79 protein-coding genes, 12 tRNA genes and 1 pseudogene (1 of these 92 running past the window's edge) are annotated in these 115343 nt (G+C 42.1%); 41 read left to right on the forward strand and 51 right to left on the reverse strand.

Going from position 1 to position 115343, the window contains the following annotated elements; genetic code table 11:
- Positions 1 to 526: 526 nt before the first annotated feature.
- The 18 genes and pseudogenes from B5D06_RS02965 to B5D06_RS03050 form a co-directional block, all read right to left on the reverse strand.
- Positions 527 to 1006, reverse strand: a complete 480-nt coding sequence (locus B5D06_RS02965) for an ExbD/TolR family protein (RefSeq protein ID WP_078736549.1) — start codon at positions 1004 to 1006, stop codon at positions 527 to 529.
- 15 nt (positions 1007 to 1021) lie between these two features.
- Positions 1022 to 1630: an ExbD/TolR family protein gene (locus tag B5D06_RS02970; protein ID WP_078736550.1), complete on the reverse strand. Its 609-nt coding sequence runs from the start codon at positions 1628 to 1630 to the stop codon at positions 1022 to 1024.
- Positions 1631 to 1651: 21 nt separating this feature from the next.
- Positions 1652 to 2131: a hypothetical protein gene (locus tag B5D06_RS02975; RefSeq protein WP_078736551.1), complete on the reverse strand. Its 480-nt coding sequence runs from the start codon at positions 2129 to 2131 to the stop codon at positions 1652 to 1654.
- A gap of 8 nt (positions 2132 to 2139) precedes the next feature.
- Entirely contained in the window at positions 2140 to 2979 is an 840-nt protein-coding gene (locus B5D06_RS02980; RefSeq protein WP_078736552.1) for a MotA/TolQ/ExbB proton channel family protein, read from the reverse strand.
- A gap of 193 nt (positions 2980 to 3172) precedes the next feature.
- A tRNA-Ser gene (locus tag B5D06_RS02985) sits at positions 3173 to 3260 on the reverse strand.
- A 294-nt stretch (positions 3261 to 3554) separates the two neighbouring features.
- Entirely contained in the window at positions 3555 to 4328 is a 774-nt protein-coding gene (locus B5D06_RS02990) for a 3'-5' exonuclease (RefSeq protein ID WP_078736553.1), read from the reverse strand.
- Positions 4329 to 4480: 152 nt separating this feature from the next.
- Positions 4481 to 6547 carry a methionine--tRNA ligase gene (gene metG, locus B5D06_RS02995; protein WP_078736554.1) on the reverse strand — a complete coding sequence of 689 codons (2067 nt, stop codon included), beginning with the start codon at positions 6545 to 6547 and terminating at the stop codon, positions 4481 to 4483.
- 524 nt (positions 6548 to 7071) lie between these two features.
- The gene (gene rpsA / locus B5D06_RS03000) at positions 7072 to 8874 is read right to left on the reverse strand and encodes a 30S ribosomal protein S1 (protein WP_078736555.1); all 1803 of its coding nucleotides are present in this window, start codon (positions 8872 to 8874) and stop codon (positions 7072 to 7074) included.
- 187 nt (positions 8875 to 9061) lie between these two features.
- The gene (locus tag B5D06_RS03005) at positions 9062 to 10582 is read right to left on the reverse strand and encodes a potassium/proton antiporter (RefSeq protein WP_078736636.1); all 1521 of its coding nucleotides are present in this window, start codon (positions 10580 to 10582) and stop codon (positions 9062 to 9064) included.
- Positions 10583 to 10760: 178 nt separating this feature from the next.
- Positions 10761 to 12290 carry a ComEC/Rec2 family competence protein gene (locus tag B5D06_RS03010; RefSeq protein ID WP_078736556.1) on the reverse strand — a complete coding sequence of 510 codons (1530 nt, stop codon included), beginning with the start codon at positions 12288 to 12290 and terminating at the stop codon, positions 10761 to 10763.
- Positions 12278 to 12937 (reverse strand): ribulose-phosphate 3-epimerase, encoded by a 660-nt coding sequence (rpe, locus tag B5D06_RS03015; protein ID WP_078736557.1) that lies wholly within the window; start codon positions 12935 to 12937, stop codon positions 12278 to 12280. Before rpe ends, B5D06_RS03010 begins: the two co-directional genes overlap by 13 nt.
- 577 nt (positions 12938 to 13514) lie before the next feature.
- A pseudogene (locus B5D06_RS03020) lies at positions 13515 to 15641 on the reverse strand (S46 family peptidase); the annotation flags it as partial.
- Positions 15642 to 15657: 16 nt separating this feature from the next.
- Entirely contained in the window at positions 15658 to 17100 is a 1443-nt protein-coding gene (locus B5D06_RS03025) for a DUF389 domain-containing protein (protein WP_078736559.1), read from the reverse strand.
- 3 nt (positions 17101 to 17103) lie between these two features.
- Positions 17104 to 18594: a lipopolysaccharide biosynthesis protein gene (locus tag B5D06_RS03030; protein ID WP_078736560.1), complete on the reverse strand. Its 1491-nt coding sequence runs from the start codon at positions 18592 to 18594 to the stop codon at positions 17104 to 17106.
- A gap of 498 nt (positions 18595 to 19092) precedes the next feature.
- Complete coding sequence (locus B5D06_RS03035; RefSeq protein WP_078736561.1) at positions 19093 to 23718, reverse strand: hypothetical protein; 4626 nt, start codon at positions 23716 to 23718, stop codon at positions 19093 to 19095.
- A gap of 58 nt (positions 23719 to 23776) precedes the next feature.
- Positions 23777 to 25000, reverse strand: a complete 1224-nt coding sequence (locus B5D06_RS03040; protein ID WP_078736562.1) for a hypothetical protein — start codon at positions 24998 to 25000, stop codon at positions 23777 to 23779.
- A gap of 136 nt (positions 25001 to 25136) precedes the next feature.
- Complete coding sequence (locus B5D06_RS03045; protein ID WP_078736563.1) at positions 25137 to 26738, reverse strand: Mfa1 family fimbria major subunit; 1602 nt, start codon at positions 26736 to 26738, stop codon at positions 25137 to 25139.
- Between the two features lie 1064 nt (positions 26739 to 27802).
- Positions 27803 to 30304 carry a leucine-rich repeat domain-containing protein gene (locus B5D06_RS03050; protein ID WP_143742595.1) on the reverse strand — a complete coding sequence of 834 codons (2502 nt, stop codon included), beginning with the start codon at positions 30302 to 30304 and terminating at the stop codon, positions 27803 to 27805.
- Positions 30305 to 30539: 235 nt separating this feature from the next.
- On the opposite strand from B5D06_RS03050, the gene B5D06_RS03055 reads away from it, so the two are divergent.
- The 3 genes from B5D06_RS03055 (at position 30540) to B5D06_RS03065 (ending at position 34592) form a co-directional block, all read left to right on the forward strand.
- The gene (locus B5D06_RS03055; RefSeq protein ID WP_078736565.1) at positions 30540 to 30818 is read left to right on the forward strand and encodes a DNA-binding protein; all 279 of its coding nucleotides are present in this window, start codon (positions 30540 to 30542) and stop codon (positions 30816 to 30818) included.
- A gap of 247 nt (positions 30819 to 31065) precedes the next feature.
- Positions 31066 to 32268 carry a universal stress protein gene (locus B5D06_RS03060; protein WP_234989548.1) on the forward strand — a complete coding sequence of 401 codons (1203 nt, stop codon included), beginning with the start codon at positions 31066 to 31068 and terminating at the stop codon, positions 32266 to 32268.
- Between the two features lie 281 nt (positions 32269 to 32549).
- Complete coding sequence (locus B5D06_RS03065; protein ID WP_143742596.1) at positions 32550 to 34592, forward strand: hypothetical protein; 2043 nt, start codon at positions 32550 to 32552, stop codon at positions 34590 to 34592.
- Between the two features lie 89 nt (positions 34593 to 34681).
- Here the strand turns inward: B5D06_RS03065 and lpdA are convergent, their stop codons facing one another.
- On the reverse strand, positions 34682 to 36034 hold the full coding sequence (gene lpdA, locus B5D06_RS03070) for a dihydrolipoyl dehydrogenase (RefSeq protein WP_078736567.1): 1353 nt from the start codon (positions 36032 to 36034) through the stop codon (positions 34682 to 34684).
- Positions 36035 to 36044: 10 nt separating this feature from the next.
- Positions 36045 to 36791, reverse strand: a complete 747-nt coding sequence (gene gpmA / locus B5D06_RS03075; RefSeq protein WP_078736568.1) for a 2,3-diphosphoglycerate-dependent phosphoglycerate mutase — start codon at positions 36789 to 36791, stop codon at positions 36045 to 36047.
- A gap of 73 nt (positions 36792 to 36864) precedes the next feature.
- Between gpmA and B5D06_RS08955 the strand changes: the two genes are divergently transcribed.
- Positions 36865 to 37026, forward strand: coding sequence for a hypothetical protein (locus B5D06_RS08955; RefSeq protein ID WP_159442680.1), 162 nt, complete (start codon positions 36865 to 36867; stop codon positions 37024 to 37026).
- Positions 37027 to 37333: 307 nt separating this feature from the next.
- Entirely contained in the window at positions 37334 to 38794 is a 1461-nt protein-coding gene (locus tag B5D06_RS03080; protein WP_078736569.1) for a DUF3078 domain-containing protein, read from the forward strand.
- Between the two features lie 171 nt (positions 38795 to 38965).
- Here B5D06_RS03080 and B5D06_RS03085 read toward each other — a convergent pair whose 3' ends face one another.
- From B5D06_RS03085 to B5D06_RS03100, 4 genes are all read right to left on the reverse strand, one after another.
- Positions 38966 to 40759: a DEAD/DEAH box helicase gene (locus B5D06_RS03085; protein ID WP_078736570.1), complete on the reverse strand. Its 1794-nt coding sequence runs from the start codon at positions 40757 to 40759 to the stop codon at positions 38966 to 38968.
- Positions 40760 to 40974: 215 nt separating this feature from the next.
- Positions 40975 to 41046, reverse strand: a tRNA-Glu gene (locus B5D06_RS03090).
- A 131-nt stretch (positions 41047 to 41177) separates the two neighbouring features.
- Positions 41178 to 41438: a 30S ribosomal protein S20 gene (gene rpsT, locus B5D06_RS03095; protein WP_078736571.1), complete on the reverse strand. Its 261-nt coding sequence runs from the start codon at positions 41436 to 41438 to the stop codon at positions 41178 to 41180.
- A 56-nt stretch (positions 41439 to 41494) separates the two neighbouring features.
- Positions 41495 to 41566 (reverse strand) — tRNA-Glu (locus B5D06_RS03100).
- 514 nt (positions 41567 to 42080) lie between these two features.
- On the opposite strand from B5D06_RS03100, the gene B5D06_RS03110 reads away from it, so the two are divergent.
- From B5D06_RS03110 to B5D06_RS03120, 3 genes are all read left to right on the forward strand, one after another.
- A tRNA-Lys gene (locus tag B5D06_RS03110) sits at positions 42081 to 42153 on the forward strand.
- Between the two features lie 31 nt (positions 42154 to 42184).
- A tRNA-Arg gene (locus B5D06_RS03115) sits at positions 42185 to 42258 on the forward strand.
- 13 nt (positions 42259 to 42271) lie between these two features.
- Positions 42272 to 42345: transfer RNA gene (locus tag B5D06_RS03120), tRNA-Arg, on the forward strand.
- 415 nt (positions 42346 to 42760) lie between these two features.
- Here B5D06_RS03120 and B5D06_RS03125 read toward each other — a convergent pair.
- Positions 42761 to 44125, reverse strand: a complete 1365-nt coding sequence (locus B5D06_RS03125; protein WP_078736573.1) for a trigger factor — start codon at positions 44123 to 44125, stop codon at positions 42761 to 42763.
- 480 nt (positions 44126 to 44605) lie between these two features.
- The gene (locus B5D06_RS03130) at positions 44606 to 47944 is read right to left on the reverse strand and encodes a T9SS-dependent choice-of-anchor J family protein (protein WP_078736574.1); all 3339 of its coding nucleotides are present in this window, start codon (positions 47942 to 47944) and stop codon (positions 44606 to 44608) included.
- Positions 47945 to 48343: 399 nt separating this feature from the next.
- Between B5D06_RS03130 and rbr the strand changes: the two genes are divergently transcribed.
- From rbr to B5D06_RS03160, 6 genes are all read left to right on the forward strand, one after another.
- Positions 48344 to 48922: a rubrerythrin gene (gene rbr, locus B5D06_RS03135; RefSeq protein ID WP_078736575.1), complete on the forward strand. Its 579-nt coding sequence runs from the start codon at positions 48344 to 48346 to the stop codon at positions 48920 to 48922.
- Between the two features lie 225 nt (positions 48923 to 49147).
- Positions 49148 to 51235: a ComEA family DNA-binding protein gene (locus tag B5D06_RS03140; RefSeq protein ID WP_078736576.1), complete on the forward strand. Its 2088-nt coding sequence runs from the start codon at positions 49148 to 49150 to the stop codon at positions 51233 to 51235.
- A 147-nt stretch (positions 51236 to 51382) separates the two neighbouring features.
- Positions 51383 to 52102, forward strand: coding sequence for an IS30 family transposase (locus tag B5D06_RS03145; protein WP_078736577.1), 720 nt, complete (start codon positions 51383 to 51385; stop codon positions 52100 to 52102).
- 197 nt (positions 52103 to 52299) lie between these two features.
- Entirely contained in the window at positions 52300 to 52539 is a 240-nt protein-coding gene (rpmB, locus tag B5D06_RS03150) for a 50S ribosomal protein L28 (protein ID WP_025843264.1), read from the forward strand.
- A gap of 30 nt (positions 52540 to 52569) precedes the next feature.
- Positions 52570 to 52758: a 50S ribosomal protein L33 gene (gene rpmG, locus B5D06_RS03155; RefSeq protein WP_025843265.1), complete on the forward strand. Its 189-nt coding sequence runs from the start codon at positions 52570 to 52572 to the stop codon at positions 52756 to 52758.
- Between the two features lie 20 nt (positions 52759 to 52778).
- Positions 52779 to 52934 carry a DUF4295 domain-containing protein gene (locus tag B5D06_RS03160; protein WP_078736578.1) on the forward strand — a complete coding sequence of 52 codons (156 nt, stop codon included), beginning with the start codon at positions 52779 to 52781 and terminating at the stop codon, positions 52932 to 52934.
- A gap of 349 nt (positions 52935 to 53283) precedes the next feature.
- On the opposite strand, the gene rpmF is transcribed toward B5D06_RS03160, so the two are convergent.
- Entirely contained in the window at positions 53284 to 53463 is a 180-nt protein-coding gene (gene rpmF, locus B5D06_RS03165; protein ID WP_078736579.1) for a 50S ribosomal protein L32, read from the reverse strand.
- A gap of 59 nt (positions 53464 to 53522) precedes the next feature.
- Positions 53523 to 54041, reverse strand: coding sequence for a YceD family protein (locus tag B5D06_RS03170; RefSeq protein ID WP_078736580.1), 519 nt, complete (start codon positions 54039 to 54041; stop codon positions 53523 to 53525).
- 707 nt (positions 54042 to 54748) lie between these two features.
- On the opposite strand from B5D06_RS03170, the gene B5D06_RS03175 reads away from it, so the two are divergent.
- The 15 genes from B5D06_RS03175 to B5D06_RS03245 all read left to right on the forward strand — a co-directional run bounded on the left by B5D06_RS03175 (position 54749) and on the right by B5D06_RS03245 (position 73330).
- Complete coding sequence (locus B5D06_RS03175) at positions 54749 to 54916, forward strand: 4Fe-4S binding protein (RefSeq protein WP_078736581.1); 168 nt, start codon at positions 54749 to 54751, stop codon at positions 54914 to 54916.
- A gap of 1379 nt (positions 54917 to 56295) precedes the next feature.
- Positions 56296 to 58812 carry a ferrous iron transport protein B gene (gene feoB, locus B5D06_RS03180; protein WP_078736582.1) on the forward strand — a complete coding sequence of 839 codons (2517 nt, stop codon included), beginning with the start codon at positions 56296 to 56298 and terminating at the stop codon, positions 58810 to 58812.
- Between the two features lie 28 nt (positions 58813 to 58840).
- Entirely contained in the window at positions 58841 to 59023 is a 183-nt protein-coding gene (locus B5D06_RS03185) for a FeoB-associated Cys-rich membrane protein (RefSeq protein WP_078736583.1), read from the forward strand.
- 310 nt (positions 59024 to 59333) lie between these two features.
- Positions 59334 to 60404 (forward strand): hypothetical protein, encoded by a 1071-nt coding sequence (locus B5D06_RS03190; RefSeq protein WP_078736584.1) that lies wholly within the window; start codon positions 59334 to 59336, stop codon positions 60402 to 60404.
- Positions 60405 to 60878: 474 nt separating this feature from the next.
- Positions 60879 to 63038: an elongation factor G gene (locus B5D06_RS03195; RefSeq protein ID WP_078736585.1), complete on the forward strand. Its 2160-nt coding sequence runs from the start codon at positions 60879 to 60881 to the stop codon at positions 63036 to 63038.
- A 412-nt stretch (positions 63039 to 63450) separates the two neighbouring features.
- On the forward strand, positions 63451 to 64392 hold the full coding sequence (locus tag B5D06_RS03200; protein ID WP_078736586.1) for a helix-turn-helix transcriptional regulator: 942 nt from the start codon (positions 63451 to 63453) through the stop codon (positions 64390 to 64392).
- A gap of 227 nt (positions 64393 to 64619) precedes the next feature.
- A tRNA-Asp gene (locus tag B5D06_RS03205) sits at positions 64620 to 64693 on the forward strand.
- A 114-nt stretch (positions 64694 to 64807) separates the two neighbouring features.
- A tRNA-Leu gene (locus B5D06_RS03210) sits at positions 64808 to 64889 on the forward strand.
- 45 nt (positions 64890 to 64934) lie between these two features.
- A tRNA-Leu gene (locus tag B5D06_RS03215) sits at positions 64935 to 65018 on the forward strand.
- A gap of 329 nt (positions 65019 to 65347) precedes the next feature.
- On the forward strand, positions 65348 to 66346 hold the full coding sequence (locus B5D06_RS03220) for a beta-ketoacyl-ACP synthase III (RefSeq protein WP_078736587.1): 999 nt from the start codon (positions 65348 to 65350) through the stop codon (positions 66344 to 66346).
- An 11-nt stretch (positions 66347 to 66357) separates the two neighbouring features.
- On the forward strand, positions 66358 to 67278 hold the full coding sequence (gene era / locus B5D06_RS03225) for a GTPase Era (protein ID WP_078736588.1): 921 nt from the start codon (positions 66358 to 66360) through the stop codon (positions 67276 to 67278).
- Positions 67279 to 67407: 129 nt separating this feature from the next.
- On the forward strand, positions 67408 to 68718 hold the full coding sequence (gene der / locus B5D06_RS03230) for a ribosome biogenesis GTPase Der (RefSeq protein ID WP_078736589.1): 1311 nt from the start codon (positions 67408 to 67410) through the stop codon (positions 68716 to 68718).
- A 51-nt stretch (positions 68719 to 68769) separates the two neighbouring features.
- Entirely contained in the window at positions 68770 to 69462 is a 693-nt protein-coding gene (locus tag B5D06_RS03235) for an IspD/TarI family cytidylyltransferase (RefSeq protein WP_078736590.1), read from the forward strand.
- Between the two features lie 11 nt (positions 69463 to 69473).
- A complete protein-coding gene (gene recG / locus B5D06_RS03240; RefSeq protein WP_078736591.1) occupies positions 69474 to 71573 on the forward strand; it encodes an ATP-dependent DNA helicase RecG in 2100 nt (699 codons plus the stop codon).
- Between the two features lie 77 nt (positions 71574 to 71650).
- A complete protein-coding gene (locus B5D06_RS03245) occupies positions 71651 to 73330 on the forward strand; it encodes a S41 family peptidase (protein WP_159442682.1) in 1680 nt (559 codons plus the stop codon).
- Between the two features lie 93 nt (positions 73331 to 73423).
- Here the strand turns inward: B5D06_RS03245 and B5D06_RS03250 are convergent, their stop codons facing one another.
- The 6 genes from B5D06_RS03250 to B5D06_RS03275 all read right to left on the reverse strand — a co-directional run bounded on the left by B5D06_RS03250 (position 73424) and on the right by B5D06_RS03275 (position 82290).
- Positions 73424 to 74683, reverse strand: coding sequence for a DUF1302 family protein (locus B5D06_RS03250; RefSeq protein WP_078736593.1), 1260 nt, complete (start codon positions 74681 to 74683; stop codon positions 73424 to 73426).
- Entirely contained in the window at positions 74683 to 75465 is a 783-nt protein-coding gene (locus B5D06_RS03255; protein ID WP_078736594.1) for an outer membrane lipoprotein-sorting protein, read from the reverse strand. The genes B5D06_RS03250 and B5D06_RS03255 overlap by 1 nt, the downstream gene beginning before the upstream one ends.
- A gap of 45 nt (positions 75466 to 75510) precedes the next feature.
- A complete protein-coding gene (locus tag B5D06_RS03260) occupies positions 75511 to 77241 on the reverse strand; it encodes an ABC transporter ATP-binding protein (protein WP_078736595.1) in 1731 nt (576 codons plus the stop codon).
- Positions 77238 to 79013: an ABC transporter ATP-binding protein gene (locus B5D06_RS03265; protein WP_078736596.1), complete on the reverse strand. Its 1776-nt coding sequence runs from the start codon at positions 79011 to 79013 to the stop codon at positions 77238 to 77240. The genes B5D06_RS03260 and B5D06_RS03265 overlap by 4 nt, the downstream gene beginning before the upstream one ends.
- Before the next feature lie 78 nt (positions 79014 to 79091).
- Complete coding sequence (locus B5D06_RS03270; protein ID WP_078736597.1) at positions 79092 to 81443, reverse strand: efflux RND transporter permease subunit; 2352 nt, start codon at positions 81441 to 81443, stop codon at positions 79092 to 79094.
- 163 nt (positions 81444 to 81606) lie between these two features.
- The gene (locus tag B5D06_RS03275) at positions 81607 to 82290 is read right to left on the reverse strand and encodes a TetR/AcrR family transcriptional regulator (RefSeq protein WP_078736598.1); all 684 of its coding nucleotides are present in this window, start codon (positions 82288 to 82290) and stop codon (positions 81607 to 81609) included.
- Between the two features lie 681 nt (positions 82291 to 82971).
- Here B5D06_RS03275 and pyrB point away from each other — a divergent pair.
- From pyrB to B5D06_RS03325, 10 genes are all read left to right on the forward strand, one after another.
- Positions 82972 to 83886 carry an aspartate carbamoyltransferase gene (gene pyrB / locus B5D06_RS03280; RefSeq protein WP_078736599.1) on the forward strand — a complete coding sequence of 305 codons (915 nt, stop codon included), beginning with the start codon at positions 82972 to 82974 and terminating at the stop codon, positions 83884 to 83886.
- Positions 83887 to 83899: 13 nt separating this feature from the next.
- On the forward strand, positions 83900 to 84379 hold the full coding sequence (gene pyrI / locus B5D06_RS03285) for an aspartate carbamoyltransferase regulatory subunit (protein WP_078736600.1): 480 nt from the start codon (positions 83900 to 83902) through the stop codon (positions 84377 to 84379).
- Positions 84376 to 84963, forward strand: a complete 588-nt coding sequence (locus B5D06_RS03290; protein WP_078736601.1) for a flavin reductase family protein — start codon at positions 84376 to 84378, stop codon at positions 84961 to 84963. The genes pyrI and B5D06_RS03290 overlap by 4 nt, the downstream gene beginning before the upstream one ends.
- 15 nt (positions 84964 to 84978) lie before the next feature.
- Positions 84979 to 86097: an endolytic transglycosylase MltG gene (mltG, locus tag B5D06_RS03295; RefSeq protein ID WP_078736602.1), complete on the forward strand. Its 1119-nt coding sequence runs from the start codon at positions 84979 to 84981 to the stop codon at positions 86095 to 86097.
- On the forward strand, positions 86094 to 86843 hold the full coding sequence (locus B5D06_RS03300; protein WP_078736603.1) for a tRNA threonylcarbamoyladenosine dehydratase: 750 nt from the start codon (positions 86094 to 86096) through the stop codon (positions 86841 to 86843). The genes mltG and B5D06_RS03300 overlap by 4 nt, the downstream gene beginning before the upstream one ends.
- Position 86844: 1 nt before the next feature.
- Entirely contained in the window at positions 86845 to 87564 is a 720-nt protein-coding gene (locus B5D06_RS03305; RefSeq protein WP_078736604.1) for an ABC transporter ATP-binding protein, read from the forward strand.
- The gene (locus B5D06_RS03310; RefSeq protein WP_078736605.1) at positions 87554 to 88243 is read left to right on the forward strand and encodes a ComEA family DNA-binding protein; all 690 of its coding nucleotides are present in this window, start codon (positions 87554 to 87556) and stop codon (positions 88241 to 88243) included. Before B5D06_RS03305 ends, B5D06_RS03310 begins: the two co-directional genes overlap by 11 nt.
- Before the next feature lie 18 nt (positions 88244 to 88261).
- Positions 88262 to 88876, forward strand: coding sequence for an L-threonylcarbamoyladenylate synthase (locus tag B5D06_RS03315; RefSeq protein ID WP_078736606.1), 615 nt, complete (start codon positions 88262 to 88264; stop codon positions 88874 to 88876).
- Between the two features lie 15 nt (positions 88877 to 88891).
- On the forward strand, positions 88892 to 91084 hold the full coding sequence (locus B5D06_RS03320) for an Ig-like domain-containing protein (RefSeq protein WP_078736607.1): 2193 nt from the start codon (positions 88892 to 88894) through the stop codon (positions 91082 to 91084).
- Positions 91085 to 91177: 93 nt separating this feature from the next.
- Positions 91178 to 92350 (forward strand): sensor histidine kinase, encoded by a 1173-nt coding sequence (locus B5D06_RS03325; RefSeq protein WP_078736608.1) that lies wholly within the window; start codon positions 91178 to 91180, stop codon positions 92348 to 92350.
- A gap of 567 nt (positions 92351 to 92917) precedes the next feature.
- Here the strand turns inward: B5D06_RS03325 and B5D06_RS03330 are convergent.
- Positions 92918 to 95707, reverse strand: coding sequence for a leucine-rich repeat domain-containing protein (locus tag B5D06_RS03330; protein ID WP_078736609.1), 2790 nt, complete (start codon positions 95705 to 95707; stop codon positions 92918 to 92920).
- Positions 95708 to 96112: 405 nt separating this feature from the next.
- On the opposite strand from B5D06_RS03330, the gene B5D06_RS03335 reads away from it, so the two are divergent.
- Together B5D06_RS03335 and B5D06_RS03340 are read left to right on the forward strand one after the other, a co-directional pair.
- A complete protein-coding gene (locus tag B5D06_RS03335; protein WP_078736610.1) occupies positions 96113 to 96685 on the forward strand; it encodes a hypothetical protein in 573 nt (190 codons plus the stop codon).
- Positions 96666 to 97733: a radical SAM protein gene (locus B5D06_RS03340; protein ID WP_078736611.1), complete on the forward strand. Its 1068-nt coding sequence runs from the start codon at positions 96666 to 96668 to the stop codon at positions 97731 to 97733. The genes B5D06_RS03335 and B5D06_RS03340 overlap by 20 nt, the downstream gene beginning before the upstream one ends.
- A 72-nt stretch (positions 97734 to 97805) precedes the next feature.
- On the opposite strand, the gene rpoC is transcribed toward B5D06_RS03340, so the two are convergent.
- The 16 genes from rpoC to rnr all read right to left on the reverse strand — a co-directional run.
- The gene (rpoC, locus tag B5D06_RS03345; protein WP_078736612.1) at positions 97806 to 102248 is read right to left on the reverse strand and encodes a DNA-directed RNA polymerase subunit beta'; all 4443 of its coding nucleotides are present in this window, start codon (positions 102246 to 102248) and stop codon (positions 97806 to 97808) included.
- Positions 102249 to 102276: 28 nt separating this feature from the next.
- The gene (gene rpoB, locus B5D06_RS03350) at positions 102277 to 106089 is read right to left on the reverse strand and encodes a DNA-directed RNA polymerase subunit beta (RefSeq protein ID WP_078736613.1); all 3813 of its coding nucleotides are present in this window, start codon (positions 106087 to 106089) and stop codon (positions 102277 to 102279) included.
- A gap of 111 nt (positions 106090 to 106200) precedes the next feature.
- Positions 106201 to 106578, reverse strand: coding sequence for a 50S ribosomal protein L7/L12 (gene rplL / locus B5D06_RS03355; RefSeq protein WP_078736614.1), 378 nt, complete (start codon positions 106576 to 106578; stop codon positions 106201 to 106203).
- 37 nt (positions 106579 to 106615) lie between these two features.
- The gene (gene rplJ, locus B5D06_RS03360; RefSeq protein ID WP_078736615.1) at positions 106616 to 107140 is read right to left on the reverse strand and encodes a 50S ribosomal protein L10; all 525 of its coding nucleotides are present in this window, start codon (positions 107138 to 107140) and stop codon (positions 106616 to 106618) included.
- Positions 107141 to 107153: 13 nt separating this feature from the next.
- Entirely contained in the window at positions 107154 to 107849 is a 696-nt protein-coding gene (rplA, locus tag B5D06_RS03365; RefSeq protein WP_078736616.1) for a 50S ribosomal protein L1, read from the reverse strand.
- A gap of 16 nt (positions 107850 to 107865) precedes the next feature.
- Complete coding sequence (rplK, locus tag B5D06_RS03370; protein WP_078736617.1) at positions 107866 to 108303, reverse strand: 50S ribosomal protein L11; 438 nt, start codon at positions 108301 to 108303, stop codon at positions 107866 to 107868.
- Between the two features lie 112 nt (positions 108304 to 108415).
- Positions 108416 to 108979 (reverse strand): transcription termination/antitermination protein NusG, encoded by a 564-nt coding sequence (gene nusG, locus B5D06_RS03375; protein ID WP_078736618.1) that lies wholly within the window; start codon positions 108977 to 108979, stop codon positions 108416 to 108418.
- A gap of 49 nt (positions 108980 to 109028) precedes the next feature.
- Entirely contained in the window at positions 109029 to 109232 is a 204-nt protein-coding gene (gene secE / locus B5D06_RS03380; RefSeq protein WP_078736619.1) for a preprotein translocase subunit SecE, read from the reverse strand.
- A gap of 16 nt (positions 109233 to 109248) precedes the next feature.
- Positions 109249 to 109321, reverse strand: a tRNA-Trp gene (locus B5D06_RS03385).
- 41 nt (positions 109322 to 109362) lie between these two features.
- Positions 109363 to 110553 carry an elongation factor Tu gene (gene tuf, locus B5D06_RS03390; RefSeq protein ID WP_078736620.1) on the reverse strand — a complete coding sequence of 397 codons (1191 nt, stop codon included), beginning with the start codon at positions 110551 to 110553 and terminating at the stop codon, positions 109363 to 109365.
- A gap of 84 nt (positions 110554 to 110637) precedes the next feature.
- Positions 110638 to 110709 (reverse strand) — tRNA-Thr (locus B5D06_RS03395).
- A 186-nt stretch (positions 110710 to 110895) separates the two neighbouring features.
- Complete coding sequence (locus tag B5D06_RS03400) at positions 110896 to 112077, reverse strand: tyrosine-type recombinase/integrase (RefSeq protein WP_078736621.1); 1182 nt, start codon at positions 112075 to 112077, stop codon at positions 110896 to 110898.
- An 82-nt stretch (positions 112078 to 112159) separates the two neighbouring features.
- The gene (rpsU, locus tag B5D06_RS03405) at positions 112160 to 112360 is read right to left on the reverse strand and encodes a 30S ribosomal protein S21 (RefSeq protein WP_078736622.1); all 201 of its coding nucleotides are present in this window, start codon (positions 112358 to 112360) and stop codon (positions 112160 to 112162) included.
- Positions 112361 to 112457: 97 nt separating this feature from the next.
- Positions 112458 to 112530 (reverse strand) — tRNA-Gly (locus B5D06_RS03410).
- 66 nt (positions 112531 to 112596) lie between these two features.
- Positions 112597 to 113646, reverse strand: coding sequence for a dual-specificity RNA methyltransferase RlmN (rlmN, locus tag B5D06_RS03415; RefSeq protein ID WP_078736623.1), 1050 nt, complete (start codon positions 113644 to 113646; stop codon positions 112597 to 112599).
- 11 nt (positions 113647 to 113657) lie between these two features.
- Positions 113658 to 115343, reverse strand: partial view of a ribonuclease R gene (gene rnr, locus B5D06_RS03420; RefSeq protein WP_078736624.1) — the 3' portion only. It continues 516 nt past the right edge of the window; the window shows 1686 of its 2202 coding nt (coding positions 517-2202); the start codon falls outside the window, past its right edge; the stop codon is at positions 113658 to 113660.

The raw sequence follows: 115343 nt of genomic DNA on the forward strand, positions 1-115343 counted from the left end.
AAAAAACCTCAAAGCAACAACCGCTTTTCAAAGAGACCCGCTGGCCTCCCCTATTTTGCGAGTGCAAAACTACTACTTTTTATCCCATATATCCAAATAAATACAACCATAAAAACCGTTAAAAAGAAGCTATACCCTAAAAAACAAAGACTTACATCTCAAAATTATTTTGACAAACAACCCTTCTGCAACAAAAAAACAAAGAAAAACATGATAATCTCGTGGAAAAAGGTAGCCCCAAGAAACCCTCAAAAAAATCGGCACAACAGAATAGTCTAATCAATTATTGAGAAAAAAACAAGGCTCTACAAGTTTGGCTTGAAAGTAAACAGGCTCCCAACTAGCATCCGCCTCTTAAACTAAACTGTAGCCTCCATAAAATTGAATCAAGAAAGGATTAAAAATAAACCTTTTAAGCCCACACAACGCCCCCTACCTTTGAATTATGGGTAAAAGAAAAAATACCAAAGCCCTCAAAGAATACTCTTCGAGGGCTTTTTATCAGTAGTTAGAATGAATGATTAGATCAATTATTCTTTATCACATCTCTTGCAGAGTAACTAATATTAAGCGCATCAGCTCTACGTAATTGATACTTGATATCTGATATAATCTTCATTTTTGTATCTGCATCTGCTTTGATAGAGATTGTCATGAGCTTTTTACGTTCGTCTCTGATCTTAGCTTCTTCCTGCTTAACGAAATCATAAACCAACTCTGGATTCTGAACTATCTTATCATTGATTTGGATACAAGAGTTGTTACCAAACTTGTCTCGATATGCCGCTACGGGCTTTCCAACATAGAGATAAGAAACAAGAGATTTCTCCTCTAATTTTGTTAGCTCAGTGGCACGAGGAAGATTATGATATTCCACCTTTGCAGTTACCTCGCGTATGCTTGTAACCATCATGATGAAAAATAAGAATGCAAAGATAAGGTCTGGGAGAGATGCGGTATTCAACTCGGGCATCACTCTGCTTCCATTTTTATTAAACTTTCCCATTATCTATTCCTCCTCTTATTTTAGGTTTGACAAAGGCATTTCTGACACGTGCATAGGATAAGCCTCCAATACCAATTTTTGCTTTTCTACAGATAATTCTTTGTAGGAAGTGCGAAAATAAGCTCTTGCAAATTCATCCCAGACTTCATTGTATGCTTTGAGGATCTCATTCTGTACGTTAATATACATCTGATAACTCGTTTCTACCTCATTCTTTAGAGATATCGCATAACTTGAGGTGGTTACCTCTATTCGTCCTAACCCCTCGATATTACGAACTTCCTTTTCAGGCAATTCGGGTTTATTTCTTGGGTTAACAATGAACTCCTTTACACGGTTCTTCAGCTCATCTATGTGAACAATGATCGTCCTATCACCAGCCTTGCTTTTCTTCAATATGGCGATCTGGTCTCTACGGTTAACGAGCAACTGCATAATGTTGCGGTCGTTAATCTCAATATCCTGACGTTGTTCTTCTTTGGGTACAAGTGGCGGCAAGCGACGCTTAATACCCTTGTCGGTATCCATTGAAGTAGTTATCAAAAAGAATATCAGAAGAATGAAAGAGATATCGGCCATTGACGATCCATTGATGGAAGGTACTTTTTTCTTTGTTTTAGCCATTGCTCTTCGGTTTTTAGGATATTACTTTTTAGAAACTGCCTTACGAATAGCCCCCCAAATCATAGCCAACACAATCGCTACGATAAGAACATAGCTTGAGTAAAGCACCATGTCACTCGTCTTGAGCCATCCCTCGGTCAAATACTTTTGAGAATCTTCGTTTACCCCGCGCATTGCTTCTGCATTACCATCTCCCATAGCATAAGTAACACCTAAGAGAACAAATAAAGCGATGATTGAAACAAGAGAAGTAATTCCCTTTTTGGGATTGCGCGAAAATACTGCGAAGAAACTGGAAAAAGAAAAACACACTGTAGTTAGCAGGGTAATACCTGCCAATATATAAGCCCAATAGAGGTATGCTCCTGTCAACTCGTAGATCTTATTTGTGCCTTCCACGTGTGAACCACCCATGAAAAGAGCGACAAACATAACCACAGAGATTGCCAACAAAAGCAGTAGAACTCCACTGGATATTCTGCGACTTTTAGTTACTGCCATGGTTGAAATTACTTAGCGTTTTTAAGGTTGTGCTTGATAACCAAATCCAAGAGAGAGATAGAAGCGTCTTCCATCCTGTTAAGAATTGCCTCAACTTTGCTAAGGATATAGTTGTAGAAGAGTTGAAGAATAAGGGCTACAATAAGACCTGCAATGGTTGTAATAAGAGCCACTTTCATACCACCTGCTACAACCGTAGGGCTAATATCACCCACTTTCTCAATCTTATCGAATGCCATAACCATCCCTACTACTGTACCCAAGAAACCAAGTGATGGAGCCATAGCGATAAAGAGGGTAATCCAAGAAAGGTTCTTTTCCAAAAGACCTCCTTGTACACCACCGTAAGCTGTGATAGAACGCTCTACAACATCTAAGCCCTCGTCCATACGCATAAGACCTTGATAAGCAATTGAAGCAATAGGGCCACGAGTATTACGTGCGATATTCTTAGCCTCTTCTACGTTACCCTTTGCCAAAGAAGCTTCAATTTGCTTGAGCAACTTTTCGCTGTTAGTATCTGCGAGGTTAAGGTAAATAATACGCTCCAAACAAAGTGCGAGACCGAGTATCAAAGCCAATACGATAACGGCCATAAAGTCAGCACCCCCTTCGATGAACTTTGTCTTAAGAGCTTGGTGGAAACCAGCATCCTCTGCAGGAGCAACGATCTCTGTTGCATCTTCTTCGGTAGTCTCCATTTCAAGAGCGGTTTGTTCTGTAGCCTCCACCTGTTCAGTAGCTGCTTCGGTTGTTCCTGTTGCAGGTTGATCTTGAGCCCACATAGTAGAGGAAATACTCACTGACAGCAAAGCTGTGCAGGCAAGTGTTGCAAAAAATCTTTTCATCTCGAAATTGTTTAGATTAGTACTTTTCTATTATTTGTTATTATTCTCTTTATTGTAAAAAAGCTGTATCTGGGAAAATATCCTCACAACTCAATATCCAACACCCATAAAGGGGAAAATCTCAATCTCCACACCGCCGTTCTGACCCTGGGGGGGGGGGACTTCAAAACTCCACATACAGCAAATGTTACAGCGGAGAGAGCGGGATTCGAACCCGCGAAACGCTTTTGGCGTTTACACACTTTCCAGGCGTGCCTCTTCAACCACTCGAGCACCTCTCCTCGTCAAGAGCTCCTCGAAATCATCAACTCTACCACTATAGTATCATGGATTAACGATGACCTCTGCTTAAAAAGCCCTTTACTAATGCACCGCAAATCTAATCTTTTTTCGTCATCTAATTGCTATCCTGAATGAATTGTTTTTGCCAAAGGACTTGAGCTTTCTCTTTGAGTAAGATGCAATCTTCTTTTTAATCTTTTATAATTCAGTTGCTTATATTACAAGGGAGAAAGGTTTTAGAAAAATAGAGAGAAGCAAACTCACCCATAGCAAATAGTAGTTTTTACACATTGTTAAAGGAAAAAGCGCAAACAGGCTATTACCAAAAGAATATCTCTACGACTTTTTTCTTTACAAGTCATAACCAAATCTCTTCTGCCAAAATAGAGCATCCCGTATAGCTCGCCCAGTTTCAAGATGGTATTATTCGTAAGAGCATATTGATTTTTGAGAAAATTTGCCCCCTGCAACATAGTGCAGAACAAATTGTAAGCTTTCCAATCGGGGGCTATAACATCATTTGCTACGAAATCTTGCTGTAGGGCTGAGAGATGAAAATCGAGGTTGTGAGCAACCAAAGTGGGACAAAGAGAAAGATCGTGTAAAAAGCGTTGATACACCTCCTTAGGAGGAATACCTTTTTGACACATCATTTCATTAGATATACCGTGTATCTGCTCAGCTATCGGGCTAATCGACACAGCCTGCTTAAGGATATAACTCTCCTCTCGTATAACTTCTGCACGTTCATCTAAAAGTGTCCAAGAGAGCTGTACAATAGGAGGCAAATAAGAGGGGACAATAGTTCCCAAAGGAGCTTCTTCTCCACCCACTTCCTCTACAGGAGGATTCCAATCTACCGTTTCCGTATCAATTACAATGTAATAAGGTTTAGCCCCTATTGGAGCTTGAGGGAAATGAAATAGAGAAGAACTGGTAACATCAATCTTATTACTCGGCGTAAAGGCTGTTTCTTCCGTTTGCGTAGCTCTCTTTTTCCCTTTGCGACTGAACCAATAAAGCACAGCCACTACACCCATCAGCATTAATATATCCAGAAAACGCATAGAAAAAAACGGCTCTACCACTCAAAAAAGCTTGAGAAATATAAATGTAGGAATAATGCCATTACCTAAAAGCACACAAAAGCCTAACAACACACCCTTATCTTCAAGGAAATAGCTGTTAGGCTTGAGTATTTTACACGCTCTTACTCTTGTTATCCAATCTTACTTCCTGGGGCAATATCATCACTCAAAATGGTCACTTTGAGTGCACCCGTTTTGTAGTCTTCTGCTGAGAGAATCATCCCTTCGGAGGTAATCCCCATCATCTTACGAGGAGGGAAATTGGCTATAAAACAGATATTCTTGCCCACTAAATCCTCTGGTTGATAAAATTTGGCAATACCCGAAAGGATGGTACGTCCCTGTAATCCGTCATCTATCTGGAAGCGGAGCAATTTATCGGATTTCGGCACTCGCTCACAAGAGAGAACACGCCCTACGCGGAGGTCCATCTTCATAAACTCATCAAAGGTGGTATCCTCCAAAACAGGCACTGCTTTACGTTGTGCAGCTTCGTTGGCTTTCTTGATTTCCTGCAAACGTTGTATCTGTTGGTCAATAGTTTCATCTTCTATTTTCTCGAAGAGTAACTCTGCCTTACCGATAGCATGCCCCTCTTTCATTAAGGAAGAAGAGCCCAATTTTCCCCAAGCAAAAGGAACTACTTGCAACATCTGTAAAAGCTTTTCTGTGCTAAAAGGAAGGAAGGGCGCAAAAGCTATGGTTAGGTTAGCTGTTATCTGCAACGAAATATGAAGTATAGTTGCCACACGCTCCATATTGGTTTTTGCCACCTTCCACGGCTCAGTTTCTGCAAGATATTTATTCCCGATGCGTGCTATCATCATGGCTTCTCGGAGTGCTTCTCGAAAGTGAAAGTTCTCTAAGTTTTGCGACAAACGAGGAGCTATAGCTGCTATTTCCTCTAAAATCTCTCTATCGAAATCAGTTAAGACTCCACACGCTGGCACTTTACCCTCGAAATACTTATGCGTTAAGACCAGTGTACGATTGACAAAGTTGCCATATATTGCAACAAGTTCGTTATTATTGCGCGCTTGGAAGTCTTTCCAAGTAAAATCATTATCCTTGGTTTCAGGGGCATTCGCCGTTAATACATACCGAAGTACGTCCTCTTTGCCAGGGAAATCCTTGAGATATTCATGCAACCAAACCGCCCAGTTACGACTGGTAGATATTTTATCCCCTTCTAAATTGAGAAATTCATTGGCAGGTACATTATCGGGCAAAATGAAACTTCCCTCTGCCTTAAGCATAGCAGGGAATACGATACAGTGAAAGACAATATTGTCCTTACCAATAAAATGAATCATACGAGTCGACTCATCTTTCCACCAAGTCTCCCAAGTGTCGGGGCATAATTCTTTGGTGTTACTGATATAACCGATAGGAGCATCGAACCAGACATAGAGCACTTTTCCCTCTGCCCCCTCTACAGGCACAGGCACTCCCCAATCCAAGTCGCGACTTACCGCCCGCGGTTGCAAGCCCATATCAATCCAACTCTTACACTGTCCATAGACATTAGGCTTCCACTCTTTGTGTTCTTCCAATATCCACTCGCGTAACCACGCTTCATCTTTGTCTAAAGGTAGATACCAATGTTTGGTACTCTTTAATATTGGCTTCGCTCCGCTGATAGAGCTTTTCGGGTCAATAAGATCCGTGGCACTGAGCGAGGTTCCGCAAGCCTCGCACTGGTCTCCATACGCCCCCTCTTTGTGACAGTGAGGACAGGTACCGACAATATAACGGTCTGCCAAAAACATATTAGCTTCGGGATCATAGTATTGCTCAGACTCCTGCTCTACAAAATGCTTTTTGTCGTACAAAGTGCGAAAAAACTCCGAAGCGGTTTCTTTGTGGATAGCACTTGTAGTACGAGAGTAAATGTCAAAGGATATACCAAACTCTTGGAAAGACTTCTTTATTAACTCGTGGTAGCGGTCTACGACCTCTTGAGGAGTACAACCCTCGGCTTTTGCCTTCAAAGATATAGGTACCCCATGTTCATCGGAGCCTCCTATAAACAATACTTCCTCGCCCAAAAGTCTTTTATAGCGAGCATAAATATCTGCTGGTACATACACCCCTGCCAAGTGTCCTATATGTACGGGACCGTTTGCATAAGGGAGTGCGCTTGTTATTAAGGTCCTCTTGAACTGTGAAGTTTTATCGTTTTCTATCCTTTGTTTCATCTAAATATCCTTTGTATTAAAGTGTACCTTTTAGGCTCCAAAGTTACAAATTTACTCCATACCCTTCTAAATACTTACAGTTATTACTTCTCAAACCAAAGTACTTACCTACCTACTTCATGACAGCAAAAAAAGAAAAGTAGTTTTATCCCCCTTTCAAACTAACTCCATAATTCTCTCTCAAAAGAAAGATGAAATATATCAAAGAGTTAGGACAAACCCTTAGAAAAGTTTGCACTCGAGACAACTTAAGTTTAGACCTATGATAACTTGAGTTTCCACTGGAGGAAACTTTAGTTTTCACAAGTGTAAACTAAAACTCCAACAAAACTCCACAAAAAAAACATCCTCCAAAATATTTTTCATACATGGAGAACGAATCTCTTAAAGAAACCATTACTCTTCTGAAGGGGTGATGAGAAACATGCCCCAAGGACCGTAAAAAGAAAAAGCTCTGCTACCCGAATGGATAGCAGAGCCTTTACAATAAAGAGTTTTCTCAAGAAACCCTCTTTAATTGTGGATTAGTTCTTGTCATCAAGACGTTCACGAAGAGCCGCCAACTCACCCAAATCTCCGAGAGTTGCCTTTTCAGCAGGAGCTTGAGCAGCAGTAGCTTGTGAAGCAGCATCACGAGTTTGCTTCTTCTGTTCCTTTTCTGCACGAGCAGCTTCACGCTGCTTATCTTCGAAGATACGGCTATGAGAAACAATGATACGATGCTTATTCTTGTTAAACTCAAGCACCTTGAACTCTAACTTCTCATCGATTTGAGCCTTAGAACCATCTTCCTTAACAAGGTGCATCTGAGTAGCAAATCCTTCTACACCATAAGGCAAAGCGATAATTGCTCCCTTATCGGTAGACTCGATAATTGTACCCTCGTGGATGGAACCTGTTGTGAATACTGTTTCGAAGACATCCCAAGGATTTTCTTCTGTTTGCTTGTGCCCCAAGCTGAGACGACGATTATCCTTATCGATTTCAAGTACTTCTACTTCGATAGGAGCACCAATCTCTGTGATTTCACTGGGGTGCTTAATCTTCTTAGTCCAAGACAAATCGCTCAAGTGGATAAGACCATCTACACCCTCTTCTACTTCAACAAAAACACCGAAGTTGGTGAAGTTGCGAACCTTTGCTGTGTGGCGAGAGCCAACAGGGAAGCGAGTTTCAATATCTTGCCATGGATCTGGCTTGAGTTGCTTCATACCCAAGCTCATCTTGCGCTCTTCACGATCTAAAGTAAGGATTACAGCCTCCACTTCATCTCCTACCTTAAGGAAGTCTTGTGCGCTACGGAGGTGTTGTGTCCAGGACATTTCAGATACGTGGATAAGCCCTTCAATACCTGGGGCTACCTCTACGAAAGCACCGTAATCTGTAATTAACTCTACGCGACCTTTGAGGATATCACCAGGCGCGAGGTTAGGATCCAAGGCATCCCATGGGTTAGGAGTAAGCTGCTTGAGACCCAAAGCAATACGAGTTTTCTCTTCATCGAAATCAAGGATAACCACATTGATCTTTTGATCTAACTGTACCACTTCGCTTGGGTGAGAAACACGTTCCCAAGAAAGGTCTGTAATGTGGATAAGTCCGTCTACACCACCAAGGTCAACAAAGACACCGAAGTTAAGAAGGTTCTTAACCACACCTTCGAGCACTTGTCCTTTCTCGAGCTTACTAATAATATCACGCTTCTGTTGTTCCAACTCGGCTTCGATAAGAATCTTGTGAGATACCACAATGTTTTTCTGCTCATGATTTACTTTCACGATCTTGAACTCCATTGTCTTATCTACCAAGCTATCGTAGTCACGAATAGGACGTACATCGATTTGAGAACCTGGGAGGAAAGCTTCGATGCCAAATACGTCGACAATCATACCACCCTTTGTACGGCTCTTGATGTAACCGAGGATAACTTCGTCCTTCTCGAGTGCTTCTGTAACGCGCTCCCAAGAACGTTCTGCACGTGCTAAATAGTGAGAAAGCAGGGGTTGTCCCATAGGACCTTCTGGAGAGATTACAAAAACCTCTACCTGATCACCTACTTTAAGATCCTTATTGTAGCGAAACTCTGTGTAGGGGATACTTCCAAGAGACTTGTAACCAACATCTACAAGGACTTCACGAGGAGTCTTGTCGTTGTATACAATCTCTTTAACAGTGCCCATTACCACTTCTTTTTCTTTGATGTTGCTGAGCGTTTCTTCATACAAACGCTCTTGCTCTGCACGAGCATCGGAAGACAGGGTAGTACCCTTTTCATACTGATCCCAATCGAAATCTGGATTAGGCACTCTAAGTTGATGATTGCTCATCTGTTTTTCTTTTAAATGTGAAACAATACTATAATAACTCTCTATCCAGACACATAATACGGTCCAGACGAGGGGCAAAGGTACAATTACTTTTTTGTACGCACAAGTTTCAGAGTGTACAACCACATGAGAAAGAGGAAGTTCTTAATACTTTATGCGACTGCATCGCAAGCTCTCCTGTACACTATCAGGAGTTTTGAATAAGACTTTTACGAATGCGCTCAATAAGAAGAGTGGCGCGAGTAGGAGGCGAATCGGGTAAATCGTGTTGGGAAACGACCAAAAGAATATCTCCGACGTGCAGTTTCAAACCTCCCTTGGGGACAATAAATCGGTTCTTGCGTCGCACCAAGATTACCAATTCTCCCTCGTGTAGCGTCAGTTTTTTTAGTTCATCTCCACCAGAAAGCATTTCAACATCTACTACTCTCTCTTCCATAATAGTTCCCATCTCCTCGGGCATCTCTACCCCCATAAAGTTCCCTTCTGGAGGAGCAGGAGTGGCCAACTTAAAGAAACGAGCCACTGGGGTGATACTCATACCCTGTACAAGCAAGGAAAGTAGTGTTATTATAAAAACGATACTAAATATATGATTGGCCTCTGAAACTCCATTGACAACGGGATAGGTAGCAAATATAATAGGAGCTGCCCCTCTTAAACCTACCCAAGAGAGAAAAGCCTTCCCTTTTAACGACAGTTTGCGAAAAGGGAGCAAAGAGAGATGACAAGCCAAAGGACGTCCCAAAAACATCATAAATAGGGCTATAAGAATAGAGAGAACGAGCACCTCGGGCATCTCGTGCGGATTTATTAACAAACCTAATATCAAGAAGAGTATAATCTGCACCAACCAAGTGATCCCATCAAAGAAGTGATTAATCGTACTACGGTACTGCAAACGAGTATTCCCTGCAATAATCCCTGCGATATAGACTGCCAGATAACCATTACCCTTTAGGATATTAGCTATTGAGAAAGTAAAAAAGAGCAGAGACAACAACAAGATAGGATAGAGCATCCTATTAGAGATATTTATACGATTGATGAACCAAACAGCAGAGTACCCCAAGAATATACCTACACCCGCACCGACGACAAATTGGGATAGGAAGTGTATAAGAAAATAGCCGAAATTGAGCGATGAGTTATTGATATACTCAATGAGAACTATAGTCAACATATAGGCCATAGGGTCATTACTACCACTTTCTAGCTCCAGCATAGGCTTAAGATTCTCTTTTAACTGTACCCTCTGCGAACGTAAAATCGCAAAGACAGAGGCAGAGTCGGTACTCGACATAGTCGCAGCCAAAAGAAGGGACAGTGGTAAACTAAAAACCACGCCAATCCAAGGCGAAAAATAGTTTGTTACACCGTATATGAATAGACCTGTAAAAAGAGTGGTCAGCAAGACGCCCAAGGTAGATAGACAAATCCCTGGCAGAAGAATAGGACGTATCTCTTTCATTTTGGTGTCCATCCCCCCCGTAAAGAGGATAATAGAGAGTGCTACCATACCTATATTCTGTGTCATCTTAGCATCCTCAAAACGTATCCCCAAGCCATCTACTCCGAAAAGCATTCCAGTGAAGAGGAAAAGCAATAGGGCTGGGATTCCCAAGCGAGCACCCACCTTACCGATAAGAATACCGACAAAGACAATAACAGAAAATATTAAAATAAAAGTCTCTATTCCGAAAACCATATCCATCTAAATGACGCTCACCCTTTCTCCTCGACAATAAGAGAAAAAGAGCTTCTTCCCGAGATTACTCCTTGTAAAAAGAGCCGAACTCTTTATAAAATGTAGCCCGAAGATACAAAAAAATGTCTCTTAAACTCAATTACAACGGAGCAAAAACAGTGCGCCAAACAAAATATCTCTATGCGGGGATACGCTTTCCCTCTTTTCTGTATATCCAATAACTCCAACCAATATACAATGCGATGATAATACAGTACAGCCCTAAAGATTGCCCCGCAGAGATCGATTCTTTCACGCTTATCCCTTCGAGCGGAGCAAAGAGGGTCACTACATTTTCGACCATTGCTACAAGTATTTCCACCCCCTTACCCAGGAAAGATATTATCAAACTCCATGGGGAAAATAGCATATAAATAAGGCTCAAAGGGATCAAAACAGAACTTAGAAAAATCAATGGGATGTTGCTCCATAGCGAGAGCAACGAAAACTCACCAAAATGATACAATATGAGAGGAGTCGTAAGAAGTTGCGCCGAGATACAGAGGGCTATCGACTGATATAAATATCGTAATACAAAGTTGCCTATCTGGGGAATACTTCGGATAAATAGAGGATAGAAAAGAGCTATTGAAAAGACTGCCAAATAGCTCAATTGAAAACCAATATCCAATATATAGGACGGCTTAATAAGTAACAGTACCAATGCACTGAAAGATATGATATTGATACCATTGGCTGGTCGTTTCAACAACAGGGCAAACTGATAGAAAGCCAACATTACAGCAGCACGAATAGCTGGAGCAGAAAAGCCTGTTAAAGCGACAAAAAGCCATGCCACGATGATTTGCACCCCAATGGCTACGTAGCTCCACCTTCGTGAGCGACGAAGGGGAAACAAGAGAAGAGCAATAAAGTAACAAACTACAGCTAAATGAAACCCACTCACAGAAAGTATGTGTATAGCACCACTCTTCCGGAAAAGAGTCTCGGCGGTAATACTCTCGGCCTTATACCCCAAGCTCATTGCCGACAACATCTCTTTTTGCAATGGTGTCAGCGTCAATTGCTCCAATCGCCCCAAGAGATTTTTGCGTACATCCACAGCGAAAGTCTCCAGACTATGCGCCCCTTCTCTTGGGATAATAGAAAACGTATCTACATACCCTATCGCGCTACATTCTTGTGCTATGAGGTAGTTTTTATATCCTTTGCGCTGTAAACATTCCAACAAATCCAAATTGACAGAAGATGTATAGATCGTATCCCCTGTTTTTATAGTAAAAGGAGATCGGGGGGTATAAAGCAATACAGCATATTCAGAGAGGGAATGTGGCTCCAGTGCAACAGCCTTTATACGGACTCCCGATTTTATCAGGCGAGGTGTTTCTTTTACTTCCCATATTAAGGTATCTCCATCGGGAGCTATTTTTTCTGTTAAACCGTTATAACTCCAAGAACTGTAAAAAGCACCCGCGACGAAAAGAATACTCGTAGCAAAATAACTTGCCCAACGAGTTAGACAATTATTTGCAGGAGATAAACTCCCCCAAAGGAACATGAAAACAAGGGGAAGAGCTGTCAGAGCGTAAAATAGGGTCGTAGGATAGGCATAGCCTAAAAGCAACCCTAAAGCAAAAAAGAGTACAGCCTTAAGAGCTGGATTTTGAAGAAAGTGAAGAGTCGGTGCAAGATAATTTAGGGACGACATAGTGCCTTTAGCCCTGCAATAGCTTCTTTCGGATGAGCATGTCCAAAGACATAGCTACCTGCGACCAAAGCATCTGCTCCTGCCTCTACAAGCCTACGTCCTGTTTCTTGATTTACTCCACCGTCTACCTCTATAATTGTAGAGAGACCTCGCTCATCAATCATCCGACGCAGACGACGCACTTTATCCAGTGATTGGGGGATAAACTTCTGTCCTCCAAAACCAGGATTGACACTCATCAATAATACTAAGTCGCACTCCTCCAATATATCGCAGAGCAACTCAACAGGAGTGTGAGGATTTAATGTAACCCCAGACTTCATTCCAGCGGAGCGGATTGCGGTTAGGGATCGATGCAGGTGGGGAGAAGCTTCATAGTGTACGTTCATAACAGCCACTCCCAAATTCTTTAGTTGAGGAAGAAACTTTATCGGCTCTACCACCATCAAGTGTACATCCAACGGCTTTTTACAGACGGGAGCAATAGCCTCTATAATGGGAAAACCAAATGAAAGATTCGGCACGAAAACTCCATCCATAACATCAATGTGTAGCCAATCGGCAGTGCTATCATTTATCAACTCGATGGATTGCTTCAGATGTAAAAAGTCCGCACTGAGCAAGGAGGGAGATATAATCGGATTCATACGTTATAAAGAATAAATGTGCTCCTTATTATCAAGAGTCAAAATTACGCCCTTTTGGGAAAATATCCTACACTTCTATGAAACTCTTCGTTTCTCCTCCCCTCTACTCGATGAATAAAACAAGATTACTACACTTTGAAGCAATTCTTGGGAAAGATTTTTCCCCCCCCACCACTAAAACAAAATTTAGCGTATAGATTACATCTTTCAGAAACCCCTATAACAACTCCACAGTAGATATACAAAGAAAAGGGAGAGCATCAAGTTTTTGATACTCTCCCTACACTATCTACCCTCCTTCAAAAAGAAGAGAGGTAGAGGAGCTAATGCTCCAATAGTACTTTATCGAAGTTTACTTCTTCTTATCTCTTGGACAAGTAGTTCCCTTCTTACCTGTCTTTGGGCAAGTAGCGACAGTCTTTGATGGGCAAGATTTATCTTCTTTCTTGCAATCCGTACCCTTCTTACCTGCTTTAGGGCAAACATCTCCCGTTTTACCTGCCTTGGGACAAGTAGCCATGCCCTTTGATGGACATCCTTCAGAGCCAGCCTTCTCTGAACAACAACCTTTCCCCTTTACAATTTTAAGCTCTTGGATGAGGCGAGGGTTCTTTGCCCACTTTTCTATCATGAAGAGCACGTAACGGATATCTACGCTAATGGTGCGTTGCAGTTCGTGTTCAAACTCGATGTCGCCACTCATTGCTTCCCAGTTTCCATCAAAAGCAAGACCAATCAAGTTACCCCTTCCGTCGAATACAGGGCTACCAGAGTTCCCCCCTGTGATATCGTTGTCTGAAAGGAAACATACACGAAGCTCTCCATTCACGCCATAGTTTCCAAAGTCCTTGCGACGAAGAAGCTCAAGGATTTCTGGCTGAACATAAAACTCAGAACTGGTTGCATCTTCCTTCTCGAAGATACCACGCTCCGTAGTGTAATAATTATACCAAGCTCCATCCTTTGGTGCATATCCCTTTACAGAACCATAGCTCATACGCATCGTGAAGTTAGCATCGGAAGGCATTTGACGATTGGGATCCATCTTGCGAGTTGCAGCGAAATACTCACGCTTACCCTTTTCGATTGCCAAGAAATCTTTTTCAGCTTTTTGTTGCAATGCTTGAGCTGTAGGAAGAACGGTCTTTGCCAATTGGATAGCAGGATCCTTATCAATCATCTTATTACGCTTTTGAGCAGACATACTTAATAGAGCCTCCATACGGTCTGCATAAGGAACAAAGCTCTTTTTGAATACATACTCGGCATAAAGTTTGGTATCTCCCTTGAACTTCTTGTCGATAGTCTTGTAGATTTCTGGCAATTCGTTAGCAGGAAGATTCTTACGCACCACATCAAGCATAGCAGGGAGAACCTTAGCATCAAGAACAGGAGAATAGTCTTTATATATGTCTTTCAAAGCACCCTTTGCGGTCTCGGCATATCCCTCGGGCAACTCTTTCAAAGACTCTGCTTGAAGTGCCAAACGTACAATCTCTGTTCCTCCAAAGAGTGCTTCATAAAGGTAGTTGAGTTTTCTATTAGTCTCGCCACTACGAGCATAAGCCTCTTTCATAGCAGGCAAAATCTGTCCGTAAGTAGACTGTGTCGAAGTCTTCTGTACCCAAGCCTCAAAGGCACGCTCTTCTGCTTGCTTACGTGCTACTACGTCAAGATTTTTCAAACCGCGGTTCATACCGATAGAATTCTTCCAGTAGTTAGAACTGCTTGCATACTTACTTGCATACATAATACGTGTAGCTTGGTCAGCTTCCATAGCTTCTTTCCAAATAGCTTGCTTGATACCACGTACTTCTATGCGAGGTTTATTTTCGTTGTTGATAACATCTTCTACTCCCCAAGATGTGAGGTAGCGTGATGTAGAACCTGGGAAGCCGATCGTCATAGCGTAGCTACCTTCACGATAGCCATCGAGAGATACGGGAGCAAAAGAAACTGGCTTATAAGGCTTGTTAGAAGCATTATAATGCGCAGGCTGATTATTTGCATCTGCATAAACACGGAATACAGAGAAGTCTCCTGTGTGACGTGTCCACATCCAGTTATCAGTATCACCACCGAACTTACCTACAGAACTTGGAGGAGCCATAACCATACGCACATCGCGGAAAACGTTGTAAACCACAACGTAATACTTGTTGCCAGCGTAGTAAGAAACCACCTTACCCTCTACGAAATCTCCCTTGGTGTACTCTGCCGCAATCTTTTGGCTCAAGTCCTTGATAATTTGGATGCGTTGCATCTCATCTGTGATTCCTTTTACAGCCTCTTCGATACGAGGAGTTACGTCTACAATTTCCTTAAGATAACGGATTTGGAGATCGGGAATAGGAAGTTCATCCTGCAATGTTTTTGCGCTGAACCCATCACGGAGGTAGTCGTGGTCTACACTACTTTGGCTTTGGATAGCATCATAACCACAGTGGTGGTTGGTAAAAATAAGTGCTTGGTCAGAAACCGTAATACCCGTACAACCACGACCGAAAATAACTACGCCGCTTGCCACCGAGGGATTACCTGGATTATACAGCTCATCCATTGTTAGGGTAAAACCTAACTCTTTCATGCGCTCCATGTTTTGCTCATTGAGCTCATTAAGCAGCCACATTCCCTTATCAGCCAAAGCAGTAGAGCTCAAGCCAAAGAAGAGAGCTGCAGACAGAAGAATGCTTTTCAACTTCATAAAAACACTAACTAATTTATTTACAATTATCAATTACTATTGTTACATACTTACTATCCGAACGAGTCTTTAGCCAACTTTCTAAGCGTTGTTTAGAGGTGTCCGAAATAGTTGTTTTCTCGACAGGTTGCAGTACAACCCGTAGTACAGAGTCTCCCCCTTGAGCCAAATCAAGTGGCGAGGCTATATATACGTTTGCGACTTCGGGGAAAAGAGCTTTCATCTCCTTAGCCAACGATTTTTCCATTGCTCCATAACGACCATACCGCTCCAATAGACCTCTTAGCGAGTCTATTTCTAACCTTTGTCTTTGTATGATAGCATCGCTATTCTCGTAGAGATCCTTAAGTAGGTCGGTTTTTAGCTGTCCTAAGTCGGTTTTCTCCTCAAATCCTTGATGCACATTGAGTAGAGCCCCAGGCACATAGTCTGGTAATTTTTTATTCAAACTATCTATAAGCTCTCTTTCCAGAGCACGCCCCACCATAACGACGTCTACACACCAAAGGCCTCTCTCCTTTTCAATATCGTACTTTACTACCTGCGCATCGGCAAAGTTCATCTCTCGCTCTACGAATCTTCTCGCATTCTGTTTGCGAATACTATCCTGCACCAAACCGACACTTAGATAAACGCTGGGGAGAAGGGTCGATAAAGCTACGATGAGCATGATACGACGCACTTTCTGCTTACGCAATGCATTGACAAAAACCTTTTCGGGAAATTTGAGATAACGAACTACAAGATAGGTCGCAAGGGCAATAAAAACGGAGTTAATCAGGTAGAGATAGAAAGCCCCAAAGAAGAAACTCCACTGTGCTGTTGCAAGACCATACCCTGCGGTACATAGAGGAGGCATCAAAGCGGTAGCAATAGCCACCCCTGGGAGTACCTGCCCTTTGCTCTTCGTACTACTGGCAATCATGCCTGCCGCTCCACCGAAAAGAGCTATCAAAACGTCATAAATATTGGGGGTCGTACGTCCCAGCAATTCGCTACCATTCTCTGTAAATGGAGTTATAATAAAGTAAACGGTAGCCGTTATGATACTGAAAAGGGTCGTTAGTGCAAGGTTACGCAAAGAACGCTTCAGCAAATCAAAGTCATAAATTCCAAGAGCTGTACCGAAACCGATGATTGGCCCCATGAGAGGAGATATAAGCATGGCACCGATAATCACTGCTGTAGAGTTCATATTGAGCCCCAAGGATGCCACAAAGATAGCACATATCAAAATCCAGAGCTTAGTACCTCTAAAATCTACGTCTTGACGTACTTGATCTATGGTTATATGTGGGTCATTCTTGTCGGAAGTAATATCCAAGATACGCTTAACCTCTTCCAAGACCTTTTCCCAACGAGTACGTGTATCTATATCTACAGTTTCACCCGTAGGAGTAGTACCATTAGGTTCATCTTGAAAGAGCTGATCAATATCTTTTTTCTGTTCTTGTTCCATAGATTATCTACTTTTCAAACTATTAAATATGAGAGATAGGGGAAAGTCTTTCTTTACAATTAAAGCGATAAAAGAGAGGGTAAGAAGCGTGTTAATTACCCAGCGTACCATACCTAAAGAATCTGCGTACGAATCGGTTATGAAAATCGCACCTACAATTATAGCCGCTACGGAGAAATAAAAGAGGGCGTTCTTCCAGTCATAATTCACCCGATAATAGCGTTGTCCCAAAACGTAACAAATAAACACCATCACCGTATTGCTGATAGCAGAAGCCCAAGCACACGCCATAAACCCCCAACGAGGCACGCCAAAGACAATAATCAAAACCGTAAAAAGACATCCCACCAAAGATATAATGCCTCCCCACCAAGTCTTGTCTACCAACTTGTACCACAGAGAAAGATTAAAATAGACGCCCATCATGAGTTCCCCCCACATTACAATCGGAACAACACTTAAACCGGCATAATAGTTCTGCCCGATGAAAACCTTGATGATATCTAAATAGGCCATAACCCCTATATATATAAGGAGCGCAGAGACTATGTAGTATTTCATCGCCAAGGCATAAGAGGCTCTTTCTACTCCGTCGTTACCCTTTTTCTTATTGAATATGATTGGCTCGTAGGCGTATCGAAAAGCCTGGGTAAACATAACCATTACCACGGCTATCTTGAAACAAGCTCCATAGATGCCCAATTGCTGTCGAGCATAATCGACATCATCATAGAGCATAGGGAATAAGATTTTGTCTGCCATTTGATTGAAAATACCCGCTATCCCCAAGATAAGTATTGGCAGAGAGTAGTTCAACATCCTCCTTAACAACTGAGCCGAAAAGTGCAGACCTGCCGTAAAGACGTAAGGTAATAGCAACAGAAAAATAACAATGTTACCTATCAGATTGGAAACAAATATATAGCCCACGGAGTAGGAGGGATTGTAGAACCAATCCACCAGACGAGGGGCTTTCTGCATCAAATAGGGAGCCAACAAAAGAAAGAATAGATTGAGGCCTATATTCACGGCAATAAAGACGAGCTTTATAATCGCAAAACGCCAAGGCTTCTTTTTGTATCGCAGATAGGCAAAGGGTATTGCCATAAAAGCATCGCTGGCAACAATGAGAATCAGCATTGTTACCAAATCTTTATGCTCTGGATAGGAGAGCAATTCGCTTAAGGGATTCAAGAAAAGGAGACTTACTACAACAAAAAGAGTAGAAGTAAAACCAATGGATATAAGAGTGGTCGAATAAACCTGCTGAGGGTTAGGTTCTTTATTGACGTAACGAAAAAAACCTGTTTCCATACCATAGGTTAGTATGATAAGCAGAAGGGCAGTCCAAGCATAGAGATTGGTGACAATGCCAAACTCTCCTGTATCTTGTAGAATGCGGGTATAAAGGGGCACTAACGCCCAGTTAAGAAATCGGCCAATTATGCTCGAAAGGCCATAAACGGCAGTATCTTTTACCAACCCTCGTAGCATAGTACTCTTTTTCCTCTGAATCTAACCAACACTTCGCACAAAAATAAAACAAAAGAAGCACATACTATTTATCAACATCGATTTGTACCCATAAAAAGCGATAAGAATTATAAAGGACTTCAAGAACAGGCTCTGCGTTAGATTGAGACAATCTAAAAACTCCATCAGATCGGTAAGAAAAACAGTAGAGTTCTGTTCAAAAACAGATTTAGACAGAAGTAATTCTCTATTTGCAGATTAAATATATATATTTTCAACTTGAATATATTTATATTCAATCTACGTATATATATATTCAGATTAGAAATAAAGAAATACTCAAGAGGAAAATAGTTTTAGCAAGTAGCTTTTGGGCTTTTAAAGAGTGTGCAAAGCTTTAATCCTAAGAGTATTGAAAACTGTCTTCTGGAAGGATAACCCGTATCCCTTATCCATAAAAAAAGGACAATGCTCTTTTGACGAGCATCGCCCTTCCCATTTTATGTGGCTAAGCACTGCTTACAACTGGAGCTTTCGCACCTCTCTTTCGCCTGTTACAGAGCGCACCTCTACGACAATTACTCTATTGAGAAGTTTCTCCACACTTATTTCATGCTGTAAAACGCCTCTTTCCATATTGTTGTAGCTATAAACCTGTTCTCCACTCATATCGTACAACGATATCGTTTGCAGGGGGTGAGTAGTAGAGAGAAGAAGCACCCCTCGGTGTGCACGAAGCTGTAATGAAAACTCTTCTTCGGTGGGCAAAATCTCATTTTCCACACCATAACGTCGTAGCAAAAGGCGGAAACGCTGATTAGCCATAGAGGGTTTATACATAAATCTATAAGTACTCTCTTGCAAGAGGTTTTGACGTTGCTGTGTCTCCTTATCTTCTAAAATCAACTCTTCATAGAGAGAGCGGTCGATATTTTCAAAAGAAAGTGTCATCTCTCCCCCTAATTCGGCGTGAACCCCCATGTCCAATACCCCGACATTGCGTTTGGGATAGCAAATAGCACTGCTCTCACGAGTAGAAGGCTCTACAATAAAGAGCGTAGGAGCGGAGGGATATTCTTTATTGGTAAGAGCAGGGGCAGTATCTCCCTCTGGAGACCAACCTAAAAAGACTTCGGAAGACTCCTTCTGAGCATTCTCTACACGTACCATAAGAATTGGTGAGGGGCTTGCTATCTCCTCCTGTCTGTGAGAACGAACATTGATAGGAGTTCCCCCTTGTGCCGTACGCCAGGGGGGAAGCAACACATTATTTTCCCCCGAAGTAGGAAACAGAAGAGCCGAAGTAGCACTATTATTCTTTATGCGCAATACAACAGCTTGCAAAGGAGCAATCTCTTTTGAGTGATTAGAGACAAGTGAAGTCTCTCGGCTATACACTTTCCACGTATTATTCTCGAAAAGATAGTAATAGGGGTGAAGGAGTGTACTATTAGCTTGCAATAACTTATCGAAGTCTATCGGGGTCATGAAAGGATTACCCAACATAAAATACTGGTTAGAAGCTAATGTACCCAAAGGCATTGTGTACCCCGATATAATAGACCCTCCCACGTTAATCGTACCTATGGTACTGGCTTCAGGCTGAGTGCTGTTGTAGGTCTCATATACAAATCTATAAGGATAAATGCCACTACCTCTTGAGAACTCATCGGTAAGTGCCATAGGCTTGAGATTTTCCTCATTATAGTAACGGAAGGTACTCTTACGCGTAATCGCATCAAAAGAATGTAAGGGATATCCCCCCTGCTTATAGGGCAACTCAAAGAAAGGCAAACGAATGATACCCTCTATTGTATTCAAGTTTTTATGGTCATCGTACCCTACTGTTCCAGCTTGCCACCCTGCCACTTTGAGGGCCAAAGCACCATGATATTGAGCAGTGTTCAAAGACTCCACAAGAGAGGGGAAGGGATCATTGAAAGAAATATCGGTCAAAGAAGCGGTAGTACCCTCTGATATATAGCGTTGATAGGTTTTGGGATAGCCCGCCAACCCAAAGTCTCCCGATACTGTATTACGCAGAGGAGTAGAGACCATGTACCATCTATCTCTCGCAAGCAACTTGCTATCGGCTTTTTTGTGTCCTGGTTCTTCATAAGCTGTTATCGTACCCGAATTCATTCTACCAAAGTTGTAATCGACATAAGCCTTATGATAAGTAAGTTCTTGAGGAGCTCCTAACTGAGAACCATAGTGGAAGTAGATGTCATTACACTGAGGACTACCAAGTAACTCTCTTGATGTAACCCCTCCCGAGAGATCAGGAAAGGCCTTTATTACATAAGCGGGCAAGTGTACATCGGTACAGGGAGCAGGAACTGCAGAAATAGGAGTTCCCGATTTTAGAGCCCAGTTATTCGGATTGTGCCAATCGGCATCTACTGCATCTTCTCTCCACCAAAGCTCTTTTGGAGCTACAGAGACAAAAAATGGGATTTCTACTGTCGTTTGATGACCATCACATACAACAGCTCCAATACTCATCGTATAAGTACCCGAGTGGGCAAAAGTCGCATTGTCTACAACCAAACTGCGACCATTAACAGTCGAGCCATCGGGGAGCCTCCACTGATAAACTAAATCTCCAAGATTTACAATTTCCAACTCTATACGTTCGCCCTCACAAAACTTTCGTTGCTGCCCTTTGGAGCGGATAACACTCGGCGAAGAAAGAGAGTACACAATCAATACTTCATCAGAGGTATTCTGGCACTGTAAATCTTTTATAATCGCTCTATACTGTGTCGCTATTCTTTTCTCAAGAGTACCCTTCAAATTAAATTTGGCCACTGCTCCCTTTCGAACAGTCTGTTTCCCGAGATGAGTTCCATCCATTTCGTACAAATCGACTGTCGCATCTCCCACATTATTAATAGGAGTTATGTGAATTTCTCCAGAAGTCCCAGAGGGGCAGGAATAACCTATATAAGTATCTCTATCGTAGGTTAAAGGAAGATTCTGTAGAGAGAATTCAACAGTGGGCATGCACACTAAGTTGTCAATAACCCCCTTGTCAACACGATAATTGTCATAAGAAGAACCTGTTAAAAGCTGCATTTCAACATTACCTTCCGCCTCAGGAAAATCGAGATAAATCTCTGCAGGATTATTCAATCCTTGAGCTGGATATTTAGAAGAAAATATCCTGTTACTACTCCAAACGTAATCGGCTGGAACATTTGTTCTGACATCCTTAAAAGTAATATTAGAAGGAAGTTTGGTTACCTTAAAAAAAGGCTCTGTAGAAACTCCATCTTTTTTGAGTAATCCTTCATACCCATTGGCAAAAGGGTAGATACGGATGCGACCGCACTCCGACTTTTCTCTCTTAGGGCTGAAAGCTGTCGGATCTGCCGTATAACGAGGAACGGGAACAAAAGTATTTGATTTGATAATTGTATGTTTTTTACCGCATGTATCTGTGATTTCAAAAACATAAGTTCCGCTCGGAAGATTTGTATAGTAAAAAGTTTTAGTAAGCTGAGACTTGGGAGCAAATAAGTAGATACTGGAAACTTTTGAGAAAATGTCTTCTTGTGGTATTGTATATTCTTCCCCAACTTTTATTGCTCCTTCTATCGGAATAAATCCTTCGGGGGCAGACTTAAAAAGAATTTTATGCCCTCGCCAATCTTTAGAAAATCCATAGGCCGAGTTTTCACTCACATAACGAGCCGTATATGCGTAGAAAAGATCTTTTGATAATCCTAAACAATAATCCTTTAATGGGTATCCAGCACTGGTATAACTGATGGGGCGCAGGGTCATTCTTCTTACGTCCCCTCTCGCATCCGTTGTTGTAAGAATATAAGTTTTGCCTCTATCTAATTTCTGAGGGAATTGCTTAACTCCCTGTTCATCTAAAGTAAGTGTTTGCTCTTCTTTTTTGTCTGCGGTAGCTACCTTAACAATTATGGGATAACACATCAAACGAAAAGAATGGGTAGATACCTCCAAGGTATATGGTTCACACGGATTGTCTTCTATAATTTCCTTAGGTTCAACAAATAGATCCGCTGCAGTATAACCATAATGACTTGGCTTAGCCCCCTCCATTTCTTCGTTAGAACCTTTTACTCTTAAAAAGAAAAGGGGCCAGTATTGATCTTTTAGAGCAATTTCTTGAAAGGTTATACCATCTTGAAATTTATAGTACACAGAAGCAGTGGATTTGTCAGAACCATGGTTAGGTGCTTGAAAAGGAGGTTGTTCAAAAAAACTATAATAGTTGCGTACTGTTCCTTTATTCTTCTCTGTTGTTGTCTGCCATGCATAATCATAATATTTGGCAAGAGTATCAATACCCGAACGCCAATAAGGGAGTAAATCTGCAGAGGGGATAGAAGAATTGTTAGAATTGTATCGCAATCTTGCCCATCCGCAATGATTCTTTTGCATGTCCCTACTCATCTCCAAAGAAGAAGAGAACGGGATATCAGAAAACGAGTTCTGAGGAAGGTCTCTCGAAACATTTGTCATTACAATAGTTTGATGGGGCAATTCTCCACACTGATCAGACACTTTAATTGTATAAGTCCCTTTTCTTATTTCATAAAAGAATAAAGCTTGATTGGCAACCAAGTTAAAAGACTTTCCTTTTAAAGAAGCATCAGGCCCATCTACGATAGTCAGTGTATAAGGAGGATTCCCTCCCTGTACCGTTGCTGATATAATTCCAGTAGGCTTAGGTTCTGTACTGCCATTAGGTCGATAGTTATTCAGAGATTTTCTCTCTACGACAAGCTTTAATGAAGGCACTCTATAGGTAGAGGTAATAGTGGCAGAAACAGAAGGCAATTCGATACTGCTTCCATTCTCTGTATTCTCTATCTTAACTCGTGTCTTATAAACTCCTGGGGGAAGATTACCAATAACATCATTATCTACAAAAGTGTGTGTATTGGTAACAGAAATATTTTTTGAGTTAAGTAAATCATACAACGCTCTATAGGTATAGGTGGGAGCTCCTGCCTTTTTGGCAACAATGATCTTAACTTGTCCATTTTGCAAACAGGAGGAAGGTGTCGTCTCTACCCTAATAGAAAAATCATTGACACTCTGCCCCCAAAGAAGAGATACTCCTGCCCAAAAAGAGACAAAAGAAAGAAGTATATATCTCTTCACTGTCAAATTTTTATATCTAAAACACATAGTACTCATTAATGTAAGAATAGAATAAACTTCAGTTCGAAGCTGGATAAACACGCCCTGGGATATCTACAGTTACCTTATAGAGGCGATTGCGATACACATTCCAATCGGGTCTATCCGTCAAGCCCTTCAAAAACTCTTCATAATGGGTATTCTTTCCCCCATTCTGTATAGGAAAGAGACGATTAAACTTTGTATCGGCATCTTGCGTATAGTAAGAAATATTGATGCCTGGGCGTTCTGTCTCGGCAAGTGTAGGCTTAGCCAAATACTCTGGCAAATAAACTGTAAGCTTATAGTCGCCTGCTAAAATACCTCCAATAGAGTTTTCACTTGTTTTTGTAAAGACTACATTCGCCTTATCTGGAGCATTCGCAAAATCAAATGTATACTTCTGCACCTTACCTACCTGAGCAATATCGGTATGTATATTGCGAGGAAAAAGTGTATAAGCCTGAGGTATATTCAGTATAGCAACTTCTAAGTGAGAATTATCTTTAAAGCCGTAGGGAAGAGCCCATTTATAACAATACATCTTGCGACCCGTAGGAATAACCCACACGATGTTCTTAAAGGTAATCTCCAACTTGGCCAAAGAACGCATCATCTCTGCAGCCTTACGCGAAGAGATTTTGATTAAAGGACGTTGTACTCTATTGAAGGAGGTAAAGTCTATGATGTAAGGGTCAGATTGTGTTCCTGCACCAGAGAGAGATTTCGAAAGCAGAACCTGCTTATAACAAGCCGTCATCATTATGTTATTTCCTTTTCCCGTAAACTGCGTATTAGCCTGAACCAAGTCGTTTATTTTCACATTGGAAAACTCTTCTAATTCTGCACGAGTAAGACTCGGAGAAGAAAGAAATGCCAACTCTGCAACTGTTTGATTAGAAGCAGATTCGTTGGCAATGAAATAGAAGTCGTAGTGTTTCATCTCCTTTAGTTTAAAGACAACTCTGTCATTGAGAAGTTCGTTGGCAGTGAACTTATGATTAAAAATAGGAGCATTTACACCAGAAGGGAAAAGAACAACTCTTAACTCCGAAACACGGTCTTCACTATGTTGTGCATCTGTATTAGGAGTAGTTAGTTCATCAGATTCAGTATCTTCGCCATGAGCTCGTAGCGTTTCAAATTGAAAGGCAACAAACGTCTCTTGCTCTATCTCTTTCTTTGAAATGCCATTGCAAGCCAACAAAGCAATGGTTAACAAAGAGAAGAAGAGCGTTTTTGCACTCAGCGTATAGATTTTCATAAAGAGATTTGATTTTGTTTATAAGACAGCCTCTCTACGAGAAAAGAGACTGCTATGACTGATAGTAACTCTTCTAAAATAAGGGATAGGTAGAGGAGAAAAATCTCCTCTACCCTACCGTTTTTCTACTTAATAATTATATGTTCAATGTAATCTTATAGGAGTGTACATTCCATTTAAGAATGCTAACAGAGACGCTCATGTAGGTATCTTGGTTGGGCAGTGGTTTATCTGGATCCACAGGCTTATTAGGATCCTCATTCGGGTCATTAGGTTTAGGATCTGGATTTTTCGGATTTGGAGTATCTGGATCTTCTGGAAAAACAGGGTTCCAGTTATGACCAATAGCCTTTATTCCCGACACATGTATATGGTACACATTATTACGAAATACAGGAGCATTCAACACCTTGTTTTTATCTATTTGATCAGGATTGACGTAAGCATAGTAGAGTACTTTTCCTGCTTTATAAGTACGATGCTTTTGTCCTACTATGCCACCCTTTGCAGGATTAGTTACATACTCTTTCTTTGTATATACTCTTCCATTTACTGCACCTACATAGAATGTCCCATCTGTGGATAACTCTGTCATTGAATTATTTTCTGCCAAAGCCTCACTCGCAGGTGAGAACTTAGCACGAATAAGCACATAAGGCGTATTGCCTACTCTAAAATCTCCATCATAATTGGCTGGAGTATTACCCGATGTAGTGTTACGTTTATGATTCGCCTCCAACATAAAGGCAGGAGAGGTTAACCCTCCTACCTCAGCAGGGGTTACAGTAGCCGATCCTTTAGCAGATACGGCTGCAGATCGATTGGTACGATATAAATCGGAGTAATCATAATTTTCGTCCATATTTTCAATTGTAGTCTCCTTAACTACATAAGCAGGAGTTTTTACTACCGAGGGAGCACCCTCTCTTTTTTGCTGAATATACAACTTGCGCTCTCCTTGAGCGACAGCATAAGTAACATCAGAAACTGTACCTAAAAGCAGATCTCCATCTTTTATCTCAAAAGAAGAGGCTTCTGTAGTTACGATAACTCGAGCAGCTGCACGCTTTACATAAACTAAAGCCTGATTATCAACTCCACTTTTAGCATCATCTTGAGTAATATTAGGCTTAACTTTGAGAAGATAATCCTGATTATTACTCATCATGATAATATCCTTTTCTCCATTCTGTTTAGCTATTTGAGCAATTCCCTCTTGCCCAACTCGAGCATAAGTATCCTTATCTGAAGTAGATACTTTCTCCTCATAAGCCGTATAAGCCTCTGTCCAAGCCCTTTCAAAAACAGCTTTATCAGTTAAAGCTAACTTCTCACGCATCTTCTGAGGAGCATTAACCAATACATATACCTTTTTGTCCCCTGCAGTTGTTTTGATAGCCTTTTTGGGGATTAGTTTGGTCTGGTTAGAATCATCTCCTGTAACGACCGAAAAATCCTTAAAATCATATTGTCCTGAAGAGACAATATCTCCAACGGCCTGTCCTACCAAGTAGACATCAACCGTTTTTATCTCATCATTACCAACCCACTCTCCGATATGATTAAAATCCTCATTATCATTTTCTTCTGTACGAAAAGCATCTCCTCCTAAAAAGAGAGAAATAGAAGCATACGTATCTCCGTGAGTCTTATAGTCAACTCTGTCATCTTTTCTACTGCAAGAGAAGAGAGTGCTTATTAAAACTACTCCTGCAACAATCAAATTTCTCAAATTCATCAGTTATATTATTATGCTATTAGTTAAATAAAAAATCCATTCTATATTAAAGAAGGTCCAGAATATCCTCCTCTTATTCAAAAAGGATACACTTGAGAACACACTTGGTTATTCGTCTAATCTATCTCCTAAGTCAATATTTGCAATACCTAACCTGAGAAACAAGATTTTTGTTGACACAATACCTATCAAAACAGGTAGAGTCAAGTACTAAAAACATCTTGCTTTTAGTTCTCTCCCCTTATCACACTTTTCTTGAAGAGAATCTTCTTCCAACTACCTCCAAAAGAAATAATATGAGATGTATAGAAAGAGATTTGCAATATTGGTTAAGGTTATAGATATAAGATTCTAAAAGAACTCTTATCAAAAGAAGACTATTATCCTGTTTTGGTTATAATTTGAAGCATATATTTAAATATTCTATTCCATTAAGCAGGGACAAAAGTAAGAATAAATGATTTTACACAAAACACTTTCGCCTCATATAAAACCCCATTATATCGAAAAAAGACAATTCCATTTCCACTTAACACAATAAACAATTCACCAAAACGTTAAAAAGACAGATAAAAAGGGCAATCTAAAAAAGTTGTAACCTATAATAAGAATAGCTTCCATAGTATTGCCATTAAGGCAATATCATCTAAAATTCAAAAAGTTGTCTCTCGATAAATCTTCCATTCCCTCTCGCTCTAAGAAAATCAAATAAGAATTGAATACAAAGAAAAAAATAAACTCTGCAAAAAGACCTACAAAAATTAATATCAAAAACGACACGTACTTTTTTGCATTAAAATCCATCTTTTTTTCTCCAAAAATCCCTTCCAAAGAAAGATTTTACGAGTTATTATACTTCTACCAACTTGTGGAGAAACAAAAAAATACTCTTCCTCCCTTAAAGAAGAATAGAGGGATTTGCTCCGAGCCGACACATTTCAGCTCACACAAGGCAAATCCCCCTATCTTAACAATACTCTGTCTTGAAGTATTATTTCAGACTAACCTTCATCTATAATGTATTTTTTCTTGGAGACGTTTAACAGCATTCTATAAAGAAAATACTATTGACGCACAATCACTTTCTTCGTTTTGCCACTCTTCAACCTCAGGATGTTAACACCTGGTTGTAGATTTTCATACCTGAAGCCTTGTAAATTATAGATAGCAGCGATTACATCATTAGTATCATCGACAATAGTAGATATGCTATCGATTTCTGTACGCTTAATCTTAAAAGTGCCTTGAAAGAGTTTTTTGTTTTTACCTACTACCATCTTATCTACAGCACTATAGGAAACCTCATCTTTCTGCTCGAAATCACACCCTTCCAATACGAGATCTGCCATAAAAAAGGCTCCAAACTCTCCTGTTATTGCTACATCTGAGTTTTTCACCGTCACCTTTTCTCCAGATTTACCATTCACACCAGCAATCCCGACTTTACCTATGATATTAATATCACAATTGTCAAATGTGATTTGAGTCTTATTGAGGTTAACTCCCGCACTTTTCAAACTCTCAATCGTTAAAGAACCTGGACCTATAAAACGCGTAGTACGGCTCACTCCAAAGCCTACATAGTTATCAGAAGCACGAAGAACATTTTCTCCCACAACTTTAACAGTAAGACCATCAACTCCACTATTAGCCAAGGCTGCCCCACCAACAGCATTTTCATTTACATTGGTTAAAGTGAGAACTCTACTTTCAGGATCGTACACGGCCGATCCTCCATCCTCGAGTATGTCTTCTGCATTGGCAGCCATAATCTGTGTACCTCCAACATAGATTTTCCAATCTCTACCTTCTTCACCACCTTCTACTCCTTCATAAGGGGGCAAAAGCAAATTATGCGCCTGATCGGTTTGACCAGCACTAAAATCAGCAACTTTATACCCTTTTGCTATAGTAGAAGAAACATCGATTTTATAAGCCCTATTCTCTTCAGTAGCAGACTTTGTATCCGTAAAAACTATAAGACCACTATTTGCGTAGTTCGTATTACCAAAATGGGGTAAATTTCTAAAGAAAGTCACAGCACGGCTCTTAGAGATTTTATTGTTGTGGCAAACAACTTTTCCTATTGAGGTATTGCCAAAGAGGTCCAATTGCTTAATTAGATTATTCTCACACTTCAACTCCACCAACTTTATATTAGCACGCAAAGGCAAGTTCTTTATCTGATTACTTCCACACATCAATTTTTCCAAAGCTGTCAATTCTGAAAGATCTAACTGCTCTATTTCATTCTTCTCCACATTAAGAGCAATGAGAGAGGGAAGATCTCTCAAATTGATTTCTTTCAGTTTATTTCTATCAAGATACAGAGATAGCAAATGGGGTTGCTTAAACTCAAACTCTGTAATCTCTGCATTTTGGGCGGCAAAAGCGAAAAAATCTGCCTTTATTAATACCTCTTGTTTCTGCAACTTTACCCGTAGTGTAGTAGGTTTCTCGAGAGTGATAGTCGCGCCCTCTACAGATATATCCTCTCCATTGAGTTTTCCATAAAAAATCAATTCGGAACCCACAGGTTTTTCCGTACGGAACCGAATAAACGAACTATCAGTAGGCTCATCGCCACCATTTCCTTCGTAATCGGTATACTGCCCATTTTGGGCATAGGCCTGCACTTTCCAATTTTTATCCTTTGCTATTTTGACAGAAGCCCTGGAACAAACATTAAATTCTTCATCACCACCGATACTTACAACAATGAAAACCCCAGCACTCTTCCCCTCTCTTGAGGGAAGAGCCTCAACAAGCTTTTTCATATTCTCGTCTGAAATTTTATTCTCAAAACAAGCCACTCTTTTTATATGTGGAGCATCGGGTAAAATTATCTCTTCCAACTTATTACCATAACAGTGGAAGTCTACTAACTTTTTATTCTTTTCGATATTCAAAGACTTTAGGCGTCCTGTTTTACTGCAATAGAAATTCTTCAACTCGAGATTATGGGATAAGTCTAATGTTTCCAAAGGATTTTCCTCACAGAAAAGTTCTTCGAGGAGGAGATTGCCAGAAACATCCAACTCTGAAATGGCATTTTGATACACCCACAGCTTTTTGAGGGCAGGAAGTTTCTCGAGCTCCAATCTTTCAATATTATTCGTATGGCATCTCAAATCCGTTAGATTAGGTAATGCTCCCAGCGTGAGAGTACTCATTTGATTTGCATAGCAGAAGAGGGTTTTGAGCTTCTTGTTATGGCTAAGATCTAATGATGCAATCCTGTTTGAGGAGAGTTGAAGAGTTTCAAGGCTCTCACAAAGGGAGAGATCGATATTCGTAATATCATTTTCATTAGCGGCAAAAAATGTTATATCCCCTTCGACAACAACTGTAGAAGAGGTCAATGTATAGAGTCGATAGCCAACTTTAGCAGGCTCTTTCACTCCTACCATTGATACATCATCGCCCACAGCCTTCATATTAATCTGTATCTTCTCTCCGACACTTCTGCCTATGGTCATGGTGATTTTTCCTTTAGCAGAAACCTGAGGGACCGTCACCAAAAGAAGTAATAGCCCCCACAATAAATGTAAAAACGTTCTTCTCATACCCAATTAATCTATGATTTATTTACAAACTATACGCCAAAGGTATTAAAACAATCTTAAATAAACAAGAAAAATAAACAGAGAATAGAATTATGTAAAGAAAGAAGATTGAAAAAAAGAAATAAAAAAGAGTTTTTACATCTATCCGTTTGGAGAATACAGATAATTGGACTAACTTAGGGGCACGAACAAAAAAAAAGTATTAAATACAAACCCTATAATAACGATTGGAATTATGGCTAAGACAATCACATTCAACGAACTTAGAAGCATCAAAGACAGACTTCCTGACGGAGCAACACAACGTATCGCAGAAGAGTTGGGGCTGCGAGTAGAAACAGTACGCAATTATTTCGGAGGAGACAATTACGAAGATGGGCGCAGTGCTGGTATACACATAGAGCCTGGTCCTGATGGGGGTATCGTGGAGCTTGATGATACAACTATATTGGAGAGAGCACTGGAGATTATAAAAGAAATGGAGGGCTGTGAGAGTAAAAGCGAAAACGAATAATCACAGTTCTTAATTTTGCTCCGAAGCAAATCGAAAAAAGAGTTTCACCACTCCCCCTACAATCGAGAGGGTTTGTGAAACTCTTTTTTTTGCAAATAACCTCCTCGGCAAGGAGCAGAGATAGAGAAGGTATCGGTAGAGTAAAAATTCTAACAAGGGGTATCGAGATTTATTCGAAATACATTCTCCTCAATCTTGCAAGCAAAGGGAACTAATACAAACAACAAAATCTAAGGAGACATCGGCTATGAAAAAAGATGCACAAGAGGGAATGAATACACCCTCAACGAATCACGAAGAGAAACTAATTACGTTGGCTATTCACACTTTTGAGAAGGCCCAAATCCTCAAAACGATGTTAGAAACAGAGGGTATAGAGGTTTATTTACAAAACGTAAATCAACTCTTACCCGTAGTATCTGCAGGGGTACGTGTACGTATCAAAGAGAGCGATCTTCCCAAAGCTCTTGGCTTAATTGAGGATAGTAATTGGAATCGTCAAGAACTAAAAGAAGAGCTCAACACTCTGGATCACTATGTAGAGGGTAAACCCATTGGTGCCGTACCCTATGTGCTGGTACCCGTCGATTTTAGTGACTTTACGCCCAATGTAGTTGCAGTAGCGTTCCACTTTGCAGCTCGTAGAAACCTCGAGGTAATCTTACTACATGCTTGCTATGTACAACTGGTTACCTCTCCTCTTATGTTCTTCGGAGAGGTACAGGCAATACCTTCAAAGGGAGAGCTTAGTAGCCACAAAGAGTTGGAACGCTCTATCAAGAAAATGGAGCAACTGGAAAAGGCGATTAAAGAAAGTATCGAAAAGGGAGAATTACCCAAGGTTACTTTCCAAACATTGGTACGCAGTGGCGTAGCAGAAGATATAATCCTTTCCATTGCTCGCCAAGCTCCCCCGATTGCCATTGTTATGGGTACAAGAGGAAAGTCTCGAAGAAGCGAAGACTTAATCGGATCTGTTGCAGCAGAAGTTATCGACCGAGCTAAAGTACCTGTCTTCATCGTTCCAGAAGAGACTCCAGTAACAGATCTTGCCAAAATAAAGAATGTAGGTGTAGCAACGAGTTTTGATCAAAGAGACTTTGTGTTATTCGATAGAATGATGCACTTGATGAAGCCCAATACACCAACCTACCGTCTTTTTAATATATCTCGTTCGGCCAAAGAGTGGAGCGATTTGGAGCTCAGGGCTATGAGTGAGTACCACAAAGTACATTATCCCAACAGCACCATCGAGTTTTCAAAACTGGATGATGGGGACTTCTCTGAGGCTCTGAACTCTTTTATTGCCGAGAAAGAGATTGGATTGGTAGTCGTTAATACTTACAGGCGTAATCTATTTGCCCGCTTCTTCAATCCGGGTATGGCTCGCCGAATGCTCTTCCATGCAGGCACGCCTCTACTCGTGATGCATAGTAGCTCTTGGCGTTAAGAGGCGAGATAACACTTCCTACTCTCCAAAATCGGATTCAACAAATCTCTATTGCAGGACTAAGTAGGAGGAAGATTCCAAAAAGCATAGTTTAGAAATACATAGGAAAGGAAGGGGCTGTGTCAAAATTCATTTTTGGCGCAGCCCCTTCTACGGTTTATGAGAAATTTTCCCTTAAAAAAGTAAAACTTTGGTATTTAACTAAAAATATGTAGATTTGCAAAAGAAAGAAGCTCTTGTGTTCTTTTTTTCTGGTAATCTGGTTTTAATAACAAACAGTAATGAAACAAATCAACAAAATGAAAAATCTTTCACTAAGGAAGATGTCCGTGGCGATAGCTACGCTGTTTATTGTAATGTTTGCTATGCCTTTCATGGCAAAAGCGCAGACCGAATACAACCTCAAGATAGCAGGGGTTAAAGTAACGTCAGAGAATTGTGATGACCTCTCCGTTATTGATGGCGTCAGAGGAACAGTTAAGTACGACCCGAGTAGTAATACGCTTACCCTTGATAATGCAACAATTGATGTAGGAAATGGTAAAAACTGCATTTTCGCAGAAAAGAAAGGTACACCTCTTACAATTGTAGTCAAAGGAACATGTAGACTCTCTTCCACCACTTGGGCTGCACTTAATCTTTGGAGGAATACAACTATTACAGGCGGAGGAACGCTTTCCTTGGCATCAGCCGATGACAGTGGAATTTACCTGATGAAAACTCCTCTTACTATTGATGGCTGTCGTGTGGAAGCCAAAGGAGAATATGGCATAGCTGGATATAATGGAGAGAACGGGGAGCATCTTACCATCAAGAATGCAACGGTAACCGCAGAAGGTACGGAGGGCTCCATCTGCGACTTGGCATCGCTTACGCTCGAGGGCTGTAAAATCACCGAACCAGTAGGGGCGGCATTTAACGAAAGTAGGCATGCCGTATGTGATGCCGATGGCAATGTCATCAAAAGTAAGATTGTCATAAAGCCCACAGAAGCAGTTACCGAATACATCAAGATAGCAGGGGTGCAAGTAACGTCAGAGAATTGCGACGACCTTTCCGTTATTGATGGCGTTAGCGGAACAGTCGAGTATAATCCAGACACTAATACCCTCACCCTGGAGGATGCAAGGATTGAGGTAGGAGATGATAGAAACTGCATCGAATCAAGAGTAGAAAATCTTACGATTGTAGTCGAAGGAACATGTAGACTCTCTTCCACCACTTGGTCTGCACTTAATCTTAGAAGGAATACAACTATTACGGGCGGAGGAACGCTTTCCGCGGCATCAGTCGAGTCTTGTGGAATTTACCTGATTAGACTTACTATTGATGGCTGTCGTGTAGAAGCCCAAGGTGCATATGGTATAGCAGGAGAGGATGGAGAGAGTGGAGAGCATCTTACCATCAAGAATGCAACGGTAACTGCAGAAGGTACGGATGGCTCCATCTGCGACTTGGCATCGCTTACGCTCGAGGGCTGTAAAATCACCGAACCAGCAGGGGCGGCGTTTAACAAAGGTGCGCATGCCGTATGTGATGCCAATGGCAATGTCATCAAAAGTAAGATTGTCATAAAGCCCACAGAAGAAGTTATCGAATACGACCTCGAGATAGCAGGGGTTCAAGTAACGTCGGAGAATTGTGATGACCTATCTGTCATAGATGGAGTGAGCGGAACGGTAGAGTACGACCCGAGTAGTAAGACCCTCACGCTGAAGGATGCAATGATTGAGATAGAAGGAATATGCATCGAATCAAGAGTAAAAAATCTTACCATTGTAGTCAAAGGAACATGCAGTCTCTCGTCCCATGCTGCTTCTGTTTTCATTTATGAAAATACAGCTATTACAGGCGGAGGAACGTTTTCTGCGGCATCAGCCACGTATTGTGGAATTTACCTGTTTCAAGCTCCTCTTACTATTGATGGCTGTCGTGTGGAAGCCAAAGGCAAATGGGGCATAGCGGGAGTTGATGGAGAGGAGGGGGAGCATCTTACCATCAAGAATGCAACAGTAACCGCAGAAGGTACGGATGGCTCCATCCGCGACTTGGCATCGCTTACGCTCGAGGGCTGTAAAATCACCGAACCAGCAGGGGCAGCGTTTAACGAAGGTGCGCACGCGGTATGTGATGCCAATGGAAATATCATCACCAATAAGATTGTCATAAAGCCTGGCGACCCAGATGCTATTGAACGCATTAGTCTGGAAGAGCCTGCTTATCGTGGCATATACAACCTACTCGGTATTAAACTCAATATCCCGTTTGAGCAACTGCCTTCTGGGGTCTATATCGTAGATGGCGTGAAAGTGTTTAAGAAGTAAGTAAAATCCTAAAGAGAAAAGAGAGGGCTGCGGCAAATCCTATTTTGCCACAGCCCTCTTTTTGAAAGCTCACGACCAATAGTTCGGACTTATTTCACCTCTGGAGACTCGATTACTTCTTTTATAATCTCCCCTACTGTAGGATGAGGAAATACCACTGCTGCTAAATCATGCGCCTTGATACCATGTTCTATGGCAACAGCCACAGTAACAATCAACTCACTTGCAGGGTTTCCGATAATATGAGCTCCCAAGATATAGCCATCATCATCAAGAAGAATCTTGCAGAGCCCATTGGCCATCTCATTTTCAGCTACAAACCGACCAGCAAAAGCCATAGGCAACTGATGTTTATGATAAGAAACCCCCTCGTTACGAAGTTGATCTTCTGTTTTACCTACACCTGCTACTTCTGGTTGCGTATAGATGATACCAGGGATTGCCTTATAACTCATAGCCACTTTCTTCCCCAATATGGTATCTATGGCTACTTCACCCTCGCGCACAGCGGTATGTGCCAGTAGAGAGAAGCCTGTAACGTCTCCAATAGCATACACATTAGGTTGAGAGGTACGCATCTGTGCATCCACCTTAACGCCTCTACCCTCCATATCCAACTGTAAGGCATCGGCAGCCTGTACCACAGGACGTCTGCCCACACTAAGCAATACTTTTTCGGTAGCGATACAACTACTATTGCCCTCAAACTCTACTGTAACCCCCTCGGGAGCTATAGCTGTTACTTTGTGTTCGAGGTAGAATTTAACCCCCAACTTAGCATATTCCTCGCGGAGCATGGCACCCATTTCGCTATCCATACCGCCCAAAATTTCGGGAAGCATCTCGATAACATGTACCTCTACACCTACCTTAGCAAAGAAAGCGGCAAACTCCATGCCGATAACACCCCCTCCGATAATAGCAATCGACTTGGGCAGTTCCTTGCACTCCAACGCTTCTCGACTGGTCCAGTATTGTATACTATCCAAACCTGGTATAGGGGGAATGGCGGTTTCGCTACCCGTAGCAAGAATGAGGTTCTTTGCCATATAAGTTTCCTCTCCTACCTGAACGGGATAGCCCTCATCCGATTTAGCAAGAATTGTAGCCTCTCCCGTTACCACAGTTACACCTGCCGCTGTCATCTTGGCCTTTATACCCGCCACTAACTTACGTACTACTTTCCCTTTGCGTGCACTCACTTTGTCCATAAGGAATTGTTTAGCCTCTGCTTCAATTCCATATTTAGCCGCACTCTGCACGCTACTCCATGTCTTAGAGGAGTAGAGAAGAGTTTTTGTGGGTATACACCCCTCGTTGAGGCAGACTCCTCCCAGCGATTTTTTCTCTATCAAAAGAGTGTTCAGTCCATTACGAGCTGCACGCTCTGCAGCAGTGTATCCTCCAGGACCACCGCCGACTATAATTACATCGTATAGCATTTGGATTGTTTTATTTCTTTTTCCCTTGGTTGGCTACCGCTTCCTGCAAAGCTCGTATCTCGTCAGGATCTCCGAGGAATCGGTCTGCTACCAAATTCATATCATCATCAAACTCAAAAAGATAAGGTACTGCCGTTGGAAGGTTCAAAGCAGGAATATCTTCATCCGAAATATTTTTCAGCACCTTAATAATACCCCGCAAGCTATTACCATGAGCTGCAATGATAAGTTCGCCCTGCTTTTGGAGGTCGGGACGGATTACCTCTTCCCAATAAGGAAGAATGCGACAAACGGTATCCTTAAGAGACTCCGTCAATGGCAAATGCTCTGCTGCCACTCCAGCATAGCGAGGATCGGAAAAGGGAGAGCGAGCATCTTCCTTTTGCATAGGATGAGGAGGAACATCATAGCTACGACGCCAAATATGTACCTGTTCATCTCCATACTTTTCTGCCATCTCTGCCTTATTTAAGCCTTGCAAGTCGCCGTAATGCTTCTCGTTTAGTCTCCAAGACTTCTCTACGGGAATCCAATCTAAATCCATTTCGTCCAGTACCACATTGAGGGTCTTCACCGCTCTTTTGAGGTAAGAAGTATAGGCCTTGGCAAAATGAAATCCTTCGGCACGAAGTAACTTCCCAGCCTTATGCGCTTCCTCAACACCCTTTTCAGAGAGATCTACATCTGTCCACCCTGTAAACCTATTTTCCTTATTCCATACGCTCTCTCCATGGCGTAGCAATACTAAACGTTTCATAGCTTATTCATTTATTGATTTATCTACAAGACAAAGATACGCTTTTTCCCTCCCCTTACCTAACCATCTCTATATGACAAAAGAGGTAAGAGCTGAAAAGGGACTTTGCAGAGCCTCCCAAGCCCCCTCTATCAACGTCTTTGAAGCCACGGCAGGAAGTACACACGATCTTGATACTATCAAGCATAACACAGCAAAGAGCAATGGATATAACACTCTAACAATCAACCCTTAGCACTCGAATAAAAAGTCTAAAAGGTCCACTCTAAAACCTTTTTCCTCTAGTCTATTTCTTTATCTCTAATCTGAATATATATATACGTAGATTGAATATGCATATATTTAAGTTGAATATATATATTTCCAGCCTGCAAATAGAGTTTTACTCTCGTTCTAACAAGTTTGTAGATGGGTATAAACTCTTTTTCTCTCCTACATAATAAGACAATTACACAGGCTCTATTTTAAGATTTGACCTTAAGAGGGGAAATAAGTATCTTTGCTCCCCATATAATAGGGCTAATTTTAAAATTACTTGGTCTATGAATACTATTAACTTTTTACGCTCTTCCATTCGTTTTTCCCTTGTAGGAGTTCTTTTCGCGTTCATTCCTTTCGGCGCATTCGGGCAGTATCCGAGCGGAACAAACACAAATGAAAGCTCACAGCAGAGCACAAAAAAAGAGGTTTACTCCCCCTCTTATAGTTCGTCAGCATCTGAACTCGCAGATACAACTCTTTATGATCTTCCTATGGTCGAAAACAGAGAAACCGAGCTTGTTTTGGAGCGTTTAAGAGACCTTAGGCAACCGCTATCTCATACGACAGCCTATACTTCGTGGCTTCCCATGTGGCTAACGATGCCCCTTTCTACCTATATGATGGATATCACAAGTGCCGAGAAACCTCTTTTTTCCATCCCCAAGCTTTCATTACAGTCGCACACATCGACAAAACGCAAAAGCTCCTTTGACGAATTTGTCGAGGGCAATGAGATGGAGCTTCAGGCTTTGCGACGTTTACAAAACAGCAGACCCGACTTAATTCAGGAAACGGAAACAGAGCTCATTGCTCACAAAATAGACCATGTAGTAGTAGCCCCCACCGAGGCACACATCAGTATCCCCGACACCCCCATACCTGCAGTACAAGACCCTCTTACGGGCATCAAAAAGATACTACTTCCCCGTCGTTACTGGTCTTTTGGATGGAACAGCATCCTCCAATTCTCTCAAGCCTACATATCGCCCAACTGGCACAAAGGGGGTAACAGCAACTTTAACCTCTACAATAAACAGCTATTCAAAGCCGACTATAAAAAAGGCTTACTCTCTTGGAACAATGAACTGGAGTGGCGTCTGAGCGTCTTCACAAGTCCTGCCGACACCGTAGCTCGCTATCGTGTAGCAGATGATCTCTTACGTCTGCGCTCCAACCTTGGCTGGGAGTCTCCACTCAAAAATCTTTTCTACACTTTGGACGCCGAGGTACGTACTCAGTTCTTCAAAATGCGAGAGGAAAACAAAACAAAGATTCTTTCCGATCTTTTCTCGCCCGTCATCACCACTGTCGGTGCTGGTATGAAGTACATCTATGAGTACAAATCCCCCACTTACTATGGGCGCAAAGTAAAGTTGGAGATAAACCTTGCTCCACTGGCATACGATTTCCGTTGGACGCTGAACAATACGATAGACTTAACGCGTCACGGATTCAAGGGAGGAAGTCGGCTCTACAGCGCAATAGGTTCGATGTTTAGAGCCAACTTGGACTTCGATATAACACAGTCCTTTGCATGGCGTTCTCGCCTTTTCTATAATACAAGCTACAAACGTATCGAAACCGAGTGGGAAAATGCATTCATATTTGCCCTGTCGAAATACTTCTCTACTCGTCTGAATGTTCACCTACGTTTCGACGACGCTGTACCTAAGACCCCCGAAAATCCTTATCGGATACAGATAAACCAACTCTTCAGTTTCGGTATTGAGATGAATATCTAAACGAACCCACATAGACTGCTCCCTTTGCAGAGAAAGGCAAAAGACGAGTAGAAGAGCAGACTCAAAAAGCTTCTCCTACGGATATAAGAAGCTAACAGAATATAAAAAGAAAGGGAAGACCCATAATAGTCTTCCCTTTTTCTATAAGATTTTCTCTATTGTGTAAAACGTTTACCTACGAGATCTTCCCTTACGAGGCTCGGGATAACTCTCTCTTGCAGACTTCCTACTCTTCTTCCTCTTAGGCTCTTCTGAAGAGAAAGTTCTTTTCTTATCCCGATTGGTCATGGCAGAAGAAAACTTTCCTCTTTTTTTCTTTTCCTTTGCTCCAGCCTCAGAAACCGCATCGGCATAATCGACAATTATCTTTCGTCCCTCAACTTCGTACTGAGAGAGCTCTTCGATTACTCGTCCTGCCTCTTCGGAATCTACATCAAAGAAGGAAAATTTTTGCATTAAATCAATCTTTCCAATGGCTACCCTTCCAGGCACACAGCGATTGATGAGCTCTATGAGCTTATTGGGGAAAAGTCTATCCGACTTTCCGAAGTTAATGAACAGGCGGGTCATCCCCTCTTCCGTTTCAAATGGTGCACGCTTACCGCGCTGTTCGTTCTTGCGTTCCTTCTCGAGAGCAGTTTGTTCAATCTCTTCCGCCGAGCGATAGTACTCAAAAAAACGTTGGAACTCTAAAGTCATAAGACGACGTATAAGATCTTCCTTAGGAATCCAATCCAACTTTCTACACACTTCGGGCAGGATTGCTTCGATATCTTGCTCTCCGTCCTCCGTATTCACACGCTCCAAACGGTCTGCCAAATGAAAAAGTTGCTTAGAACAAATATCCTTTCCTGTAGGAATAACAATGTTTTCTACTTTTGCTCCTATCAGCTTCTCAATAGAGCGAAGACGCCCCTTTTCGCGCAAATGGCACAATGCAATAGATATCCCTTTTTTTCCTGCGCGAGCAGTTCTCCCACTTCTATGGGTATAGTTTTCTACATCATCGGGGAGGCCATAATGAATCACGTGCGTAAGATTATCAACATCAAGCCCTCTTGCTGCCACATCTGTCGCGACAAGAAGTTGCAGGTTAGCTATGCGAAAGCGTTGCATTACCCTATCTCTCTGCTCTTGGCTCAAATCTCCATGAAGAGCATCTGCATTATAACCATCTCGGATCAGCTGCTCTGCAATTTCTTTCGTCTCCATACGAGTACGGCAGAATATAATTCCATAGATGGCAGGATAATAGTCTACAATTCTCTTTAATGCAAGGTATTTCTGGCGTGCAGGCACTAAACAACAGAGATGAGATATATTGTTATTCGCTTCGTTTTTGCGTCCTACAACGATTTCCTTAGGAGACTTCAAATACCCCCGAGCAATCGAACTCATTTCGGAAGACATCGTTGCCGAGAAAAGTAGCAACCGACGCTCCTCAGGAATTTGGGTCAAAATCTCCTTTAAATCTTCACTAAAGCCCATGTTGAGCATCTCATCAGCTTCGTCAAGTACTACGCTTTCGATATCCTTCAAAGATAGAGCCCCTCGACGTAACAAGTCTAATAAACGCCCAGGAGTAGCCACTACAATATTAGCCCCTCGACGCAACGCCTTGATCTGCATATCTATCGAAACACCACCATAGACTGGAACAATGTGGATTTTGGGTAAGTACTTTGCATAAGCTACAAGATCATCTGCTATTTGCAAGCAAAGCTCTCTCGTGGGCGACAAGATCAGAGCAGTCGGATTTTCTGTTCCTACAGTTAAACGCTCCAAAAGGGGTAATCCATAAGCTGCCGTTTTCCCTGTGCCCGTCTGCGCAAGAGCAATCAAATCTAAATTCTCTCCTAAGAGATAGGGTATCACCTCAGACTGTACGGGCATTGGCTCAACAAAACCAAGATCCTCTACAGCTCGGATGAGAGGTTGTGATATATTTAATTCTTCAAATGTCATTTCTATAAAAAAGGGGTTGTTGCTTCTTCTTAGACAATCTCTACAAAGAAATTTTTTTGTGCGTATTTATAAAGTATTTGGAGAGAGGAGTTCTCATTGTGTTCAACCGAAGAAAAAGATTCTGTCGCAAGATAGTAAGCCATAAAAAAATAAGGAGAAACGAGTTAAACGCTTCTCCTTACAAACATTATTCATTATGAGAACATTTATCTATGTAGCCCCTAGGGGAATCGAACCCCTCTTTCAAGGATGAAAACCTTGCGTCCTAACCGATAGACGAAAGGGCCATAGGTCTAAGCTTTATCTAACTACTTCAACAGTACGAAGTAACAAAAGCAGCGGAATAAACTTTGAATTGAAATTGCTACGCTTAGCAAAACCTGCTCTTATTCGAGCCTTAATCAGAGTTCCTATTTATTCAAGCAGCAAGCATTCTATTAAGCTGACGAGCAAGCTTACTCTTCAAATTAGCCGCTTTATTCTTGTGAATAATACGCTCACGAGCCAATTTGTCAATCATAGAAGACACCTTAGGGAGCATCGCCTTAGCCTCGTCCTTATCGGTCAACATACGAAAACGCTTAATCTGGTTACGTGTAGAACGACCATAATAGCGATTATGCAAACGACGTACACTAGCTTGGCGTATTCTCTTTAATGATGATTTATGATTTGCCATCTCTATATAATATATGTTGTTTCGTTATCTAAAAATCAATCTTTCCTCAGGTTTAGTAGCCCCTAGGGGAATCGAACCCCTCTTTCAAGGATGAAAACCTTGCGTCCTAACCGATAGACGAAAGGGCCACTATCAATGCAACAGAGAGAAAGAGAGTAAAATAACTTTCTCCTCTTTTGCGACGACAAAGGTACAACAAGTTTTTGATTGTACAAGTACTTGATCAAAATAAATCACGATAATTCTTAATCCTCCTCTCTAAAAAGACTTCTTATCCCCTCACAATCCATAACGAAAGAGAGAAAGGTTTCCTAATCAAAAGCTGTTAGAGTAATAAAAAGAAGAAATAAAACAAAACCACAAAAATATCCTACGAGTATTAGAGCGCACACTATAAACAAGGAGAAGAGAAAAAGATATTTTCCACAAAAAAACGAGATAATGACTCCTATCTTTACCACCTTCCAACAGAAGAAATAATACAAAGAGAATCAACTGTTTATTCAAGAATGAAGAATAAAACTTCATAAGGAAGAATTATTTTTCGGTAAAGGATGAACGCCCTAAGTATTGTTTATTTGAAAATAAGTCGTACCTTTGCAGAGCTTTTTACGAGAAGGGAATTGCTCTAAAAGCATTTGGGAATCGCTAGCTCAGCAGGTAGAGCACAACACTTTTAATGTTGGGGTCCTGGGTTCGAGCCCCAGGCGGTTCACAAAAAAAGTTGTAACAACAACTTTGAATGAGGCCGATTAGCTCAACTGAATAGAGCATCTGACTACGGATCAGAAGGTTAAAGGTTTGAATCCTTTATCGGTCACAGCGTTAAGGATGGCCGCGTAGCTCAACTGAATAGAGCATCTGACTACGGATCAGAAGGTTATAGGTTTGAATCCTATCGCGGTCACTTTTGATGAGATCTTTTTTCGATAGAAAAAAGGTCTTTCGTTTTATATAAGGCCTGCTTCTTAATCCTTCTACACAGAGATTCTTGTATGCTACAGCTCTTCATATTGTAGCATCTTTCACTCCTACACAATACCCAAAGCTCTTCTACAAAATACTTTGATCTCCTTCTTCAGCAGGGAGAGAAAACTTCACTCATGCAATTCTAATCATAGCCATCAGAATAGCACTCTCTACAAGATCATACAAAACCACCCAAAAGGTACTTTCGGAAATTGCACAGCGAATTCCTCCAAGCAATAGTCTTTCAAAAGGAATCCAGAATAGACCTCAAAAATAAACCCACCGCCTCCTCAGGCGATAGGTTTACCTTATGACCATCAAGTAAATCGTATAAAAAGTATCTTTCTACCGAATTATGCTCGATCGGAATGGAACAAAGCATCAAACTCGTCCATCGAAACTTCTTTTTCCTCAAGAGTAACTTTCTCCAGAACATCCTCTGCTAGGAGACGAACCAAGGCATTCAACTCAACTTCGGCACGTACATTACCCTCTTCCAGCTGACGTTTAGCAATATCACCAAGCAATTCTTCAGGAATATCTCCATACCCAAAGCTTGCCATACGCATAGCTACAGAACGACGCATCTCTGCCATTACTTCTTCTTCGGTAAGTGCTACCCCTTCTTGATCTGCCAAAGCACGAATTCCTGTAGTAAGAACGACATAATCGACGATAGCTTTATAGCTCTCATCTGTCACCTCTTCCTCTTTATTATTCTTTTGTACTTCTGCCACAAAAGGACGGAAAGTTTCATCATCGATAACAGGTTGCCCCATCTTCTCCTTGATGAAATTCACCAGTGTATTTGCAAAAAGATTATGAGAAGCGTGTTTAAGTTCCTCTTCGCGTCTCTTGCCCAACTCTTCACGGTAGGCTTTTTCATCTTTTATCTCTGTATCTTCTCCAAAAAGTTTTTTGTAGAAATCCTCTCCCAGCTCTGCAGGCACAAAGTGATTGATAGCTGTAACTTCAAAGTTGAAATCGCCCTTGTGAGCCTCAGCTTCCTCTTTAGAAAGTCTTAACAGATTGGCTAAAAGAACAATCTCTTCGCCATCTGCCTTGAAAGGATTAAAGCGAATTACCTGATGCAAGTTCGCATCCGCAAACTTTGCCTTTTCTTCTTCGGATTTAAATGTATTGGGGAGCAACAAAACCTCCTCTACACGAAGCCCCCCCTCCAAAGGATTACCATCTTCTGCAAGCTCAACAAGGAGACCACGCAAAGAGTCTTCTGGCAAGGCCTTCTCTGTCTGCTCCATTTTTCCATAGCGTCGGCGCATCTCTTCGTCTGCTTTATCAATCAAAGCATCATCTACTTTCACCTTATGGAAAGGAAGTTTTACAGACTTATCAATGGCGATATTCACCTCGGGGGCCAAAGCAACACGAAAAGTGTATGAGAAGTTTTCATCTTTCTCTACGTCCTGGCTGTGAGGCATCATAACAGGATTACCGATGTAAGACACCTTATTCTCTTGAAGAGTTTTGATGAGCGAGTCGCCAACAAGTTTGTTAAGCTCCTCTGCCTTGACAGAAGCACCATATTTCTGTGCAACGAGAGCAGCAGGCACCATTCCTTTTCGGAAGCCTGGCATATTGATTTCTTGGCGCAGTTTACGTAAGGTCTTTTCTACCGAAGAGGCATAATCTTCCTTTACAAGAGAAATCGTTACAACTCCTCTGCGGGGTTCTTCTGTTACAAACGTACTATTCATCTTTTATATCTATTGTAAAATACTTTTTATTCTAATGCACTTCTCAAATGTACGAGGCACAAAGGTAGCACAAATCCCCATGCTGTACAAATCAAGTTTACAAAGCTCCACAACAACTATTCCCCCCTCATTAACAACGGGATATAGGGAAAAAGAGCACCTATATATGTAAGAAAGACGATACTAAGCGTGTTATGTGAGCTACTGTACAGAGAGTCCTTCTCTGAAAGTAAAATACATCGAAAAGTTAGGACAAGTCATAACCAAAGTTTCTATACGAGAGAACTGGAGTTTAGATATATACTAACTGGAGTTTAGACAGGAGCTGTCCCAACCTCTCATATATCCCTCTCTCTACGCTGTTGTATAGGTACAACTAAGAGAATAAAAAAAATGAGCGGACACTCTATGCGCCCGCCCACCATTTTAAGGAGAGAAACCCTCCGCATCAAATGCGAGAGGGTTTATATACATGCTTAGCTATTGCAAGACAACTACCTGCGCTTTACCTTGTACAACTACTAAGTAGTTACCACGAGCAAGAGTTGATACTTCAAAACGAGCTACGCCAAGCTCTGTTGCAAATGCTTCTGCCACTACGTGTCCATCAATAGAGGTTAGACGAACCAATGTATTAGCATCAAGCCCCTCTACAACTACAAAGTCTTGTGCAGGATTTGGATAGACAACTACAGATTTACCATCAACGCTATCAACAGCATCGACCAACTGGAAAGTAGCCACCACCTCAACATTAGCATTTACAACGAAAGTGCGAGTAGTCTTAATATCTGCCCCATTTGCAGTAAGTGTTTTCAACTCATACTTATCTGCAGGAGTTACTTTCACTGTTAGCTCTGTTCCTTCTACAACAGCCTTCAAGTCTTCCGCCGTCTTACCCTTGATACTAATAGTACCATTTGTCGTAGGAGCAAGCGTTACAGCATAAGTAACGACATCCTTTTCAAAGGTAACTACCACGGTAGTAGCTGCACTTACTACAAACTCAGTAGTATTTGCAGGAAGCATTTGTCCGTTCACTGCAATACTCTTGAGAGAATGTCCTTGAGCTGGGGTAGCATTTACCACGAGACGTGTACCTTCTGGCACAGCTTTCAATGCATCTTCGGTATAATCCTTGATAGAAGCTGTACCCTCACCAACAACCTGAAGTGTTACAGGATAAGTAACTACTTCTTTCTCGAAAGTTACTATTACCGTTGTCGCGCTATTCACAGTGAATGAAAGCACATTGGCAGAGAGAGGCTCTCCATTTACGGTAATACTCTTGAGAAGGTGACCCTGTTTGGGCTGTACCTTGAGCTTAAGAGTTGCTCCTTCTGGAACGGCCTTAAGCATATCTTCAGTATAGTTTTCAACAGAAGCAGTTCCCTCTCCTACTACTTGAAGAGTTACAGGATAGGTAACAACTTTTTTCTGGAAAGTAGCCCCCACTTCACTTCTTTCATTTACAGTAAAGCGGTAAGGAGCTTCAATAGCCTGTCCATTTACAGTAACTTCTTTCAACTCATAGTTTTCGTTAGGTGTAGCAACCACTGTCAACTCTGTACCAGCTAGGATAGTTTTCAACTCCTCTGCAGTTTTACCCTCAATAGCAATAGTACCATTTTCAACATTCTTCAATACCACCTCATAGGTAGCGACATCAGCTACGAAAGTAACGGATATAATCACATGCTTCTTGAGTATAAATTTGTAAGGAGCTGGTAAAATCTCTCCATCAAGACGCACCTCACCTACCTTGTAACCTTCATTCGGAATAGGAACAATTGTTACTTCAGTACCTTCCTCTACAGCCCAAGTTTCTTGACCATTAAGACCTTCAAGCCTTATAGTTCCATTCTGAAGATTCCAAGGCAAATTGATACCAAAAGTTCTCTTCTTGAAAATGGCCCCTAAAGTAGTATTCTCCCCAACATTGAAGAGATAGGGACTTTCTTCAGAAGAGCCGTACATTTCAACACCATTAACGGTTAATGATTTGAAGATAAAGCCTTCATTTGCTACAGCATGAACCTTCAAAGGAGTCCCCTCCTTAATAGATTGAAGATCCTCTACTACAACACCTTCCTTATCTCTAACTACTACGTTACCTCTATCGGAAGGTTCTAAAGTTATGGCATAAGAAGGGAGTTCTTTGTCGAGGCTAGCATTTACACCCGTTATCTTAATATCATCGATACTTAATGCACTCTGTTTACAATCATAATGATGAACAGCCACATATTTTGTACCCGCGGGCAATTCTAAAGTGAAGTTCTGCCAAACCATCACTCTTTCTGCAGTTAAAGTTTCTGACATCAAGACCTTAAAGTCTTCTGGGTTATTACCCGTTGTTGAGTAACAAACATCATATTTTTCTGCAGGATATTGACCAGAATAAGTGGTTGTCCAAAGAGAAACCTTTCCGCCTTGAGGAAGATTCAAACGCGGTGCAATTAACCAATTACTCAAAGGTTTAGGAGTTGAGTTGAAAGAGTCTGAATTCAAAGAGCCACCTGTTCCTGAGAAATCACACTCACTACCCTCTCCATGATTTTGCCATTTAGTCCATTCAAAACTTCTTGCATTACCATCGAAATCGCGAGCAACCCATCCTTCGGGAAGTCCCTTACTAGTAAAGCTCTCCTCTACAACTGTAACTTCTACAGCTGGTTGATCATTTTTTTCGAAAGTAACCTCTATTTTGGTTCTTTTCGTAACAACAAACTTATAGGGAGGCTCGATTGGCACCCCATCTAAAAGTACAGAAGCAACTCTATAACCTTCATTAGGCACAGGTACAATAGTTAACTCTGTTCCTTCCTCCACGGCCCAAGTTTCTTGACCATTAAGACCTTCAAGAGTTACAGTTCCATTTTCAAGCCCCCACGGCAAAACGACTGCATAAGTAGGCTTCTTAAATATGGCTCCAACAACCACATTCTCAGCTATATTAAACACATAAGGAGTAGCAGGAGAAATACCTGTTACAGTTACACCATTAACCGTTAAGCCGTGAAAGTTAAAGCCCTCATTAGCCACAGCATAAATCTTTAACTGCGTTCCTTCAGAGATGGCATCCAGTTTGTTTACAGCTCCTCCATCCTTGTTTTTCACCACGACTACCCCTCTATCAGAAGGTTGTAATGTAAGAGCATAAACAGGTAGTCCTTGTTTGTCGAGGCTCGCACCTACCCCACTAATCTTAATATCATCGACTTTCAGAGCATCCCCTTCAGAATCATAGTGACGAACAGCTACATATTTTGTTCCTACAGGCAACTCTAACTCGAAATTCTTCCAAGACATTGCTCTTTCCCTAGTCAAAGTCTCCGTCATCAAGACTGTAAAGTCTTCTGGCTGTGTACCCGTTGTAGAGTAACAAACATCGTACTTTTCCGCTGGATATTGAGAAGAATAAGTAGTTGTCCAAAGAGAAACCTTTCCGCCTTGAGGAAGATTTAGGCGAGGCGTGATAAGCCAGTTATTCAAAGGATTAGAAGGTACAGGAAATGAGCTAGAACTCATACAACCACCGTCTCCAGAGGTATCAGGCGCGCTACCTTCTCCGTGATTTTGCATTTTAACAGGCTCAAAACTTTTTCCATCACCATCGTGGTCACGAACAAGCCACCCCTCTGGAAGACCTTGTGTAAAGCTCTCATTGATGACAACCTCACCTCCATCTCTCAGAGAAAAAGCTTTTTTCAGGGAGCCTGGACCTGCTTCAGCCCTTACTACCCCCGAGGCAAACAACCCCATAATACCAAGTAGTACAGCAATAGCATACCGACTAAACAATGTACACTTTTTCATACTCTAATTAAATTACAATTAACAAAAACTTATTCCATTCATATGTTATTTCCTTCTTAACACTCTTTACAGAGAGAGAGTGCATTATAAAATAGTCATCGACAATAGGGCTCTATTTGGAAAAACATTGGCAAATCTAATAATTGTATTTTTAAAAAACAACATGCTACACAATTAAAGAAATCAAACAAACGTAAAAACAGACAAGAATGCAACAACGCTAAAAAAACAATAAGCATAACGTAAAATAAAAACAAGAGTATACAAAACCACACCCAGCCATGTATACATCAGAGAATAAAAGCCAGAAGTACCAATATCGAGGTATTTAATATTGCATATATTATTTTATATACCTACTTTTGCGTATATTATTACTCTAAAGTGAAAGACTTCGCTATGACTACATCAATAAGAGGAACAAAAACAGAAAAGAATTTACTTGCTTCATTTGCAGGAGAATCTCAGGCTCGTTCTCGCTATACATTCTACGCTAGTGTCGCCAAGAAAGAGGGATTTGAACATATTGCAGCTGTGTTTATGGAAACAGCTGAGCAGGAAAAAGAACATGCAAAACGCTTCTTCAAATTTCTCGAAGGTGGGATGGTAGAAATTACAGCAACTTATCCCGCGGGAGTTATTGGCACCACAGCAGAAAACCTCTTGGCAGCGGCAGAGGGAGAAAACGAAGAGCATACTGTATTGTATCCAGAAGCAGCAAAGATCGCCGAAGAGGAAGGATTCAGGGAAATTGCTATGGCATTCCGTCAAATTGCCAAAGTAGAGGCGGAACATGAGCGTCGCTACCGCACTCTTTTGGAGAGAGTAAATACAAATACAGTATTTGAGCGTGAAGAAGAAATTTCCTGGCAATGTCGCAACTGTGGCTACGTAGCAAAATCTAAAAAAGCTCCTGCTAAGTGCCCTGCTTGCCAACACCCTCAGTCCTACTTTGAACCAATGAAAGAGAACTATTAAAATGTATATCCCTTGATCCCTCCCTAAGGAACAAGGCGGACAGGAAAAGAGATGCACCTGTTTATATAGATCGATAGAGCTTAATAAATTAGGTAAAGCGCATCGTTTTTGACAAAAGAAAGAAAGGAATACCGTTACTCAAAAGCATTTCGAGAACTGTATCCCCAGTAGTATCATAAGCATTGAGAGACTCTTTTGTAGCTTTGTCTTCTCAAGAAAGTGTTTATGACAAAAAAGATGCGTTTTATTTGTTTGTGGGGTTGCCCCCTCGAATGGTTTTCTCTCACTACATTCATGATATTTACTTTATCATGTGGTGTGAGTTTGCCATCCAGGGGGCAACTTTCGTATACTTCATCAAGAGACAGTGTCTATTCCCGAAAAAATTTCTTTGTAAAGAAAGACTCTATTCTAATCGAAGATTGGGAAATAGCCCTAATCGAAAATTATGCCGACGAGGAAGACTTCAACGAAGAAGTTGCCTATGAATGGCAAGAGAGTAAAGAGCAAAGAAAAGAGAACCCTCTAAACATCAATAGCGTTACACAGGAAGAATTGGAAGACCTCGAGATACTCTCTCCCTTAGCCATAAGAAACTTTCTTTTGGAACGCCACAGGAGAGGAGGCCAATTCAACTCTTTATCAGATCTCAAACTTATCAACGGATGGGACATGCAATCCATCAGGAGATTGCTACCCTACATTACCATAAACCCTCTCAAAAAGGACTTCCAGGAAGATTGGAAGAATAAAGGGCAAGGGCGCATCCTTTTGGGCTGGACTGCAGCAAGGTCCAGAGAAAATATTGGCTCAGAAGCTCCCTTAGGTGCTCCCCATGCACTACGAGGCAAGCTTCTCTACAAACAAAAAAGAGCCTATTCTCTGGGAGTGATGGGTGCGAGTAGCCTATTCGAACCTTTACTACAAAAAGATTATCCTTTCTTTGATCGCTACAGCTTCCATGCTTCTTTTTCTTTACCTCGAAAAAACATTCAACGTATTATAGTGGGAGACTACAGACTTGCCCTCGGTGAGGGACTTACAGTCCGCCAACACTTTATGAACAGTCTCTATACTAATCGGCTTTTTTCTGGCACCCAACAAGGGCTTAAAGAGGCATTAACCAACGATGAAGCCAACTCTCTACGGGGACTTGCAATGGAAATAGGAGGGGAGAGTCTACGCTCCATACTCTTTTTCTCCTCCAAGATGAGAGATGCCAACTACGATCAAGAGGGCAACTATGGACTTGTATTAGGCGGATTACACAGAACCGAGCGTGAATGGAGTTATAGAGAAGCTCTGAAAGAGATTTCCTATGGAGGGAGTTTAAACTATAGAAAAGAAAGATGGCTCATAGGGCTAAATGCCATAACCTCCTCTTGGGGAGATCACACACTACGCTCCCTCCCCCGCTACTCCTCTGCCACAAGTACCCAACCAATAAAGGAATGGCGTAATTTCTCCCTAAACTACCGCTATCACTCTTCTTCGGGGCGTTTTAGTTCCAAAGGCGAAATAGCTTGGAGCAGCAATTATTCTTGGGCCGGAGTTGGACTTTGGGAATTGAAAAGCTTCTCTGGCGCACAATACCGTTTAGTAGGTCGTTATTTAACTCCTCGTTATGCCACACTATATGGCAGTAGTTTTTCTCATTTTTCAGCTCCAGGCAACGAATGGGGTATTCTTTTAGAAGGAGAAGTCCCTCGCGTTGGAAAATGGGATTCTCATTTTTCAATCGATTATTACAGTTCCTTAGAGCCTCGTTTACACAAAGATCAAAACACCCAAGGTGTAAGACTCGAACTTGCGGGAAACTACAAACTCCATACACAAGTACAGTTATACACTCTCATGCGCTACCAAAAAGAAAAAACAAGTAATTATTATCTCTTCTGGAGAGGAGAAATGACATTCAGACCCTCTCCAACAGAAAAATATACTTTGTTTGTACGCCACAAAAAAACACTCCTGAGAGAGTTAGACTTTCCCTCAAAAGGATGGAGCGTAGGAGCTAAGGTAGACCTTAGGACACAAAAGCAAAGACGTTACGGATTCCTATTCGCATGGTTTCAAGCGGACGATTTTGACAGTCGTCTATGGCTTCCTATTCATCAAATTCCTTGGGAATATCGATCAGGAATATTCTGGGGAAAGGGTATTTATGCCGACTTTTTCTTTCAGATTCCACTCTTCAACATCTTTACGACAGAGGCAAAGATATCTTACACTTCCCCTCCCATTGCTTACAATAAAGGGAACATGACCCGAACGGGCTGGGAGGCTTCACTTGCCCTACAAGCCTCTTTTTAACCTATTGAGATAATTCCACTCCTCTAATAAAAAGCTATCTCTCTTTTATGTATTTTCCAGTAGTAAGTGCAACGCAAATAGAAAGAATACCCCCAGAGGGACTAGCCCCTCTGGGGATGGGCGTCAAAGATTATATTTGCGTTAAACATGAAAAAATACAACCATTTGAGCCGAGAGCAAGGATACACAATAGATCGGCTCCTCAAACAAAAGAAATCTTATTCTTTCATTGCTCAAACTATTGGAATGTCGACCAGCACCGTCTCCCGAGAAGTAAAACGCAACAAAACGGCAAGAGGGAGATACCCCTGCCATACAGCACATATGTATGCTACAGAGCGTAAGGAGTGGCGTTGGTATCCGAGGAAATTCACGGATAAAATGCGAGAACAAGTCGTCCAAATTTTGAGAGAAAAACAGTGGTCGCCTGAGCAAATCGTGGGGCGTTTTCGACTCAAGGGAATCCCCATCGTGGGGAAAACCACCCTATATACTTTTCTCCACGAGGATAAGGCACTCGGAGGAGACCTTTACCAACTAACAAGGCATCACTTGAAGTATCGACGAAAGAGCCTTGCTAAACCGCTCAAATCCCAATGGGAAAAGCGTAAGGGAATTGACCAAAGACCCCAATGCATCAATCAAGAAGAGCGTTTCGGAGATTTCGAAATGGACCTAATCATTGGAGCTAAACAACAAGAGGCTATCCTAACACTTACCGACAGAAAGACAGATTATGCTATCATCGAACCATTGCCCAAAGGGGGAAAACTACAAATCAAAACAATACAGAACCTGTTAAACAATAGACCCAGAAAAAAGCTAAACTTTCAATCCCCTATGGAACTGCTTGATATATATTTGTAACAACGTTGCACTTGACTCTGGAATCTGCAATGGGTTCAAATTTGTAGATGTCAAAAAAAAGATGTTACTTTGTAGGACGATTAGAGGTATCTATACTTATCAAAACATATCGGGCAGATGATGCTAAGCTCCATATCATGAGATAAAAAGAGTTTCTCTATAATGATTGTATTATAAATAAAAACGAATATAACGAGATGTCTAAGGCTTGTCAAATAACAGGAAAGCGCGCGATGATAGGGAACCACGTTTCTCACTCTAATCATCGTACAAAACGCACTTTCAATGTCAATTTATTCGAAAAGAAATTCTATTGGGTAGAGCAGGAATGCTGGATTCGTCTCAAAGTGTCTGCAGATGGGCTCCGCCTCATTAATAAGATTGGATTAGATGCTGCTCTCAAACGTGCAGCAGAAAAGGGATACTTGGGGGTATAATCATCAAGCTTAAAGAAATAACATAAAGCTATGGCAAAGAAAGTAAAAGGTAACCGAGTACAGGTAATCCTCGAGTGTACAGAGCACAAAGAAAGCGGGATGCCAGGTACATCACGCTACATAACGACAAAAAATCGTAAGAATACGACACAACGTCTTGAGCTTAAGAAGTACAACGCAGTACTTAAGCGTTACACCCTTCACAGAGAAATTAAATAATAAAAGAGGAGAAATACGAAATGGCAAAGAAATCCGTTGCAACGTTTAGAAGTGGCAGTAAAGATGGTCGCGCCTACTCCAAGGTGATAAAGATGGTAAAATCTCCTAAGACTGGAGCATATTGCTTCCAAGAAGAGATGGTACTCAACGAAGCTGTAAAAGACTTCTTCAAGTAAAAAGGCCTACTTCTTCTCTTGATAGCAGCAAGCGAAGAGGTATTGAAAATAAAAAAAGAGCTGGATAATTATCCAGTTCTTTTTTTTGTGCTGTAAAAAGAGAGAGAGAAAAGTCTGCACCCCCCTTTTGTCAAACATTATTATCAGAAGAGCTTTGAAAAAAAGTTCGTTTTTCAAAGAAAAGAATTCCTTGAAAAGAATATTGGTATCCGATAAAAACTTACCCCAATTTTATCTGAAGCAAAATCGGGAACCTTTTCTCATAAGTGTAGCGACTTATCCACAAACAAAAAAAATGGTAGAGAAGCAATATCTCTACCATCGTCACAAAAAAAATTTCTTCAAAAGCTTACGCTTGTTTCTCAATAGCGAGTTTACCTCTATAATACCCACAGGCTCCACATACTGTGTGGTAAATATGCCATTCGCCACATTGTGGGCATTTTGTCAATGTTGGCATTGCTGCCTTATCATGAGTTCTGCGCTTAAGCGTTCTTGACTTTGATTGTCTACGTTTAGGATGTGCCATATAAACTAAGCCTTTCTATCTATATTTATAATCTATTTATTCTTCAATTAAATCTCTACTTATTCTTGATTTTCTGTATCCAGATTTAGCTGCTTCAAGACACTCCAACGAGCATCTTCCTTTTCTTGAAACTGCGAACGATAAAAAGATTCTACCTCCTCGGGGCAAGCACCCTCCTCATGTGCTTTACGCATAGGGAGTGTCAATACAGCAAACTCGAATAGTAAACTATCCAAATTGAGTATAGGCTCATTACGAGAAATTAAAATCTCCTCTTCATCCTCCTGTGTTTCTGCATTTACCAACTGCACCGAGAGAGGGAACTCGTTGCTAACCTCCAATACAAATGGAGTATTACATCTATCACAGAGCGTATTTACCTCGCCCTCCACAATAAAAAGCAACTGAAACTTATCTCCTGTACGAACTCCTTCTACAGTAACAGACAGCTCTCCTCCCAAAAGACCAAAAGGATTTTCCTGCGCCAAAAAAGCTCTGTCCAAATTAAATTGTTCAGAGAACTCTCCCTCTGGGAGTGTATTCAACGCTAAAAAAAAGCGATCCTTTTGAATTGCCATACAAAAACCAAAAGTTCCTCGACAGCTAATCAAGAAACAAACATCCTCGCAAAGGTACAAATTATTTCCTATAACAAAAGCACATCTATTGGATTAGACCTTAAAAACAGTCAGAATAGAGCAAAATAGATCTCATAGGTACAAGATTTTGAGTCTACACAAAAACATAACCTCCATAAGCCGCCTCATCTCATTATCTGTAGAAAATCCGATAGACCTAAATTACACACACAGCTCACTCTACGGTTTATATATATTATATCCTATTATCAAACACTCCGATGCACTTAGGTAGGGAGTAACCTAAAAAGGGCACAAAAATCCATGATTCCCTCAAAAAGAGAGTACGCTTAGTCTCTCCATTCATAGTAAATCATCAAAAAACACGATTGTAGGTATTGTATTAAAACTATTATCTAATAAAATACTTATAGTGCTATAAGCAATCCTAAAGCTGAGAGTTAGAAATCACACACGAAACAAATCAACTATCTGTCAACAACTTACAAACAAAACATTCCAATCCCCCCGATAAAAAGGATGTTTCAAATTTGAGTTTTACCCGATACAACACACTACAACAAAAAGAAAAACGAGAAAAAAAGAAATAATCACATACCTACTTATTGGTACTATCAAAAGAAAAACATACCTTTGCACCGTAATAAGAAATAAGATTGAACACAAACTAAAACAAGAGAAAGAAAATGGCTTACGTAATTACTGATGGCTGTGTAGCCTGTGGATCATGTATCGACGAATGCCCTGTTGGAGCAATTTCAGAAGGTGATATCTATAAAATTGATGCAGCGGCTTGTATTGACTGCGGTTCTTGCGCAGGAGCTTGCCCTTCAGATGCAATTGTCCAAGGATAAGAAAATCCTTTAGAACAACATCGAAAGCACCTTTCTACTTAAATGTAGAGAGGTGTTTTCTTTTTATAAACACTCGCACATAGAAGATCTAAGAGTTTCAAGGTGAAGCGATACCCTTGCGAGCAACTGCTGCCCAGCATTTTAAAGTCTATTTAATGAAGTGCCTTGCGCAACTTGCCTGCAGATCCCATGGTAAGAGTTGCATAAGATGAAAGTAAGGCGAGAAATTCAACCTACCGAAATAAACAACTCTGCCTTAAGAGCGTTGAGACAGCAGAGAACAGAAGTGCATGTAAGGAGCTGAGTGTAAACTCAAGTACAGAAAAACAAAACAGCAGGTACAGCACGCTGTAGTATAGCCTCTCAGAGCATTTTCCCGACATCATTAAAACCAAGCAAAAAGGAGAGAAAACCTATTAATACCTATCTAAAAAGAGTTTTCCACCCTTCAAGAAATCCATTAGCACACAACCAATTCTCTATTTGCAATCTAAGTATATATATTTTCAACTTGCGAATATGTATATTTAATCTGAATATACATATATTCAATCTAAAAATAAAGAATTTATCAAGAGAAAATCTTTTTTATCTCCTCTATTTCAATATTTTCTGCAAGGAGAGAAAGAAAAATCTCTTGAAAAGAGCCTCACACAAGCCTCCGAGCTCTGGCTAAGAAGAGCTTTTCACACCACCTTTATAGCATTCGACAGTGGGTACAAATACAGACTCAAGAAAAGAGAAAAGTATCCCCTCCCCCCCCAAAACACAAACTCCTTGTCTTAGAGGAGATGTATATATGCAGCCCATATCTAAAGATTTTCGACGATGGTAGCCTCTACAAAGTCTGGCAAAATCAGTATTTAAGAAATACTTCGAAACTCGCACCACAGCACTAATACCTTAGGAAATTTGGGGCTACAAAACTCCCCTAAATACAATCCTTCCCCCCTTTTTACAATACGAATTAAAGAAAGAAATAAGCAAAACAAATGGAATAAACAAACAAATCACATGAGATATAACCTATATTTTAATAAAGCCACCCTTAAAAAAGAACAAAACAACAGATACCCCTTGTTTATTTGCGAAAAAGATTTACCTTTGCAAAGTGTTTTTCATGGTATTAGATTTTAAGGTTAATGGAAAGGGTTTGTCGGGAGACAAACCTTTTTTTCTTATAAGTAGAAAAAACATTTTGTGATAACACAAAGTTTTTAAATCCTCCGCACACTATTTCATTCCTCCTCTTAGGTATATAAACGCTCTATACATCTATAAAGAATCTCTATTTTCCCCTCAAAAAAAAGAATTTAGTACCTACAAGTGATGATTCTTTTTCTCTCTTTCATCAATTATAGTACGGTAACTTTGTAGTTATGAATTTATCAGATGTAGCTACAGGTCAAAAGGCCGTCATAAAAAAGATAGGCGGGAAAGGGGCTTTTCGCAAGAGAATCTTAGAGATGGGGTTCATCCAAGGAAAAGTGGTAACGGTGGTGCAGAATGCACCTTTCAAAGATCCCGTTTACTATAGGATAATGGACTACAATGTCTCCCTTAGACGTAAAGATGCTGCCCTCATAGAGGTGAGTTTATACTCTTCCGAGGAAGAAGGAGAGCATCTACATCTCAACAAAGCCCCCTCCTCTACAAATGAAATAGAAATGCAAGACACCTCCGAAGCCTCTCTTCCTGCAGAAGAGAAGGAGAGCTACACCCCTCCACGACGGATAAAGGTAGCACTGGTAGGAAACCCCAACTGTGGAAAAACCTCTCTTTTCAACCTTGCAAGTGGTGCACACGAACATGTAGGTAACTACAGTGGGGTAACGGTAGATGCCAAAGAAGCCTACTTCAAACACAAAGGGTGTCGCATAGATATTGTAGACCTCCCTGGTAGCTACTCTCTTTCTCCCTACAGTCCCGAGGAACTATTTATCCGCAACTATCTGACCGACCCTGCCACACGTCCAGACGTGGTAATAGATGTAATAGACACGTGCAATTTGGAGCGCAATCTTTATCTCACACTCCAGATTAAAGAGATGAACCTTCCACTGGTTGTAGCTCTGAATATGTTCGATGAGTTTGAGAAAAGTATGTCTAAGTTGAACGTTCCTCTACTCTCACAACTTCTTGACACTCCGATGATTCCGACAGTGGGGAGAGTGGCAAGAGGAATAAAGGAGCTGTTCGATGCTGTTATTGCCATAGCAGAAAAGAAAATTACTTTCGACAGGGATATACGCGTTCCCTACGGCACTACGCTTGAACCTGCCATCGAAAATCTAACCCATAGCATTGCTACGCGCTTACACCTGCCTAACCAATTGCCCGACCGCTACATTGCCATCAAGTTACTCGAGAAAGATGTAGCCACCATCGATTATATACACTCCCTTCCCAACGGAATTAAAATGGTAAAAGAGGCCGAGAAGATGCGGGAAGATCTGGACAAGCAGATTGGCAACACAGATACAGAAACTCTTATCACCGACCAACGCTACGGATTTATTGCGGGAGCCTTACGAGAAACTTATCAACCAGAGCGACGCACGCTACGCACCTTAACGGACAAACTCGATCATGCCCTCATCAACCCCAAGTGGGGTTTCCCTATATTTCTACTCTTCCTTCTGGTTATGTTTGAGTGTACGTTCATGCTCGGGGCCTATCCGCAAGAGTGGATTGAGATGCTCGTAGACTGGATTGCAGGTGGAGTCGGTAACATCTTACATGAAGGGCCGCTCAAAGACCTCATTACAGATGGGGTGATACAAGGAGTGGGAGGCGTCATTGTCTTTCTGCCACAAATCCTTATCCTGTATCTCTTCATTTCTATAATGGAAGACACTGGTTATATGGCACGTGCCGCTTTCATGATGGATAAACTGATGCACAAAATGGGGCTACATGGCAAATCTTTCATTCCCCTCATCATGGGCTTCGGATGCAATGTGCCTGCTATCATGGCCACACGCACTATCGAGAGCCGACAAAGCCGACTCATCACCATACTGGTTACTCCGCTTATGAGTTGTAGCGCACGCCTCCCAGTTTATGTTCTCATCGCAGGGGCTTTCTTCGGGGCTTATGCGGGTGTAGTGCTCTTTTCGGTATACCTTGTGGGCATCCTCCTTGCGGTACTTTTGGCACGTCTATTCCGCAAGGCACTCTTCACTACCGAGGATGTTCCTTTTGTTATGGAGCTCCCCCCCTATCGTTTGCCGACTGCAAAATCGGTACTTATTCATATGTGGGAGAAGGCCAAGGAGTACCTCCAAAAGATGGGAACTATCATCCTCGCAGCCTCTATTATTATTTGGTTCTTGGGATACTTTCCAAGAGAAGAAATTGTGCAACAAACCGAGCAACAGATAGAAACACTAAGCTCTCAATGGAGTGGTTCCGAAGAAGAGTTGGCAGAACAAATCGAAGAGATAGAAACATTGGGCAGAATAGAGCAACAAGAAAACTCCTACTTAGGGAAGATGGGCAAAGGCATAGAACCCCTACTTTCTCCCTTGGGATTTGACTGGAAGATGAGTATTGCACTCGTATCAGGACTTCCTGCCAAAGAAGTGGTAGTAAGCACTTTAGGAGTTATCTATACGGGAGATGGTAACGACTCGGAAGAGGCCTCCTCTCGCCTTACCGAACGCATAAAAATGGATCGAAACGAACAGGGAGATCCAACCTTCACACCCTTGATTGCCCTCAGCTTTATGCTATTCGTCCTACTCTACTTCCCCTGTATCGCTACTGTTATTGCCGTAGGTCGAGAGGCTGGTAGTCCCAAATGGGGCTTATTCCTAATGGTATATACCTGTGTATTGGCTTGGGTTGTATCCTTTATTGTTTATCAAACAGGAAGTCTATTAGGCTGGGGATAAGGCAAGAGCAAAGATTAATCTCAAGAACATGAACTCCCTATTACAAAGTATCACAGTATACATCATAGTTGCTATCGCCATAATAGCCTCCCTATTGGGGTTATGGCGCATAGTACGCCCACGGAAAAAAGGAGAAGACCCCTCATCCCCCTGCTGTGGATGCAAAGGGTGCTCTCTTCCCCCTCAAAAAGAGCAAGAAGAGGAGGGTTAAAAGGCTTTCTTCGAGCATCCCCCTAACTTCCTAAAAAGAGAAGAAACTCTACCAAAAGTGCAGATTCCATTATTAAGTGTGACGTTGTTGCACTTGATAATGGGATCTGCATCTATATTTATTTGTCAATTATTATTGTAAAAAGCTATTTTTTTTGTAACTTTCGCTCAAAAAAAACGATAAGAATAAACAATTAGTGCTTTTTATATCGACTTATAGACTGGGGGGGGGGAAGATGGAGCAAAAAGTTTTTGTACATCTACCTCTATAAAAAACACATTATCAAACTATTTAATATTGCAATAATAATATGAACGCAAAAAGATTTTTAGTCTTATTCTTTCCTTTACTACTGAGTGTAGTAGGAGTGGCAAAAGGCCAGCCTGTAGCCTCGTTTGCTCCACAAAAAGAAATCTCAGAGAACGTAGTAACGAATAGCTCCAATAGTCCCCAAGAGGCAAAAATGATACCGATGCTCGCTATTGGGAATAAGTGGAATACTTACGAAGAATGTGATGTACTTTCTACAGAACCAACCCACCATAAAATAGGAGTAGACAAAACTACTTATCATTATACAATACAACGAGAGATAGAGTTCGATGGCAAGAAGTACTTTGAAATATTGGAAGATAACGCCCCCCGTCTATTTATGCGGGAAGATCTAAACACGGGTAAAGTATATGCACGAGGGAATCTTGATCCAGAAAGCAAAGAAAGAGAGATATTCGATTATAACCTTAAAGAAGGAGATGTCTGCGTTTTGTACCGTATAGAAAGGGATCCTATAGAAGAATCTACAGAAATGCAAATGAAAGTAATCTCTATTACAAACAAAAACATTAACGGTATAAATCGTAGGGTATATCAACTTGCTTTTGGAGAAGGATATCCCGATAGTAAATTTATGTTTCGTGAAGAAGATTGTATTAAGGGGGATCCTTTTGAAAGACACTCCATTTTTAATCTTACTACAGGTTTTTGGATAGAAGGGATTGGATTTAACCAAAATATATATGGGGTTCAAGCTATAGGACTCACAGGAGGATATTGTACTTGCGAAGAATTATTGTGTTTTACAGATAAATCAGGAACCTTTGAACGTTTTTCCGATGTAGGTTGTGAAGTGAACTATAAAGTCCCCCGTTCTGCAGAAACTCCTCTGATAGATAAAGCGAAGATTTATTATCACGAAGGGCAGCTTTCTCTTTCCTTAGAAGATGGTATGCCCCACCAATTATCTATCTACGATATGTCGGCACAATTAATAGCTCGTAAAGAATCTTTTGTCGGTAGCGTTACGGTAGCACTTCCTCCAGCTGCAAAGCAAAGTACAATCCTTATTCGTTTAGATGACGAGACTATGCTTTATAGATTATAATTTCCTGACAGAGCAATAAATCAGATTGTATAGCAGGGCAACCGCATCAAAAAATTCGAGAAACTACAAATTACTAATTTTCAAATGATTGCATTTCGGAGATTATACTCAAAGATAAAGAATGTATCAAAACTATGATTGATAATCAGTCACTTATATTTTGATGCGGTTGCCCTGGATTGTATAGAGGAGGCATCGTATTCTCTTTACGAAGTAGGGAGAATATAATTATTTTCCAGTAGTAGGTATAACGCAATTAGAAAGAATATCCCCAGAGGAGCTAGCCCCCTGGGGGTGGGCACCAAAGATTATATTTGCATTGAATATGGAAGAATACAAAGTCTTTTATTTACATTTTGCGCTTGGTTATTTGTGGTTTTATAACTAAATTGCGCAACGTTTTGCAGGGACAGGCAAATGTACTACGTCTCTTTACCAAAACAAAATGTTAAATCTTAAATAATCCCTTTCGTTATGAGACAATACAAAACAGAGGAGATCAGGAACATCTCGTTGTTGGGAAGTTCTGGTGCTGGGAAAACCACTCTCGCCGAGTCAATGCTTTTCGAGAGTGGGCTTATAAAACGACGCGGAGATATTGCTTCCGCCAATACCGTGTGCGATTATTTTCCGGTAGAGAAAGAGTATGGATATACTGTCTTCTCTACCGTTTTTAGTGTAGAGTGGGCAGATCGTAAACTCAACTTCATTGATTGTCCTGGAAGTGATGATTTTACAGGAGCAGCCGTTGCAGCACTCCACATTACGGACTGCTGTCTAATGGTAGTCAATGCCCAATACGGAGTAGAGGTAGGCTTAATCAATCAATTCCGCCATATCGAGCGAATGAAAAAACCTGCACTCTTTATCATCAACCAATTAGATCATGAGAAAGCAGACTTCCATGCCTCCATTGCCCAACTTAAAGAGCGTTATGGTGGTAAGGTAGTTGTAACCCAATACCCTGTAAGCTGCGGAGCAGGATTTAATCAAGTAGTCGATTTGCTCCGCATGAAAATGTACGAGTGGGGACCTGAAGGCGGAAAACCTCAAGTATTGGAGATACCCGAATCGGAAAAGGCTACAGCCGAAGAGATGCGCCAACAACTCATAGAATCTGCAGCCGAACATGAAGAGACCTTGATGGACCGATTCTTTGAGCAGGGTTCTCTTTCCGAAGAGGAAATCATCGAGGGGATGCGCAAGGGGATTGTTTTAGGAGATATGTACCCCGTGTTCTGTGTTTCTGCAGCCAAAGATATGTGTGTACGCCGCACTATGGAGTTTTTGGGCGATGTAGCTCCCCACGTTACCGAAGTTCCCCACCCTGTAACCTCTTCGGGAGAAGAAGTAACCCCCGATGCTAAAGGTCCTCTAAGTTTGCTCTTTTTCAAGACCACAATAGAACCACACATTGGAGAAGTTTCTTACTTCAAAGTGATGTCGGGTACTGTACGAGAGGGTATGGATGTAGTCAATACCAATCGTGGCTCCAAAGAGCGTTTAGGACAGCTATTCATGGTGGCGGGTCAAACGCGTACCAAAGTAGATGCCTTAGAGGCGGGAGATATCGGGGCTACTGTGAAACTAAAAGATGTTCGACGCGGCAATGCGCTCAACGAAAAAGATTGCACTTGGACTTACCCAGACATTGACTTTCCCGAACCTAAGTATATAAGGGCTATCAAACCCGTCAATACGGCAGATGCAGAAAAAATGGTCGAGGCACTCCATCGCATGAGTGAGGAAGATCCGACTTGGATTATAGAGCAGAGTAAAGAGTTACGCCAAACGCTAGTAAAAGGTCAGGGAGAGTTCCACCTCCGCACACTCAAATGGCGTTTAGAGCACAATGACAAAATCAACATTGAGTTCTCAGAACCTCGCATCCCTTACAGAGAAACGATTACTAAGGCTGCACGGGCCGATTATCGCCATAAAAAACAATCTGGGGGAGCAGGACAATTTGGAGAGGTACACCTGATTATCCAACCCTATGTAGAGGGAGAACCCATTCCAGAGACCTATAAGTTCGGAGGGCAAGAGTTTAAGATTACGGTTCGAGACAAGCAGGAAATTCCTCTTGAATGGGGCGGTAAGTTGCTCTACATCAACAGCATCGTAGGTGGAGCCATTGATGCTCGTTTTATGCCTGCTATTTTGAAAGGGATTATGGCACGCATGGAGCAGGGACCTCTAACGGGTTCTTATGCTCGCGATGTGTGTGTTATCGTTTACGATGGTAAGATGCATCCCGTAGATAGTAACGAAATCTCGTTCATGTTGGCAGGGCGTAACGCTTTCAGTGCCGCATTCAAAGAGGCAGCGCCCAAGATTTTGGAACCTATTTACGATGTAGAAGTGGCAGTACCTACCGATTACATTGGCGATGTAATGAGCGACCTCCAGGGAAGAAGAGGCGTCATTATGGGTATGAACAGTAAGAAAGGGTACGAACAACTACTTGCCAAGGTACCTCTAAAAGAACTAATGAGCTATTCTACAGCCCTAAGTTCTATAACTGGTGGTAGAGCTTCTTTCTCGATGCGCTTTGCTTCGTATGAGTTGGTACCTATGGAAGTACAGGAAAAACTGCTTAAAGCTTACGCCGAACAGGAAGCAGATGAGGAATAACTCTCCTCTTTGTATAAAGTATAAATAAAGACCATTTATAGATGGCACTCCTCTCTTGCAATTTTATCAAGAGAGGAGTGTTCTTTTTCATTGGTATCCGATAATTACAAAAAGAGAAATAAGAGAATCATTCTCCTTATTTTTCTTTTCGTTGCTAGCAGACAATTCTTATTTACTCTATCCATTGAGAGGGCAAGAAAGGGCATTTGCCCCCAAAAACAGAGCTAAAAAGCCCGTTTTAAGGTAATAATTGTAAAAAAGAGGCTTTTTATCCAAGATTGGTCCTGATAATAGGAGAAAAACCTTATCTTCGTGAACTGTATTCTATCCGCGATCCTATTATTTATATTATTTAATCAACGCGAGAACCAAAATACACACGAAGAAAAGACTTAGACACTGTTCGATTTGCATGAAAGAAAAGGAACCAATGCCCGCAACAACTCATTTGGATGTAGAGGAAGATTTGCTCTTTGCGGATCATCCTATGGCTCACACTGATCATATAATGAGGGCTATACAAGGCAAGCCACTCTTAATACACCTATCAAAAGGACAAAAGAGAAAAATCGCAACAGAGGATTGCTATGCTTTTCTTATCCCAATTGAAGGAGAGGTGATACTGGAAGAACCTCCTTACGAGGAGCATGCCCCCTCGTCTGAAGAGATTTTCCTCTTGAATTACTATACAGAGGTAACGGTCAAGTCTTCGGGACAAAATGCCCGTTTTCTTTTTATCACTTTCCACCCCAGTATCCAACTCTGTGTCGGTATCTGCCCCAAAATAAAGGGAAGTTGCTCCTCTAGTAAAAAAGAGGAAGAAGAGGGCGTGCTACCCATGCGATCAGAAATAGAAAGGCTCAGCATGAAACCTGCCGTTCGCAGCTGGACAGAACTGGTAGCTTACTATTTAGTTGAGGGGCATTCAGGGCTACCCGTCTACGAGTATAAGCTCAGAGAGCTATTCCACATATTCCGTCGCTTCTACAGCAATGAAGAATTGAGTATGTTCCTCGCTTCTTTCCACTGCAAGCACCATGGTTTTAGGGCTTTCGTATACAATCACCATTTAGAATGCCGCAACGTAGAGGAGTTGGCAGGACTTTTAGAAATGTCTTTATCCTCTTTCAAGCGAGCCTTTAAGGCTGAATTCAACTGCGCCCCACTTCAATGGATGCACAAACAGAAAGCAGCTTACATTTATAGAGATCTTAGAGAGCAACGTCACTCACTAAGTGAGTTGGCTGTAAAATATCATTTCTCCTCAGTAAGCTACCTTTGTGCTTTCTGTAAAAAGATGCTCAATGCTACTCCGATGCAGATTAGCCATCAATCTGATCAAGAAAAGGAGTAAAAACAGATGAGAGTCCCTTGTTCTAACGGTTAATTCTCATGACAATTACTAACTATTTCTCAAACAGTTAGACAGGGGGCTCTAAAAAACTTCAATATTTTCCTCGCAAAGGTCTTGCAAGTTTCAAAAAAAGTAGTACCTTTGCATCGCTTTCAGGAATAACGCCTGCTTGAGGAGCAGAGTTCTTAGAGAAGAGCTTTTAACAGGAGTTTAGGAAGTTTTCTACTGGTGCGGTAGTTCAGTTGGTTAGAATACCTGCCTGTCACGCAGGGGGTCGCGGGTTCGAGTCCCGTCCGCACCGCTCTCTTAATGAAGAGCAAGTATCAGGACAAAGCAGAGGCTCTGTCCTTTCTTATATCATAAAGAAAGAAGGAAATCGACGGAAGTCACATCTCTCAAAGGTGACTATAAGTAAGCCCAAGTGGCGGAATTGGTAGACGCGCTCGTTTCAGGTGCGAGTGTCTCACGACGTGCAGGTTCGATTCCTGTCTTGGGTACTTGAGATTATTCTTAGTACAAATGATATGTACAAAATTTATTTTGCGCGAGTGGTGGAATTGGTAGACACGCTACTTTGAGGGGGTAGTGCCAGTATAGGTGTATGAGTTCAAATCTCATCTCGCGTACATGTAAAGACATTCCTATTATTCTACTCAGCCTTTTTTATACGGCTGAGTTTTTTATTTTTACCCTCTCCATTTTAAATCTCTCTTTTCCGCACATTCGCCCGAACAGATACTCCTTTTCTCTGTTTAGAAAAAGGCGTTAAACAGGGTTTTATTTACCACAACTCCTGTGCCTTATTCTCGTTAGAGACAAGGATTTTATATTGGAGCATATCAGTTTTTTATTATCTTAGTGGTCAGTTTAGGAAAGCTTTAGCTTTCATCACAAAAAAACAATACAAAGAATAGAGGACAAAGACCAAGCGAAACAAAACGCAGAAACTATAATTATGAACCCAATAAATGCAACAATTACTGCAGTAGGAGCTTATTTACCAGAGGACAAGCTAACCAATTCAGACTTAGAAAAGATTGTAGAGACATCAGATGAGTGGATTATGACGCGCGTAGGTATTAAAGAGCGTCGTATCCTTAAGCAACCAAATTTAGGAGCTTCCTACCTTGCCACACAAGCAGTAAAAGGAATGTTTGAGCATTACCAAATAGATCCTCTAACGGTAGAGGCTGTTATCCTTGCTACCAATACAGCAGATTATCACTTCCCCTCTACCTCTTCAATCGTTGCATTTGAAACAGGTTGCAGTAATGCTTTTACCTTTGACATCAATTCTGCTTGCCCCAGTTGGCTCTATGCCTTGGAAACAGCAGCCAATTATATTCGCTCTGGTCGATACAAAAAAATCGTTGTAGTAGCAACTGAGAAGATGTCTGCAGCGATTGACTATACCGACAGACAAACTTGCGTTCTATTTGGGGACGGTTCTGGTTGCGCCTTGGTTGAAGCGACAGAGAAACCTTATGGAGTTATGGATGCTCTCTTCCGCACGGATGGAGTAGGCAAAGAACACCTCATCATGAAGTCGGGAGGCTCTGCAAGCCCCGCTTCTAAAGAAACTGTAGAGCGCAGAGAACACTTCGTATACCAAGAGGGAACGCACGTATTCAAATATGCCGTAACAGGTATGGCAGATGCCTGTCGTACCGTTATGAAACGCAATAACTTGACACAGGAAGATATAACTTGGGTAGTACCTCACCAAGCTAACCTCCGCATCATAGACATGGTAGGTCGCACTCTGAAAGTGCCCCACGAAAAGGTTATGATTAACATCGAGAAGTATGGCAATACAAGCTCTGCTACTATACCTATCTGTCTATGGGAGTGGGAGAAAAAACTTCGCAAAGGAGATAACCTTATCCTCACTTCATTTGGAGCAGGCTACACCTGGGGTGCCGTATATCTCAAATGGGGTTATGACCCTAAGTAAGAAAAAATCGAATGACCGAAGAACAAAATTCTGAACAACAAACTCACCGTCCTTACCGCTCGGGATTTGTAAACATAGTAGGGAACCCCAACGTGGGTAAGTCAACACTCCTCAACTATTTAGTTGGGGAGCGGCTTTCTATTATAACCTCTAAAGCACAAACGACAAGACACCGTATTTTGGGCATCGTCAACACGCCCGATTTACAAATTGTCTACTCAGACACCCCTGGAGTGCTAAAGCCAGGCTATAAGCTACAAGAGAGAATGAGAGCATTCTCTGAACAAGCGTTGAAAGATGCCGATATTCTCTTGTACGTAACAGACACCGTTGAACAGGCGACGAAAAATAGTGACTTCCTCTCCTTAGTAGCCAAGATGGAGTGCCCTGTTTTGGTAGCAATAAACAAAGTGGATCTAACAGACCAGAAGCATTTAGAAGATCTGGTAGCTACTTGGCACACACTCCTTCCCAAGGCAGAAATTATCCCCATATCAGCCACAAACAAATTTAATCTGGCACCTCTAAAACGCAGAATAGAGGAGCTACTTCCTGTCTCTCCACCTTACTTTGAAAAGGATGCTTTGACCGATCGCCCTGCTCGTTTCTTCGTTTCAGAAATTATCCGAGAGAAGATTTTGCTCTACTATACCAAAGAAGTTCCCTACGCTGTGGAAGTGGTTGTAGAGGAATTCCATGAGGAACGCAACCGAATAAACATACGTGCCATAATACTCGTAGAGCGTGAAAGCCAAAAGGGCATAATCATCGGGCATAAGGGAATTGCTATCAAGAATTTGGGTATAGCAGCCCGTCGTCCTCTGGAGCAGTTTTTCCGCAAACATATACGACTCGAACTTATCGTTCGTGTAGAAAAAGATTGGCGACATAACGAAAAGAATTTGACCAACTTTGGCTACTCCTTGGAATAAATGCACACGAATTGAAGATAATACCAATCTCGAAAAGAGAAAGAAGACTTCTCTTTGAGGAGATTATGAGAAAAAGAAAATATCCATTTTCCTACTAAAAAAAATAGAGTTAGACATCGAAACATATATATGAGTAGTTTAGTAGCCATAGTAGGGCGTCCGAATGTAGGGAAAAGCACCCTTTTTAACCGCCTTATTGGTAGCAGACAGGCTATTGTTACCGAGATAGCAGGTACAACCCGAGACCGCCAGTACGGCCATACGAGCTGGACAGGAAGGGACTTTTCTATCGTAGACACGGGAGGATGGGTTTCTGGTAGCGACGATATTTTTGAGACTGAAATAAACAAACAAGTAGAAATCGCTATCGAAGAGGCTAATGTTATCCTTTTCGTGGTAGATGTCATGAATGGCATGGTAGATTTAGATCGTGAAGTAGCCAACCTACTACGACGCTCTAAGAAACCTATTTTACTCGTAGCCAACAAAGCAGACACTTTTGAGATTGGATATCAATCTGCCGAATTTTATGCTCTGGGTTTAGGAGAACCTTACAGTATATCGGCGATGAATGGCTCTGGGACAGGAGACCTGTTGGATGCTATCGTAAATGCCCTCCCTCCAGAGGACTCTGCTATTGGGTTGAAAGAACTGCCCCGATTTGCCATAATAGGGCGCCCCAATGCAGGTAAATCTTCCCTTATAAATGCCTTCATTGGAGAGGAACGCAATATCGTAACCAATCAAGCAGGTACGACGAGAGATTCTATATACACAGAGTACAACAAATTTGGACTGAACTTTTACTTGGTAGACACGGCTGGAATCCGCAAAAAGGGTAAGGTGCAGGAAGACTTGGAGTACTACTCCGTCATCCGCTCTATCAGAGCTATCGAGAATAGCGACGTCTGTATCGCACTCATTGATGCCACTCGAGGTATAGAAAGCCAAGATGTCAATATCTTATCTCTGGTTATGCGGAACAGTAAAGGACTTGTTGTTTGTGTAAATAAGTGGGACCTTGTTCAGGAAAAAAGCAATCAAGCCATACGTGTTTTTGAAGAGGCTATTCGCTCTCGCTTAGCTCCTTTTTCTGATTTTCCTATCATCTTTATAAGTGCCCTCACCAAACAACGCATTTTCAAAGTCTTAGAAACGGCTAATGCCGTATACGAACGTCGCTCTAAACGTATTCCTACACACAAACTAAACGAAGTGCTTCTGCCTATTATAGAGGCAACTCCTCCACCTTCGTGGAAAGGGAAATATATCAAGATTAAGTATGTAGCTCAGTTACCCACTGCCGTACCCTCCTTTGCTTTTTATGCCAACCTCCCCCAGTGGGTGAAGGAACCCTACAAACGTTTTCTTGAAAACAAAATTCGAGAAAACTGGGACTTCTCGGGTATTCCTATTAATATTTTTATTCGAGAAAAATAAGCCATCCAATGAACGCTTTACGGGGCGTTCATTCTCTTTTGTAATAGTACTATGTCTGTTCCTTGTTATTTTGTAATCCCTGCAGGAGGCAAAGGAATTCGTTTCGGTGGGGAAATTCCCAAACAGTTCTTGCTCATTTTTGGGAAGCCTCTCATCATGTACACGTTGGAGCGCATTCGACCTTTTGCCTCACAGATTATATTAGCCCTCTCAAGCGACTACTTTGACTATTGGCAGGAGCTCTGCGAACAATACAATTTTACCGTACCTCACGAAGTGGTAGCAGGAGGAGCTACTCGCTTTGAGTCTGTGCGCAATGCTCTAAAAAGAGTCCCCAAAGGAGTATTGGTTGCCGTACATGATGCGGTACGCCCCCTAATAGATCCTAACACAATATCAGAACTTCTGGAAACAGCCTGCAAAGCGAGAGCTGCTCTACCCTACACAAGACTGATAGATTCGGTAAGAAGATTTAACGAACAGGGTTCCGAAGCTGTAGATAGATCTACACTGATACAGGTGCAAACTCCTCAAGTGTTTCAATCTGATCTCTTAATAGAGGCCTACAATGCTGCTTCAGACACCCTATTTACAGATGATGCCTCCGTGTACGAAAGCCATTTTTTTACCCCCCCTGCTCTTGTCGAGGGGAATATAGAGAACATTAAAATAACCCGACCAATAGATGCACTTTGGATGGAGTTCCTCTTGAGCCGTGCAAAAGGTAAGGGAGGCTTTCATTAGCAATACTAACTATGTCTTCTGAGTATTTCGACACCCCTCTTCTCTATTTGCCTGGTATCGGAGAGAAGAAAGCTCAACTTCTTTACTCGGAGCTTTTTCTGCATACTTACGAGGATCTTCTTTACTACTTTCCCTATCGATATATTGATCGCACTCGTATTTACACCATAGGAGAGCTACGAGATGATCTGCCCGAGATACAGATTAAGGGAGTTCTAACCCACTACGTACGCGAGGGAATAGGACGTAAGGCGCGACTAAAAGCCTACTTGACAGATGCAACAGGGAGTGTAGAACTGGTTTGGTTTCGTAATACGCAGTACTTTATCAACCACTATCCCGAGGATAAGGAATACATCGTATTCGGTAAGTTCAAACGCTTTGGACAAAGTTACACTATAGTCCACCCAGAAATAACTCCCATAGAGCAAGCTCACACGGTTACGGGAGGGCTGATGCCCATGTACCGTACGACTGAAAAGATGAAAAAATCCTATCTTGATTCGGACGCTATTCGTACAGCCTTAGCCCGCATTTGTAGTGTAGCTCATTTGTACGTAAAAGAGACCCTGCTACCCGTGATTATAGAGCATTATTCTCTTGTTCCATTATCTCAAGCTTTAGTAGAAATTCATTTTCCTAAAAACACTTACACTCTCAATAAAGCCAAAGAGCGTCTGAAGTTCGACGAACTCTTTTACCTGCAACTCTCGTTACAGCTTACTAAGAGTGAGAGAAAAGCTCGATTCAAAGGTTATGAGTTACATTCCGTCGGCCCTCTTTTCACCCAATTATACCAATCTCTTCCCTACGAACTTACCGACGCCCAAAAACGAGTATTGAGAGAGATACGGCAAGACACCCGCACAGGCCTACAGATGAGCCGATTGGTACAGGGAGACGTGGGTAGCGGAAAAACTCTGGTAGCCCTTTTTGCCATGCTTCTGGCTGTAGATAACGGTTTGCAGGCTTGTATGATGGCTCCAACGGAGATTTTGGCTCGACAACATTTTGAGTCTTTACACTCTTTTGTCTCTCCCTTAGGCATATCTATAGCTGTGCTCACGGGCAGTTCCTCTCGTTCCGATCGCCAACAAATTCTTTCCGACCTGCAGTCGGGACAGCTCTCTCTGCTGATAGGTACCCACGCTTTAATCGAAGAGAAAGTCGTCTTCGCCCACTTGGGGCTTGCCGTTATTGACGAACAGCACCGTTTCGGCGTAATGCAAAGAGCCCGCCTGTGGGAAAAAAGCCCCCTGCTGCTCCCCCACATTCTTATAATGAGTGCAACGCCTATCCCTCGCACATTGGCGATGACACTCTATGGTGATTTGGATGTCTCCATTATTGATCAGCTACCTCCAGGTCGCAAGCCGATTAAAACCTACCACTGTTACGATGACGAAGCCCATCGTGTGCATCATTTTCTGAAAGAACATATTCAATCAGGGCAGCAAGCTTACGTAGTCTATCCTATGATCGAGGGAACAGAAGAATCTGACTACAAAAATCTCGAAACGGGCTACAATCAATTCGTCGAGATGTATGGCTTCCATAATGTAACATGGTTACATGGAAAACTAAAACCTCAAGAGAAACAACTCCGTATGGAGGAGTTTGTTTCGGGTAAGGTACCCATTCTCCTCTCCACAACCGTGATAGAAGTAGGAGTCAATGTCCCCAATGCAACCCTAATGATTATTGAAAATTCCGACCGTTTCGGGTTAGCACAACTACATCAGCTAAGAGGGCGTGTCGGTAGAGGAAGAGAGCAGAGTTACTGTGTACTGATGAGTAAGAGAAAAATCTCTTTCCCTGCTCAGCAACGAATAGAAGTAATGTGCGCCACCAACGACGGCTTCAAAATAGCCGAGGAGGATATGCGCCTAAGAGGAGCAGGAGACATAGAGGGAACGCGACAAAGTGGAGACTTCCCTGGACTGAAAATCGCAGAACCAACTCGAGACATCGGTTTGCTACAAGCGGTAATAGAAACCGTTGCAAGCCTTTTGAGCAAAGACCCTCTTTTAGAGCTGAAAGAGCATCAACTATTCCTCCAACAATTAGAGAAGCTCTACCCCAGAGATCAACAATGGGGAAAGATTGGATAAGCCTCTCAACAGAAGCACTTAATCGATATTGCCATAGATTTTACGCTGGAACTACCATAATCGTTACCTTTGTGAGCATGAAAAGAAATAATCTTCCTGTAACCCTTTTGGTTACGTTTTTTTTATCATTATATATCGCCCCAACGGCTCTGGCTCAGTCTGAAAACAAAGAGCAGCGTGAACGTAAAGAGTACTACGAGGCACTACAAGTAACAGGTACTATCCTTTCGGGGGTACAAAACTATTTTGTAGACACAATAGCCCTCCCCAAGGTACACGCTCTGGGGATGAATGCTATGCTCCAACGTTTAGACCCCTACACGGAATACATGACACCCGAGGAGGCCAAAGCCTTTCGTGAAGCGACATCGGGGAGCTATGCAGGTATCGGAGCTATTATAAACCAACGCCCCGATAGTGTAGTAGTCATCAACGAACCGATGCAGGGGCAACCTGCCGATAAAGCGGGCTTGAAAACAGGCGACCGCATCTTAGAAATCGATGGAAAAGACTTCCGTAAATCTACCTCTACGGTTGTAAGCAAGGCACTAAGAGGCGAGGATGGCACTACCATAACAGTAAAAGTATTACGCCGAGGCGAACAAACTCCTCGCACCTTCACATTTGAACGCAAAAGAATATCGGTAAACTCTGTTGCTTTTGCAGATTTCATTGAGGATGGAATGGGATATATTGCCCTCTCTTCTTTCACACAAGACTCGGGTAAAGATGTCAAACAGGCTATAAAGAATCTCAAAGAGAAAGCTCTTCTAAAAAGTCTCATCCTCGACTTACGAAGCAATGGCGGAGGGGTCCTCCAGAGTGCCGTAGAGATACTGGGATTATTCCTTCCCAAAGGGTCTAAAGTACTTGATGTAAAAGGGCGTAACATCTCTACCAATGCCTCCTACTCTACGACAGATACTCCCATGGTAGAGGATGTCCCATTGGTCGTTATGATCAACGATGAGTCTGCCTCTGCCTCTGAGATTGTAGCAGGGGCTCTCCAAGATCATGACCGTGCGGTCATCGTAGGCGAAAAAAGCTTTGGTAAGGGATTGGTACAATCCACGCTGGTTACTCCTGGTAACGGCCTTCTAAAACTAACAACCGCCCACTACTATATACCGAGCGGACGTTCCATTCAGAAAATCAATTACAATCATCTGGGAAGTACAGAGCTCATTAAAACCGATACAGTAGGTATTCCCTTCCAAACCTTAGGCGGGCGTAAGGTGTATGCTTCGGGAGGCATAACGCCCGATGTAGACCTCTCGGCAGATACATTAGCAGGTGTAGTTACCTTTTTTGCTATCGATACGCTTGTGGCAGACTATGTAACCGATTACGTACGCACCCACCCCAAGATGGTACAAGCAGACCGTTTTCGCCTTTCCGATGCCGAGTATGAAGAGTTTATCCGTCACTTAGAGAAGAATAAATTCTCCTATAAAACGGGCAGTACTTTCTATCTGGACAAGGTGGAAGAGCTCATCCGCAGAGAGCGTCTCTACGCTGTGGCAGAGACTGAGATAGAGGCCCTTCGTAAAAAGATTGCATCAGATGTGCGCCGAGACGCAACGCTCTTTAAGGAAGATATTAAACAGTATATCGAGGGGCAAATCGTACGGATAGCCTACTACCGAGAGGGCTACTACCGCTACATACTACCTCAAGACAAGCAGTTGAAGTCGGTACGAGAGCTCCTTGCGAACCCCAAACGCTACCAACAAATCTTGCATCCCGCTAAAACATAAGAGGTAGCGCAAAAGCTATAACCCAATACTTGAAAAGGTATAACCCTAATACTTTAGGATTATACCTTTTCTCTTTTAACTATAAAGTTCTTTTTAGAAGCTGTATTTGGCCTTCATCCAGACTTCTAAGTTCCTTTTATAATTGCTGAATATCCCCTCTTTTCCGCCCAACCAATCGCACCCAACCACCAGACGCATCTGGTCATTAAGGGCGTAATCGGCAGAAAATCGGCTAAACCAACCTTTATGCATCAAATCGTAATAGGTAAAATTGGAGATCTGTAACGTACTCTCCAAAAGTTTTTTCGATATGCTGAGCGTTAAGAGAGCACTGTGCTCCCGCTGTGCTATTTGCGGTTCGTACTTAAAAATACTTTCGCTGGAGAACTGCGCCATAAGTATCCACTCACGAGGAGCGTACCAATCCACTCCCACCAACCAGTTAAGCGTATTAAAACCCTTTTGAGGGAAAGCTGTCTGCCCTGGTTTGTAGTTGAAGTGCTTATCTACATTGAAAGCAGCCTCTCCTCGAAGCACCAACTGACCTAAGGGTTTGGAAATATCGCCCCCCAAGAAACCCATACGATAATAGTTAGGAGAGACGACAAGTCCTTCGGGCGATAGTTTATAGCTTAAAACAGGCATTTTATTCCATGTGTACAACCCCGACAAAGAGAAGTCGACACCTGGCAGGGTAAAACTAAGGCGACCGCCATACTCCACATTGGAGAGTTTGAAAGCAGGATTACTCTCACTCTCGTCCCAAACGATAGGCAAATTTTTCTCCCGAGGCAAGATGCTCCAAGGATTATCGGCACTGGTCGGTAGCTTATACCCCTGAAAAGTGGGTACAAGAAGCAACTCCAGTTTCATCTTGTCATTGAACGTAAAAAAGCGTAGCGCATTGACCGACATACGGATATCATCATAATCTTGTGCCAAAAACTCGACCATATCCATCGGAGATACCAAGTCCGTGATACGCACTCCATCTGCCATACCCCATATAACCAACTGACGCCCCAAACGAAAGCCCCAGTGCTTCTCTCTATGATCCAAATAAGCCTCTCGCAAGTCAAACCCCGTGCGCTCTTTCAAAAGGGCATTGTGGGTAGCGTTGAAAGAGACGAAAAGAGAAGAGGCTCCAAACGTTTTCTCCACCTCTGCCCGCACACGCGTACGAGAGGCAATAAAGTCGTTGGGGTGCTGCACTTGTAGTGCATGGTAGGTATCTACAAAACCTTTCAGTTGCCACGACGAACTACTCTCCTCCTGTGCCTCGGCAGCCTGTAGCCCCATCCATAGGAAAAAGAGGAGGCTGAGATAGCGAGCATATATCCCTATCTTTCTCATCAAAACCTCCCTTTTTCGAGCGTGGTTACATTAAACTTTCCCTCTTCCATAGGGAGGTTGTATTTCGGATTCTTTATTTCCAAAATTGTCTGATGCCCCGTCTGCACATTGGTCATATGTAACTTTTGAGCCACCCAATACCCCTGCACTTGAGTAATAAGCGACAGCTGCAACAGACGGTGTAGTTTACCCATCTTATCGTAATACTCAACTTTCACGGGTAAGAGACAATCCTGCCGTATCCACGCTATCTTTTTGCTGAAAATACTACGTTTGTCTACGGGTACCGACTCCAACTTCCAGCATTTATGTCCCTCAAGCGTCTCTTCTCCCAAGAGTTTATGCACATCTTCATCGACATCTCGCTGCCCCATATCGTCGTAAGTAAAATCGCTTCCCATGAAGTATTCCGTCTTGGCAGAAGATCCACTGATACGGCGTGTCTTCTTCATAGCAGGCAGATAAAGCCATTTGTCGTCTTCTTTATCGGCACTGTTATAATCCCATGTAAGAAACCCTGTTCCCTTTACATCATTGGGATACTGAAAAAACATCACACTCTTCCTATCCTTTTTATCTTTTCCTACATCGATTGCATAGGAAGTAATCTTACGTTCACGCACACTCCCCCGTTTATTTATGAGTTGCATAACTAGCTCTGACTGCCTCGTATCTCCATCGGGTCGATCCTTCACTTTCTGTGCAATCTCTCGTCCTGTTTGGGCAAAAGATACCATCGCAAGAGTTACACTTGCGGTAATTGTACAAATCCATCTTTTCATATTTCTCTTCATTTTATAGGTCTGTATTTGTTGCTATACCATCTCTCAAAGCATTTCGGATTGGCTCTGCAACATTTTCAGATATTCGGGCGAGGTTTCCCGTAGTTCTCGATCTGTGCCAACGGCTTTAATTCGTCCCGCTTCCAAGAGAATAATTTTATCTGCGTTTCTGATGGTTCGCATACGGTGAGCTATGACAATGACCGTTTTATCTTTGATAAGTTCAGAAAGAGCCGCCTGTATAAGGCTCTCATTCTCAACATCAAGAGAGGCGGTAGCCTCGTCCAATAGAATAATAGGAGCATCCTTAAGGAGGGCTCTTGCAATGGAAATGCGCTGACGCTCCCCGCCCGAGAGTCGCTCTCCATTCTCTCCGATAATTGAGTCGATACCCTGTGGCATTCTCTCGATAAAATCTTCACAGCGTGCTATACGAGCGGCATGCTCTATCTCTTCATCGGTAGCTCCCTTTTTCCCAATGCGAATATTATCCTTTATACTCGCATTGAAAAGAACGACATCTTGGAATACAATCGAATAGTTTTGAAGAAGCACCTCGGGATCTATCTTGCTAATGTCTTGCCCCCCAAGTAAGACCTTACCCTTCTGTATATCCCAAAAGCGAGCTGCCAATTTAGCGAGCGTCGTTTTACCACACCCCGAGGGACCGATAAGTGCTGTCACCTGACCTTGTTGGGCTGTAAAACTTACCCCATTGATTACAGAATACTCTTCATAGCCAAACTCAACATCCTTAAACTCTATATCGTAATTCTGCACCGCTATCTGCTTTTCTCCCGTTTGGATAGGTATCGTTTTAATCTCTTTTATACGTGCCACAACGCCGTCGAGCAAAACAATCATTGACATAAAAGAGAGCAAGCTCTCTATAGGCAGATAGATACTCATCGTAAGCATCAGATAGGCAACGTATGCCAATATATTAACCTCTCCTGCAATCAAAAGATGAGCCCCAAAGACCGCAACGGTTACAATACCCAACTTCAATAGTATGCCCGTAAAAGAGGTAGCAATACCCGAGACGAGCTCTGCTCTTACTTTTGTTTGAGTGCAGTGATCCATTTTTTCGTAAAACGTTTTCAACGTTTTCTCTTCCAGATTATACGATTTAATCTCCTGTATCTGATCAATGCTCTCTTGCAAATCATCAATTACCTCTCGACTGCTTTTCACCCAATCGTCGACCCTTTTTCGTTGCCATCTTTTGGAGAGAAAAGCTATAAGTAGCGCAACGGGGATAACCCATAGAGCAGCCACACCCAACCGCCAATCATAGGCGAGTATCATAATGGAGATAATAATAGTAGAGATAGAAGTAGCATAGATATGAGGTAATGCGTGCGAAAAGATCTGCTCATAGATCGACAAATCGCTCATCATCGTGGCCGAGAGATCGGCTATATCTCTTTTTCCGAAATAGGAGAGAGGAAGGCTTTTCAGTCGGTTGGCAATATCGATCCTCATATTGGCACTTTCATTATAAACATTGTCATAAAGGCGGATGTAATCCCACCGAGCTACCAAAAACATCACAGCCAGCAATACAAGACCAATCACGATATAATCAACAAGTCTAAGCTCCACAGCTGCGGGAATCCCCTCTATACCCCCCAAATACTGAAATAAAAACAGGAATCCGATAAGAGGGGGAAACATTTTAGTCAGATTGAGAAGCGTATGTGAGAAGATCGACTTCTGCAAATTTCTCGCCCCCTTATCCGACATTGCATATCTTTCTTTGAAATACTTTTTCATCTTTCACCTCCTATCTTCCAGTGGATTGATTTTTGGTACTCATCCCATAGATTTTTATAAGTACCCTCTTTAGTTAGTAATTCTTGATGCGTTCCGCTCTCGACAATTTGCCCTTTTTCTACGACAAGGATTCTATCGGCATTCACCACGGTCGAAAGTCTATGAGCAATCATCAGTGTAGTTTTATCCCTCGATAGTTCCTTAAAAGAGGCTTGTATGATATGTTCGTTTTCTGGGTCGGCAAAAGCGGTTGCCTCGTCTAAGATGACAAATTCGGCATTTTTGAGTAAAGCCCTTGCAATAGAGAGTCGCTGTGCTTCACCTCCCGAAAAATAGGTACCCTTGCTACCATAAACAGTATCAAGCCCCTGTTCAAGCCTCTCGACTATCTCCTTAGCCCCCGAGCGAACGAGAGCACTCTCTAAATCTTGCTCACTCGCATCGGGTCGCGCTAAGAGCAGATTTTCTCTTAAACTCATCTTAAAGAGCCTCGAGTTTTGAAATACAAAGGCGATACTCCTCATTAAAGTCGACTTATCATACTCCTTTATGTTGGTACCACCTATCAAGATTTCGCCCTCATCGACATCATAAAAGCGAGAAGCAAGGCGGGCAATAGTGGTTTTACCTCCTCCAGAAGAACCTACCAAAGCGACCGTTTCGCCCTTATTTACCTTAAAAGAGATAGCATCCAAAACCTTTTCTGCACCATAAGAGAAAGAGACGTTTCTAAATTCTATTCCCTCGCCCAGTGTCGTTTGGGTTCCGTACGAAAGCGGTTCATACTCCAAGGCTGCATCTATCTTATCCAAAGCAAGCTCGGCGAAATAGGTAAAGTTCTTAATCGTGGCACTGCGCATTACAAAGATGCCGAAAACAGGTCCTATAAGCAGGTAGATAACACTGTTACCCAAAACCTCTCTTACATTACCTCCACTTGTAATAAGCAGGATAGCAATAGGCACCAGAAAAAAAGCCGTAGAGCCAACCACCGCTTCATACAGCGACATTTTGCTTCTAAAACTCATACTCCACTTTACAACCAAGTTTTTCATCTCTATAATGAGCGAATACAAACGCTCAAAACTCTCTACACTCTGGGCAAAAGTCTTCACGACTGGTATACCTCGTACATACTCGACAGCTTCGGAAGAGAGATGCGCCAAACCAGCATAGTACTCGTCGCGTAACTTCTTATTATTCTTGGTAACCATGGTACCCATAAGCAGCATACCGATAAGGAGAGGCACAATACAAATCCAACCTAACCTTGCATCAAAAAGAAACAAGAAAACAAGCAATACAAGGGGGCTAACGAAAGTCATAGCCAAGTCGGGTAATTGATGCGCCAACATATTATGCGTTTCGGCTGCCCCATCGACTATTACCTTACGAAGATTACCGCTCTCTCGATGCGTAAAGAATCCCAAGGGCTTTTCTATCATTTTTTTCACGCAAATCTTTACGATATTTTGCTCTACTTCAAAAGCAAAAATGTGCGAAACCAAAAGAGATAGAAAATAGAGCAATATACCTCCTACCGCAAAAACGGTAGCCCAAATAGCCTCTTGGCGTATACTGACTGCATCTACGCTCCCACTCAAAATAATACCACTTACAATCCGATGGATATACACCATAGGCATAAGTACAGCAATGCCCGACAAGGCAGAAAACAACATCGCTAAGTAAAGCAAATAAGACTTCCTACCCGCATAGGGAAGCAAGCGTTTTAGAACCGCTTTTTTCTTTTGTTTTTTCTCTTCAGACATAAATTCTATTTAACTATGAAATATGAGTAATCAGTTTATAGGTTTCTTGATTTCTAAAAAATCAAAAGGATCCATTTGTCATACGGACGCTTTCTCTTCTCCAAAGATTTTGAACTTACGGAACAATAGAGGGGTAATACTGAGGTCTGCAAGTAGAGCTGCCAACATACCCGCTACGGCAAGAATACCCATATGGATAAAGGAAACAGCCGAGGAGATCGTATAAGCGGCAAAGTTGGCCGATATGATAATACTCGTTAGAATGATAGGTGTGCCGACAATGCGGAACGTGCGTAGTATCGCTTTCTTGTAGCTACGCTGACGGTCGAACTCTAAATGCCCATGATTGATAAAGTGTATCGTATCGTCTACCGCCAACCCCAATACCATAGGCATAATAGTAGCCGTCATCATATCAAGGGGATAATTCATCCACCCCATAAGCCCCCCGACCACAATGGCTGGCATAACGTTAGGGATAAGCCCCACAAGCCCTGTTTTAACGCTACCGAAAACCAACATCATCAATATGCCAATCACGCAAAGAGCTATGAAGAAAGAGACGATTTGCCCTCGTACAAGGTACTGCATCATGGTAGTAAACTGGGGCAAAGAACCCACGGGAGAAATAATCGCTTGAGGAAAAAGTCGCTGTGCAAGCTCCGTGATTTCTTGCATTTCCTGCTCTGCCACCCCCGAGTTGTATCGGCTCAAATCGACCTTCAAGCGTAAACGTCTATAATCGTAGTCGATCCAATACTCCGCCTCGCTTCCTCCTGCTCCCTCGTAAAGAAGCATCTGTTGAGCCACCTCCTCAGCTGTTTCGGGTACGGTATAATAGGCCTCATCGTTGGAGTGAAGAGTACGATTCAAGTCTTTGAGAATATTCAAAATACTGGTAGTACGCCTCGTAAGAGGGTAAGCATCGACCACACGCGCCAAGGAGTCCAGAGCCCTTAAGTGCTTGGGTTGCTTGGCGGCACCATCTTGCTGCAGATCTATCAGCACGTCGTAGGAATACATGGCACCCAGCTCACTCTCGGCCACGTTAAGAATATCATTGACATAGGGAACTCGCCTCCCCATGGTACGCTCTACATCAAAGACCGTTTCTATCTTGGTGAATTGGAAAAGCAGAAATCCCGTCAGGAGGAAAAAGACCACCCACACGCCTCTTCTCCACTTAATCACCCACTCACCAAGTCGCTCCAACCTACGGTCTAACCAAAGCCCCTCTTTTCGTTCCTCTGCGGGTTGGGGCACTTTGTCCTTACCGAAGCTAAGCATAATAGGCATTATACTAACCGCTATCAAGAAAGTGAGCATAACACTTGTCGAGGTCGTTACACCGACAAAGTGCATCGGCACCATAGGAATGGCCAAGAATGAAAGTAAAGCGGCAAATGTGGTCAGTGCACTAAAAAGCACAGGCCAACCCATCTCTCCAATGGTCTCTATCGCCGCCTGCTTACGCTTACCATGCTGTAGCATTTGCCGTTTGAAATAGGAGTGTATGTGTATGTTGTATGCCACCGCTATGGCAAATGCCAAGAGCATCGGTATCATCATCATACCGCTATCGATGGTCATACCTATATAGCCGACCAGCCCGTATGCCATGACAATAGAACTTGCTGCCGTTACCAAAGGCACAATTACCCCCCTCAACGAACGGGTAGCAAGTGCCAGCACCAATATTGCCAAAAGCATGGCAATACCCATCACTCGAGGCATTTCTCTATTGACAAAGTCCATCTTCCTCTCGGTAAGATAGGGCATACCCGATCCTTTGGGATGCAAAGGAGCATACTCTGGCTTCATAATAATCTTGTGCAACTCTTGCCCCGTACTCATAGAAGGCGAAATAACCCCCTGTGCTTTCCACACCGAGTCCTCTGGAAAAGGGCGTAACTTGAGCAGAATCCACGTCTGTTTACCATCTTTTGAAACCAAACGATTGGCAATGTAGGGTTTCATAAAGGCTCTACGTCTGATTTCTTCCAGTTCGTCACGATCATCGGGAATATCCTCGGGTACAATTTGTTCTATCTCCATACCCTGTTCATTACCGACCATGAACTCTACATCGGTAAGAGAAGTGATTTTATCGGCATAGGAAAGGCTATCCAACATCTCGTTGGAGAGGCGACGTATCAGTTGCAAATTCTCCTTTGTAAAGGTGTTGTCGCAAGTGGTAAGTACCGCCGCATAGTTATCGTTACCAAAAATCTCCTTAAACTGCTCCGTCTGCACGAGCATGGGGTCGTTCTCGAGGAAGTAATCGTTCCACGAGGTACTGATATTCATATATCTCAAGCCCCCCAAACCGAGTACCAGAAGAAGTACAAAGGCCACCAATACCCACCAACGCTTTCGGATAATCCACTCACCACGATGGACAAACCATCGGTTAATTCGTTCTATTTTCATCGTTTATCTATTTCTAATCTATTATCGTCTATCAAAGGAACGGCTCTTGCGCAAGGAGTCCCAAAAAAAGAACAAAACATCTATTTGTTCTCAAAAAAAGAGCGAACCACCCAGGAGGGGTGGTTCGCTCTGAAAAAAACTATCGTATAAAAAAATCTTTGTTTCATACCAAGCAAGGATTCGTACACTCCGAGGTCAATACCACCTCTTGAGGGAGCTCCTCTTTCTTTTCGTGCAAATACATCAACTTTTCCCATCCGCCCGTACTAAAACGTATATACTCCCCGATAAAGCGTTCGGTATCCTCGAGCGAGAGTTCTTCGTGCTGTACGACTTCTTTCATCACACTCACCCACAAAGAAGAGGCAAAACGAATATAGAAAGGAGAGATATTTGTGTAAAGTTGCGGATAGTGCTCCTTCATAAGCCTTATATACTCCATACCGATAGCCGAGCTTTTATCAATCCACTCGTCGGTAAAATTGGCAAAGCGTGGGCTATGAGAGGCCGAAAAAAGAAGTTTTAGCTCTTCTCGATAGTGAGAGACTATGGCAAAGGTATCTTTGAACCACTCGCCATAGATCTCTTCCGAAGTGAATACATCTATCGTTACATATTCGGGGGTATTATGCCTATAGAGAATGGCATTCATGGCATCGAGAAGAGGGCGCAACACCTCTGCAAGCAGACTATCTTTATTCTCGTAATAGTTGTAGATATTGCTCAAGCCAACGCCCGACATTTGCGAGATTTCTCGCATAGAAACAGCCTTATAGCCCTTTTTAAAAAAGGCCTCTCGTGCCGTATCGAGTAATAATTGGCGTGTATAATCTTTGGTTGCTTGCATTAGATTTGCGACTTCAACTCTCGGAGTGCAAAGTTCACCATATCTAAAAACTAAAACAATACCTTAAAATGATGATTTTTAACCCACACTTCCTACTCATTACTATGGAGGGTTGGACTACAAAAGCCAAGGAGCCGCAAAGATATCCTCTCATACACATAGAGTAACTTCTCCGTAAAAAAAGAATTAAAAACAGAAAATAAAGCATTTACTCATAAGCAAAAAGAGGAAAAGAGAGGAGGAATTCTATATTTGCAATCTAAGTATATATATATTCAACTTAAATATACATATATGCAATCTGAAAATACATATATTCAGATTGAATATAAAGAAAAAACAAGAGAGAAAAACAACTTTTATTCGAGTGCTTAGAGACTTTTCTTTATAAGCGTATCAAGATTGAAATAAAGCGACCCTATCATACTCTGTCACATATTCAGAGAAAGGCTATACCCCTCCATCACGGCAGCGGCAAGAAAAACCTCTGCAAAAAATCTCCTCTCTCCTATTTTATTTACGGATATTGAAGGTATACTACATTCTCTATTAGTCTATTCTCATTATCTTTGTAACGGAGTGTAAATATACTTTTAAGAGAAGGTCACGAGAAAGCAGTGCCTTCATCTTGGGCGCCTTTTCTCTGCGGTATAACTCCCAAACAAAGAGTCTTCTAAAAAGATGAGAAATTTAGTATCCATCAGTCAATGCTCTCCTGAGGATATACTCCGTATCCTCGACAGGGCTTCCATTTTCGAACGAAACCCCAACCGCAACTATTTAGAAAAAAATGTAATTGCAACGCTCTTCTTTGAGCCCTCGACACGCACTCGACTCAGTTTCGAGACAGCCGTTTGTCGCTTGGGAGGCAAGGTTATCGGCTTTTCCGATGCGGCAACCTCGAGCTCTACAAAAGGGGAAACACTCAAAGACACGATTCGTATCGTCTCAAACTACGCAGACGTTATCGTGATGCGACACTTCCTTGAGGGGGCGGCGCAGTATGCCACAGAAATTACCGACCGCCCTATCATCAATGCAGGCGATGGCTCTAACCAACATCCTACGCAGACTTTATTGGATCTCTACTCTATCCGTCAAACGCAGGGTACACTGGAGGGGAAAACAATCGTTATGGTAGGCGACCTGAAGTACGGACGCACCATACACTCTCTGATAGAGGGCATGAAACCTTTCTCGCCCCGTTTTCTTTTTGTAGCTCCGCCCGAGTTGGCTCTTCCCGAAGAGTATCGCTCCTACTGCGCGAAGCACAACATCCCTTTTGAGGAAGTGAGCGAGTTCACACCCGAGGTGGTTGGCGAGGCAGACATACTCTATATGACCCGTGTACAACGGGAGCGTTTTTCCGATATCGAGGAGTACGAAAGGGTGAAAAACGTGTACGTACTCGACAATACTCTGCTTGAAAAAGCTAAACCCAATCTACGTATTCTCCACCCGCTTCCTCGTGTACACGAGATAGCACAGGAGGTAGATCTACACCCCTCGGCTTACTACTTTCAGCAGGCTCTGAACGGTCTTTTCGTGCGCCAATCGATTTTGTGTGAGGTATTGGATATAGAAATCAAAGAATAAAAACCTTACTCCCATGGAAGAGAAGAATACAAAGCAAAATTTTGAAACCATGCCCGTAGCTACCATATGTAACGGCACGGTTATTGACCATATCCCATCGTCCAAACTCTTTAAGGTAGCCTCTCTCCTACACTTAGAAACGGCAGCTCAACCCATAACGATTGGGAACAACTTTCCAAGCAAGCTATTGGGGAGAAAAGGGATTATCAAAATTTCAGACCAATTTGTCTCTGACGACATTCTAAACCGAATAGCCTTGATAGCCCCCAATGTACATCTCAATATCATACGCAACTACCAAGTAGTTGAGAAAAAATGCGTACAACTACCCGAGGAAATTATAGGTATAGTACGCTGTCCCAACCCCAAATGTATAACCAATCACGAGCCTATGGCTACGAGATTTAGGAGTAATAGTAACCAAGAAGAGACAACCATCGCGTGCTCTTACTGCGGACGTAAAATAAAAAGTGAACAAATAGAACTTCTATGAAACAGCATTGGAAACCTGGCACTATGATTAGCCCTCTACCTGCCTTGATTGTAACCTGTGCAGATCGTGCGGGAAAGAGCAATCTCTTCACTGCTTCGTGGACGGGGATAGTCTGTAGCGATCCCGCCCTCTGTTATGTAAGCATCCGCCCCGAACGTTACTCGCACGCTATGGTAAAAGAGAGTATGGAGTTTGCTCTAAACCTGACCACAGTAGAAATGGCCAAAGCGACCGACTGGGTAGGCATTGTAAGTGGCAGAAAAGAGGACAAATGGAAAGGCTCTGGACTTACGCCCATACCCGCCAAAATCATTCAAGCCCCTCTTGTGGCAGAGAGCCCAGTTAGCTTGGAGTGCAGAGTACGTAGCATACAATCCTTAGGTACCCACGATATGTTTTTGGCCGAAATTGTAAATGTTGTGGTAGAAGATGAGTATATCAACCCCGAGACGGGCAAGTTAGATCTCTCCAAAGCACACCTGCTCTCCTACGCCCATGGCGAGTACTTTGGGCTGGGCGACTTTATAGGTTACTTCGGTTGGTCGGTAAGAAAAGGCGACCAACCTATCAAACAACGCAAATAAAACTTGTTACTCGAGATGAAAAAGAAGCGTCATAACTACTATACCCCTCAGTGGAATTACACCTCTTCGAAGAGAAGAAAAAAGAAAGGTAAAAGTGCCGTTCGAGGATTTTTCCTTTTTCTGCTCCTCCTTCTTTTCATCTCCATAGGTGGAGGTCTATTTCTTCTGCTCCGCCCCGCAGGGGTTGCCGAGAAAGAAGCTTACCTCTACGTAACGGATACGACCTCTCTGGCTCGAGTTTTCCAACAGGTAGAAAAGGGGTTGGTGCTCCGCAATCCACGCATTTTCAGACAAGTAGCACACCTTTGGCGCATAGAAGAGGGTATAAGACCTGGAAAATACAAACTCTCTCCCTCGCAAAATATGCTCCAAATCATCCGAGAAATTAAGTATGGAGAGCAAGTGCCCGTAAGGGTACAACTCAAGGGTGCCCGCACGCAGCAAGAGCTCATCTCGGCTTTGACAGAAAACCTACAAATAACACCTTCGGAGGTAGCTCAACGACTGGAAGACCCCTCTTTCTGCTCCGCCTTAGGGTTCGACACTATTACCATACGCTGCCTCTTTATGCCCGATGCGGAAGGAGGGGCACAGAGCTCAGAGACTCCTCTCTATTGGAATACCTCTGCCGACTCTTTGATCTATCACTTCAAAAAAAGATACGATGCCTTTTGGACTTCACAACGTAAAGAGAAAGCGCAAAAAGAAGGGTTTACTCCCGTTGAAATTAGTATCATTGCCTCTATCGTACAGGAGGAATCCAACAAAAAGCAGGAGCACCCTCTTATTGCGGGGCTCTATATCAACCGACTACGCAAGGGTATGAAACTACAGGCAGATCCAACAGCTCGCTATGCGGTGGGCGACTTCACCGTAAAACGTATCGGCAAGCATCATATCCGCTTCGTCTCGCCCTACAATACTTATATCGTAAGTGGACTTCCTCCTGGTCCTATATGCTATCCGCAACAAAGTACCATCGACAGCGTACTGAACTATGCCGAGCATGACTATATATTTATGTGCGCAAAAGCAGATTTCTCGGGCTTTCATACCTTTGCCTCTACCTTTGAAGAGCACTTGAGAAATGCTCGTCTCTATCAAAAAGAACTTGACAGAAACAATATAAAATGATCCCTAACGCACCCGACCACATATCTTGGGAAGAAATACAAAGCCGCACCCGACTACTGGTAGGAACCTCTGGTATGGAGCAGTTCCAAAAAGCTCACGTTCTACTGGTAGGTGTAGGCGGTGTGGGTGGTGCAGTGGCACACATGTTGGTACGGGCGGGAATAGGAGCTTTAACGTTGGTAGACGGGGACAAGGTCGCTTATAGCAACTTGAATCGACAGATGGTAGCCTATCAAGATACCGTTGGTATGTATAAAACCGAGGCCCTTGCACAAGAACTCTTGCGCATTAACCCCAATCTAAAACTCACACTGCACACTGCTTATTTAGAAGCAGAAGATATCCCCTCTCTCTTTTCAACCTCCGAATACGCTTTTGTGGCAGATGCCATAGACACGTTGGCCCCTAAGACAGAGCTTATAGCCTACTGTCACAACCACTCTATCCCTATCATCTCTGCACTGGGAGCAGGTGCCAAAATAGACCCAACAGCCCTGCAAATAGCCGATATCAGCAAAACGCATACCTGTGCTTTAGCTAAAGCCGTGCGCAAAGCACTCCGCACCCGTGGCATCAATCGAGGGATACCCGTAGTATTCTCTTCCGAAACAGCCATCGAAGGGGCTACCCTCGGAACTTCGGGTGATAAAGGGAAACGCTCTACCGTAGGAACTATTTCTTATCTCCCCAACCTCTTCGGCGGGTTTATGGCAGGCTATATCCTTAGAACTCTATCTGGCACATAAAATGACTACTCTCTATACCCCTACTCATTGCTCCCCAGAGGATTTTATCTCGATAAAAGACCTCCGCAAAAACTTTGACACTCTGGAAGTGCTAAAAGGGGTCAACTTATCCATTAGTAAGGGAGAAATCGTATCCATCGTAGGACCAAGCGGAGCTGGAAAGACAACGCTTTTGCAGATATTAGGCACCCTTGATGCCCCTACCTCGGGAGAAGTTTGGATTAACGGTATAAATCCGCACACGCTACCCGAGAAGAAACAAGCTCTTTTCCGCAATAGAAAAATCGGTTTTGTGTTTCAGTTTCACGAGTTACTACCCGAGTTTTCCGCCCAAGAGAATATAGCTATTCCCGCAATGCTTGCAGGAGTGAAGCACAAAGAGGCCATGAAAGATGCCGAAGAGATGCTTATAAGAATGGGGCTAAAAGAGCGGTTAAAGCATAAACCACGAGAACTGTCGGGGGGAGAAAAACAGCGTGTAGCCGTAGCGCGCGCACTCATTAACCGACCCGATGTGCTACTGGCAGATGAACCCTCGGGTAGCTTGGATAGCAATAATAAAGAGGAATTGCACCAACTCTTCTTTCAATTACGAGAAGAATTACAACAAACCATCGTCATCGTTACACACGACGAACATCTATCCCATCTAACAGACCGACGTATAGAACTCGTAGATGGAACGATTGTCTCCATAACCTCTTCTCTGCATGAGCTATAACTTTTTCCATTTCAACAGAGGGGATAGGATGGTACTACTACTGCTTTCTCTCCTTTTCCTCGGGGGAATTTTCCTCTTTCTCTTCTCCTCACAGGGGAAAGCCGACAAGCTATCTTCGGCTCAAAGCAGTACTACAAGAACTCTCCTTACGCAGCAAGAGTGCGATACTCAACCCGACCCAGTAATTCATAAAGGGACAAAAAACGATACCCTCGAAACCAACGATCACTATGTAGGGCCTCCCGAGCCTCTTACCTATAAACCTAAGAAACGTATCCCCAAAGGGGTTATCTTAGATCTTAATACGATCGACTCAACTACGCTCACTCAAATACCAGGCATAGGTCCCACCTTTGCACGTCGCATAGTAGCCTACCGCGAGCGTTTAGGAGGCTATTACACGGTACTACAACTACAAGAAGTGTATGGAATGACACAAGAGAGGTATGATGAAATCAAGCCCTATTTCTCGATAGCTTCCGCTCCCCAACCTATCTTGTGGGACACGATTTCCTACCACGCTATTCCTCGACATCCCTACCTCAACTATCTGCAAAGGGCTGCTTTGGAGCGCATTCTCTACAGAGACGGCAGTATCGAGAACTGGCAACAACTCAAAAACCTATCGGAATTTACCGTAGAAGACAGCATAAGACTTAGTCACTACTTTTCATTCTAACCCTTTTATCAAAAAGCTATGCTAACAAAAATCTATCCCGATACTCCCAACTGGCACACCATCGACCAAATAGTAGCTCAACTCTTAGAAGGCAACCTTATCATATACCCCACAGGTATCGGATATGCCTATGGATGCTCTGCTTTGAAGCAGAGGGCTATCGAAAAGGTATGCGCCCTAAAAGGGGTAGACTGGCGTAAACATCGCTTGGCTGTCATGTGCCCTTCGATCAACTCTATACCAGAGTATGCCAAGGTAGATAACCGTGTATTCCAATACATGAAAGCCCACGAAAGAGAGCCGATAACCTATATCTTGCCCGCCAAATCGGAACTCCCCAAAATCTTACAAAACAATCACGAGATAGGGGTGCGCCTCTCACAACATCCCGTTACGACATTACTCTTAGAGGCGTTGGGTTCTCCGCTACTTACCGCCTCCCTTCCCATTCGTCACGAAGAGGTTGAGTACCTTACCAACCCAGAGCTTATCGATGAGTGTTATGGCAAAGATGTGTACACGGTAGTTGATGGAGGAATTAGCGAGGGAGGATACACCTCTATTATCCGACTTACAGAGGGAGAAGAAGAGATTGTTCGAGAGGCTCAAATAGGTTTTTCTTCTCTTTTATAACCCTACAAATAACCTATGAAACCTACCTTTACATATATTTCTTACCTGCTGTTTGTTGCCCTATTGATGGGTATTATCATCGGATGTGCAAGACAAGCCTCTCCCGAGGGCGGTCCCTACGATATGATTCCTCCGAAGCTTGTACGAAGTGTACCCGTAAACGAGGCAACCAACATTACTTCTAAAAAGATAAAACTCCGCTTCAATGAAAATGTGAAAGTAGAGAAGCAAAACGAAAAGGTCTTCTTCTCTCCTCCACAACAGACCCCTCCACGTATTTTACAGGGCACAGGCAAAACTATAACCGTGATTTACGAAGACGACTTGAAGCCGCACACAACCTATACAATCAACTTCACCGATGCTATTGTCGACCTTAACGAAAACAATCCTTTAGAGGGGTTTGTCTTTGCTTTCTCAACGGGTTCTTCCATCGATACAATGCAGATACGAGGTAAAGTTATCGATGCGCAGAGCTTAGCCCCAGTTCCGAACATTCTTGTAGGGGTACACCCCGACGGGAGCGACACCCTTTTCCAAAAACGGCCTTTCGTAAGAGTAGCTCAAACCGATGGAGAGGGAGGTTTTACCATAACGCATCTTGCACCTGGGAGTTACCGACTTTTTGCGCTCAACGATTTAGACCACTCCTTTAGCTATAGTCAAAGGAGTGAGGGATTCGGTGTAGCAGAGCAACTCGTTACTGCAGTCTCCCCTTTAGTACAAAAGCGAGAAGAGGTCGAAACCAGAGTGCAAGAAGTCGAATCGGCAACGGATACACTCCCTGCGACAAAGGAAATGAGCCTACCCACTCCATCAATGACAGATAGCATTCGTACCGACTCTATCGCACAAAAAGACTCAATCGCCCTGCAACAAGAAGATGCCCATTTGAATCTACTCCTCTACTCTGTAGATGTACCCAAAAAACAATTCTTACAAAAGGGTCATCGCCCCGATTCCTTACGTCTTGTTTTTAACTTCAACGCTCCGATAGATTCATTACCCAAGGCTTCCCTGCTCGATTTGACGACCGAAACAAAGGAACTATCCCTACTACAACTCAACGAAGAACGAACCGAAGCTACCTATTGGATAGCCGATCCTACCCTATACCAAAGAGATACGTTAAACGTGCAGATCAGGTATAATGCGATAGACTCTTTAGAACAGACCTATATGCAAACGGATACACTATCGCTCATACATCGCAAAAAGGAAGTTCGCAACCGATCTCTTCTCAAAGGGATCAATAGAGATTCACAAAACTCTTCTCCCGATTCGCTACAAAAAGATACGGAAACCTCCCCGATACACACCCTAACCGTTGAGCAAAAAAAGAGTAAGAGATGGTATAAAGACTCCCCTCGAGATACAATACAATTTGCCGTAAACGAACCGATAGATCGTATCGACACGACCCGGATACACCTCTACTCGGTAAAAGACAGTATAGAAACTCCCGAGCCCTTCTCGCTAAGAAAGATACCCCTCAATCCTTGTGGTGTAGAACTTATAACCAACTACAACTACGGCATAGAGTATAAACTGGTAGTCGACTCTGCCGCTATTGAGAGTATCTACTCGGGCATTAACAGTAAAAGTGAAATACCTTTTTCTATACAGAGTGAAGACAAGTTCGGAGCTGTCCAACTCTCATTCCCCGAGCTTCCTCTGGAGGGGATTGTTTATATAGACCTATTGACCTCCAAGAATGAAACCCTCGCAACGTTTCAATTAAAGGATAGCATCTTACAAATCAGCGATCTTCCCCCAGCTTCCTACTTTGCTCGTATGTGGATAGACCTCAACGACAATCATGTTTGGGACCCTGCCTCTTACCCTAAGAGAAGGGCAGAACCTGTCTATTTCTATCCGCAAGCCCTATCGGTACAAGCCAAATTTACCTCCGAAGAGGTTTGGCTCTTCAATAAACTCCCTCTTGAGAAACAGCGTCCCTCAGGTATGGAAAGCCCTTTCGGAGAGGTAAAAAACAATCAACAAGGACGGCGAGAGAAGAATCTGAACGAGGAGTATATCCAGCGCATGAGAGAGCGTTATGGTGATAAATGGAATCCCTCCAATAGAGACCGTAAGATATTAGGACTCCCGACACGAGCAGAGGAAAAAGCACAAAAAGCGGAAGAGAAAGAAGAGAAAGAAAAAGGAGGAAAGTCCAAAGAGAAGAAGGGAAAAACTGCTCCGTAACTTCTCCTAACAAGAGCGATAGCATATCGTGGAGGCCGTTGCCTGTTTTCTCCAAGTCTTTCGATACTTTTCTTGCCATGATACGATACAAGTATGAATGATAAACTCTATTCAGAAAGGCTACGACGCCCTCTAAACATACTCTTGGCTATTGCGGCTCTTATCGTTGCTACAGTACCCATCTTGCTCTCGCAAAAACTGCACAAAAAGATGGTTTATGAGGAACGTGCCAAGATGGAACTCTGGGCATCCTCGACCGAAGCACTGGCAAGCAATGAAGCAGATGCTTCGCTCAATGTACTCCTCTCTATTATACGCTCGAATAAAACAATCCCCGTTATTCTCTGTAATAAAGAAGACTCTATTCTCTCCTATAACAACATCGAGCTGAAAGAGGGCATCGATACGCTCCAAAAACTCACCTATACATTAGAGAATTTCAAAAAACGCTATCCCCCTATCGTTATAGACTTGGGAGAGGCGGGCAAACAGTATCTTTACTACTCAGACAGCTCTACGCTGAAAGAACTTTTCATCTTTCCCACCATTCAGATCTTTATCTTCGTCTTCTTTGTTCTCATCCTTATTGTCGCTTGGTATCTGGCGCAAAAGAACGCTCAGAATAGACTTTGGATAGGACTTTCTAAGGAGACAGCTCATCAACTGGGCACTCCTATTTCCTCTCTCATGGCTTGGACAGAACTGCTTCAGGGCGAACTCCAAGACGGCACCCCTCTGGAGGAGATGAACAAAGACATCGAGCGATTAAAAACGATAGCCCACCGCTTCCAGAAAATCGGCTCCGCCCCTCAGTACGAAGAGCGCAACCTCACGCAAGAAATCGTGCAAATAACCCAATACATGGAACAGCGCATCAGTAAAGAGGTGAGCATATTTTTAGATGTTCCTCAAAAGGGGGTTATCCTCATCAAACTAATTCCCTCTTTGTGGAGTTGGGTCATAGAAAACCTCATAAAGAATGCCGTCGATGCGATGAAGGGAAAGGGGGAGATCACCATAACTTTAGAGCAAAGAGGGCGTTATGCTTTAATAGACATCACGGATACGGGGAAAGGAATCCCTCCGAGATACCGCCGGAAGATATTTCATCCTGGCTTTACGACCAAGAAACATGGCTGGGGGCTTGGTTTATCCTTAGCACGCCGCATCGTAGAGGTTTATCACCATGGTAAAATCATGGTGCTGCGAAGTGAACTTGACGTGGGTACAACGTTTCGAATAAAACTCCCCCTAACGAAAAACTAAGCGACACCGCCTCGAAGCACAAAGGGAGAAAAGCCTCCCTATGGACAAAAAGCGACTCGAAACTCTTTCCTCTTGCTAAGAATACGCAGCATAGAAGTCTTGCCATCTCAAAGATAAAGAGTATGCCTGCCCGACAATTCTTTCTTTTCCTATTGAGAAAAACTTATCCTCTCTGCTCTCTTATATCAGTTCAATAAGGGAGTAAAACCCCCATTCTACCTCTTTAGAAACTGCATTTTACAGCTAAAAAAGTGGCTTTTATCGTGAGCAATTTTCTATTTTCAATCTACATATATGTATATTTAGATTGCGTTTATATATATCCAGATTGCATATATGTATATTCAATCTGAATATAAAGAATTATACACGATCAAAAAGAAAATTCGTGGTACAAAAACATTAAAATACACCAGTGTATTGAGCAAGTCCAAGTCTCGAAAGGAAAGAATAGATGGGGAATTATGGAGAGGTCTCATAACAACATTGCCCCTACTCTATAATAATATAGAATAGGGGCAAACGCTACAAAACGTATCAACTACCTATTTACAGCTCTTCTCCTAATCAATGTTTTACGAGAAACTTAGAAATATACTCTCCACGCTCTACTTTTGCCTTGATAACATAAGAGCCTTCTACCCAATTAGATGTATCAATAGAGGAGAGCCCTTGAAGTTGACAAACAAAATCTCCATTTAGAGTAAAAACAAAAGCCTCTAAATAATTACCATCAATATATACCACCCTATCGGCAACTGTCGGATAAACCAATATCCTCTCCTCTCTTGCTAAGACCTCTACCGTCGGAAGATCCTTTTCTCCATCGGTCATAATCCACTGTTTAGCATTAGCCTTGACACTAAGCTCTGGAGCATATTTATTTGTCTCCTCTTCATTGGGGAAGTCGGCCTTATTGGTATAGACAATCATTCCCTTTTCATCTGCCGTTGCGGTTGGGAGTGTCTCAATCATTTTCAGAGCCTTTTCTACGGAGAATTTATTGAATGATATATCGACAAGTCTCAAACTATTACAGCCCGTAAAATCAAGTTGCTCAATATTATTGTGATTAAGGTCAATACCCTGCAAAAGTTGGCAACCAGAGGTCTTAACCGTGGTTAATGCATTAAAAGCAGCAGAAACAGACTCCAACTTTTTAAGCTGAGAAAGGTCGAGCAGAGAGAGTTTATTATCTCCACAACTCAAAACATTAAGCTCTGGAGTATGAGAGAGATCTATTTGTCCCATCTCGTTGGTAAAACAGTAGAGCTCTTTAAGATTGGGGCACATGGTTACATTCAAAGCCTTTAACTTATTGATGCTAAGGTTAATACTTTCCAACTTCTTATTTTCCGAGAGGTTAATTTCTTCCAGAGAGTTTTCCTTAAGATCTAGCTCCTTAAGTTCGCTATTTTTAGATAAATCAATAGAGGAAAATCTATTGTCAGATGCACTCAGTTCGATCAGTTTAGTCAGTTTAGCAAGCTCCAATGTTTGTAGTCTATTGCGCTTACAGTAGAGCTTCTCTATATTTGCATTCTCCGAAAGGTGCAAGGAAGTAAGACTGTTTTGATCGACAGAGAGTGCTTTGAGGGCAGGAGCTTTAGCCAGACTAATGGTAGACAATCCATTGAACGAAGCATTTAACTCCTCTAGTTTGGGGAGTTCTCCGAGGATAAAATTAGTAATCTCGTTCTCCATGAAATAAAGGTATCTCAGCTCGTTACAACCTGCCACATCGAGTTGTGTAAGCTTGTTCTGACTACAGTCGAGCAACTCTATTTTATCGGCAGAAGAGCAATCAATCGTCGTAATCTTATTACTCTTACAATCGATGGCCAGCAGGCCCCCTTCTATGGTTATAAATTGGTCTTTTGCCGTTGTTTTAAGACTTATCGGTGTTAGTTTCGTAAGCTCTTTAGAGACCGTATACTTTTTGGGTTCCTCCTCTCCGATAGCAATCGTTATTTTATCTTCGACCCCAGCAAGACGTAGCAATACATTGCTTCCCGCCTCTGCGCCTATTTTCATTACAAAGCGAGGCTTTACATCGACAGGCCCAACGTCGAGAATCCACCCCTTAGCAATAGCCTCTTTGAGGTGTGCCGTAGCGACGTTAGGATTACCCTCTACTAAAAACTTTTTCTTCCATGCTTTTTCAAAATCCAATACATGTACCTCTGTTACGTTAGGTAGTTTTTCGATGATACTATTTATCTGAGCAACAGGGATATTGTTATGCTGGATATGACAGGCATAGAGTGCTTTGCAGTTTGTGGGAAGGAGTAAACTTGTGAGCAAGTTGTCATGGGCACGAAGGTCTCGAAGGGCTACATTGGAACTAAGATCAAGTGTAGTGAGCTTATTATTTTGGCATTCAAGTTTTCCCAGTTTAACAAGTCCAGCCAAACCAAGAGAAGTAAGTTCATTGTTTTCTACAGCAAGAGAAGCTATTTCTGCAAAGCCCTCAAGGTTAAGTTCTGTAAGCAAATTATCATTTGCAGAGAGGGCTAGCAGGGCAGGACAATTTACAAGAGTGAGTTTTTTAAGTTGATTGCTTCCCACACTGACGTTTTGAAGTACCCCCATATCTTTTAATTCCAACTCTTGGAGGCGATTGTTAACCAAGTCTATCGAAATAAGTTTCTGCAACCCCGTAATCTTTAGCTCTGTCAACAAATTCTTCCTCGCAGTAACGCTTGAAAGCTCCACGAGAGCACTAAGGTCAATAGAAGTAAGTTTGTTATTGGCAATCGATAGATTTTTCAAAGCCGTATTGTCAGGGGCAAAGTTCCCTGCCAACAGGTTATCATCAAGAGAAATTTCTGTGAGTACAAAACAGTTTGAGAGATCTATACTCGTAAGCTGATTATTTGAAAGAAGAACACTGCCCAACTTTCTCCCCTTACTTAAGTCAATCGATGTAAGCTGATTATTTGACGCATTAAGAGACGTCAACTTAGAAGCCTCTGTCAAATCCAACGTCTTAAGTGCTCCATTGGAACAGTCAAGAGAGAGCAGTTCGGTAGCATCCAGCACTTCGAGTTCTGTCAACTGGGCTTTGTCGAACTTTATCCCCTGTATATTTGTCCCATATATCCTTACCTCTTCCTTGTGATCGGTGCTGTAAACAGGATTAGGATAGGTGTAAGTCCCTGCCGTGTATTTCTTCTTAATACCGCTCCCCCAATCGACGTAAAACTCCCCATTGGGAGAGCTTACCTCAAAGTAAAGCATCTGTTTAGAAGCAATAGAAGTCTTAAAACGGAATGCAAGCACATCTTGTGGCGACTGTGCTAAAACTGTGACAAATGCAAATAATGTCAGCAGTGAAAACAGTAAATTTTTTTTCATGATACATAGAATTATGTTTTTTTTCACTACGAGACAAATAGAAAGCTCTTCTCTCTATTTTCCTCTTCATCGGTGACGAAAGTAAACATTAAATTCCCTAAAGCAAAATAGGACTAAAACGAAATTAAAAAGAAAAAAATCAGATTATTAATTAAGGATTAAGGGTATAATAAAAACAAACGACCCACACTATAATCCCTTATTCCACTATCAAATTAAGAAAACAAAAAAAAAATCCCGCAATGAACAACAAACAAAACGCACAATAATTGATATTTATTTATATATTTGCAAAAACAAGAGGTAATTTCCTTGTAAATCTTGTCTTAGTAATACCAATAAACTCAAGGGAATACTCCTGAATATTAGAGAATTATATTATCAACATTAATAGAAAAAATAATTATGGTACAGAAAATAAACTCTCAAAGAAGTCTTCGTCGTGAAAGAGACTGTAAGGTTCATTTTAGATTAGGGGAAAATAAGGGTCTTGCTTCCATAAAAGTTTGCGGTTATCCTGAGTTGAAAAGAATTTATCCTCGTGTTGAATGGGTCTCAGGAAGAAGAAGGTGGCGGGAAATCTTTTATCCCAACAAGAAGATAAAAAATCCACCTCTTATTTTTGGAGGGTGGTTTTACCTAAAGGCAATAGAAGGAATCGAAAAGAATCTACTTACTTCTATCATAATAAATGAGAAACACATTAGAAATAGAAAAAACAAATCCTATATCAAGCCTTTTTCAGAAAAGTGGGTTGTAGGGATTTATTTCCCAAAAGGCAAAGATACTTTTAAGGACAAATTCGACGAAAAATTAGCTGATCTCATAGGACCTCGCCCAAATATAGATATTGATCCTTATTTCCCATGGGGCATAATTATACCTCGTCTCTTGTATCGACCTGATATTCGAAAGGAGAAAGGTCTGATTTTCCTTTCACCGCAAAAAAACTACCTAAATGCAAAAAAACAAATCTAAGAGAAAAATAAGATTTTTCAATCCCTCCTTTCTAAAAGGAGTAGGATTATTGCTCACCTATCGCTGTAATGTCTCTTGCGCTCATTGTTTAGTACAAGCGAGTCCTCATCGTAAAGAATGGATGAAAGAAGAGGATGTTAAAACTTGGTTAAAGGAACTAAGAGAGTATCGTAACGGGCATATCGAGCTTATTGCTATAACAGGAGGAGAACCTTTTTACGATTTCGCCTTACTCCAGTCAGTTTCTTCGTATGCTCACGAGTTAGGTTTTATTGTAACCGTTGTGAGCAACGCTTTTTGGGCTTCTTCTGAAGAAAAAGCATTAGAAGTTTTACAAAAACTCCCTTCAATAGATGTATTAGCCGTAAGTACCGATCAATACCATTTACCATTTATTCCCATAGAGTATATTCGCAATGCCGTAAAAGCTGCCCAACAAATAGATCTTCATATAGAAGTTTCATTAGCTACAGAAAACAAAGAATCCATCGAGTATAAAAAGCTATTAGAAGAAGTATATTCATTCATATCTAAGGAAAATGTCAACGAAGCAATCACCATTCCCGTAGGCCGTGCAGCCTCCGAGATAAGAATGGACAATTGGGATACGACCTCGGAGGTTTTGAATGTTCCTTGCAGAATGGCAAGCTTCCCTGTAATTTTGCCCTCTGGTAAAATAAGTCCCTGTGTTGGCCCTTTAATGACACTATCAGAAGACCACGCCTTAATGCTGGGCAACCTCCGCAAAGAATCTGTAAAAGATATTTTTGATAGAGCTGAAAAAAATATCCTATTACAAACGATACGAACAATTGGTTTTGCAGGTATCTCTCTACTATTTGAAAAACACGGCTATAAGGAAAAACTTCCTCAACGTATCGTAAGTGGGTCTATCTGTGATTTTTGTTATAAGATGATTTCTAATCCACAGCTTACAGAAATCCTACAAGAACTCATCCCCAAAGAAAAGAGCATTGAATACTATGCAACTTTACTGAGAGCTCAATACTACGGAGAAAAACCATCTAAAATCAAACACCTAAAATAGTGTCCAATAAAAAAGGGGGTGATTTATCTCACCCCCTTTCTCTCATATTCTAAGCAAAATCTTTTGCCTCATTCATTCAGTAAAAGCCTCTTCTTTCGTTACATTTTGTGCCATATACTCGGCATCATGTCCAGTTTGTTCTTTTTCCTTTTGGCTTGATTCATAAACCTCTCTGGGCATAACAACCATATGGTCAAACTTACGCATACCAGTACCAGCAGGAATAAGGTGTCCGCAAATTACGTTCTCTTTCAAACCTAAGAGGTAATCGACCTTACCATTTATCGCAGCATCATTAAGCACTTTTGTCGTTTCTTGGAATGAAGCCGCAGACATAAAGCTCTTGGTCTGAAGAGCCGCACGAGTAATACCTTGAAGCACCTGACAGCTTGTAGCGGGAATTGTATCGCGCACCTGCATCGGCTGTAAGCCTCGGCGAACAAGAGAACTGTTCTCGTCGCGTACCTGAGGGGCTGTTAAGATAGCACCAGGCCGATAAGTGGTAGAGTCTCCTGCATCCAATATAACTTGCTTACCCCACAAACGATCATTCTCTTCGGCCACATCCTGTTTATCGACCATCTGACGCTCAAGGAAGAGAGAATCACCAGGATCCAAAATCTCAACCTTTCTCATCATCTGACGAACAATCACCTCAAAGTGTTTATCGTTAATCGTTACATTCTGCTTGCGATACACTCCCTGAATTTCATTTACAATGTATTCTTGCAGAGCCGTAGGTCCCTTAATCGCCAAAATATCGGCAGGAGTAATAGCACCGTCACAGAGAGGAGTTCCTGCACGTACCATATCTTCGTCCTGTACAAGAAGGTGTTTAGTAATAGGGACTAAATACTTGCGTTCCTCTCCCAGTCGTGTAGTAACGATTACCTCTCTATTATTACGCTTTAGTTTACCAATAGTAACTATACCGTCAATCTCTGATAGGATGGCAGGATTGGAAGGATTACGAGCCTCGAAAAGCTCTTGCACACGAGGAAGACCTCCCGTAATATCACCAGCACTCGCCAAAACGCGTGGTATCTTATAAAGGTGATCTCCCTGTCTCACCATTATATCCTTTTTCTTAGGGTCATGCATTAAGTGACAGTTAGTAGGCAAAGAGTAAGAGCGTAACGTATTGCCCTCTTCATCTTTAATAGTAAGGGTAGGAACTAAACGGTGATCCTTGGACTCGGTAACCATAATATCTTGGTAACCAGACATGGCATCAACCGTAGTCTTGTAAGAGATATTTTCTTCCAATCCCTCAAAGACGAGACGACCATCCTTCTCGGCAATAAACACCGTGTTAAAAGAATCCCACTCAGCTAACTTATCGCCTTCTTTTACCGTATCTCCCTTCTTGTAATAGATAATAGAACCGTAAGGCAAAGAGTACTTCTTGATAATTTGTCCCGTCTCTTCGTTAAGAATGTAGATTTCAGACTCGCGACTTGTTACGACTGAGTGACCTTTCTCTACAAGTTCCACAACGCGAAGGTCAAAGCTGTAATCGATAACACCTGTGCCCTCTTTTACTACGATTTCTCGGTTGGTGTTCTCACTACTTGCAACCCCCCCTGCATGGAATGTACGAAGTGTTAACTGTGTACCAGGCTCTCCAATGGATTGAGCTGCAATAACTCCTACAACTTCGCCCTGCTGAACCAAACGATTGGTTGCCAAGTTACGACCATAACATTTGGCACAAACACCAGTCTTAGAATCACAGGTCAACACAGAACGTATTTCTACATTCTTAATGTGAGCCGCTTCAATTTCTTCTGCTTGTTTTTCACGAATTTCTTCACCCGCTGCAACAATAAGACGTCTATTAGGATCACGCAAATCGGTAGTTGTATAGATATCACGCAAAGAAGTGCGACCAACAATACGGCTGGAAAGAGATGCAACAACAACGTCGTTTTCATCTACAACTTCCGACACCTCGATCCCTCTCAAAGTTCCGCAGTCTACTTCATTGATAATTACATCATGGGAAACATCTACCAAACGACGTGTCAAGTATCCTGCATCGGCAGTCTTCAAAGCGGTATCAGCAAGCCCCTTACGAGCACCGTGGGTTGAAATAAAGTACTCCAAAACAGAAAGTCCCTCAAGGAAGTTCGAGGTAATTGGGTTTTCAATAACGGCACCTCCCTCAGAACCACTCTTTTGAGGTTTAGCCATCAAACCACGCAAGGCAGCCAACTGACGAATCTGTTCCTTAGAACCACGCGCCCCAGAGTCGAGCATCATATAAATACTATTGAAGCCGTCCTTGTCTGTTTTGAAACGCTCCATCACGAGGCTGGACAGATAGTCTGTAGTTTTAGACCAAAGCTCTACAATTTTATGGTAACGAGTCTGATTATCCAAAGCCCCGCTAAGATTTTCGAAGACGATCTCGTCCGCTTTTTCGGTAGTTTCCCTAATAATCGTTTCCTTTTCTTCGGGTACAAGTACATCTTGTAAGTTGAAAGACAAGCCTCCCAAGAAAGCCATACGATAACCCAAGTTCTTTATATCATCGAGAAATTGAGCAGTACGTGCCACACCACAAACCTTCAAAACCTTCTTAATAATCTTCTTAAGAGAGCCCTTACCCAACAACTCATTGACAAAACCTACCTCTAAAGGTACTAAGTCATTAAACATTAGACGACCTACCGAAGTTTCAACAAGTCCCCGTTGAGGTTCTCCATTCTCTACCGTAGCATTAGGCACATAAACCTTGATAGGCTTATGTATGTCTATACATCCATTGTCATAGGCAATATATGCCTCTTCTGAACTATAATAAACAGTCTCTATACGCTTCTTCTCGGCTACCTTTTTGGCTATAGCAAGCTCTTTTTCATCAAGGCTACGGAATTTAGAGATATAATACAAACCAAGTACCATGTCTTGAGAAGGCACAGTAATAGGCTCTCCACTTGCAGGGTTAAGAATATTGTGAGAAGCCAACATCAACAATTGAGCCTCAGTGATGGCCTCATTACCCAATGGGAGATGCACTGCCATTTGGTCTCCGTCAAAGTCGGCATTAAACGCTGCACATGAAAGAGGAGGTAATTGAATCGCTTTGCCCTCAATCAGCTTTGGCTGGAAGGCCTGAATACCCAAACGGTGAAGTGTAGGAGCACGGTTTAATAGTACAGGGTGCCCTTTTATAACATTTTCGAGGATTTCCCAGACCATCGCATCCTGACGACGATCGACCATCTTCTTTGCACTCTTTTCCGTTTTTACAATACCACGTTCGATAAGCTTGCGCATCACAAAAGGTTTGTAAAGCTCTGCTGCCATATCTTTTGGCAACCCACACTCATTCATTTTAAGTTCGGGACCAACGACAATCACAGAACGAGCAGAATAGTCGACACGCTTTCCTAAAAGGTTTTGACGGAAACGTCCTTGTTTACCCTTCAAACTGTCTGAAAGAGATTTCAGTGCTCGTCCACTATCACTCTTCAAAGCACTTGCCTTTCGAGAGTTGTCAAATAGAGCATCTACAGCCTCCTGAAGCATACGCTTTTCATTACGTTTGATAACCTCTGGAGCATCTGCCTCAATCATTCGAGCTAAACGATTATTTCTCGTAATAACACGGATATAGAGGTCGTTCAAATCTGATGTTGCAAAACGCCCTCCATCCAAAGGCATAAGAGGTCGCAAATCGGGAGGAATTACAGGCACTACTTTCAAAACCATCCACTCTGGACGATTCACATCTTTGGATGCACGAAAAGCCTCGACAACGGGCAATCTCTTAAGAGCATCAGCACGACGCTGTTGAGAGGTTTCAGTTTGAGCCTTGTGACGAAGTTCATCTGCCAAAGCATCAAGATCTAAATTTGCCAGCATATCATAAATAGCCTCAGCCCCAGATTTTGCAATAAACTTATTAGGGTCAGAATTATCCAACGATTCATTTCCAGCATGTTTGTCATAGAGACGAGAAACAAAATTCTCATAAACATCATTGGAAATCAAATCTCCCTTGGAGACATAAAGAGGTCTATTAGATTCGTCTTTTGCTGCAGGATCTATACCCTCAGGGCATTGAAAAACTCCTGGTTGCAAAACGACGTAAGAATCATAATAAATGATTGAGTCCAAGCTCTTCGAAGAAAGTCCCAACAAATAGGCAATCTTATTAGGAGTAGAGCGAGAATACCACACATGTACCACAGGCACCTGCAAGGCGATATGACCCATACGCTCCCTACGCACCATCTTTTGAGTTACCTCCACCCCACAGCGGTCACAAGTTATCCCCCTATACTTGTTGCCTTTGTATTTTCCACAATGACACTCGTAGTCCTTTACAGGTCCAAAAATACGTTCACAGTAAAGGCCATCACGCTCTGGTTTGAGGGTACGATAACTTACCGTCTCATGCTTGGTAACTTCTCCGTAAGAATTCTCTATAATCTCTTCTGGAGAGGCTAAAGATATCTTGATCTTGGAGAAATTACTATTTATCTTATTATCCTTTTTAAAAGCCATATAAAAGTAAGCTGACTTGAACTTTTTGTTAATCTAACTTGAGACTGAGACCTAAACCTTTCAGCTCGTGGATAAGTACGTTTAGAGATTCGGGGACGCCTGGAGTCGGCATAGGAAGCCCCTTGACAATAGCCTCGTAAGCCTTAGAACGTCCAATTGTATCATCACTCTTTATAGTCAATATTTCTTGGAGTATGTGCGCGGCTCCAAAAGCTTCCAGAGCCCAAACTTCCATTTCCCCGAAACGTTGACCTCCGAAATGAGCTTTACCTCCAAGAGGTTGTTGTGTTACTAACGAGTAAGGACCAATAGAGCGAGCATGCATCTTATCGTCAACCATGTGCCCTAACTTCAAGAAGTAGGTAACCCCAACTGTCGCCTCCTGATCAAAACGCTCACCAGTACCACCATCATACAAAACAGTTTTACCACTTTTAGGTAGCCCAGCAGCCTCTAATTCTTTTTCTATATCCTCTAACTTAACCCCATCAAAAATAGGCGAAGCATAACGCTTGTTCAACTTTCGACCTGCACGAGCCAAAATAGCCTCGAATAGCTGTCCCAAGTTCATACGAGAGGGTACACCTAAGGGGTTAAGACAAATGTCTACAGGCGTACCATCTTCAAGGAATGGCATATCTTCTTGGCGAACAATCTTAGAAACAATCCCCTTATTTCCGTGACGTCCCGCCATCTTATCTCCCACTTGTATTTTACGTTTTTTGGCAATATACACTTTCGCCATTTGTACAATGCCACTTGGGAGCTCATCACCGATTGTTTCGTCTTGTTTACGACGTCTTAAATCGGCTTCTATTTCTTTATACTTGCGAATATAGTTTCTCAACAATCGAGAGATCAAAACATTCTTACTCTCATCTTCTGTCCAGTTCGAAGGAACGACTTCTGTAAGATTTAGAGTCTCAATAATTTGCTTAGAAAAGTCTGTACCAGGTTTAATGTAAATCTCTCCTGTATAGTTACATACTTGATTGGCCTTTTGTCCTTTTGTTAGATGCAACAACTTCTCATCGCAAATAGCTCTCAATTTAGCCTGTTTGAGACCAAACTCTGCATCCAATCTTTCTGTGATTTCCTTGACATCCTTGCGAGACTTTGCAACCATGCTTTTTGAGAAAAGCTTCGTGTCAATTACTACTCCCTTCAATGATGGATGTGCTCTCAAAGAAGCATCCTTTACATCTCCTGCTTTGTCTCCAAAGATGGCACGTAATAGACGCTCTTCTGGGGTAGGATCTGTCTCTCCCTTAGGAGTAATCTTTCCTACCAATATATCGTCTGGAACGATGTGCGCCCCGATACGAACAACACCATTAGGTCCTAAGTCCTTAGTAGCATCTTCACTAACATTAGGAATATCACTGGTCAACTCTTCGAGCCCTCGTTTCGTCTCCCTTACTTCAAGAATGTATTCATCCACATGAACAGAGGTAAAGAAGTCTTCACGAACAATACGCTCATTCAAAACTATCGCATCCTCATAGTTATAGCCCTTCCAAGGCATGTAAGCCACAAGAATATTTCTACCAAGAGCTAACTCCCCTCCCTGAGTTGCATAACCCTCTGTTAAAACTTGTCCAGCCTCAACACGCTCTCCGACACGACAAATAGGCTTCAAGTCTATTGTCGTACTCTGATTGGTCTTTCTATACTTAGGAAGGGTATAGGTTACAATAGGATCTTCGAAGGAAACAAATTGTTCCTCTTCGGTATTGTCATAGCGTACCTTTATGCAGATAGCGTCTACGTAAACAACCTCTCCACTGCCTTCTGCCATAATCTGAGTACGCGAATCCTTTACCAGCTTACGCTCAATACCAGTTCCTACAATCGGAGCCTCTGGCTGTATCAAAGGAACAGCTTGACGCATCATGTTAGATCCCATCAAAGCACGGTTAGCATCGTCATGCTCCAAGAAAGGAATCAAAGATGCCGCGATAGATGCAATCTGAGAAGGCGATACATCCATAAGATTCACCTTATTAGGAGCAATTACAGGGAAATCTGCAGCAAAACGAGCCTTTACACGGTCTCTTATGAAGTAACCGTCATCAGTAATAGGGGCGTTTCCTTGAGCTACGTTCATCTCTTCCTCATCGTCGGCAGTGTAGTATTTCAAAGCCTCATCCGAGAAATCAACACGACCGTTTTCGACACGACGGTAAGGAGTTTCAATGAACCCCATATCATTAATCTTTGCGTAAACACAAAGAGAAGAAATCAATCCAATATTTGGTCCTTCAGGAGTTTCAATAGGACAAAGACGTCCGTAGTGAGTATAGTGTACGTCTCGCACGGCAAAACCAGCACGTTCTCGAGTCAATCCTCCAGGACCTAAAGCAGACAAACGTCTCTTATGAGTTATTTCTGCAAGCGGGTTGGTCTGATCCATGAATTGAGACAACTGGTTCGTTCCAAAGAAAGAACTTACCACTGATGATATTGTTTTTGCATTCACCAAATCAATAGGTGTAAAAACTTCATTGTCTCGAACATTCATTCTTTCTCGAACAGTTCGAGCCATACGAGCCAATCCAACCCCAAACTGAGCATACAACTGCTCTCCTACAGTACGCACACGACGGTTAGACAAATGGTCAATATCGTCCACAACAGCACTTGAGCCCACTAAATCTATTAAGTAGCGTACAATAGCAATAATATCTTCCTTGGTTAAAACCTTAACAGACAAGTCAATATCTAAACCAAGTTTATTGTTAATACGATAACGACCAACATCTCCAAGGTCGTAGCGTCTATCAGAGAAAAAGAGATTGTTAAAAGCCTCTTTTGCAGACTCCTCATCTGGAGCCTCTGTGGTTCTCTGCAATTGATAAATATACTTCCACGCCTCAATATCAGAGCTACAACTATCTCGACGAAGAGTATTAGAAATCATAACGCTTGCAGCAGAGGCATCTCCCTCCTGATGCAGCATCAATGTCTTCTCTCCCTTTTCTAAAATAACAGGGATAGTCTCCTCATTTAGCTCAGTATCACGTTCTAAAAGGACATTGTAACGAAGAGTAGAAGCAACTTCTCCCGCAGAAGCATCTATACTTACATCCTCATAAAAATTATCCATTACTCGCTGAGCCAAACGGCGCCCTTTATACTGATAAATGGTATTAGGATCTACCTCAATCTCTTCTGCCAAAGAAAGAGCCTTTAATATGTCATAGTCCGATACACAACCTACAGCACGCAAAAGTGTTGTTATAGGGAGTTTTTTCTTACGATCAATGTATGCATATAAAACATCACTGGCATCTGTAGCAAACTCAATCCAGGCTCCCTTAAAAGGAATTATACGTGCAGAATAGCTGCGAACCCCTGTTGCCAGAGTTGTAGAGCTAAAAAACACTCCAGGAGATCTATGAAGTTGAGAAACGACAACGCGCTCTGCCCCATTAATGACAAAAGTCCCACTTGCCGTCATATAGGGTATAGCCCCTAAATAAACCTCTTGAACAAGATCCTCAAAATCTGTATGCTCAGGATCATTACAAGAAAGTTTTAATTTGGCTTTTAATGGGACACTATAGGTAAGTCCTCTGCTAATACATTCTTCAACAGAATACTTAGGAGGATCTACATAATAGTCTATAAACTCTAAAGTAAAACTATTTCGAGTATCTTTTATTGGGAAGTTCTCAGAGAAAACTTTGTATAAGCCTTCTTGTTTACGGCTCTCAGCAGGCGTATCAAGCTGAAAAAAGTCTTGAAACGATTTTAGTTGTACTTCCAGAAAATCGGGATAAGGAAGCGAGCTCTTTATCTTAGAGAAGCTCTCTCTATTAATTAAGATAGAGTTGTCCATCTATTAGGCAGTTAGTTAAATACAACGAGAGGGAAAAAGACACGAAAAGGTTAAGAACTCTATTAAATAGAGTTCTCAACCGTAAACACCTGATTAACAGGTGGAAAGAATTTATTTAAGTTCTACTTCTGCACCAGCTTCTTCCAATGCAGCCTTCATTGCATCGGCAGTCGCTTTATCTACACCTTCTTTAAGTGTAGCAGGAACAGCATCTACAATATCTTTAGCTTCTTTCAAACCAAGACCACAGTGTTCCTTAACAGCTTTTACTACCTGCAACTTAGCTGAACCAAAGCTCTTGAGTACTACATCAAAAGATGTTTTTTCTTCAGCTTCAGCAGCAGCGGCTGCACCTGGAGCGGCAGCTACTGCGACAGCAGCTGCTGCAGGTTCAATTCCATATTCTTCCTTAAGGATGGTAGCCAATTCACTTACTTCTTTAACGGTAAGATTTACGAGTTGTTCAGCGATAGCTTTAATATCTGCCATTGTTTTGTATGATTTAATCGTTTAAATTCTTGGATAATTATCTTTCTTCCAGTGTTTTCAAAACACCATGAATGGTCTGTCCTGCTGACTGAAGAGCCGATAAGACATTCTTAGCAGGAGATTGAAGAAGAGCAAGTACATCGGCAACAAGTTCCTCTTTGCTCTTGATAGAAATAAGAGCATCAAGATGTTGAGGCCCAACATAAAAGCTTTCTTGAGCATACACAGCTTTCAATGCAGGTTTTCCAAGTTCTTTGTTCGCCTTTGTAAACTCCTTAATAATTTTAGCTGGAGCATTAGCGACCTCACAGAACATAACTGCCGTATTGCCCTTTAATGATTGGTAAAGCTCAGAATAGTCTGTATCGCTATTTGACAAAGCCTTACGGAAAAGAGTATTTTTTACGACAACCAATTTCACTCCCTGCTTATTGCAATCTCGGCGAAGTTCTGCTGTTTTTACTGCATCCATCGCCTCAATATCTACGAGGTAGAAATGAGGATATTGAGCAATATAGTTAGAGATTTTCTCAACTACGGTATTTTTAACTTCCTTTCTCATGATAAAAATCTAATTAGAAATCTACAGATTTTGGATCTATTTTAATACCTGCACTCATAGTGCTTGAGATGTGAATACTCTTAAGATAGGTTCCTTTTGCAGAAGAAGGTTTCAAACGAATAATCGTATTGATAAACTCTCTTGCGTTTTCCTGAATTTGCTTAGGATCGAAAGAAACCTTACCAATAGATGTATGAATAATACCTGTTTTATCGACCTTGAAATCTATTTTACCAGACTTCACTTCTCGAACAGCATTACCTACCTCATTGGTAACTGTACCACTCTTAGGGTTAGGCATCAAACCACGAGGTCCTAAAACACGTCCCAGGGCTCCGATTTTACCCATGACAGACGGCATTGTAATAATTACATCGATATCTGTCCACCCACCTTTGATTTTCTCAATATACTCATCCATTCCCACATAATCAGCTCCTGCTTCTTTAGCCTCTGCCTCCTTATCTGGGGTACACAATGCGAGAACACGTACTTCCTTACCTGTTCCATGGGGTAAGGTAACAACTCCACGAACCATCTGATTGGCTTTACGAGGATCGACTCCCAAACGAATATCAATATCTACAGAAGCATTGAAAGTCGTAAAAGAGATCTCCTTAACCAAAGAGGATGCTTCCTCTAGAGAATAAAACTTTCCGGGTTCAATCTTTTCTGCAGCTAACTTCTGTTTTTTTGTTAGTTTACTCATGTCTTTGAAAATTTATTTATTCCGGAAATTCTCCTTTAACAGCAATACCCATACTGCGAGCTGTACCAGCTACCATTTTCATAGCAGCCTCGACAGAAAAACAGTTTAGGTCTGACATTTTATCCTGAGCTATTGTCTTTACTTGTTCCCAAGTAATCTCGGCAATCTTATTTCTATTAGGTTCTGCAGAACCACTCTTTGCCTTCGTCACTTCAAGTAATTGAATAGCCACAGGTGGAGTTTTTACAATAAAGTCAAAAGACTTATCGGCATAGTAAGTAATCACAACAGGGAGTACCTTACCAGCCTTGTCTTGTGTCCTGGCATTGAATTGCTTGCAAAACTCCATGATGTTAATCCCTTTAGCTCCGAGAGCGGGGCCAACTGGAGGTGAAGGGTTTGCAGCTCCACCTTTTATCTGTAATTTAATCTGTCCAGCAATTTCTTTAGCCATTTCTTTTAGTCATTATATAATGAACAAAACATTGATACACATAGTCGAAAAAATCTCCCTCTATTAAAAAAGAAGCAAAAGGGAAACTCTCAAGAAAGCATCCGTAACAACACTATTCCTTCTCAACCTGTATATAAGCAAGCTCTAGTGGAGACTTTCTTCCAAAAATCTTCACCATCACCTTGAGCTTTTTCTTATCTTCATAAATTTCTTCTATCACAGCAGAAAATCCTACAAAAGGACCATCTACAATCTTAACGCTCTCCCCGACCATGAAAGAAACATCATAAGTACCTTCCTGCTCGCTTTCCAAATCAACCCGACGCAACAATTTATTCACATCTGCGGTACTCAATGGTTCTGGAGTGCTATTCCCGAGAAAGCCGACTACATCTGGATAACGACGCAATTCGTCTTGCAGTTCAGGATTCAAAATCGCCTCAATTAAAACATAACCAGGCATATAAGGACGCTCTATAATAACCTTTTTAGAGCCTCTTTGAGTCATTACTTTCTCGGTAGGAACTATAATTTGAAAAAGCCTCTCCGCAAAGAGAGAAGAACCAGACCTTGAAATTTCTCGCTCTAAGGCCTCCTTCACCTTCTTCTCTTTCCCAGAAAGAGTTCGAAGAACATAAAAACGCCTCTCAGACTTTATATTGTTTTCCATAAACATCAATAGAAATACGAAGAGCTCTAAATCGCTTCAAATCTGAAGAGAGGGCTTAAATTATCCAGCTATAGATAAGATTCATGCCAGCCTCAAAGACAGTATCAACGACAAAAATACACAATGCAATAATTACAGAAGCCACCATAACCACCACTGCACTATTTGTCAACTCTTTGCGAGTTGGCCAAGAAACCTTATGCATCAATTCCACATAAGAATCCTTTATACTCTTACCTATTCTTGCAAAAAAATTCATAGTTCCATCTATATTGCACGGGTTGAGAGACTCGAACTCCCGACACTCGGTTTTGGAGACCGATGCTCTACCAACTGAGCTAAACCCGTATGTAGAGAGGTGTAGGTTTACACCCCTCTATTTTTTATAATCAATCTTCGATAAGTTCTGTAATCTGACCTGCACCTACAGTACGTCCACCCTCACGGATAGCAAAACGGAGACCTACACTACAAGCAACAGGAGTAATCAACTTAACATCGATAGTTACGTTATCACCAGGCATTACCATTTCAGTTCCTTCTGGAAGATCAATTTCTCCCGTAACGTCAAGTGTACGGATGTAGAATTGAGGACGATAGTGACGCATAAATGGAGTATGACGACCGCCTTCTTCTTTCTTCAAGATATAAACCTCTGCCTTGAAGTGGCTGTGAGGCTTAACCTGACCAGGATGAGCCAATACCATACCACGCTTAATTTCATCCTTATCAATACCACGGAGAAGGAGACCTACGTTATCACCAGCCTCCCCTTCATCAAGAAGCTTGCGGAACATTTCCACACCAGTAACAACAGTCTTACGACCTTCTGCACCGAGCCCTATAAGCTGAACTTCATCATTAACATGAATACGCCCAGTTTCGATACGACCTGTAGCAACAGTACCACGACCTGTAATAGAGAACACGTCTTCAACTGGCATAAGGAATGGCTTATCAACATCACGGGGTGGGAGAAGAATCCACTCATCTACCGCATCCATCAATTCCATAACCTTAGCAACCCACTGAGGATCTCCGTTCAATGCACCAAGAGCAGAACCACGGATAACAGGAGTATTATCGCCATCATATTGATAGAAGCTGAGAAGCTCGCGCATATCCATCTCAACAAGCTCAAGCATTTCTTCATCTTCAACAAGGTCACACTTATTCATAAACACAACAATACGAGGCACGTTTACCTGACGAGCAAGAAGAATGTGCTCACGTGTTTGAGGCATAGGACCATCTGTTGCAGCCACCACGATAATGGCACCGTCCATCTGAGCAGCACCTGTAACCATGTTCTTAACGTAATCGGCGTGACCAGGACAGTCAACGTGTGCATAGTGACGATTCTTTGTTTCGTACTCTACGTGAGATGTATTGATAGTAATACCGCGCTCTTTTTCTTCTGGAGCATTGTCAATAGAGTCGAATGAACGAGCTTCTGAAAGACCAGCGTCAGCCAGAACCTTAGTAATAGCCGCAGTAAGAGTAGTCTTACCATGATCCACGTGACCAATGGTACCGATATTTACGTGCGGCTTCGTTTTGTTAAAATGTTCTTTTGCCATAGCAATCTATAATCTCTATAATCTTAAAATATTTCTTTTTCCAAAGCAAAGAGCACTTACAAAAAAAGCGCATCCTCACTAAAGAGCCTATGTCGGGACTTGAACCCGAGACCTCTTCCTTACCAAGGAAGTGCTCTACCGCTGAGCTACATAGGCAATTGACGCCACGCAAGAAACAGAGGAAAGAGACTCCTTCTTAAGAAACAGGCCGCCCTCTCTCTTTTCCACCGACAACCTCCATAGCTAGAGGCTGAGGCAATATCAGGCGCAAAGGTAGAAACAAAATCCGAACCTACCAAATACTCCTCGAAATAATCAAGGGAGAAAGAGGGCAAAGAGTATCTACTTTAAACGTTCTATTTGTCGTTTAATAGCATCTACTGAGAGATCTACAGCCTCCTCAAAAGTAGAAGAGCTCTTCTCCGCAAACAAATCTGGACCAGCCACCTGAAGGCGAATAGAAGCAACCTTATTTGACTCTCCATCCCCCTTAGGTTCCAACTTCAAAGTAACTTCTGCACCCAATATACCATCGTGCAATCGATCCAAACGATCTAACTTTCTCTGTACAAAAGCCTCTAATTCTTGGCTCAACGTAAAATGTACAGCTTTAACTCTTACGTTCATACTTTTTCCTTTTATTGCCCTTGGATGAGCATCATATACCTTTTTCAACTCTGCCAGTGAGGTGTGCGTATAACGAACAGTAGTAGCAACTTTTGAATGCCCCAACAGCTCCTTAACAGCCATCAGATCGGCCCCCCGATTCAACATCACGGTTGCAAATGTGTGTCGCAACACATGCGGGCTCTGACGAGCAAGTTCAGGAAAGAGACTCAACTTGTGATGGACTACCTCATACACATCCGCCCCCGTTAGAGTTTTATTCCTCAAAGAAACAAAAAAATATTCAGACATTCCAACTTTTTCCCTTCGAAGACACAAATACTGCTCTATTCTTTGCTTCAAAAGAGGGCCAAACGGCACGAAACGCTCCTTGTTTCCTTTTCCCAAAATTTTAAGGGTCATCTTTTGCAAGTCAACATTCACGACCAAAAGCGATACAAGCTCAGAGCGTCGCAATCCTGTATCAAAAAGCATTTCCAAGATAAGCTGATTTCTCACCTGCAAGAAATCCGTTGGATCAAAATCGTTCTGCTCAAGGAGTACTCGCATATCCTTCTCATCCAAGACTGCAGGAAGAGGTTTTACCGCTTTGGGGGCACGAAGGTGAACGGCAGGATTTTTCTTAATTACTTCCACCTTCAAGAGATATCGATAGAAAGACTTCACAGCACTCAATTTCCTTTGTACAGAGGAAGGCTTATACCCCTCTTCAACAAGAGAGGAAAGCCAAGAGCGGATTAAATCTTTGTCCAAGTCGGATGGCAGACAATCTTCTTTCGCAAGAAAAGAACAAAAAAGAAAAAACTGCCTTAAATCGGCCTCGTAACTTTCAATTGTTTTCTCCGACTGATTACGCTCATAACGCAAAAAACTCAAGAAATCCTGCAACCACTCCATAAAATAACTCCTATAAATAAAAAAAAGAAAGACGCCAAAAGACACCTTTCTTTACCTTAACGCATATAAAAGACCTTATGCTTTATGCATTCGCCTCTTCAGCTTGACGGAGAGACTGTACATAAATAGCTTTATCCCTCTTCTTACGCTTAACTTCAGAGGGCTTCATAAAAGCTTGGCGTCTTCTCAACTCACGGATAGCACCTGTTTTATCAAATTTCTTTTTGTAGCGTTTAAGAGCGCGTTCAATATTGTCACCCTCTTTGATTGGAACTATAATCATACCCTAACGTTTTTACTTTATCTCTTTTTATTTCTTATGCTATTCTAAAACTAAAAATATTTCGAACAAAAGGCAAGGCCTTATCACGCAAAACAAGAGCGGTAAACGAGATTCGAACTCGCGACCCTCAGCTTGGGAAGCTGATGCTCTACCAACTGAGCTATTACCGCAGGCACCACTATATCGCCTGCAAAGATATATCTTTTCGACAAAACAAACAAAATCCAATCTATCTCCTACCCATTAGATACATCTTTATAGAGAGAGGAGAGCATACCACAAGCCGCAGCAATATCTTCCCCTCGAGAGGCTCGTATAGTAGTTGGAATACCCGAACGATTCAAAAAATCGCAAAATCTTTGGAGCTGTTTTTCCTCAGAAGAGGGCAGCGAAACGTTAGGTATTTTATGATAGCGAATAAGGTTAATGTGACAATCGAAAGGTTTAACCAATGCCACCAAGGCTCGTGCATGCTCTACATCATCGTTGAGCCCCCCAAAGACGATGTATTCAAAAGTCAGGCGTCGCTGCCCTGAGAAATCGTATTGTTTCAGTGTGTTCAAAGTCTCCCTTATCGGCATACCTTTCTCTACTGGCATCAAAGAGAGACGCTCCTCGGGATAAGGACTATGGAGACTAATCGCCAAATTACACGTGGTCTCTTTTAAGAAACGAGTTAAACCTGGCTCTACGCCTACCGTAGAAAGCGTAATACGTTTCGGGCTCATTGCCCAAGCATCTTTATGAGTTAAGCAATGAATGCTCTTCAGTACGGCATTTACATTATCAAGAGGCTCTCCCATTCCCATATAGACAATATTCGTAATAAGATCTCGCTCTGGGATCGAAAAAAGTTGATTTAATATCTCCGCTTCGGAAAGATGACCATTAAACCCCTGCTTCCCTGTCATGCAAAAGAGGCAATTCATCTTACAGCCTATTTGAGAAGATATACAGAGTGTAGCCCTATCTCCATCGGGAATAAAAACGGCCTCTATATACTTATCTGTAGTAGTTGCAAAAAGATATTTCTTAGTACCATCCTTAGAAGCAAAAAAACTTATGGGAGCCAAAGCACCTACCACTGCGCAAGATGCTAGTAAAGCTCGATGCTTTAGAGAGAGGTTGGTCATCTCTTCAAAAGAGGAGACCTTTTTCTTATAGATCCAATCGGAGAGTTGCTTTCCAGCATAGTGTGGCAATCCGAGTGTAGTAGCCCATTCTGTAAGTTCTTCGGGGAGCATTCCCAGAAGCACTTTCAACTCTTTTTCTTCTCTTTCTTCCATCTACCAACGCCTTATTCTGCAAGCTCGAAAGTCAGCTGACGACGATCTAAATCTGTACGTACAGCACGAACTCTAATAGGGTCGCCCAGGGTAAAGCGACGCCCATAACGACGTCCCACAAGCATAAAATTCTTTTCGTCATACTCGTAATAGTCGTCGTCCAATGACCGTATGGACAAAAGCCCCTCGCAATGGGAGTGATTCAGCTCTACATAAAGCCCCCGCTCGGTTACATGAGAAACAACACCGTCGAAAACCTTTCCCAAACGAGCACTCATATATTCCACCTGCTTGTATTTAATAGACTCTCGCTCGGCCTTTGCCGCCACTTGTTCTTGGTTGGAACAGTGCTGCGCATAGCCTTCGTACTCCTCTTGAGGTAAAGATGCCCCTCCCGAAAAGTAGTGCGTTATCATACGGTGTACCATTAAATCAGGGTAGCGACGAATGGGAGAGGTAAAATGGGTGTAGTAAGGGAAAGCCAATCCATAATGACCTATATTATCTGTACCATACTCTGCCTTTGCCATGGATCGAACTGTAATCATCTGAATCAGAGACTCTTCGGGACGCCCTATACTCTGCTCTATTATCTTAGTTATCCCCTTACGCACATCCGTTTTGCCAGCTAGCAACTTTGCATTATAACCAAATCGAACTATAAAATCTTGCATTACAAGCAATTTATCAGCATTAGGTTCATCATGGACACGGTAGATAAATGTCTTAGTCTTATCCTTTTGCCCCCCCGTAACTCGACCAAACCTCTCTGCTACAGTCCTGTTGGCAAGAAGCATAAACTCCTCTATCAACTCATTGGCTGTACCATGCTCCTTTTGCACCACATCGATCGGTCTACCTTCTTCATCTAAACTAAAAGCAACCTCCTGAGTTTGAAAATTTATCGCTCCTGCCGCAAAACGTTTTTTTCGGAGCTGCTGCGCCAAATGATGAAGCGAAAGAATTGCCTCTACATTATCTCCCTCTTGAGTATCAATAACCCGTTGTGCCTCTTCATAGGTATAGCGTCTATTGCTCTCTATTATAGTCCGCACAATACGCGACTCCAAAACTTTGGCCTCGGCATCAAGCACGAAAATACAAGAATAAGCTAAACGCTCCTCGTTGGGTTTCAGAGAACACAAATCATTACAGAGACACTCGGGAAGCATCGGGATGGTTCTATCTACCAGGTAGATACTTGTCGCCCTACTATAGGCCTCCTTATCTATAATACCGCCCTGCGGTACAAAGTAGCTAACATCTGCAATATGCACTCCGACTTCATACCTACCCTCTTCGAGAGGTCTCCATGACAAAGCATCATCGAAGTCTTTAGCAGTGTCGGGATCTATGGTCAAAGTGAGTACAGATCGAAAATCCTCTCGCTGCTTATACTCCTCTTGCGGAATTTCGGGGGAGATTTGCTGCGCAAAATCTTCGACCTCTTGAGGATAACTATCGGGCAAGTCAAACTCTGCCAAAATAGCGTGCATCTCAGTATTATTATTGCCCGAAGGTCCTAAATTACGCACCATCTTGCCGATAGGATTCTTTCCCATCAATGGCCATTCGGTAATCTTTACAACGACCTTATCATCATTTTTAGCCCCCTCGAAAGTTCCTTGAGGCAGAAGAATGTCGTTTGAAAGCTCTCGATCGTCTGTTAAAAGAAAAGCGAAATCTCCACGCACTTG

It is taken from the genome of Porphyromonas circumdentaria, from assembly GCF_900167105.1.
GTDB classification, from domain to species: Bacteria; Bacteroidota; Bacteroidia; order Bacteroidales; family Porphyromonadaceae; genus Porphyromonas; species Porphyromonas circumdentaria.

Excerpts from the sequence above, each read along its gene's own strand:
- B5D06_RS02965 (WP_078736549.1), bottom strand. The coding sequence starts at position 1,006 with ATGGGAAAGTTTAATAAAAATGGAAGCAGAGTGATGCCCGAGTTGAAT.
- B5D06_RS02970 (WP_078736550.1), bottom strand. The coding sequence starts at position 1,630 with ATGGCTAAAACAAAGAAAAAAGTACCTTCCATCAATGGATCGTCAATG.
- B5D06_RS02975 (WP_078736551.1), bottom strand. The coding sequence starts at position 2,131 with ATGGCAGTAACTAAAAGTCGCAGAATATCCAGTGGAGTTCTACTGCTT.
- B5D06_RS02980 (WP_078736552.1), bottom strand. The coding sequence starts at position 2,979 with ATGAAAAGATTTTTTGCAACACTTGCCTGCACAGCTTTGCTGTCAGTG.
- B5D06_RS02990 (WP_078736553.1), bottom strand. The coding sequence starts at position 4,328 with ATGCGTTTTCTGGATATATTAATGCTGATGGGTGTAGTGGCTGTGCTT.
- metG (WP_078736554.1), bottom strand. The coding sequence starts at position 6,547 with ATGAAACAAAGGATAGAAAACGATAAAACTTCACAGTTCAAGAGGACC.
- rpsA (WP_078736555.1), bottom strand. The coding sequence starts at position 8,874 with ATGAGCAATCATCAACTTAGAGTGCCTAATCCAGATTTCGATTGGGAT.
- B5D06_RS03005 (WP_078736636.1), bottom strand. The coding sequence starts at position 10,582 with ATGGTTTTCGGAATAGAGACTTTTATTTTAATATTTTCTGTTATTGTC.
- B5D06_RS03010 (WP_078736556.1), bottom strand. The coding sequence starts at position 12,290 with ATGTCGTCCCTAAATTATCTTGCACCGACTCTTCACTTTCTTCAAAAT.
- rpe (WP_078736557.1), bottom strand. The coding sequence starts at position 12,937 with ATGAATCCGATTATATCTCCCTCCTTGCTCAGTGCGGACTTTTTACAT.
- B5D06_RS03025 (WP_078736559.1), bottom strand. The coding sequence starts at position 17,100 with ATGGAACAAGAACAGAAAAAAGATATTGATCAGCTCTTTCAAGATGAA.
- B5D06_RS03030 (WP_078736560.1), bottom strand. The coding sequence starts at position 18,594 with ATGCTACGAGGGTTGGTAAAAGATACTGCCGTTTATGGCCTTTCGAGC.
- B5D06_RS03040 (WP_078736562.1), bottom strand. The coding sequence starts at position 25,000 with ATGAAAATCTATACGCTGAGTGCAAAAACGCTCTTCTTCTCTTTGTTA.
- B5D06_RS03045 (WP_078736563.1), bottom strand. The coding sequence starts at position 26,738 with ATGAATTTGAGAAATTTGATTGTTGCAGGAGTAGTTTTAATAAGCACT.
- B5D06_RS03050 (WP_143742595.1), bottom strand. The coding sequence starts at position 30,304 with ATGAGAAGAACGTTTTTACATTTATTGTGGGGGCTATTACTTCTTTTG.
- B5D06_RS03055 (WP_078736565.1), top strand. The coding sequence starts at position 30,540 with ATGGCTAAGACAATCACATTCAACGAACTTAGAAGCATCAAAGACAGA.
- B5D06_RS03060 (WP_234989548.1), top strand. The coding sequence starts at position 31,066 with ATGAAAAAAGATGCACAAGAGGGAATGAATACACCCTCAACGAATCAC.
- B5D06_RS03065 (WP_143742596.1), top strand. The coding sequence starts at position 32,550 with ATGAAACAAATCAACAAAATGAAAAATCTTTCACTAAGGAAGATGTCC.
- lpdA (WP_078736567.1), bottom strand. The coding sequence starts at position 36,034 with ATGCTATACGATGTAATTATAGTCGGCGGTGGTCCTGGAGGATACACT.
- gpmA (WP_078736568.1), bottom strand. The coding sequence starts at position 36,791 with ATGAAACGTTTAGTATTGCTACGCCATGGAGAGAGCGTATGGAATAAG.
- B5D06_RS08955 (WP_159442680.1), top strand. The coding sequence starts at position 36,865 with ATGACAAAAGAGGTAAGAGCTGAAAAGGGACTTTGCAGAGCCTCCCAA.
- B5D06_RS03080 (WP_078736569.1), top strand. The coding sequence starts at position 37,334 with ATGAATACTATTAACTTTTTACGCTCTTCCATTCGTTTTTCCCTTGTA.
- B5D06_RS03085 (WP_078736570.1), bottom strand. The coding sequence starts at position 40,759 with ATGACATTTGAAGAATTAAATATATCACAACCTCTCATCCGAGCTGTA.
- rpsT (WP_078736571.1), bottom strand. The coding sequence starts at position 41,438 with ATGGCAAATCATAAATCATCATTAAAGAGAATACGCCAAGCTAGTGTA.
- B5D06_RS03125 (WP_078736573.1), bottom strand. The coding sequence starts at position 44,125 with ATGAATAGTACGTTTGTAACAGAAGAACCCCGCAGAGGAGTTGTAACG.
- B5D06_RS03130 (WP_078736574.1), bottom strand. The coding sequence starts at position 47,944 with ATGAAAAAGTGTACATTGTTTAGTCGGTATGCTATTGCTGTACTACTT.
- rbr (WP_078736575.1), top strand. The coding sequence starts at position 48,344 with ATGACTACATCAATAAGAGGAACAAAAACAGAAAAGAATTTACTTGCT.
- B5D06_RS03140 (WP_078736576.1), top strand. The coding sequence starts at position 49,148 with ATGACAAAAAAGATGCGTTTTATTTGTTTGTGGGGTTGCCCCCTCGAA.
- B5D06_RS03145 (WP_078736577.1), top strand. The coding sequence starts at position 51,383 with ATGAAAAAATACAACCATTTGAGCCGAGAGCAAGGATACACAATAGAT.
- rpmB (WP_025843264.1), top strand. The coding sequence starts at position 52,300 with ATGTCTAAGGCTTGTCAAATAACAGGAAAGCGCGCGATGATAGGGAAC.
- rpmG (WP_025843265.1), top strand. The coding sequence starts at position 52,570 with ATGGCAAAGAAAGTAAAAGGTAACCGAGTACAGGTAATCCTCGAGTGT.
- B5D06_RS03160 (WP_078736578.1), top strand. The coding sequence starts at position 52,779 with ATGGCAAAGAAATCCGTTGCAACGTTTAGAAGTGGCAGTAAAGATGGT.
- rpmF (WP_078736579.1), bottom strand. The coding sequence starts at position 53,463 with ATGGCACATCCTAAACGTAGACAATCAAAGTCAAGAACGCTTAAGCGC.
- B5D06_RS03170 (WP_078736580.1), bottom strand. The coding sequence starts at position 54,041 with ATGGCAATTCAAAAGGATCGCTTTTTTTTAGCGTTGAATACACTCCCA.
- B5D06_RS03175 (WP_078736581.1), top strand. The coding sequence starts at position 54,749 with ATGGCTTACGTAATTACTGATGGCTGTGTAGCCTGTGGATCATGTATC.
- feoB (WP_078736582.1), top strand. The coding sequence starts at position 56,296 with ATGAATTTATCAGATGTAGCTACAGGTCAAAAGGCCGTCATAAAAAAG.
- B5D06_RS03185 (WP_078736583.1), top strand. The coding sequence starts at position 58,841 with ATGAACTCCCTATTACAAAGTATCACAGTATACATCATAGTTGCTATC.
- B5D06_RS03190 (WP_078736584.1), top strand. The coding sequence starts at position 59,334 with ATGAACGCAAAAAGATTTTTAGTCTTATTCTTTCCTTTACTACTGAGT.
- B5D06_RS03195 (WP_078736585.1), top strand. The coding sequence starts at position 60,879 with ATGAGACAATACAAAACAGAGGAGATCAGGAACATCTCGTTGTTGGGA.
- B5D06_RS03200 (WP_078736586.1), top strand. The coding sequence starts at position 63,451 with ATGAAAGAAAAGGAACCAATGCCCGCAACAACTCATTTGGATGTAGAG.
- B5D06_RS03220 (WP_078736587.1), top strand. The coding sequence starts at position 65,348 with ATGAACCCAATAAATGCAACAATTACTGCAGTAGGAGCTTATTTACCA.
- era (WP_078736588.1), top strand. The coding sequence starts at position 66,358 with ATGACCGAAGAACAAAATTCTGAACAACAAACTCACCGTCCTTACCGC.
- der (WP_078736589.1), top strand. The coding sequence starts at position 67,408 with ATGAGTAGTTTAGTAGCCATAGTAGGGCGTCCGAATGTAGGGAAAAGC.
- B5D06_RS03235 (WP_078736590.1), top strand. The coding sequence starts at position 68,770 with ATGTCTGTTCCTTGTTATTTTGTAATCCCTGCAGGAGGCAAAGGAATT.
- recG (WP_078736591.1), top strand. The coding sequence starts at position 69,474 with ATGTCTTCTGAGTATTTCGACACCCCTCTTCTCTATTTGCCTGGTATC.
- B5D06_RS03245 (WP_159442682.1), top strand. The coding sequence starts at position 71,651 with ATGAAAAGAAATAATCTTCCTGTAACCCTTTTGGTTACGTTTTTTTTA.
- B5D06_RS03250 (WP_078736593.1), bottom strand. The coding sequence starts at position 74,683 with ATGAGAAAGATAGGGATATATGCTCGCTATCTCAGCCTCCTCTTTTTC.
- B5D06_RS03255 (WP_078736594.1), bottom strand. The coding sequence starts at position 75,465 with ATGAAAAGATGGATTTGTACAATTACCGCAAGTGTAACTCTTGCGATG.
- B5D06_RS03260 (WP_078736595.1), bottom strand. The coding sequence starts at position 77,241 with ATGAAAAAGTATTTCAAAGAAAGATATGCAATGTCGGATAAGGGGGCG.
- B5D06_RS03265 (WP_078736596.1), bottom strand. The coding sequence starts at position 79,013 with ATGTCTGAAGAGAAAAAACAAAAGAAAAAAGCGGTTCTAAAACGCTTG.
- B5D06_RS03270 (WP_078736597.1), bottom strand. The coding sequence starts at position 81,443 with ATGAAAATAGAACGAATTAACCGATGGTTTGTCCATCGTGGTGAGTGG.
- B5D06_RS03275 (WP_078736598.1), bottom strand. The coding sequence starts at position 82,290 with ATGCAAGCAACCAAAGATTATACACGCCAATTATTACTCGATACGGCA.
- pyrB (WP_078736599.1), top strand. The coding sequence starts at position 82,972 with ATGAGAAATTTAGTATCCATCAGTCAATGCTCTCCTGAGGATATACTC.
- pyrI (WP_078736600.1), top strand. The coding sequence starts at position 83,900 with ATGGAAGAGAAGAATACAAAGCAAAATTTTGAAACCATGCCCGTAGCT.
- B5D06_RS03290 (WP_078736601.1), top strand. The coding sequence starts at position 84,376 with ATGAAACAGCATTGGAAACCTGGCACTATGATTAGCCCTCTACCTGCC.
- mltG (WP_078736602.1), top strand. The coding sequence starts at position 84,979 with ATGAAAAAGAAGCGTCATAACTACTATACCCCTCAGTGGAATTACACC.
- B5D06_RS03300 (WP_078736603.1), top strand. The coding sequence starts at position 86,094 with ATGATCCCTAACGCACCCGACCACATATCTTGGGAAGAAATACAAAGC.
- B5D06_RS03305 (WP_078736604.1), top strand. The coding sequence starts at position 86,845 with ATGACTACTCTCTATACCCCTACTCATTGCTCCCCAGAGGATTTTATC.
- B5D06_RS03310 (WP_078736605.1), top strand. The coding sequence starts at position 87,554 with ATGAGCTATAACTTTTTCCATTTCAACAGAGGGGATAGGATGGTACTA.
- B5D06_RS03315 (WP_078736606.1), top strand. The coding sequence starts at position 88,262 with ATGCTAACAAAAATCTATCCCGATACTCCCAACTGGCACACCATCGAC.
- B5D06_RS03320 (WP_078736607.1), top strand. The coding sequence starts at position 88,892 with ATGAAACCTACCTTTACATATATTTCTTACCTGCTGTTTGTTGCCCTA.
- B5D06_RS03325 (WP_078736608.1), top strand. The coding sequence starts at position 91,178 with ATGAATGATAAACTCTATTCAGAAAGGCTACGACGCCCTCTAAACATA.
- B5D06_RS03330 (WP_078736609.1), bottom strand. The coding sequence starts at position 95,707 with ATGAAAAAAAATTTACTGTTTTCACTGCTGACATTATTTGCATTTGTC.
- B5D06_RS03335 (WP_078736610.1), top strand. The coding sequence starts at position 96,113 with ATGGTACAGAAAATAAACTCTCAAAGAAGTCTTCGTCGTGAAAGAGAC.
- B5D06_RS03340 (WP_078736611.1), top strand. The coding sequence starts at position 96,666 with ATGCAAAAAAACAAATCTAAGAGAAAAATAAGATTTTTCAATCCCTCC.
- rpoC (WP_078736612.1), bottom strand. The coding sequence starts at position 102,248 with ATGGCTTTTAAAAAGGATAATAAGATAAATAGTAATTTCTCCAAGATC.
- rpoB (WP_078736613.1), bottom strand. The coding sequence starts at position 106,089 with ATGGACAACTCTATCTTAATTAATAGAGAGAGCTTCTCTAAGATAAAG.
- rplL (WP_078736614.1), bottom strand. The coding sequence starts at position 106,578 with ATGGCAGATATTAAAGCTATCGCTGAACAACTCGTAAATCTTACCGTT.
- rplJ (WP_078736615.1), bottom strand. The coding sequence starts at position 107,140 with ATGAGAAAGGAAGTTAAAAATACCGTAGTTGAGAAAATCTCTAACTAT.
- rplA (WP_078736616.1), bottom strand. The coding sequence starts at position 107,849 with ATGAGTAAACTAACAAAAAAACAGAAGTTAGCTGCAGAAAAGATTGAA.
- rplK (WP_078736617.1), bottom strand. The coding sequence starts at position 108,303 with ATGGCTAAAGAAATTGCTGGACAGATTAAATTACAGATAAAAGGTGGA.
- nusG (WP_078736618.1), bottom strand. The coding sequence starts at position 108,979 with ATGTTTATGGAAAACAATATAAAGTCTGAGAGGCGTTTTTATGTTCTT.
- secE (WP_078736619.1), bottom strand. The coding sequence starts at position 109,232 with ATGAATTTTTTTGCAAGAATAGGTAAGAGTATAAAGGATTCTTATGTG.
- tuf (WP_078736620.1), bottom strand. The coding sequence starts at position 110,553 with ATGGCAAAAGAACATTTTAACAAAACGAAGCCGCACGTAAATATCGGT.
- B5D06_RS03400 (WP_078736621.1), bottom strand. The coding sequence starts at position 112,077 with ATGGAGTGGTTGCAGGATTTCTTGAGTTTTTTGCGTTATGAGCGTAAT.
- rpsU (WP_078736622.1), bottom strand. The coding sequence starts at position 112,360 with ATGATTATAGTTCCAATCAAAGAGGGTGACAATATTGAACGCGCTCTT.
- rlmN (WP_078736623.1), bottom strand. The coding sequence starts at position 113,646 with ATGGAAGAAAGAGAAGAAAAAGAGTTGAAAGTGCTTCTGGGAATGCTC.